General features: G+C 59.7%; 106 protein-coding genes, 1 tRNA gene, 1 other RNA gene and 1 riboswitch (2 of these 109 only partly in view). Of the genes, 67 read left to right on the forward strand and 41 right to left on the reverse strand.

Translation table 11 applies throughout. The annotated features are described in order from the left end of the window. Both Q666_RS46655 and Q666_RS46660 read right to left on the reverse strand, forming a co-directional pair. On the reverse strand, window positions 1-266 hold the beginning of the coding sequence (locus Q666_RS46655) for a DUF1465 family protein (protein ID WP_023003489.1). Its footprint begins 274 nt before the window's first position; only the first 266 of its 540 coding nucleotides appear in the window; it begins with the start codon at window positions 264-266; the stop codon falls past the left edge of the window. A gap of 414 nt (window positions 267-680) precedes the next feature. Continuing rightward, window positions 681-878 carry a DUF1192 family protein gene (locus Q666_RS46660; RefSeq protein ID WP_023003488.1) on the reverse strand — a complete coding sequence of 66 codons (198 nt, stop codon included), beginning with the start codon at window positions 876-878 and terminating at the stop codon, window positions 681-683. A 183-nt stretch (window positions 879-1061) separates the two neighbouring features. Between Q666_RS46660 and Q666_RS46665 the strand changes: the two genes are divergently transcribed. The 3 genes from Q666_RS46665 to Q666_RS46675 all read left to right on the forward strand — a co-directional run bounded on the left by Q666_RS46665 (window position 1062) and on the right by Q666_RS46675 (window position 4127). Further along, entirely contained in the window at window positions 1062-2066 is a 1005-nt protein-coding gene (locus Q666_RS46665; RefSeq protein WP_023003487.1) for an NAD(P)H-quinone oxidoreductase, read from the forward strand. 155 nt (window positions 2067-2221) lie between these two features. Beyond that, complete coding sequence (locus Q666_RS46670; protein ID WP_023003486.1) at window positions 2222-2962, forward strand: cell cycle transcriptional regulator TrcR; 741 nt, start codon at window positions 2222-2224, stop codon at window positions 2960-2962. Window positions 2963-3170: 208 nt separating this feature from the next. Beyond that, window positions 3171-4127 carry a TAXI family TRAP transporter solute-binding subunit gene (locus Q666_RS46675; protein ID WP_023003484.1) on the forward strand — a complete coding sequence of 319 codons (957 nt, stop codon included), beginning with the start codon at window positions 3171-3173 and terminating at the stop codon, window positions 4125-4127. Between the two features lies 1 nt (window position 4128). Here the strand turns inward: Q666_RS46675 and Q666_RS65515 are convergent, their stop codons facing one another. After that, complete coding sequence (locus Q666_RS65515) at window positions 4129-4407, reverse strand: hypothetical protein (protein WP_023003483.1); 279 nt, start codon at window positions 4405-4407, stop codon at window positions 4129-4131. On the opposite strand from Q666_RS65515, the gene Q666_RS46680 reads away from it, so the two are divergent. After that, window positions 4406-6154, forward strand: a complete 1749-nt coding sequence (locus Q666_RS46680) for a TRAP transporter fused permease subunit (RefSeq protein WP_023003482.1) — start codon at window positions 4406-4408, stop codon at window positions 6152-6154. The two genes, Q666_RS65515 and Q666_RS46680, sit on opposite strands and share 2 nt — an antisense overlap. A 9-nt stretch (window positions 6155-6163) precedes the next feature. Here Q666_RS46680 and Q666_RS65520 read toward each other — a convergent pair whose 3' ends face one another. The 17 genes from Q666_RS65520 to Q666_RS46760 form a co-directional block, all read right to left on the reverse strand. Then, window positions 6164-6412, reverse strand: a complete 249-nt coding sequence (locus tag Q666_RS65520) for a DUF1272 domain-containing protein (protein ID WP_081713250.1) — start codon at window positions 6410-6412, stop codon at window positions 6164-6166. 69 nt (window positions 6413-6481) lie between these two features. After that, window positions 6482-7171, reverse strand: a complete 690-nt coding sequence (locus Q666_RS46690; RefSeq protein WP_023003480.1) for a M50 family metallopeptidase — start codon at window positions 7169-7171, stop codon at window positions 6482-6484. 103 nt (window positions 7172-7274) lie between these two features. Next, window positions 7275-8315 (reverse strand): peptidoglycan -binding protein, encoded by a 1041-nt coding sequence (locus Q666_RS46695; RefSeq protein ID WP_023003479.1) that lies wholly within the window; start codon window positions 8313-8315, stop codon window positions 7275-7277. A gap of 3 nt (window positions 8316-8318) precedes the next feature. Next, entirely contained in the window at window positions 8319-9308 is a 990-nt protein-coding gene (locus Q666_RS46700) for a flagellar motor protein MotA (RefSeq protein WP_023003478.1), read from the reverse strand. A gap of 273 nt (window positions 9309-9581) precedes the next feature. Next, on the reverse strand, window positions 9582-10388 hold the full coding sequence (locus tag Q666_RS46705) for an inositol monophosphatase family protein (protein ID WP_023003477.1): 807 nt from the start codon (window positions 10386-10388) through the stop codon (window positions 9582-9584). Between the two features lie 73 nt (window positions 10389-10461). Continuing rightward, complete coding sequence (efp, locus tag Q666_RS46710; RefSeq protein ID WP_006932138.1) at window positions 10462-11025, reverse strand: elongation factor P; 564 nt, start codon at window positions 11023-11025, stop codon at window positions 10462-10464. A gap of 245 nt (window positions 11026-11270) precedes the next feature. After that, on the reverse strand, window positions 11271-12431 hold the full coding sequence (locus Q666_RS46715) for a tetratricopeptide repeat protein (RefSeq protein WP_031270527.1): 1161 nt from the start codon (window positions 12429-12431) through the stop codon (window positions 11271-11273). 14 nt (window positions 12432-12445) lie between these two features. Next, window positions 12446-13087, reverse strand: a complete 642-nt coding sequence (locus Q666_RS46720) for a thiamine phosphate synthase (protein WP_051990114.1) — start codon at window positions 13085-13087, stop codon at window positions 12446-12448. A gap of 116 nt (window positions 13088-13203) precedes the next feature. Next, the gene (gene fba, locus Q666_RS46725; RefSeq protein ID WP_023003474.1) at window positions 13204-14271 is read right to left on the reverse strand and encodes a class II fructose-bisphosphate aldolase; all 1068 of its coding nucleotides are present in this window, start codon (window positions 14269-14271) and stop codon (window positions 13204-13206) included. A gap of 234 nt (window positions 14272-14505) precedes the next feature. Then, window positions 14506-14874: a VOC family protein gene (locus Q666_RS46730; RefSeq protein ID WP_023003473.1), complete on the reverse strand. Its 369-nt coding sequence runs from the start codon at window positions 14872-14874 to the stop codon at window positions 14506-14508. Between the two features lie 24 nt (window positions 14875-14898). Continuing rightward, window positions 14899-16092: a phosphoglycerate kinase gene (locus Q666_RS46735; protein WP_023003472.1), complete on the reverse strand. Its 1194-nt coding sequence runs from the start codon at window positions 16090-16092 to the stop codon at window positions 14899-14901. 28 nt (window positions 16093-16120) lie between these two features. Then, on the reverse strand, window positions 16121-16744 hold the full coding sequence (locus Q666_RS46740; protein WP_023003471.1) for a LysE family transporter: 624 nt from the start codon (window positions 16742-16744) through the stop codon (window positions 16121-16123). A 40-nt stretch (window positions 16745-16784) separates the two neighbouring features. Next, complete coding sequence (locus tag Q666_RS66195) at window positions 16785-16958, reverse strand: hypothetical protein (protein WP_023003470.1); 174 nt, start codon at window positions 16956-16958, stop codon at window positions 16785-16787. A gap of 22 nt (window positions 16959-16980) precedes the next feature. Then, window positions 16981-17169, reverse strand: coding sequence for a hypothetical protein (locus Q666_RS46745; RefSeq protein WP_023003469.1), 189 nt, complete (start codon window positions 17167-17169; stop codon window positions 16981-16983). A gap of 163 nt (window positions 17170-17332) precedes the next feature. Then, a complete protein-coding gene (gene gap, locus Q666_RS46750) occupies window positions 17333-18343 on the reverse strand; it encodes a type I glyceraldehyde-3-phosphate dehydrogenase (protein WP_023003466.1) in 1011 nt (336 codons plus the stop codon). A 144-nt stretch (window positions 18344-18487) separates the two neighbouring features. Next, window positions 18488-20476: a transketolase gene (gene tkt / locus Q666_RS46755; protein WP_031270523.1), complete on the reverse strand. Its 1989-nt coding sequence runs from the start codon at window positions 20474-20476 to the stop codon at window positions 18488-18490. Window positions 20477-20560: 84 nt separating this feature from the next. Then, window positions 20561-20932 (reverse strand): hypothetical protein, encoded by a 372-nt coding sequence (locus Q666_RS46760; RefSeq protein ID WP_023003462.1) that lies wholly within the window; start codon window positions 20930-20932, stop codon window positions 20561-20563. On the opposite strand from Q666_RS46760, the gene Q666_RS46765 reads away from it, so the two are divergent. The 7 genes from Q666_RS46765 to Q666_RS46790 all read left to right on the forward strand — a co-directional run bounded on the left by Q666_RS46765 (window position 20931) and on the right by Q666_RS46790 (window position 24612). Beyond that, window positions 20931-21209, forward strand: coding sequence for a DUF4164 domain-containing protein (locus tag Q666_RS46765; RefSeq protein ID WP_023003460.1), 279 nt, complete (start codon window positions 20931-20933; stop codon window positions 21207-21209). The two genes, Q666_RS46760 and Q666_RS46765, sit on opposite strands and share 2 nt — an antisense overlap. A 6-nt stretch (window positions 21210-21215) precedes the next feature. Beyond that, window positions 21216-21596 carry a cell division protein ZapA gene (locus Q666_RS46770; protein ID WP_023003457.1) on the forward strand — a complete coding sequence of 127 codons (381 nt, stop codon included), beginning with the start codon at window positions 21216-21218 and terminating at the stop codon, window positions 21594-21596. Window positions 21597-21704: 108 nt separating this feature from the next. Next, window positions 21705-21859, forward strand: a non-coding RNA gene (gene ssrS, locus Q666_RS65525) — 6S RNA. Window positions 21860-21903: 44 nt separating this feature from the next. Next, entirely contained in the window at window positions 21904-22482 is a 579-nt protein-coding gene (locus tag Q666_RS46775; RefSeq protein WP_023003455.1) for a 5-formyltetrahydrofolate cyclo-ligase, read from the forward strand. Window positions 22483-22524: 42 nt separating this feature from the next. Continuing rightward, the gene (locus Q666_RS46780; protein WP_023003453.1) at window positions 22525-23355 is read left to right on the forward strand and encodes a TIGR00282 family metallophosphoesterase; all 831 of its coding nucleotides are present in this window, start codon (window positions 22525-22527) and stop codon (window positions 23353-23355) included. Between the two features lie 99 nt (window positions 23356-23454). Further along, complete coding sequence (locus tag Q666_RS46785; RefSeq protein ID WP_023003451.1) at window positions 23455-24201, forward strand: YebC/PmpR family DNA-binding transcriptional regulator; 747 nt, start codon at window positions 23455-23457, stop codon at window positions 24199-24201. Between the two features lie 99 nt (window positions 24202-24300). Continuing rightward, the gene (locus Q666_RS46790) at window positions 24301-24612 is read left to right on the forward strand and encodes a MazG-like family protein (RefSeq protein ID WP_023003450.1); all 312 of its coding nucleotides are present in this window, start codon (window positions 24301-24303) and stop codon (window positions 24610-24612) included. A 213-nt stretch (window positions 24613-24825) separates the two neighbouring features. Here Q666_RS46790 and Q666_RS46795 read toward each other — a convergent pair whose 3' ends face one another. After that, entirely contained in the window at window positions 24826-25587 is a 762-nt protein-coding gene (locus Q666_RS46795; RefSeq protein WP_023003449.1) for a sulfite exporter TauE/SafE family protein, read from the reverse strand. Between the two features lie 190 nt (window positions 25588-25777). Here Q666_RS46795 and ruvC point away from each other — a divergent pair, with 190 nt between their 5' ends. From ruvC to serA, 18 genes are all read left to right on the forward strand, one after another. Beyond that, window positions 25778-26293 (forward strand): crossover junction endodeoxyribonuclease RuvC, encoded by a 516-nt coding sequence (ruvC, locus tag Q666_RS46800; RefSeq protein WP_031270522.1) that lies wholly within the window; start codon window positions 25778-25780, stop codon window positions 26291-26293. Next, entirely contained in the window at window positions 26290-26907 is a 618-nt protein-coding gene (ruvA, locus tag Q666_RS46805; protein ID WP_023003447.1) for a Holliday junction branch migration protein RuvA, read from the forward strand. The genes ruvC and ruvA overlap by 4 nt, the downstream gene beginning before the upstream one ends. Then, on the forward strand, window positions 26904-27149 hold the full coding sequence (locus tag Q666_RS46810) for a hypothetical protein (RefSeq protein ID WP_023003446.1): 246 nt from the start codon (window positions 26904-26906) through the stop codon (window positions 27147-27149). The genes ruvA and Q666_RS46810 overlap by 4 nt, the downstream gene beginning before the upstream one ends. Beyond that, window positions 27139-28179 carry a Holliday junction branch migration DNA helicase RuvB gene (gene ruvB, locus Q666_RS46815; RefSeq protein ID WP_023003445.1) on the forward strand — a complete coding sequence of 347 codons (1041 nt, stop codon included), beginning with the start codon at window positions 27139-27141 and terminating at the stop codon, window positions 28177-28179. Before Q666_RS46810 ends, ruvB begins: the two co-directional genes overlap by 11 nt. Before the next feature lie 171 nt (window positions 28180-28350). After that, entirely contained in the window at window positions 28351-30405 is a 2055-nt protein-coding gene (locus Q666_RS46820) for a methyl-accepting chemotaxis protein (RefSeq protein ID WP_023003444.1), read from the forward strand. Between the two features lie 84 nt (window positions 30406-30489). Beyond that, window positions 30490-30957 carry a tol-pal system-associated acyl-CoA thioesterase gene (gene ybgC / locus Q666_RS46825; protein ID WP_023003443.1) on the forward strand — a complete coding sequence of 156 codons (468 nt, stop codon included), beginning with the start codon at window positions 30490-30492 and terminating at the stop codon, window positions 30955-30957. 265 nt (window positions 30958-31222) lie between these two features. Continuing rightward, window positions 31223-31927 (forward strand): protein TolQ, encoded by a 705-nt coding sequence (gene tolQ / locus Q666_RS46830; RefSeq protein WP_023003442.1) that lies wholly within the window; start codon window positions 31223-31225, stop codon window positions 31925-31927. A gap of 3 nt (window positions 31928-31930) precedes the next feature. Then, complete coding sequence (gene tolR / locus Q666_RS46835) at window positions 31931-32383, forward strand: protein TolR (protein WP_023003441.1); 453 nt, start codon at window positions 31931-31933, stop codon at window positions 32381-32383. A gap of 6 nt (window positions 32384-32389) precedes the next feature. Next, window positions 32390-33340, forward strand: a complete 951-nt coding sequence (locus tag Q666_RS46840; protein WP_023003440.1) for a cell envelope integrity protein TolA — start codon at window positions 32390-32392, stop codon at window positions 33338-33340. Between the two features lie 45 nt (window positions 33341-33385). Next, a complete protein-coding gene (gene tolB, locus Q666_RS46845; protein WP_023003439.1) occupies window positions 33386-34735 on the forward strand; it encodes a Tol-Pal system beta propeller repeat protein TolB in 1350 nt (449 codons plus the stop codon). A 151-nt stretch (window positions 34736-34886) separates the two neighbouring features. After that, the gene (gene pal / locus Q666_RS46850) at window positions 34887-35372 is read left to right on the forward strand and encodes a peptidoglycan-associated lipoprotein Pal (protein ID WP_023003438.1); all 486 of its coding nucleotides are present in this window, start codon (window positions 34887-34889) and stop codon (window positions 35370-35372) included. 245 nt (window positions 35373-35617) lie between these two features. Beyond that, window positions 35618-36565: a tol-pal system protein YbgF gene (gene ybgF, locus Q666_RS46855; RefSeq protein ID WP_031270520.1), complete on the forward strand. Its 948-nt coding sequence runs from the start codon at window positions 35618-35620 to the stop codon at window positions 36563-36565. An 88-nt stretch (window positions 36566-36653) separates the two neighbouring features. Then, on the forward strand, window positions 36654-37922 hold the full coding sequence (gene tilS / locus Q666_RS0133195; RefSeq protein WP_161633286.1) for a tRNA lysidine(34) synthetase TilS: 1269 nt from the start codon (window positions 36654-36656) through the stop codon (window positions 37920-37922). A 169-nt stretch (window positions 37923-38091) separates the two neighbouring features. Next, window positions 38092-40011, forward strand: coding sequence for an ATP-dependent zinc metalloprotease FtsH (ftsH, locus tag Q666_RS46860; protein WP_023003435.1), 1920 nt, complete (start codon window positions 38092-38094; stop codon window positions 40009-40011). Window positions 40012-40197: 186 nt separating this feature from the next. Further along, the gene (glmM, locus tag Q666_RS46865) at window positions 40198-41541 is read left to right on the forward strand and encodes a phosphoglucosamine mutase (RefSeq protein WP_023003434.1); all 1344 of its coding nucleotides are present in this window, start codon (window positions 40198-40200) and stop codon (window positions 41539-41541) included. Window positions 41542-41975: 434 nt separating this feature from the next. Next, on the forward strand, window positions 41976-42797 hold the full coding sequence (locus Q666_RS46870; protein ID WP_031270517.1) for an outer membrane protein: 822 nt from the start codon (window positions 41976-41978) through the stop codon (window positions 42795-42797). 276 nt (window positions 42798-43073) lie between these two features. After that, a complete protein-coding gene (locus Q666_RS46875) occupies window positions 43074-44252 on the forward strand; it encodes a phosphoserine transaminase (protein WP_023003431.1) in 1179 nt (392 codons plus the stop codon). 78 nt (window positions 44253-44330) lie between these two features. Next, window positions 44331-45917, forward strand: a complete 1587-nt coding sequence (serA, locus tag Q666_RS46880; protein ID WP_023003430.1) for a phosphoglycerate dehydrogenase — start codon at window positions 44331-44333, stop codon at window positions 45915-45917. A gap of 158 nt (window positions 45918-46075) precedes the next feature. Here the strand turns inward: serA and Q666_RS46885 are convergent, their stop codons facing one another. Continuing rightward, complete coding sequence (locus tag Q666_RS46885; RefSeq protein ID WP_031270514.1) at window positions 46076-46972, reverse strand: DMT family transporter; 897 nt, start codon at window positions 46970-46972, stop codon at window positions 46076-46078. 317 nt (window positions 46973-47289) lie between these two features. Between Q666_RS46885 and Q666_RS46890 the strand changes: the two genes are divergently transcribed. The 5 genes from Q666_RS46890 to Q666_RS46910 all read left to right on the forward strand — a co-directional run bounded on the left by Q666_RS46890 (window position 47290) and on the right by Q666_RS46910 (window position 54229). Continuing rightward, a complete protein-coding gene (locus Q666_RS46890; protein ID WP_023003428.1) occupies window positions 47290-48561 on the forward strand; it encodes an MFS transporter in 1272 nt (423 codons plus the stop codon). Between the two features lie 283 nt (window positions 48562-48844). Continuing rightward, window positions 48845-50137 carry an adenylosuccinate synthase gene (locus Q666_RS46895; protein WP_023003427.1) on the forward strand — a complete coding sequence of 431 codons (1293 nt, stop codon included), beginning with the start codon at window positions 48845-48847 and terminating at the stop codon, window positions 50135-50137. Window positions 50138-50401: 264 nt separating this feature from the next. Next, a complete protein-coding gene (locus Q666_RS46900; RefSeq protein WP_023003426.1) occupies window positions 50402-52174 on the forward strand; it encodes a hypothetical protein in 1773 nt (590 codons plus the stop codon). 81 nt (window positions 52175-52255) lie between these two features. Next, window positions 52256-52362: riboswitch (TPP riboswitch) on the forward strand. Between the two features lie 57 nt (window positions 52363-52419). Then, window positions 52420-53265: an ABC transporter permease gene (locus Q666_RS46905; protein WP_023003425.1), complete on the forward strand. Its 846-nt coding sequence runs from the start codon at window positions 52420-52422 to the stop codon at window positions 53263-53265. Between the two features lie 22 nt (window positions 53266-53287). Further along, on the forward strand, window positions 53288-54229 hold the full coding sequence (locus Q666_RS46910) for an ABC transporter substrate-binding protein (protein WP_023003424.1): 942 nt from the start codon (window positions 53288-53290) through the stop codon (window positions 54227-54229). Window positions 54230-54303: 74 nt separating this feature from the next. On the opposite strand, the gene rpoH is transcribed toward Q666_RS46910, so the two are convergent. Then, window positions 54304-55188, reverse strand: coding sequence for an RNA polymerase sigma factor RpoH (gene rpoH, locus Q666_RS46915; protein ID WP_023003423.1), 885 nt, complete (start codon window positions 55186-55188; stop codon window positions 54304-54306). Window positions 55189-55365: 177 nt separating this feature from the next. Further along, window positions 55366-56391 (reverse strand): RluA family pseudouridine synthase, encoded by a 1026-nt coding sequence (locus Q666_RS46920; protein WP_023003422.1) that lies wholly within the window; start codon window positions 56389-56391, stop codon window positions 55366-55368. On the opposite strand from Q666_RS46920, the gene Q666_RS46925 reads away from it, so the two are divergent. Next, window positions 56390-56746, forward strand: a complete 357-nt coding sequence (locus Q666_RS46925; RefSeq protein WP_023003421.1) for a hypothetical protein — start codon at window positions 56390-56392, stop codon at window positions 56744-56746. The genes Q666_RS46920 and Q666_RS46925 overlap by 2 nt on opposite strands. Window positions 56747-56881: 135 nt before the next feature. Next, window positions 56882-56957, forward strand: a tRNA-Glu gene (locus Q666_RS46930). 91 nt (window positions 56958-57048) lie between these two features. On the opposite strand, the gene Q666_RS46935 is transcribed toward Q666_RS46930, so the two are convergent. The 3 genes from Q666_RS46935 to Q666_RS46945 form a co-directional block, all read right to left on the reverse strand. Then, a complete protein-coding gene (locus Q666_RS46935; RefSeq protein ID WP_031270508.1) occupies window positions 57049-57831 on the reverse strand; it encodes a DeoR/GlpR family DNA-binding transcription regulator in 783 nt (260 codons plus the stop codon). 148 nt (window positions 57832-57979) lie between these two features. Continuing rightward, the gene (locus tag Q666_RS46940; protein ID WP_208994007.1) at window positions 57980-59290 is read right to left on the reverse strand and encodes a hypothetical protein; all 1311 of its coding nucleotides are present in this window, start codon (window positions 59288-59290) and stop codon (window positions 57980-57982) included. Between the two features lie 139 nt (window positions 59291-59429). Then, window positions 59430-60035 (reverse strand): DUF1134 domain-containing protein, encoded by a 606-nt coding sequence (locus tag Q666_RS46945; protein ID WP_023003415.1) that lies wholly within the window; start codon window positions 60033-60035, stop codon window positions 59430-59432. 171 nt (window positions 60036-60206) lie between these two features. Between Q666_RS46945 and Q666_RS46950 the strand changes: the two genes are divergently transcribed. From Q666_RS46950 to Q666_RS46990, 9 genes are all read left to right on the forward strand, one after another. Beyond that, complete coding sequence (locus tag Q666_RS46950) at window positions 60207-60644, forward strand: YHS domain-containing (seleno)protein (RefSeq protein ID WP_023003414.1); 438 nt, start codon at window positions 60207-60209, stop codon at window positions 60642-60644. Between the two features lie 183 nt (window positions 60645-60827). Beyond that, on the forward strand, window positions 60828-61472 hold the full coding sequence (chpT, locus tag Q666_RS46955) for a histidine phosphotransferase ChpT (protein ID WP_023003413.1): 645 nt from the start codon (window positions 60828-60830) through the stop codon (window positions 61470-61472). Window positions 61473-61606: 134 nt separating this feature from the next. Beyond that, on the forward strand, window positions 61607-64405 hold the full coding sequence (locus tag Q666_RS46960) for a chemotaxis protein CheW (protein WP_023003412.1): 2799 nt from the start codon (window positions 61607-61609) through the stop codon (window positions 64403-64405). Next, window positions 64402-64893, forward strand: coding sequence for a chemotaxis protein CheW (locus tag Q666_RS46965; protein ID WP_023003411.1), 492 nt, complete (start codon window positions 64402-64404; stop codon window positions 64891-64893). Before Q666_RS46960 ends, Q666_RS46965 begins: the two co-directional genes overlap by 4 nt. 36 nt (window positions 64894-64929) lie before the next feature. Continuing rightward, on the forward strand, window positions 64930-65295 hold the full coding sequence (locus Q666_RS46970) for a response regulator (protein ID WP_031270504.1): 366 nt from the start codon (window positions 64930-64932) through the stop codon (window positions 65293-65295). Between the two features lie 20 nt (window positions 65296-65315). Then, a complete protein-coding gene (locus Q666_RS46975; RefSeq protein WP_023003409.1) occupies window positions 65316-66539 on the forward strand; it encodes a chemotaxis response regulator protein-glutamate methylesterase in 1224 nt (407 codons plus the stop codon). Next, window positions 66536-67426 carry a protein-glutamate O-methyltransferase CheR gene (locus tag Q666_RS46980; RefSeq protein WP_023003408.1) on the forward strand — a complete coding sequence of 297 codons (891 nt, stop codon included), beginning with the start codon at window positions 66536-66538 and terminating at the stop codon, window positions 67424-67426. Before Q666_RS46975 ends, Q666_RS46980 begins: the two co-directional genes overlap by 4 nt. A 310-nt stretch (window positions 67427-67736) precedes the next feature. Continuing rightward, window positions 67737-68708, forward strand: a complete 972-nt coding sequence (locus Q666_RS46985) for an MBL fold metallo-hydrolase (RefSeq protein WP_023003407.1) — start codon at window positions 67737-67739, stop codon at window positions 68706-68708. Between the two features lie 141 nt (window positions 68709-68849). Continuing rightward, entirely contained in the window at window positions 68850-70205 is a 1356-nt protein-coding gene (locus Q666_RS46990; RefSeq protein ID WP_035908112.1) for a lamin tail domain-containing protein, read from the forward strand. 83 nt (window positions 70206-70288) lie between these two features. Here Q666_RS46990 and ctrA read toward each other — a convergent pair whose 3' ends face one another. Continuing rightward, the gene (ctrA, locus tag Q666_RS46995) at window positions 70289-70981 is read right to left on the reverse strand and encodes a response regulator transcription factor CtrA (protein WP_031270498.1); all 693 of its coding nucleotides are present in this window, start codon (window positions 70979-70981) and stop codon (window positions 70289-70291) included. A gap of 372 nt (window positions 70982-71353) precedes the next feature. Between ctrA and fliI the strand changes: the two genes are divergently transcribed. The 3 genes from fliI to Q666_RS47005 all read left to right on the forward strand — a co-directional run bounded on the left by fliI (window position 71354) and on the right by Q666_RS47005 (window position 73758). After that, window positions 71354-72679, forward strand: a complete 1326-nt coding sequence (gene fliI, locus Q666_RS0133200; RefSeq protein WP_031270495.1) for a flagellar protein export ATPase FliI — start codon at window positions 71354-71356, stop codon at window positions 72677-72679. Window positions 72680-72707: 28 nt separating this feature from the next. Further along, window positions 72708-73115 carry a flagellar export protein FliJ gene (gene fliJ, locus Q666_RS47000; protein ID WP_023003403.1) on the forward strand — a complete coding sequence of 136 codons (408 nt, stop codon included), beginning with the start codon at window positions 72708-72710 and terminating at the stop codon, window positions 73113-73115. Window positions 73116-73323: 208 nt separating this feature from the next. Then, a complete protein-coding gene (locus Q666_RS47005) occupies window positions 73324-73758 on the forward strand; it encodes a paraquat-inducible protein A (RefSeq protein ID WP_023003402.1) in 435 nt (144 codons plus the stop codon). Window positions 73759-73845: 87 nt separating this feature from the next. Here the strand turns inward: Q666_RS47005 and Q666_RS47010 are convergent, their stop codons facing one another. Continuing rightward, entirely contained in the window at window positions 73846-74961 is a 1116-nt protein-coding gene (locus tag Q666_RS47010) for a DUF2336 domain-containing protein (protein WP_023003401.1), read from the reverse strand. Window positions 74962-75259: 298 nt separating this feature from the next. On the opposite strand from Q666_RS47010, the gene Q666_RS47015 reads away from it, so the two are divergent. The 10 genes from Q666_RS47015 to arsB all read left to right on the forward strand — a co-directional run bounded on the left by Q666_RS47015 (window position 75260) and on the right by arsB (window position 88223). Next, window positions 75260-77563 (forward strand): mechanosensitive ion channel domain-containing protein, encoded by a 2304-nt coding sequence (locus Q666_RS47015; protein ID WP_023003400.1) that lies wholly within the window; start codon window positions 75260-75262, stop codon window positions 77561-77563. Window positions 77564-77734: 171 nt separating this feature from the next. Next, window positions 77735-79255 carry a glycerol-3-phosphate dehydrogenase gene (gene glpD / locus Q666_RS47020; RefSeq protein WP_023003399.1) on the forward strand — a complete coding sequence of 507 codons (1521 nt, stop codon included), beginning with the start codon at window positions 77735-77737 and terminating at the stop codon, window positions 79253-79255. Window positions 79256-79331: 76 nt separating this feature from the next. Beyond that, a complete protein-coding gene (gene glpK / locus Q666_RS47025; RefSeq protein ID WP_023003398.1) occupies window positions 79332-80825 on the forward strand; it encodes a glycerol kinase GlpK in 1494 nt (497 codons plus the stop codon). A gap of 297 nt (window positions 80826-81122) precedes the next feature. Next, window positions 81123-82727, forward strand: a complete 1605-nt coding sequence (locus Q666_RS47030; RefSeq protein WP_023003397.1) for an ABC transporter substrate-binding protein — start codon at window positions 81123-81125, stop codon at window positions 82725-82727. 118 nt (window positions 82728-82845) lie between these two features. Beyond that, window positions 82846-83853 carry an ABC transporter permease subunit gene (locus Q666_RS47035; protein ID WP_023003396.1) on the forward strand — a complete coding sequence of 336 codons (1008 nt, stop codon included), beginning with the start codon at window positions 82846-82848 and terminating at the stop codon, window positions 83851-83853. A 16-nt stretch (window positions 83854-83869) separates the two neighbouring features. Next, window positions 83870-84799, forward strand: coding sequence for an ABC transporter permease subunit (locus Q666_RS47040; protein ID WP_023003395.1), 930 nt, complete (start codon window positions 83870-83872; stop codon window positions 84797-84799). 3 nt (window positions 84800-84802) lie between these two features. After that, the gene (locus Q666_RS47045) at window positions 84803-85639 is read left to right on the forward strand and encodes an ABC transporter ATP-binding protein (RefSeq protein ID WP_023003394.1); all 837 of its coding nucleotides are present in this window, start codon (window positions 84803-84805) and stop codon (window positions 85637-85639) included. A 1-nt stretch (window position 85640) separates the two neighbouring features. Beyond that, the gene (locus tag Q666_RS47050) at window positions 85641-86471 is read left to right on the forward strand and encodes a dipeptide ABC transporter ATP-binding protein (protein ID WP_023003393.1); all 831 of its coding nucleotides are present in this window, start codon (window positions 85641-85643) and stop codon (window positions 86469-86471) included. 193 nt (window positions 86472-86664) lie between these two features. After that, complete coding sequence (locus Q666_RS47055; RefSeq protein ID WP_023003392.1) at window positions 86665-87018, forward strand: helix-turn-helix domain-containing protein; 354 nt, start codon at window positions 86665-86667, stop codon at window positions 87016-87018. Window positions 87019-87176: 158 nt separating this feature from the next. Next, the gene (arsB, locus tag Q666_RS47060) at window positions 87177-88223 is read left to right on the forward strand and encodes an ACR3 family arsenite efflux transporter (protein WP_023003391.1); all 1047 of its coding nucleotides are present in this window, start codon (window positions 87177-87179) and stop codon (window positions 88221-88223) included. Here the strand turns inward: arsB and Q666_RS47065 are convergent. Next, window positions 88202-88867 (reverse strand): GntR family transcriptional regulator, encoded by a 666-nt coding sequence (locus Q666_RS47065; protein ID WP_023003390.1) that lies wholly within the window; start codon window positions 88865-88867, stop codon window positions 88202-88204. The genes arsB and Q666_RS47065 overlap by 22 nt on opposite strands. A 192-nt stretch (window positions 88868-89059) precedes the next feature. Here Q666_RS47065 and Q666_RS47070 point away from each other — a divergent pair, with 192 nt between their 5' ends. Beyond that, window positions 89060-90301, forward strand: a complete 1242-nt coding sequence (locus Q666_RS47070) for an FAD-dependent oxidoreductase (protein WP_023003389.1) — start codon at window positions 89060-89062, stop codon at window positions 90299-90301. Window positions 90302-90343: 42 nt separating this feature from the next. Here Q666_RS47070 and Q666_RS47075 read toward each other — a convergent pair whose 3' ends face one another. Both Q666_RS47075 and Q666_RS47080 read right to left on the reverse strand, forming a co-directional pair. Next, window positions 90344-90769: a GNAT family N-acetyltransferase gene (locus tag Q666_RS47075; RefSeq protein WP_023003388.1), complete on the reverse strand. Its 426-nt coding sequence runs from the start codon at window positions 90767-90769 to the stop codon at window positions 90344-90346. A gap of 224 nt (window positions 90770-90993) precedes the next feature. Continuing rightward, a complete protein-coding gene (locus Q666_RS47080; RefSeq protein ID WP_023003387.1) occupies window positions 90994-91680 on the reverse strand; it encodes a DUF2270 domain-containing protein in 687 nt (228 codons plus the stop codon). Window positions 91681-91932: 252 nt separating this feature from the next. On the opposite strand from Q666_RS47080, the gene Q666_RS64850 reads away from it, so the two are divergent. Further along, entirely contained in the window at window positions 91933-92871 is a 939-nt protein-coding gene (locus Q666_RS64850; protein WP_023003386.1) for an MliC family protein, read from the forward strand. 43 nt (window positions 92872-92914) lie between these two features. On the opposite strand, the gene Q666_RS47090 is transcribed toward Q666_RS64850, so the two are convergent. After that, on the reverse strand, window positions 92915-95350 hold the full coding sequence (locus tag Q666_RS47090; RefSeq protein ID WP_023003385.1) for a Tex family protein: 2436 nt from the start codon (window positions 95348-95350) through the stop codon (window positions 92915-92917). 422 nt (window positions 95351-95772) lie between these two features. On the opposite strand from Q666_RS47090, the gene Q666_RS47095 reads away from it, so the two are divergent. Next, window positions 95773-96423, forward strand: a complete 651-nt coding sequence (locus Q666_RS47095; protein ID WP_023003384.1) for a TetR/AcrR family transcriptional regulator — start codon at window positions 95773-95775, stop codon at window positions 96421-96423. On the opposite strand, the gene Q666_RS47100 is transcribed toward Q666_RS47095, so the two are convergent. Together Q666_RS47100 and Q666_RS47105 are read right to left on the reverse strand one after the other, a co-directional pair. Next, window positions 96407-97528: an ATP-dependent RecD-like DNA helicase gene (locus tag Q666_RS47100; protein ID WP_023003383.1), complete on the reverse strand. Its 1122-nt coding sequence runs from the start codon at window positions 97526-97528 to the stop codon at window positions 96407-96409. The genes Q666_RS47095 and Q666_RS47100 overlap by 17 nt on opposite strands. A 346-nt stretch (window positions 97529-97874) precedes the next feature. Continuing rightward, the gene (locus tag Q666_RS47105) at window positions 97875-99197 is read right to left on the reverse strand and encodes an FAD-dependent oxidoreductase (protein WP_023003382.1); all 1323 of its coding nucleotides are present in this window, start codon (window positions 99195-99197) and stop codon (window positions 97875-97877) included. Between the two features lie 285 nt (window positions 99198-99482). Here Q666_RS47105 and Q666_RS47110 point away from each other — a divergent pair, with 285 nt between their 5' ends. Beyond that, entirely contained in the window at window positions 99483-100418 is a 936-nt protein-coding gene (locus tag Q666_RS47110) for a fatty acid desaturase (RefSeq protein ID WP_031270488.1), read from the forward strand. Continuing rightward, entirely contained in the window at window positions 100415-101242 is an 828-nt protein-coding gene (locus Q666_RS47115) for a PhnD/SsuA/transferrin family substrate-binding protein (RefSeq protein WP_208994006.1), read from the forward strand. The genes Q666_RS47110 and Q666_RS47115 overlap by 4 nt, the downstream gene beginning before the upstream one ends. Window positions 101243-101320: 78 nt before the next feature. On the opposite strand, the gene Q666_RS66735 is transcribed toward Q666_RS47115, so the two are convergent. After that, window positions 101321-101449, reverse strand: a complete 129-nt coding sequence (locus tag Q666_RS66735; protein ID WP_023003379.1) for a hypothetical protein — start codon at window positions 101447-101449, stop codon at window positions 101321-101323. A gap of 168 nt (window positions 101450-101617) precedes the next feature. Here Q666_RS66735 and Q666_RS47120 point away from each other — a divergent pair, with 168 nt between their 5' ends. Both Q666_RS47120 and Q666_RS47125 read left to right on the forward strand, forming a co-directional pair. After that, window positions 101618-102520, forward strand: coding sequence for a LysR substrate-binding domain-containing protein (locus tag Q666_RS47120; RefSeq protein ID WP_031270486.1), 903 nt, complete (start codon window positions 101618-101620; stop codon window positions 102518-102520). Between the two features lie 122 nt (window positions 102521-102642). Beyond that, window positions 102643-102951, forward strand: a complete 309-nt coding sequence (locus Q666_RS47125; protein ID WP_023003377.1) for a hypothetical protein — start codon at window positions 102643-102645, stop codon at window positions 102949-102951. 641 nt (window positions 102952-103592) lie between these two features. Here the strand turns inward: Q666_RS47125 and Q666_RS47130 are convergent. Beyond that, window positions 103593-106028, reverse strand: a complete 2436-nt coding sequence (locus tag Q666_RS47130) for an FAD-dependent oxidoreductase (RefSeq protein ID WP_023003376.1) — start codon at window positions 106026-106028, stop codon at window positions 103593-103595. A 66-nt stretch (window positions 106029-106094) separates the two neighbouring features. Beyond that, window positions 106095-107672, reverse strand: coding sequence for a trimethylamine methyltransferase family protein (locus Q666_RS47135; RefSeq protein ID WP_023003375.1), 1578 nt, complete (start codon window positions 107670-107672; stop codon window positions 106095-106097). A gap of 253 nt (window positions 107673-107925) precedes the next feature. Between Q666_RS47135 and Q666_RS47140 the strand changes: the two genes are divergently transcribed. Together Q666_RS47140 and Q666_RS47145 are read left to right on the forward strand one after the other, a co-directional pair. After that, window positions 107926-108843: a phosphotransferase gene (locus Q666_RS47140; RefSeq protein WP_031270484.1), complete on the forward strand. Its 918-nt coding sequence runs from the start codon at window positions 107926-107928 to the stop codon at window positions 108841-108843. 55 nt (window positions 108844-108898) lie between these two features. Beyond that, a complete protein-coding gene (locus Q666_RS47145) occupies window positions 108899-109945 on the forward strand; it encodes an ABC transporter ATP-binding protein (RefSeq protein WP_023003373.1) in 1047 nt (348 codons plus the stop codon). A 70-nt stretch (window positions 109946-110015) separates the two neighbouring features. On the opposite strand, the gene Q666_RS47150 is transcribed toward Q666_RS47145, so the two are convergent. The 3 genes from Q666_RS47150 to Q666_RS47160 all read right to left on the reverse strand — a co-directional run. Then, on the reverse strand, window positions 110016-111716 hold the full coding sequence (locus Q666_RS47150; RefSeq protein WP_031270483.1) for an iron ABC transporter permease: 1701 nt from the start codon (window positions 111714-111716) through the stop codon (window positions 110016-110018). Between the two features lie 252 nt (window positions 111717-111968). After that, complete coding sequence (locus Q666_RS47155) at window positions 111969-112949, reverse strand: ABC transporter substrate-binding protein (RefSeq protein WP_023003371.1); 981 nt, start codon at window positions 112947-112949, stop codon at window positions 111969-111971. A 189-nt stretch (window positions 112950-113138) separates the two neighbouring features. Then, window positions 113139-114042, reverse strand: partial view of an MBL fold metallo-hydrolase gene (locus Q666_RS47160; protein ID WP_023003370.1) — the 3' portion only. 17 nt of this gene lie beyond the right edge of the window; the window shows 904 of its 921 coding nt (coding positions 18-921); the start codon falls outside the window, past its right edge — the gene reads right to left on this strand; the stop codon is at window positions 113139-113141.

The raw sequence follows: 114042 nt of genomic DNA on the forward strand, positions 1-114042 counted from the left end.
TTTACCGCACGCTGCAGCAGCAGCCAGGAAGCCAGCTGCATGAGCCGGGTGGTCAGACGCATGGATTCCGTCGCGTAGGCGAGGGAGGCAGGACGCGGAAGCTGCTTGGCTTCTTCGCGGCCGTTGCCGTCCAGGTACATTGCGGTTTCCTCGACCAGCGACATGCCTTCCTGAAACAGGCTCTGGAAGCTGTCGGAGCTGGCAAGGTGATGCGCGATATGAACTGCGCTTCCTGTGTCACCGGCTTTTTTGATGTCGTCCGTCATAGGATTGCTAAGCCTCAATTACTCTTCCGGTTATCCTGCCATCTCTTCTTGGTCTGTCCCGGGATTTGACATCCCGTTTCAGGTGTTCCTTTTTGGAACGATGCAGGTCTTCATGGCCTGTATCCAGCAAAGCGCGTGCCAAACGGACAAGTAAACGGCCATTAACCAGAACATTGACAAGATACTATGAGGCGTTGGCAAAAAAAAGAGCCGCTTGGTTGCGGCTCTGAGTCTTTAACAGGGAGGCGTCAAACAGAGTGGACAGGAGCCACTCACATCCAGATGACTGGATAGCTATGTTTATATTTTAGAAAGATTAATAAGAGGTAAACGAGTAAATTTTTACCTATCAGCTTTACTGTAAGTGCGTGTCAAAAAAGGACATAAACTCAAGTTCTGTAATAATTTACAGGGTCACTTCTGGAAAATTGAGTTGGCTGCATCGCGAATAGTGCCGCGTTGCTCAAGCTCCTTCTGGGTACGGTTAATTTCACCCTTCAGGGCTTCGATCCGTTCCTGCAGCTCGGCCTCGGAAAGACGAGACAGTTCTTCCCCTACGGTAACCGCGCCAAGTGGTGATTTTTTGGGGACATCTTCATCAAACAGGTTCATCGGTTTCCTCCTCTGCGGTCCCAGATCGGGGTCCGGCCGCGTTTCCGACCGTTATTTAACCCGAGCCCGGGCGGGTTGCCTCGCCGGGCTGTTTTCCTGCAAATAGACAGACGCTCGATTTACCATATGCCAGGCACAGTTGGCCTAGCCAGTCCCAAAATGAACCAAAAAGGAAACGCCTCTATGCAGAATCTGCCGGATCGCATGACCGCCGTTGCCATTTCAGAGCCCGGAGGACCGGAGGTTCTGCGCGTTGAAGAGCGGTCCATTCCCGAATTGGGACAAGGTGAGATCCTGATCAAGGTGGCGGCTGCCGGTGTCAACCGGCCGGATGTCCTGCAGCGCAAGGGGGCCTATCCGCCGCCGAAGGGCGCGTCCGATTTGCCGGGGCTAGAAGTCTCTGGCGAAGTGGTGGCTCTGGGCGAAGGAGCAAATCGGCACAAGATCGGTGACAAGGTAACGGCGCTCGCCCCTGGCGGTGGCTATGCGACCTACTGCAAGGTGCCGGAAGGACATGCCCTGCCGGTTCCCAAGGGGCTTTCCATGGTGGAGGCCGCAGCCGTTCCGGAAACCTTCTTCACTGTCTGGACCAATGTGTTCGATCGCTGCGGCCTGAAAAGCGGAGAGCGCTTCCTGGTGCATGGCGGTACCTCGGGTATCGGCACGACGGCAATCCAGCTCGCGAAGGCTTTCGGCGCCGAAGTCTTCACCACCGTCGGGTCGGCGGAAAAGGCCGAGGCGGTGAAAAAGCTTGGAGCGGACCACGCCATCAACTACCGTGAAGCGGAGTTCGAAAAGGTGATCCTGGAGATCACGGGCGGCGAAGGGGTTGACGTGATCCTGGACATGGTCGGTGGTGACTATGTTGAACGGAACTGGAAAGCGGCAGCGGTGGAAGGGCGTATCTGCCAGATCGCGACGCTGAACGGCATTGCGGAGAACGTCAATTTCTCTCGCCTGATGGTCAAGCGCCTGACGCATACGGGGTCGACGCTGCGTCCACGCAGCGATGCGTTCAAGACGGCAATTGCCGAAAGCCTGAAAGAGAAGGTCTGGCCGCTGCTCGAATCGGGCAAAGTCGCGCCCGTGATGGATTCCACCTACCCCTTGGCCGAGGCCGCGGAAGCCCATCGGCGCATGGAAGGCTCTGGCCATATTGGAAAAATCGTCCTGACGGTGGATGTCTGATGCCGGATGGAAACCTGCAACTGCGCGATTGTTACGCGAGTATTTGCGTTTCCGTGTTTTTCGACATATATTCCGGCCACTTTCCAGGAAACTGATCAAGGAACACCGCTTTTTCGCCCTGCCGGGCGAGGGAGCAGACGAGAGGAATTTATCTGATGGCGAACACGCCGCTTATGCCGAAGGCAACCGCCGTCTGGCTCGTGGACAATACCGCGCTGAGTTTCACTCAGATCGCCTCCTTCTGCAAACTGCACCCGCTTGAAGTGAAGGCAATTGCCGATGGCGAAGCCGCACAGGGGATCAAGGGCCTTGATCCGATCCTGACCGGCCAGCTCTCCCGTGAAGAAGTCGAAAAGGCTCAGAGAGATCCGAACTATCAGCTGAAGCTTCAGGGTTCGAAGGTGGTCGTGCCTGAATCCAAGCGCAAGGGACCGCGTTACACGCCGGTGTCCCGTCGTCAGGACCGTCCGAATGCGATCCTGTGGCTGGTGCGCAACCATCCGGAACTGAAGGATGCGCAGATCATGCGCCTTGTCGGCACCACCAAGCCGACCATTGCCGCAATCCGCGACCGGACCCACTGGAACTCTGCCAACCTGACGCCGTCCGACCCGGTTACCCTGGGCTTGTGCAGCCAGCTTGAGCTGGACATGGAAGTCGAAAAGGCTGCGAAGTATGCTCCGCTGCCGATGGCAGGCGAAGTGAACGAGACCCTGATGTCCGTCGAAGACAGCACCAGCGAAGACGCTATCGCAGCTGCTTTCTCGCTCGATCCGTCCAAGCCGATCCAGCGCGAGGAAGAAGAGGAAATCGACGCCGATGCCGTGTTCGCCAAACTGAACTCGCTGAAGAGCGAAACTCAGGACGAAGACGAAGAAGACGACGAAAACCGTTGATCGCTTCCCGCTTTCTGCAAATTCTGGAACCGCCGGCTGAGTTCAGCCGGCGGTTTTTGTTTGACCTTCCAGACGCATGTTTCCGGCTTGCCCGCCCAGGGTGTGGAATGGCTGAATTTTCGACATGAGCCGTACCCAGATCATGTGAAAACGCGTTGCCACGTTGAGGATCACACAATAATCTCCCTGAAAAATTCGGGAGACGCTCATGACCTACAGACTTTTGAAACTTGCTTTTGGCCTGACCCTCGCCTTTGGCTCGTTCCAGGCTCACGCGGAAACGCGGATCACCTATAAATCCGCCAAGACCGGTTCCTCCTATTACCAGATGGGTGTCCAGATCGCGGAAGCCATCAAGGCCGGCAGCAATGGCGACATGATTGTCACCGTGGAAGAAAGCCAGGGCTCCGTTCAGAACGTGATGGAAGCCAAGGCGCGCGGTGGTGACTATGTGTTCACGACGCCGCCAGCGCTCGTTTCCCTTGCCCAGGGCGGCAAGGCCATGTTCGAAGGCAAGGGCGATCCGAAGTTCGATGAAATCCGTGCCCTGTTTCCGATCCCGTCGTTGACCATGCATTTCGTCATGTCGGCCGATAGCGGTGTTTCCGACTTTGCCGGGATGGAAGGCAAGACGATCCTTCTCGGCAAGGGCTCCTTCGGTGCGACGGAAGGCGAGAAATATCTCAAGATGTTCGGTCTCGAAGGCAAGGTGAACATCGCTGACGCGGAACTTTCCAATGCGGTTGCCGCACTCAAGAACGGCCAGATCGATGGTTTCGTGACCGCCGGTTCCTGGCCCGCGCCGAATGTCATCGAGGCGGCTGCCTCCGCGGACGTGACAGTGCTTTCGCTCAGCGACGACCAGATTGCCGAAACCAAGCGTTCTAAACTGGTCATTCCGGCCGGGACCTATGCCGGCCAGGCCGAGGACATCGTCACCACCTCGCTGCCGGTCGTTGCCTATACGACCAGCGCCATGGACGACGACACAGCCTATGCCCTGACCAAGACCTTCTGGGACGAAAAAGCCAAGATGGGCGAAGAAGCCCCGTGGTGGAACGGTGTCGACCAGGCACTGATGGCCAATATCACCGGCAAGATCCACCCGGGTGCCGCACGCTACTATCAGGAAGCCGGCATCGAATTGACCGACGCCCAGAAGTAAATCACAAGACCGAACGCGGGGCGCCATGGCAGGATCTGCCGGAAAATGGCGCCCCGTATCGTTCGAGCAGACATAATGGTCCGGCGGAAATCGTCCAACGGGCCCTTCCAGGACTGTCCAAAAGCATCAGTTCCCTGCCTTGCGCAGGAGAGCGCTCTGACAGAATGAAACCGTGCAGCAGCATGTCGCCCCTTCGGCCGATAAGCTGCGCAATCAGATAGAAATACCAGCCCATGATCAGTGGTGACACCGCGACATCGCCCTTCCAGCGAATGGCCATGCTTCTTCTCGCAACGGCGCTTGTCGTATTTCATCTCGGGCTGATCTTCTCCGGTCTGGTGCCAAACCTCGTCAGCCGGCCGCTTCATCTTGCACTTGCCCTGCCATGGATCTTCATCTTTGCCAAAGGCGGTTTTCTCACGCGCGTGAGCGGTGCGGTCCTGTGTGCTGCAGGTGTGGCCGTCTGTCTGTGGATCGTGGCCAACCAGTCCGCGCTTTCGGACCAATACGGCTTTCTGGAAGGTGACTTCCAGTTCTGGATGGCCGGCACCCTGTTGCTGGTTGTGCTTGAGGGCGCGCGTCGCGCAATCGGCTGGCCGCTGCCGGTGGTGGCGGCGCTGGCACTGGCCTATGGCATGTTCGGTCAGCATATTCCGGGTGAATTCGGTCACTCCGGCACGCCGCTTGCGAGTTTTCTCGGCACGCTGACCATTGCTGAAGGCGGGGTCTGGGGAAGCCTGACCGGTGTCTCGGTGGGCGTGGTCGCCATTTTCGTGATTTTCGGCGCTGTTCTGAATGCCGGGGAAGCCGGACAAGGGTTCATGAACGTCGCTGCTGCGGCGGCAGGCCGGCTCAAGGGCGGGGCGGCCAAGGTGTCCGTGTTGTCCTCGGCGCTGTTCGGCTCCATTTCAGGCTCCGCGTCTGCCAATGTGGCTTCCACCGGTGCAATCACTCTTCCGGCCATGACGCGGCTCGGCTACCCGAAAAAACTGGCGGCAGCCGTCGAGGCAGTTGCGTCCTCCGGCGGCCAGATCATGCCGCCTTTGATGGGGGCAGGGGCCTTCGTCATGGTGGAGCTGACACGGGTGCCCTATACCCAGATCATGGCAGCGGCCTTGCTGCCGGCAATTCTTTATTTCTTCGCGGTCTGGGTGGGCATCAATGCCTATGCCAAGCGGTATGACCTTGCTGCCATCGATCAGGGCGATCAGCCGCAAATGCGCCAGGTGGCCATTACCTCAGCCTTCTTCCTGGTGCCGTTCTCCGTGCTGCTGTGGGGCATGTTCGTCGCGCGCTATACACCGCAATACGCGGCCTGCATTGCCATTCTGGCCGGTTTCGCGCTGCTTTTCTTCAACGCCCAAGGCACCTTTGCACTCAAGGACATCCTGCTGCGGCTGGAAAGCGCGGCTTTGAACTCGGCCCGTCAGGTATCGGTCATCGCGGCGATCATCGTCTGTGCCTCGATCATCATCGGCGTGCTGGCGATCACCGGGCTCGGCGTCAAGATCACTTCGCTCATTCTGTCCGGGTCGGGTGGATACCTGTGGCCGTCCTTGTTCCTGACCGCGCTTGCCTGTCTGATCCTCGGTATGGAAGTGCCGACGACCGCGGCCTATGTCATCTGTGTTTCCGTTGCCGGACCGGCCTTGATGCAGCAGGGGTTGGAACCCTTGCAGGCACATCTTTTCGTCTTCTGGTTCGCGCTGCTGTCGACCATCACGCCGCCTGTCTGCGGAGCCGTCTTCATCGCCGCCGGGATGATTGGTGAAAACTGGCTGAAGGTCGCTCTTTCCGCCATGGCGCTCGGCATTGGCCTCTACATCATTCCTCTGGCCATGGTCGCCAATCCGGCGGTGCTGGAGCTTGCGGCCCGCCCGCTGCCGGCGCTGCTTGCCGCTGCCAAGATCGGCCTCGGGCTGGGCCTTGTTTCCTACGGTGTCATAGGCTTCAGGAAGCCCTTGCAGAGGCTGGCCGCAAGCGGCGCAGGCCTTCTTATTATCTTTGTCGGGGGCAATCTGCTCTAGGCAGTCGCCCTAGGTGCCCTGGCCACAGCCTTCCGGCTTGAAAATTCGTTGTGTCGAAGCCGGGTGGCGCAGCAGGGCTGCTGCCGGCCGAATTGGGCGTTGCTGAAAATTGCCGCCGCAGTTGGGGCACGCGCCATTGAGGACATTTTGGGCGCAGTCCGCACAGAACGTACATTCGAAAGTACAGATAAAGGCCTCTTCGGATTCCGGTGGAAGGTCCTTGTTGCAGCATTCACAATTGGGGCGCAGATCCAGCATGGCGGTCTCCGGTAAGGATGTGTTCGCCAAGGGTCATCCGTTGCGGTCGGCCGGGTCAAGCGGCAATCGCTAACTCTTTTGAACGCGCTTTCCGAAATCGACGTTGCTGCTCTTCCCGAGGCTGTGTCTGAGGCATAGGTAGATGATGGCGAGGCTTGCCAGCAGCCAGAGTGCACCCCAGAAAATCGTGGGGCCGCCAAACTCTTCCGCCAGCATGTAGGCATCGGAACGGGCACCTGAGCGACGGATGGTGTCGTCGAAAATGTCGAAAGGCACGTAGAGGATGCTGGTCAGGCCGATGACGCGCAGGATCAGGTCGTTGACCGTGACACTGAGGAACCGGGCAGCCGCCAGCATGGCCACGCCGGTGCCGATGCAGAAGGCGAGGGCAAAGAGGTCGCGGATATAGAGCAGCGCGACCAGCAAGGTGAAGGCACCGAGCAGGCCCAGCACGATGCGGTCTGCATTTGTTTTCAGGGCAATCATCAAGAGTGCCATGCCGATGGCAAGCGAGCCGAGATACCCGGCTGTCAGCGTCAGGAACCGGCTGCCACCGCGTGTGATCGCATGGCCACCCTGCCAGGGCGAGAGAGAGATTTCCTCTACGGAACCACCGGTCAGGATGGCCACCAGCGCGTGTGACAATTCATGCAGATAGACGATCAGGATCTTCAAGGGCACGACCAGGAAGGTGTTCCAGAAGAGGAACATCACGGCGGTAATGAGGATGAGCTGCCAATGGCCTTTGAGGGTCTGCATGAAATTGAAAAGTCCGTCTGAGGGCGGAAAAGTCAAGCCGGCATGCCCGGTTCGCCCGACATCACGCGTGCATTCCTCAGGATCTGTTGAGCTGACGTGAGTCTCAGCGTTCCGTCAGTTTCAGTTCGATCCGGCGGTTCTTGGCCAGGGCGTCCGGTGTTTCGCCTTCTTCCAGCGGCTGGAATTCGCCGAACCCGGCTGCGACAAGCCGCTTGGGGTCGACGCCGCGTTCGATCAGGTAGCGGACCACGGAAATGGCGCGGGCGGCGGAGAGTTCCCAGTTGTTGCGAAGGCGCCCCGTGCCCGACAGAGGGCGGGCGTCGGTGTGCCCGTCTACGCGCAGCACCCAGTTGATTTCGTCCGGAATCTGACCGCTGAGCTCCTGGATGGCGTCTGCAAGCTTGTCGAGCTCCTGCCGGCCTTCCGGATTGATGTCTTCCTGACCGCTGTCGAACAGCACTTCGGACTGGAACACGAAACGGTCGCCAACGACGGAGATGTCGGAACGCTGGGACAGGATTTCGCGCAGGCGACCGAAGAAGTCCGAGCGGTAGCGCGACAGTTCCTGCACGCGCTGAACCAGTGCGGCGTTCAGCCTCTTGCCGAGGCTGGCGATCTTGGCCTGGCTGTCGGCTTCCTTTGCCTCGGAAGCTTCAAGAGCAGCGTTAGCGGCAGCTATCTGGCGGCGTAGTGCCGCGATCTGCTGATTGAGCAGCTCCACTTGGGCAAGGGCGTCCTGGCTGATCTGACGTTCGTCGTCGAGCAGGTTTTCCAGCTGGGTGGCGCGTCCGCCGGCCGCATCGGCTGCACCGGAACTGTTTTCCAGAAGGCCAAGCAGCCGGGTCTGTTCGCTTTGTGCATCGGAAAGGCTGGCCTGGAGGCCGAGGATCGTGTCTTCCAACTCCCCGGAATTGGCGCGCTCCAGGGCGAGAAGCTCCGTCAGCTCGCTGATCTGGGCATTCAGCCGGTTCAGCACCGTGTCGCGGCCTGAAAGCTGCTGCGACAGGAAGAACTGGGCGATCATGAAGATGGACAGCAGGAAGATGATGACGAGCAGCAGCGTCGCCATGGCATCAACGAAGCCGGGCCAGTAGTCGGTCGACTGGGCCCTTCGGCGAGCGCGCAATCCTGCCAGTCCGGCCATCGTCTACTCCTTCGCGCGGTCGAAAGCGGCGGCGATCGAGGACAGGAGCCCTTCGATGCGCTTTTGCTGTTCGCCCTGGGCCTCGGCCCAGTCGCGCATCATCTGCTGTTCGGAGCGAACGTGTTTCACCAGACCCTGAATGCCTTCGGCCAGATTGGCCATGGCCTGGTTGGCATTCTTGCTGCCGCCTTCCTCAACGCTTTTCTGCAGGGCGGAGATCGAGGCCTGTATCTGTTCGACGCCGGGTGAATCCGGGGCATTGAACAGGCTTTCTTCCGGATCGATGTCAGTGACCGTGGACAGCCAGTCTTCCAGCTCATTGTAAAACCGGTTCTGGGCCTGTCCCGCCTGCAGATCCAGGAAGCCGAGCACAAGCGAGCCCGTCAGACCGAAGAGCGAGGACGAGAAGGCCGTGCCCATGCCAGAGAGCGGCGCTTCCAGGCCAGCTTTCAGATCTTCGAAGATAACGTTGGCATCACCCGAGCCGACGTCGAGCGACTGAATGGTCGCGCCAACCGAGCTGACGGTCTGCAGCAGGCCCCAGAACGTGCCGAGCAGGCCGAGGAACACCAGGAGGCCTGTGAGGTAGCGCGACATCTCGCGGCTTTCCTCAAGACGCATTCCGATGGAATCGAGGATCGAGCGGGCGGTGGTTGGCGTCAGGGCCATGTCGCCGGACTTGTTGCCGAGCAAGGCAGCCATCGGCGCCAGCAGCACCGGCGAACGCGTGTCGAGGCCCGGATCGCCGATCCGGAAACTGTTGACCCAAGAGATTTCCGGGAACAGTCGGATCACGCGGCCGAAGAGCAGCAGCACACCGAACACACCGACAAGCACGATCAGGCCATTCAGACCCGGGTTGCTCATGAAGGCCGTCGAAATCTGCGGGAACAGGATGAAGGCGATGAAGGCAACGATCACCAGAAAGATGATCATGAAGGTCAGATAGGCCCGTGGACTGGACAGGCTGTAGGGGTCAAATTCACGGGCCATATTGCGTTATCAATCACCTGAATTGGACGTAACTGATTGATAGCGTGATTTTTAACGGCTTGGAAACCTCGAATTGCCGAAGAGACCCGAATAAAGTCTGGAAAGCCCGAAAACCGCCTGGTTTATCCAAAGGCCTTCTCATGAAGAGACGGGTCGTGGGGCCCGTCTCCCGGGGTGGGCGGTTTGCGCCGCACCTCTTTCAGGTCAGCGTCATGCGCTTTTCGAAGATGAAGGTGTTCGCGTCGCGGTGCTGCCGGGAAGTGCTGGAGGCAATCAGCCCTGAGCCGGAGTTGCCGCCTTTTTCAGGAGCTGCAGCAGGTATTTGTGGGCGTCTTCGTTGCCGACAACCACATCGCCGCTTTCCAGCATCTTGTTCTTGCCCTGAAGATCGGTGACGAAACCACCGGCTTCGCGCACCATCAGGAGGCCGGCCGCAATGTCCCAGCTGTTCAGGTTGCGCTCCCAGAAACCGTCGAGACGGCCGGACGCGGTCCAGGCAAGATCGAGGGCAGCTGCGCCGCAGCGGCGGATGCCAGCGACTTCCGGCATGATGTAGCGCAGCTCGCGCAGTGTCCGGCCATGGTCGCCCGACCCGATGAAGGGCAGGCCGGTGCCGAACACCATCTCATGCAATTCGGAGCGGCCGGCAACCCGCAGGCGACGGTCGTTCAGGAAGGCGCCGCGACCGCGTTCAGCGGTATAGAGCTCATCCATCACCGGATTGTAGATGACCCCGGCCACGATCTCGCCAGCCCGCTCCAGTGCGATGGAGGTGGCGAAGATCGGAATGCCGTGCAGGAAGTTGGTGGTGCCGTCGAGCGGGTCGACATGCCAGCGATGCTGGCCGTCGGTTCCTTCAACTTCACCGCTTTCTTCCATGACCAGCCCGAAGGTCGGGCGGGCCTTGGTCAGTTCGGCGCGCACAATGTCCTCGGCGCGGCGGTCTGCAGCCGAGACGAAATCGCCGGGTCCCTTGCGGGACACCTGAAGGTTTTCAACTTCACCGAAATCGCGAACCAGAGAACGTCCGGCTTTCGTTGCGGCTTGAACCATCACGTTGAGGAGAGCTGTGCGGGCCATTGTTTGTCACTTGTTGTTGGGCGCCGCCCGGCAAAATCCGGGCGCGCCAATTTGAAGTCTTGCCGGGAGGAGATCAGTCCGCGCGGCGGACGTATTCCAGTGAACCGGTGTCGACGATGATCTTTTCGCCGGCGGTGATGAACGGAGGTACCATCACGCGGACGCCGTTTTCCATGAGCGCGGGCTTGTAGGACGAAGACTGGGTCTGGCCCTTCACCACCGCGTCGGCTTCCCGGATTTCCAGGGTCACGAACTGCGGCAGGGTGATGCCGATCGGGCGCTCTTCATGCAGTTCGACGGTCACCATCATGCCGTCCTGCAGGAAAGCGGCGCGGTCGCCAACGAAATCAGCCTGAAGTTCCAGCTGCTCGTAGGTTTCGGTGTCCATGAAAATCAGCATGTCTTCCTGGGTGAAGAGATACTGGAAGTCTTTCTGCTCCAGACGGACGCGCTCGACCTTGTCTTCGGAGCGGAAACGCTCGTTGAGCTTGCGGCCATCGAGCAGGTTTTTCATTTCAACCTGTGCGAAGGCACCGCCTTTGCCTGGCTTGACGTGTTGGACTTTGACAACCGCCCAAAGCGTGTCCTGGTGCTGAAGCACGTTACCGGGCTTTATTTCGTTTCCGTTGATTTTCATGGAACGACCGACTGTTTGATTTGTTTGGATCTTAGGGTCTGTTGACCATTAGAAATCCGCCGCGTCCGGTGGAAACTCCACCCAAACCACGACAAAACTCCAAAACTCAACAGAACCTTTAGCAGGGCGAGACCGGCGGGCCGCCGATGCGCCTGAAATTTGCTCGCGCCTGTCCACCACAAAAGCCGGTGGAGTTCAAGGAAAAAAGGCAAACATCCTTACGATTCCGCGCTTCCTCGCAAGGTTTACGGAGATTCCTTGCCGGGCTCCTCCGAAGGGGCCATCAATGTGGCCGAATATTGTTCGGCCAGCTTGCGCGCTTCATCCATTGTTGTTTCGTCCAGACTTTCGATAATCCGGTCGAGCGAGAAATCGGAAACACCCAAGGTGCGGGCAATCAGGTGCCAGCCCGCTGCGGCGGCAAAATCCTGTTCCCGACCACGGCCGTAGGCATAGGTTCGCGCCAGCCGGTTCATCGCGACCGGGTTGCCGGACGTGGCGGCCCGCTCGAACCAGTCGGCGGCTTCCGTCTCGTTCGGATCGACGCCCTTACCCTGGAACCGCAGAATGCCGTAGTAAACCTGCGCGGAGGTGTGTCCGCGGCGGGCTGCGCGGCCAAGCCAGAACGCGCCCAGGCCGGGGTCGTTCAGCCCGGTCTGGGCTTCCAGATAGGAAAGGCCGAGCGCGTATTGCGCTTCCGGATCGTTTAGCTGGGCGGCTTCTTCCAGCAGTTCTCGCGATTTCTTCTCGTCGAAGGGGCGGCCTTCGCCTTCCTCGTAGAGCAGGGCGAGATTGTAGAGCGCAGACGCATTGCCCGCGTTGGCAGCCTCTTCGAACAGGTCTGCTGCCTTCTTCTTGTCGACCTCGACACCGGTGCCGAGCAGATAGAGCTGGGCCAGCTGCATGGCAGAGCCGGTATCACCCTTGGCGGCGGCCAGGCTGTACCAGTCGGCAGCCTTGGCCTTGTCCTGATGAATACCGAGCCCGGCCTCGTGCAGCACGCCTAGCAGGGCCTGGGCGGCCTTGTCGCCCTGTTCCGCCAAAGGGGTCGCAAGACCGAGCGCGGTCAGGAACCAGCCGCGTTGAAAAGCGGTGTACGCGGTATCAGCGTTGGCGACTTCGCCTTCTTCCAGTTTCGGCGGACCCGCGTCGACAATGCTCAGCAGTGTCTTGTCCTTGGTCGTGACGTCGATCAGCACCGGTAACGGTTTGCCATCCGGGCCTACTGGTACGTCCGGCTCTGGCGCCGCGTCACCGGCCTCTGTTGTTTCGCTGGTGCCGGTGTTGTCCTGGGCAATGGCCGGAGAAAACGACACGGATGACAGCATTCCAGCTGCCAGCAACCCTGCCGCAAGCAGAAAGGGGGCGTGAAGTTTCCGGCGTAGGCTCGTTTCAGGTGTCGGCATGCATCCAGCTCTCGCTATTCGACTTCAGGAAAGGGATGGGCGTCCAGAATACGATTGGCTTCGGCAATCACGGATGAAATATCCGTGTCCGGTTGCCAGGCAGCATCCTTGAGGGCAACAAAATCTGCTCCGGTCGCGGCAACGTCTCCCAGAGTTTCAAGCGTGTTGCCGGCAAGTGCGACGCAGGGTGTTTCGAACAGTTCTGCCCACCAGGAGGCGCTGGCCAGGGTCCTGTCATGGGCCTCGGCCTTTTCAGGCAGGTCCAGCTTGCCGAAGAAGATGTAGTCGACCCCGGTTTCGGCCCATTCCATGGAATCATGTTTCAGCTTGGTGCCGCCTGTGCCGACGATACGATCGGGCTTGAAACTTTCCACGGCCAGCTTCAGGTCTTCCAGCGAGGTGTCGACGTGGACGCCGTCGGCGCCGCTGCGGCCGGCTGCCTGGGTATCGCGATAGACGATGGCCGCCGCACCGCCTTCCTGGATGATCGGAACAAGTTCGCTGGCAGCGGCTTGCAGATCCTTGGTGCTGGCGCCAGGGCGGTAGATCATCACGCAAGCGATGTCACCACCGGTGAAGGCCTGTTTGAGCTTTGCCGCCATGTCGGCGGTGTCAAATTCCGGCGGCGTCACGAGAAAGAGGCGGGGACGGTTCACTTGTGCGGTCCTGATTGATGTCTGATCGGGATTTTGTCCCTAAAGACGGCGAAAGAGGGACGCAAGGCCCCTCTTTCAATAAAGTGAAAGAATTTCTCTGCCGGTCCGGCCGAAAATCAGGCGATCTTCGGATCCAGTTCGCCAGACTGATAGCGTTTCGCCATGTCGGCAAGCGTAACGATCTTCTTGATCTTGGACGCCTGGCCGGCCGTGTTGAAGGCTTCCAGACGCTCGATGCACAGCTTCTGCATGGCATCGCGGGCAGGCTTCAGATATTTGCGCGGATCGAACTCGCCCGGGTTCTCGCTCAGGATCTTGCGGATCTGACCGGTCATCGCCATGCGGTTGTCGGTGTCGATGTTGACCTTGCGCACACCGTTCTTGATGCCGCGCTGGATTTCTTCCACCGGCACACCCCAGGTCTGCGGCATCTGGCCACCATACTGGTTGATGATGTCCTGCAGGTCCTGCGGCACGGAAGACGACCCATGCATGACGAGGTGGGTTTCCGGCAGGCGGCGGTGAATTTCCTCGATCACATGCATGGCAAGGATTTCGCCGTCCGGCTTGCGGGTGAACTTGTAGGCGCCATGGCTGGTGCCCATGGCGATGGCAAGAGCGTCGACCTTGGTTTCCTGCACGAACTTGACGGCTTCTTCAGGGTCGGTCAGCAACTGGTCATGGCTGAGCTTGCCTTCCGCGCCGTGGCCGTCTTCCTTGTCGCCCATGCCGGTTTCAAGAGACCCCAGAACACCGAGTTCGCCCTCAACGGAGATGCCGCCCAGATGGGACATGTCGGTCACTGTCTTGGTGACGCCGACGTTGTAGTCCCAGTTTGCCGGGGTCTTGCCGTCGGCTTCAAGGGAACCGTCCATCATCACAGAGGTGAAGCCGGCCTGGATGGCCGTCATGCAGGTTTGCGGAGCATTGCCGTGGTCCAGATGCACGCAGACCGGAATATGCGGATAGATTTCCACGACGGCGTCCATCATGTGCTTCAGCATCACGTCGTGGGCATAGGACCTGGCACCGCGGGAGGCCTGGATGATAACCGGGGCGTCGGTCTGGTCCGCCGCAGCCATGATCGCCAGTGCCTGCTCCATGTTGTTGATATTGAACGCCGGAACGCCGTAGTCGTGTTCAGCAGCATGATCAAGAAGCTGGCGGAGGGTGATACGTGCCATCAAAAATCTCCAGAGGGTCCGGTTCCAATGAGCCGACAAGGTTCGCGAAAAATCACGACACCTATTTTGCGGTGCGTCAAGTCCCGCTGGTTCTAACAAGATTTGTGGCCATTTAAAGAGGGCCGGCTTCGCTTAAATCAATTAAAATACAAGGGTCTGCCGGAAAACGTGTTGGCAGATTTAATTTGCGGATCGAATTAAATTGAGGCGGTCAGCGCCACCGCCCGGCGAGTTCTAAACCGGCGAACTGATATCGACAAATGTTCCGGCCGGATCTCTGACAATCATCCTCATCTGGCCATAGGGCATTTCGCGAGGTGCCTCGACCACGTTCATACCGAGTGTCAGGGCACGCTCGTATACCGTTGAACAGTCGTCGACGACAAAGGTCAGGATCACTCCTGCGGTGGCACGCTGGGCACGTGCCGGGACAATCTCGCTGGTCTGTTTCAGGATACCCAGCTCGAGGGCCGGGTTATCGGCATCGGCAAGGTTTACAAACCAGTCGGACACGAATTGCGGCTGCAGGCCCAGGAGGTTCTGATAGAAGGCCGCCGTTGCGGCGACCTCCTCGGTCAGAATGTTGGTGAAACAGCGTTGCATGACAGATTTCACCCCGCTTCGATGTCAGGCTTCGAGTGCTTTCACCCCCGGCAGTTCCTTGCCTTCCAGCCATTCCAGGAAGGCGCCGCCGGCTGTGGAGACATAGGAGAAATCGTCAGCCGCTCCCGCGTGGTTGAGCGCTGCGACGGTGTCGCCGCCACCGGCTACGGAATTCAGCTTGCCCGCCTTGGTGTTGGCAGCGGCATGCTTGGCAGCCGCAACGGTTGCGGTGTCGAACGGGGCGATCTCGAACGCGCCCAGGGGGCCATTCCAGACCAGGGTCTTGGCGGCGTCGATCTTGGTTTTCACCGTTTCGATGGATGCCGCACCGACATCGAGGATCATGCCGTCCGCCGGGATGGCGTCGAGCGAAACGGTTTCGTTGTCCGCGCCGGCCTTGAATTCCCTGGCAACAACGGCATCGGCAGGCAAGACGATCTCACAACCGGCCTTGTCGGCTGCGGTCATGATGCGTTTTGCGGTTTCAGCCAGATCATGCTCGCACAGCGACTTGCCGACGTCCGTGCCTTGTGCGGCCAGGAAGGTGTTGGCCATGCCGCCGCCGATAACAAGCATGTCGACCTTGGCAACGAGGTTTTCCAGCAGATCGATCTTGGAAGAAACCTTCGCACCGCCGACAACGGCGAGAACCGGACGAACAGGATTGCCGAGCGCGGAGCCCAGGGCTTCCAGTTCCGCCTGCATGGTGCGGCCGGCATAGGCTGGCAGAAGCCGGGCAATGCCCTCGGTGGAACCGTGGGCCCGGTGTGCCGCCGAAAAGGCGTCATTGACATAGATGTCGCCGTTGGCGGCCAGAGCCTTGGCGAAGTCCTCGTCGTTCTTTTCTTCACCGGCATGGAAGCGGGTGTTTTCCAGCAGCAGGACATCGCCATCGACCATGACGTCGACAGCATCCTTTGCCGCCTGGCCGATGCAGTCGTCTGCAAAGACCACGGGTCTGCCAAGCAGGCCGGCAACCGCCAGGGCGACCGGGCCGAGCGACATGTCGGCAACGCGCGCGCCCTTCGGGCGGCCGAAATGGGCGAGCAGGATGACCTTTGCCTTCTTGTCGGACAGTTCGCGGATGGTCGGCAGGACCCGCTCGATACGGGTGGTATCGGAAACCTTGCCGCCGTCCATCGGCACGTTGAGGTCGACGCGGACCAGAACGCGTTTGCCTGCAATGTCAGTCATATCATCGAGAGTTTTGAAAGCCATTGATTTACCTGTTGGAAATCGCCCGTCTTCAAGGACGGCTGGAGTTGGTGGAAACGGCGATACCGATGCCGAACAAGGTCAGGAGAATGCCGAAGGACCGTTCCATCCAGAGCTTGGCACGCATGAACTTGAGGCGTACGGCGGGAAGCGTGAAGAAGACGGTCACCAGAACAAACCAAAGGAACACGCCGCCCGCCATGATCACGCCGTAACCGATCTGGGTCCAGAGCGGCGTTTCGGGAGACGTCACCTGCAGAAACACCGAAAGGGCGAACATGGTGGCTTTCGGATTGGTCACGTTGGTGAAGAAGCCCCAGCGAAGCGCGCGGAAGGGCGACATGCCGGACAGGGCACCGTCGGCCGGCATCTCCTTAGATGCCGTGCGGTACATGGTGACGCCCAGGAAAACGAGGTAGGCAGCGCCGATCAGTTTCAGCGCGTTGAAGAGCAGGATCGACTGGGAAACGATCAGGCCGATACCCGCCAGTGCGTAAGTGACGTGTACGCCGAGGGCCAGCGCGATGCCGAGCGCAGTCATGATGCCGGCGAGCCGTCCGCCGATGAGGGCATTGCGCAGGACAACGGCAAAGTCAGGCCCGGGAACGATTGCGACCACGACGGTCAGCGAAATGACGGTGAGCAGTTCGAGCAAGCAGGGAACTCCGGGAAGGATAAGGATCGAACAGGGAGAGTTATCGATCTGGCGGTGATTGAAGGTTGGCCATCGTTTCGGACTTTTGTCCGTCAACATCCGGCTGCCAGGACCGTTTGGTGTTTCTTGCGGAGCGTTCCTTCGACCGTTCCACGAAATAGAAGCCGACGCCGATCAGGACAACAAATACGATCAGAAAAGTCAGCGTGGTCATGGTCAGGATCCTTCAATTGGACTCAGGAATTTCCAGCCGGGGAATCCGGCTTTCGCAAGACATCGGTATTGAGGCTGCCCATGTCAGGCTCATCGTCCTGATCTGAAGGGAACCGTTCGTTGTCCCGCTTCATATCGAGCCAGTAGAACCCGAAACCCACAAGGCAACCAACCGCGAACAACGACCCAAGAATGACCAGTAGAGCGGTCATGACGGCGTCTCCAGGATTGAACTGCAAGTCTGCAGCACCAGTCTACATGACCTTTGCCCCGGGGCTATGCCTGAATCGAGAAAGTTTTTTGCGGCTTTGCCGGAAAGACATCCATACCGACAAAAAAGACGCCGGATGAACCGGCGTCTTTCGAAGGCAGGGATCAGATGAGCTTTGCCATCGCCACGGCCGTGTCGGCCATGCGGTTGGAGAAACCCCATTCGTTGTCGTACCAGGACAGGATGCGCACGAAAGTGCCGTCCATGACCTTGGTCTGGTCGCAATGGAAGACCGAGGAATGGCTGTCATGGTTGAAGTCCATCGAAACCAGCTTGTCTTCGGTGTAGCCGAGCACGCCCTTCAGTTTGCCGTTTGCGGCTGCCTTGATGGCTTCGTTGATTTCCTCAACGGTGGTGTCGCGCTTGGCGATGAAGTTCAGGTCGACCACGGAAACGTTTGGGGTCGGGACACGAATAGCCACACCGTCCATCTTGCCGGCCAGGTCCGGCAGTACCAGGCCGACGGCCTTTGCAGCGCCGGTGGAGGTCGGGATCATGGACATGGCCGCAGCACGGGCGCGGTAGAGATCCTTGTGCATGGTGTCCAGCGTCGGCTGGTCACCGGTGTACGAGTGGATCGTGGTCATGAAACCTTTTTCAATGCCGATGGTTTCGTTCAGCACATAGGCGACCGGGGACAGGCAGTTGGTGGTGCAGGACGCGTTGGATACGACCAGGTCGTTTGCGGTCAGCGCATCGTGGTTGACACCGTAGACGATGGTCTTGTCGGCGCCGTCGGCCGGGGCGGAGACCAGAACGCGCTTGGCGCCGGCTTCCAGATGCATGGAGGCCTTTTCCTTGGCGGTGAAGATGCCGGTGCATTCCATGGCGACTTCAACGCCAAGCTCGCCCCAGGGCAGTTCCTTCGGGTCGCGGATCGCGGTCACCTTGATCGGCTTGCCACCACCGACGGAAATGGTGTCGCCATCGACCTTGACCTCTGCCGGGAAACGGCCGTGCACGCTGTCGTAACGCAGCAGATGCGCGTTGGTCTCGACCGGGCCGAGATCGTTGATCGCAACGACTTCAATGTCGGTGCGGCCGGATTCGACGATCGCACGCAGCACATTGCGGCCGATGCGTCCAAATCCATTGATTGCTACCTTGGTTACCATAATCCACTCCCGCAATCTTCGGTGTGCCTCAGAAGGGGCTAAACCGATTTAAAAACCACATAGTGTGGTCACTTGAAAAGCACTTGATGTGCCCGTAGGCCCGGCACCATAGGAGGAAGTCTTGGTGCCGGGAATTGATTTCGGTTAAACGCTGAGCTTTGCCTTGGCGGCTGCAACCACGGCGTCCGCCGTGATGCCGAAATGCTCATAAAGTTCCTTGTAAGGCGCGCTCGCGCCAAAGCCGGTCATGCCGACAAAGATACCGTCCGCACCAATAAAGCGGTCCCAGCCCATGCGGATGCCGGCTTCAACGGCGATCTTGACCGGGCTGTTGCCGATGACGGCGGCCTTGTAGTCGTCTGACTGTGCTTCGAAAAGCTCGTACGACGGAACGGAGACCACGCGCACGGCAATGCCGGCCGTGCTCAGGTCCTTTTGCGCGTTGACGGCGATTTCGACTTCCGAACCGGTCGCGAAGATTGTCACGGCCGCGTCTTCGTCGCTGTCGATCAGCACATAGGCACCCTTGGCGCAGAGGTTGTTTTCCTCATAGGTCTTGCGCAGCGACGGCAGGTTCTGACGGGTCAGTGCCAGGACCGACGGTCCGTCGCGGTTTTCCAGCGACAGCTGCCAGCACTCGAGCGTCTCGGTGATGTCGGCCGGACGGAAGAAGGTCAGGTTCGGGATCGCGCGCAGGGCGGCGAAATGTTCCACCGGCTGGTGGGTCGGACCGTCTTCGCCAAGACCGATGGAATCATGGGTCATGACGTGAATGACCCGCTGGCCCATGAGGGCTGCGAGACGGATCGACGGACGGCAGTAATCGGAGAAGATCAGGAAGCCGCCGGAATAGGGGATCAGGCCGCCGTGCAGAGCCATGCCGTTCATGGCTGCCGCCATGCCGTGTTCACGGATGCCGTAGTGGATGTAACGGCCGGAGAAATCGTCCGGGGTGACCGGCGCGGTTTGCGGCGTCTTGGTGTTGTTGGAACCGGTCAGGTCGGCGGAGCCGCCAATGGTTTCCGGAACAACTTCGTTGATGACGCCCAGAACAGCTTCGGAAGCCTTGCGGGTCGCCATGGTCGGCTGTTCGTCGGCGAGCTTCTTCTTGTAGTCCAGAACGGCCTGGGTGAAGCCGGCCGGCAGGTCGCCACGATTGCGGCGCTCGAATTCGGCGCGGGTCTCGGCGTCAGCTTCGGCAAAGCGCTTCTGCCAGTCCTTGTGAGCCTGGGCGGAGCGAAGGCCGGCAATGCGCCAGGCGTCCAGAATGTCGCTTGGAACTTCAAACGGCGCGTGCGGCCAGTTGAGCGCGGCACGGGTGCCGGAAATTTCGTCTGCACCAAGTGGCGAACCGTGAACCTTCGCGGTGCCGGCCTTGGTCGGTGCACCGAAGCCGATGGTGGTCTTGGCGGCGATCAGGGTCGGGCGGTCGCTGGCCTGTGCCTGGCGGATCGCGGCGGAAATGGCGACCGGATCGTGACCGTCGACGCTGAGCGTGTTCCAGCCGGAGGCGGCAAAACGGGCCTGCTGGTCGGTTGAATCGGTGATTTCGACCTTGCCGTCGATGGAGATGCCGTTGTCGTCCCAGATGACGATCAGCTTGTTGAGCTTCAGGTGACCTGCCAGCGACAGGGCTTCCTGGCTGATGCCTTCCATGAGACAGCCGTCACCAGCCAGCACATAGGTGTAGTGATCGACAAGATCCTCGCCGAAGCGGGTGGACTGCAGGCGCTCGGCGATGGCCATGCCGACCGCGTTGCCGAGACCCTGGCCGAGCGGGCCGGTGGTGGTCTCGATGCCAGCGCCGTGGCCGTATTCCGGGTGCCCGGCAGTGCGTGCGCCGAGCTGGCGGAAATTCTTGATCTCGTCGAGGGAGAAGTCTTCATAGCCCAGCAGATACAGCAGGCTGTAAAGCAGCATCGAGCCGTGACCGGCGGACAGAACGAAGCGGTCGCGGTCGGCCCAGTTCGGGGATGTCGGATCGAATTTCAGGAATTCGGTAAAAAGAACTGTCGCGATATCCGCAGCGCCCATGGGCAGGCCGGGGTGACCGGAATTAGCCTTTTCCACGGCATCGATGGCAAGAAAGCGGATCGCATTTGCCATGCGCTGGTGTTTATCAAGATCGGTCATCGTGGTCCCGTTGCTTGCTTTGGAGCCCCCCTTGGCCGAAGCAGAGAGCCCGGCAAGGTTGTTTTGAGGTGCGTTGCTCAAGAATTAACACTCGTCAATCTCGAACAGGCGCCAGACAAATATCAGGAACGGCACCCGAGTCAATAAAGCTGGTTTGGGTCTTTTGAGGGCATTGCCGGGGAAGAATTTTTTCTTCCACGCGTTATAGAGTTGAGGATTCTGCCAATGGTGGCATTGACTGAGAGAAGTTGCGGTGCCTAAGCTCGACGCTCTAACAAAGATTTGCTTTTTCGCCGTGAAACGTGCTTTGCCGCGCATTCTCTGAAATGCCCGTAATTTGAGCAGCAACTCCAGGGTCGAAAGCGCCAAATCTCCAGTCTGACCTAGGAAGGAATGGGCGGACCGCCGCAGAAGAACGATTGGGACGACGTAATTAATGGCGGATGTCGACTGCATGGAAAAGACCAGCCTGGCCGATGCGGTAAAGCGGCTGGACAAAGCCGTCGGCAATCTCGAAGCGGCTGTCCAGCGCCGTCTTGATGCAGACAGGTCGCTCAATGCCCTGCAGGACGACCTGCAGCGGCTCGGCGAAGACCGTTCCCAACTGGCAGCCTCACTCGATGAAAGCGAAGCACGGGCTTCCCGGCTGGAAGAGGCCAACCGGGATGTCTCCCGGCGGCTCGTCTCGGCAATGGAAACCATCCGCAGCGTGCTCGACGCGCACGGAGGCTAGGCGCATATGGCTCAGATCACGGTTACCATCAACGGCAAGTCCTTCCGCATGGCCTGCGATGACGGCGAGGAAGAGCGCTTGATGGGCCTTGCTGCCCGTTTCGATGGCTGGATCAACGACTTGCGAGGCGCCTTCGGCGAAATCGGCGACCAGCGCCTGACGGTAATGGCCGGCATCATGGCGGCCGACCAGCTTTCGGAACTGGAGCGCAAGGTCGCCCGGCTTGAAGAACAGCTGGCCGATGCCAAGAAACAGCAGGTGGCTGCGCTCGACAACATGAGCCAGAACGAGGAAGAGCTGTCGCGTGCCGTCAATACTGCGGCCGCTCGGATCGAAAGCCTTGCGGACGGTCTTTCCAAGAGCTTGCGGGCCCAGGACAACGCCTGAGGCGACCGCCTTTCCGGCCAGACGGCAACGGAGAGTGCCCGCAACTTCGTTTGTGATGAAATCCATGCCGCACTGGTAATTGCCGCCGCACCGGATTATATGCGGTACTTGCGGCTGCCCGATACGTCAGGAACATTATCCCCGGGGCCTTACGCATTCCCTTGGGAGCTGTCCCTGCGCTGGGCCGTGGTCCGTTGCATACGGCGCCCACCTACATTGTAGGTTTCCCGGGATTGCAAATCCAACGGTCGGGCGGCTGCGCGTTTCCTTTTCAGGACGCGGGCCGATCCATTCTATTCGAGGCCCCATGACCGACCTTTCCTCCATTGCTGCCGAAAAAGACAGTCTTCGCAAGCAGGTGCTTGCCCGCCGCAAGGCAATGCCGGAGGTGGAGCGGATCGAGCACAGCCTGATGCTCAGCGATCACGCCGAAGATCTGCCGCTGCCGGCAGGAGCAGTTGTTGCCGGGTTCTGGCCGATCCGGGACGAAATCGACCCGCGCCCGCTGATGGACCGCCTGCGCCAGCTTGGGCACCACCTGTGCCTGCCCGTGATGACCGGCCCGAGCCTCATCTTTCGCCGCCTGGAGCGGGATACGGAACTGGTTTCCGCCGGTTTCGGCACCTCCGAACCCGGCCCCTCTGCCGAGGAAGTGCGCCCGGATGTTCTTCTGATGCCGCTTGCCGGCTTTGACGGCAAAGGCACGCGCATCGGTTACGGCAAGGCTTTTTACGACATTACAATTGCGCAGCTGCAACACTCCGGGCCCCTTTTGTGCATCGGGCTTGCCTTTTCCGTGCAGGAGGTTGACCGCGTCCCCGCGGAAGCGCATGACAAGCCGTTGAATGGAATTCTGACCGAGCAGGGGTACCGGGCGTTCGGCTGACGGCGAAAGTGATCGCCGAAGCAGGCCGCCCAGTGAGGATATATGCGTATTCTGTTTCTGGGCGATCTTGTCGGCCGCGTTGGCCGTACCGCCGTCATTGAGCAATTGCCGGAGCTGGTGGAAAGCAACCAGCTCGATTTCGTGATCGTGAACGGTGAGAACGCTGCGTCCGGGTTCGGCATTACCGAAACGATCCTGCAGGACGTTCTGGATGCGGGCGCCGACGTCGTGACCACCGGCAACCACGTCTGGGACCAGCGTGACACCCTGGTCTATATCGAGCGACAGGACAGGCTGCTTCGACCGGTCAATTACCCCTCCGGGACACCGGGGCGCGGTGCGCACCTCTTCACGGCCAGAAACGGCGCAAGGGTGATGGTGGCCAATGTGATGGGCCGCGTTTACATGGATGCGCTCGACGATCCCTTTGCCGCCATCGACAACGTCATCAACGGGTGTCCGCTTGGCGATGTAGCCGATGCCATCATCGTCGACATGCATGCCGAGGCCACCAGCGAGAAACAGGCCATGGGCCACTTCCTGGATGGCCGGGTCAGTCTCGTTGTCGGAACGCATACCCATGTGCCGACAGCCGATCACCAGATCCTGGAAAACGGCACGGCCTACATGTCCGACGCGGGCATGTGCGGTGCTTATGACAGTGTTTTGGGCATGGACAAGGAAGAGCCGGTCAACCGGTTTCAGCGCAAGATACCGAGCTCCCGGTTCACACCGGCAACAGGCGATCCGACCATCTGCGGTGTCGCCATCGAGACGGACGATCGGACCGGGCTTGCCGAGCGGGTTGCGCCGCTTCGCATAGGCGGCCGGCTGGAGCCTGTGATCCCGCCCTTCTGGCCGAACGGGGCCTGACCACGGCCGAGAATTTCTCTGCGCTGGATTTTCCGGGTCAACTTGCCTATAAGCGGCGCAGTTTTCACTGACATCACCTGTAAAGAACCGAGAAGAGCCATGGCAGGCCATTCAAAATTCAAGAACATCATGCACCGCAAGGGACGCCAGGACGCGGCCCGCTCCAAGATGTTCTCCAAGCTGTCCAAGGAAATTACCGTCGCCGCGAAGATGGGCGACCCGGATCCGGACGCGAACCCGCGCCTGCGCCTTGCCGTCCAGAACGCCAAGGCCCAGTCCATGCCGAAGGAAAACATCCAGCGGGCGATCAACAAGTCCCAGTCCGGCGACGACGACAACTACGAGGAAGTCCGTTACGAGGGCTACGGCCCGGCAGGTGTTGCCGTGGTCGTCGAAGCCCTGACCGACAACCGCAACCGGTCCGCCTCCAACATCCGCTCCTATTTCACCAAATGCGGTGGGTCGCTGGGGGAAACGGGCTCGGTCTCCTTCATGTTCGACCGTGTTGGCGAAATTATCTACAAGCCGGAAGCCGGTGAAGCCGACGCGGTTCTGGAAGCTGCGATCGAAGCTGGCGCGGAAGACGTTCAGTCCGACGAGAGCGGTCACACGATCTACACCGCCTTTGAAGATCTGAACGATGTTTCCGCTGCTCTGGAACAGGCACTGGGCGAAGCGGATTCGACCAAGATCATCTGGAAGCCGCAGAACCTGACGCCGGTCAACGCGGACAAGGCCCAGACCATGATGAAACTCATCGACATGCTGGAAGACGACGACGACGTCCAGAACGTCTACTCCAACTTCGATGTCGACGAAGAAACCATGGCCTCGCTGGCTTCCTGAGTAAAACAGGATATGGATCTGAAAACCCCGGCCCTGCCGGGGTTTTTGTTTTGGTGGTCCTGAGGCTCGCGCCTTCCTTGAACCAAGGAGACCGATCGCATGTTCAATATCTTCGACCTGACGCAGAAAGACCCGAAGACCTTGCAGGAGCGTGCGCTGAAGCTGGCGGAGGAAGCCGGAGAGCTGGCGCAGGCCGTTCTTTCGGCAACGAAGGCGCCGGGCAGCGAATACAAGAACCAGACGCTGGCAGATGTCCGTGAAGAAGCCGCCGATGCTGCGATCGTGGCGATGAGCGTTCTGGCGCAGGCTTCTTCAAGCAGGGAAGAGTTCGAGGCGGAACTCACGCGGCTGATGGCGGAAAAATGTGCCAAATGGCAGGAGAAGCTGCAGGAAAAGCCTTTGGCCGAATAGGGTTTGCGCCACGTTTTTGGGGCGGGTTTTGCCAACTTGATCGGGTGGTCCTGGCCATACTCAACCTCATCCTGAGGAAGCGCAAAGCGCTGTCTCGAAGGATGGGCTACATACTCCGGAACAAGAGGCCCATCCTTCGAGACGCCGCTTCGCGGCTCCTCAGGATGAGGGTGTCTGGGTGTTCCTCCACACTAACATAACGCCAAGAACCGCCTACCGGAAAAGCGGATCCAGCAGGGGCATGCTGGAGAGGGCGGCGAGGGCGATCAGGCCATAGGCGAGCTTGCGATAGAGTTTCGGGTCGGCGTGCTTGAAGCCGTTGGAGCCGAGATAGATCGCTAGGGCATAGACGGGGATCGCCATGATCAGGAGGTGGAACACTTCCAGCGTGAAGAAGCCGTTGAAGATATAGGCGACGAAGGTTCCGATACTCGCAAGCGCGAAGAACACGATCAGGTTGGCGCGGACGATTGCCGGTTCCTTGGCGCTGGAGAGCCAGAAGGCAACCACTGGCGGGCCGGAGACCTGCGAGATGCCGCCGAGGATGCCCGCAACTGCGCCAACCCCAAGCGACACCGGTCTGGAGGGTTTGCGTTCATAGCGCCAGCCGGACACCAGCAGCAGTAGCAGACCGGTCACGATTGCAAAGATCGTCCAGCGCAGAACCAGCACATCCGCGTTGGCCAGAAGCCAGGCGCCGACGTGAACAAAGACCACGGCACCAACGACCGCGGGAAGCACTGTCGACCAGTTGCACAGCCTGAGCGCCCTGACCACCAAAGGCAGTGCGACAATGCCGTCGATGAACAGAAAGGTGGCGGCCGCGGTTGACGGCAGCATGACGCTGGCGGCCACCGGCATGAAGATCATTCCCGCACCGAACCCTGCAAACCCGCGCACGCAACCTGCCACAAACAGGACTGCGGCGAGGAACACCAGAAGGCCGGGCGGAAAGGAGCTGAAGATGTCGGCCATGGGAACTCGCGGAACGGACGGGATCAAAAAGGGATTGGCCCGGCAGATGGCGGGCCTTGGCGGGGGAGGTGGCCTGCCGGTAGAGGCAAGGCCGGATTAAACACGTTGTGAGGTGTTTTTGACAGGCTTTCCGGTGGTAAGCCGCGCTTTGGCTGGCGTCAACGGGGAAGTTTTGTTACCGATTTGTTCCATGATACACGCGATTCGTTTGCTGGGCATCGACCCGGGGCTGCGGCGTACCGGCTGGGGCATGATCGAGGCGGTGGGAAATCGCCTGTCCTTCATCGCTTCCGGAACGGTAACCTCCGACAACAAGAAGAGCCTGGCCGAGCGCCTGGTGCAGCTGCATGACGGCCTCAGCGAAGTCGTGCGCCAGCACGAACCGTCCGAAGCCGCGGTAGAACATACGTTCGTCAACAAGGATGCGGGCGCAACTCTGAAGCTCGGGCAGGCACGCGGGATCGCTCTGCTGGTGCCATCGCTCGCCGGACTTCCGGTTGCCGAATATGCGCCGAACCTCGTCAAGAAGACGGTGGTCGGGACCGGTCATGCGGAAAAGGAACAGATCCGGGCCATGGTCAAGGTCCTGATGCCGCGGGCCACTTTCAATTCGGACGATGCCGCCGATGCACTGGCAATTGCCATTTGCCATGCGCAGCACCGGTCCAACAGTACAGCGCGGCTTGCCGCCATGGGGGCAATATGATCGGCAAGCTGAAAGGCACCATCGACAGCTATGGCGAGGACCACGTGATCCTGGATGTGCACGGGGTGGGCTATCAGGTCCATTGTCCCTCACGCATTCTGCAGGGTTTGCCGCGCGCAGGTGAAGCGGCTGTCCTTTTCATCGAGACAATCGTTCGTGAGGACATGATCCGGCTCTATGGCTTCGGGGTAGAGGCGGAGCGCGAATGGTTCCGTATCCTGATGACCGTTCAGGGTGTCGGCGCAAAGGTTGCGCTGGGCATTCTGGGGATCTTGAAGGCAAGCGAAGTCGCCAACGCGATTGCGCTTGGCGACAAGGCAACGATTTCGCGGGCGCCTGGCGTCGGCAAGCGCGTTGCCGAACGCATCATTGCCGAACTCAAGGACAAGGCACCGGGACTTGCCACAGTGGACCAGGGTACGATTGCGGTTTCCCAGAACGTTGCCGATAACGTGGCTGCCCGGCCGGTGGCCGAGGCGGTTTCGGCGCTCACCAATCTGGGGTATGCACAGGCGCAGGCGAGCGGCGCCGTCGCAAAGGCCTTGCAGTCAGCCGGTGAGGACGCGACCACGGAAACGCTGATCCGCCTTGGCTTGAAGGAATTGGCCGGATGATCGCCGTTACCTATGGCATCATTGCCGTCGTGTTCGTGGTTCTGGGGATCGGCGGTATCATGTACCTCGATCACCGCTTCAGTGCCTCGGTGGGGGATCGTCCGTTTACCGTCAACGGACGCCGTGTGGAGTCGGACGACCCGTTTGTCCTGCGCCAGTTCAAGAAATTCTATGCACTCCGGGTAGCCTATTCGCTGGCTCTTCTGGTGTTGCTGTTTGTGGTCGTAAGCCATGTCGGATGACACTCGCATCGTGACGCCGGAAATCCGGGGGGACGAGATCGATTCAACCATGCGCCCCCAGGTGCTGGATGATTTTGTCGGTCAGGCCCAGGCGCGCGCCAATCTGAAGGTCTTTATCGGTGCGGCGAAGGCGCGGGGTGAGGCGCTGGACCATGTGTTGTTCGTCGGGCCTCCCGGTCTCGGCAAGACGACGCTGGCGCAGATCATGGCGCGCGAGCTGGGGGTCAATTTCCGGGCGACCTCCGGTCCTGTCATTGCCAAGGCGGGCGACCTCGCAGCACTTCTGACCAACCTGGAAGAGCGCGACGTCCTCTTCATCGACGAGATCCATCGGCTCAATCCGGCAGTCGAGGAAGTGCTTTATCCGGCGATGGAAGATTTCCAGCTCGACCTGATCATCGGTGAAGGACCGGCTGCGCGATCAGTCAAGATCGACCTGGCGAAGTTCACGCTCGTTGCCGCGACAACGCGGCTGGGCCTCTTGACCACTCCGCTGCGCGATCGCTTCGGCATTCCGGTCAGGCTGCAGTTCTATACGGTTCCGGAGCTGGAGCACATCGTCAAGCGTGGCGCCGCCATTCTCGGCATCGGCATGGTTGAAGACGGTGCCCGCGAGATTGCCAAACGCTCTCGCGGGACACCGCGTATCGCCGGGCGACTGCTGCGGCGGGTAAGGGACTTTGCCATTGTCGCCGGCGTCGAGCGCGTCGACAGGGAACTCGCCGACAGGGCGCTTCTGCAGCTGGAAGTCGATGGTGCCGGGCTCGACAGTCTCGACCGTCGTTATCTGAGCCAGATCGCGGTGAATTTCGGTGGTGGGCCGGTCGGGATCGAGACCATTGCGGCAGCGCTTTCCGAGCCTCGTGACGCCATCGAGGAGATCGTCGAACCCTACCTGATCCAGAACGGGTTTCTGCAGCGGACGCCAAGGGGACGTATCCTGACGCCGATGGCGTTCGAACACCTGGGTCTTGCGGCCCCATCCAGACCGGATGCTCCGCAAATGGGACTGTTTACCGATCCCGAATAGTTTAAGTAGTATTTATAAGACAAGGTCTTGTCAGTTACATCTAGCTCTGCATAGCGATTAAGCATTTATTCGCGAATCCTGCCGTATCGTCGCGTTAACTATGCGGGGGAAACCATGCGGAAGCGCCTTTCATCTAAACTGGCTCTAATGTTTTTAGCCGGCGCACTCACTATGTGCGTGGCAATTGTCACGGTCACGTCGACCATTTCGCGGGATGTTGCAAACGGTCAGGCTGATGCCGGCCTGCAAAGTGCTACCAAGGCGAAACAGAAGGTTATTGAACTCTCCCTTGGGCAGGTGAAGGACAGCGCTGCGTTCTTCTCCACGCTGGAAGGCGCCAAGGACAGTCTGATGAAGACCATGGTCGGGTGGAAGAACCTGAAAGAAGGGCAGAACGAACTGCTCCGGAAGATCTTCGTGACCGACAATCCGCATCCCGAAGGTGAGCGTCACCTTCTGGTGGAGCCGGAAGAGTCCAACTACTACGTGAACAACCACAAGGTCGTTCATCCGATCTACCAGGAACTGGTCGATCAGGGCCTGTTTTCCGATGCGGCGCTGGCCAATCCGGACGGGTTCATCACCTACACTTTCCGCAAGGGTCCGGAATTCGCCTTCCACGTGGAAGACGCGCAGATCCAGGGCCATCCGGTGCAGATCGCCATGGGCAAGCTGTTCGAGGCCTCGAAAAACGAGACGCTGGCGGCCGGGCAGATCTATTCCTCAGGTTTTGTGACCACCGAAGACGGTACCGTCTCGGAAGTTCTTGCGGTGCCGGTGTTCTATCTGGACCGGTTCTTCGGCGCGATTGCGTTCACGACCAACATGGAGCATCTGGCCGGATTGCTGAACGAGAAGACCGGCCTCGGCGACAGCGAGCGCATCTTCCTTGCCGATTCCGATGGCAAGCTGGTTCAGCTCGACGATATGGGCCGCGCGAGCGCCGTCCACATGATCTCCGATATCAAGGTCAATGACCGGCTGATCCGCCTGGAAGACGGTGACTACCGCTTCGCGGAAGCAAGCAACACCTTTGTCGGTTCGCCTTTCGGTGTGGTCGATGCCGTCAAGCAGACGGAACTGTCGGCTGCGGCCGATCGCATCACCTATGGCGCGATCATTTCCGGTTTCCTTTGTCTGGTTCCGATCGTCGGTCTGATCTGGTGGGTAACCCGGCGCATGTTCGCTCCCATGGAACGCCTTGCCGTCGCGGCTCGCAAGATCGCCGACGGCGACCTGGAAGTGGGTGTCGAAGCGACCGAACGCCAGGACGAGATCGGCCGCATGGCGCGCTGTATCGAAGTGTTCAAGGACAGTTCGATCGAACGCGAGCGTCTGGCATCCGAGCGCAAGGTTGGCCACATTGCCCGCGAACAGCGTGAAAAGACCATCGATGCGCTGATCGCCGCATTCCGGGCCGAGTCGCAGGCGGTTCTGGAGCTGGTGGAAACCAATATTGCCCGTGTGGAAGAAGTCTCTTCCGCCCTCAGTCACCGGTCCACTGCCGCGTCAGACCAGGGGCAGACCGCGGTGTCGACTTCGGAAAACGCTTCCTCCAACGTTCAGGCGGTTGCCTCCGCCACCGAGGAACTCAACGCGTCGATTTCGGAGATCTCCCGTCAGGTCGAAACCACGGCAAGCATCGTGGCCCAGACCACGACCGCCGCGCAGAGCTCCAATTCCAAGATCTCCGGTCTTGCGGAAGCGGCCAACAAGATCGGCGACGTCGTGTCGCTGATTTCAGAGATCGCCGAACAGACCAACCTGCTGGCGCTGAACGCGACGATCGAAGCTGCACGTGCGGGCGATGCCGGCAAGGGCTTTGCGGTCGTTGCCTCCGAGGTCAAGTCGCTCGCCGGCCAGACTGCCAAGGCAACGGAAGAAATCTCCGCGCAGATCGCGGCTATCCAGGCCTCTACCACCGAAGCGGTGGAAGAGATTGCCCGGGTGTCGGAATCGGTCGAGGAGGTCAACTCCTACACCACCACGATTTCGGACGCCGTGCAGCAGCAGGGCGCTGCCACCGGTGAGATTTCCAGAAACGTTGCAGAAGCCGCGGAAGGTACCCGCAGCGTTGCGGAGACTGTGGCGTCGCTGAACGAAGGCGTTGCCGAAAACTCGGAAGCGGTTGGCGACATGCTGAACGCGACCATCGAGATGAAACAGCAGGCGGAACAGCTTCGTGCGTCCGTCGAGAAATTCCTCTCCGAGGTTGCCGCTGCATAAGATACGGCCTACGTAAGGGCCAGGTACGAGCCTCCCGGTCGGTCGACCGGGAGGCTTTTTCATTCAGCTTTCGAGGGACAAAGCGTGTCGGACTGGCCGGATCTCGCCGGCCGCCTGGAAGATGGCGGTCATGTGCTTCCTGTTCGCGTCTACTACGAGGACACGGATTTCACGGGCATCGTCTATCACGGTGCCTATGTGCGCTTCTTCGAGCGTGCCAGATCGGATTTCCTCCGTCTCATCGGGATTCATCATCGTGAGATGGCCGAAGGTACCCACGGTGCTTCGCTGGCCTTCGCAGTCAAGACAATGACGCTGGACTTCCAGAAACCGGCCAGGATTGACGATGTGCTGGAAGTTCATACCAGCCTTGCGGAGTACAAAGGCGCCCGAATCCGGCTCGATCAGCTGATTTACCGCGGCGAAGAGCTGCTGATTTCGGCTGCCGTCACCGTTGCGATCATCACCTCGCAGGGACGTCCGACCCGACTGCCGCAGGTCCTTTCGGAAAAACTCGTGCAGCATGCACCTGGAGAAAACACCGACGGTTGAAGGGCTTGGCCCTGAAAGAGCAGGCAAGCTGCTTGGCGGCGGTAAAATACTTTCAAAACCCATTACTGCGTTAATCTTGCAGTAACCTTAATTGATTCCTTTAGAGAGGGACTTTCTTTGATTGGAAAAGTCCCAGTTTTGACAAAATCAAACGTCAGAGAGGCGGCAGGTTACAAGAGCCGGCCGGCTGATTCCGGTTCCTCGCTGTCGTTTTCGAAACCTTGAATGCAAAACAGCGTCAGACGGCCAAGGGGTCATTGAATTTATGGAAACACTTGTCCAATCGACATTGGCGCCAGAGAGCGGCATTTCGTTTTTTGCGCTGTTCTGGCAGGCGCATATCGTCGTCAAGGTCGTAATGCTCGGCCTTTTGGGCGCTTCGGTGTGGTGCTGGGCGATCATCGTCGACAAGATCATGCTGGTCGGCCGGACACGGCGCCAGATGAGCCGGTTCGAAACGGTGTTCTGGTCCGGTCAGTCTCTCGAAGAACTCTATAATACGCTTCACAATCGTGTGAACCATTCCATGGCGGCACTGTTCGTCGCAGCCATGCGTGAATGGAAGCGCAGCCACGAGGGCGCGCGGCCTGCCATCGGCAGCCTGCAGCAGCGTATCGACAGGGTGATGGATGTCACCATCCAGCGTGAAGCCGAGCGGCTTGAAAGCCGGTTGCTGATCCTGGCAACCGTTGGCTCCGCGGCACCGTTCATCGGTCTGTTCGGAACGGTCTGGGGCATCATGACGGCGTTCCAGGCCATCGCGGCATCGGAAAGCACCAACCTTGCCGTCGTGGCGCCCGGTATTGCCGAAGCGCTGTTTGCGACCGCGCTTGGTCTACTGGCCGCCATTCCGGCAGTTATCGCCTACAACAAGTTCTCGGCCGACGTCGGCAAGGCGGTTTCGCGCATGGAAGGCTTTGCGGACGAGTTCTCCGCCATCCTGTCCCGTCAGATCGACGAGAGGGGCTGATCCATGGCCATGCAGGTCGGTTCAGGTCAGGCAGGAAGCGGACGGCGCGGACGGCGCAGGCGTCGCCACGCACCCATGAGCGAAATCAACGTCACGCCGATGGTCGACGTGATGCTGGTGCTCCTGATCATCTTCATGGTGGCTGCTCCGCTCTTGACGGTCGGTGTGCCGATCGATCTGCCGGAGACCAGCGCCAAGGCCTTGGAAGGCGATACCGAGCCGATAACCATCTCGGTGAACGCGGCTGGTGAAATCTTCATCCAGGATACCCCGATCACGATTGAAGAGATCGTGCCAAAGCTCGAAGCCATTGCCGCCAATGGTTACGAGGAACGTATTTACGTGCGCGGCGATCAGGATGCCGACTACGGCACCATGATGAAGCTGATGGGCCGCATCAGCGCGGCCGGGTTTAAACGCCTCGGTCTTGTCACTCTGGAAGAACGGGACTCGTAACGCGTCATGCGCGCAGGTCTCATCGCGTCTCTGGCCGGTCACTCGGCTTTCCTGCTCTGGGGCTTGATCGCCTTTCCGGACGCTGAGAGCTTTGCGGTTCCGCAGGTGGATTCTCTGCCTGTCGAACTGGTGCCCATCGAGGAAATCACCAGGCTTCGGGTCGGCGAAAAGACCGCCGAAGTTCGGGATGTCGCGGCGGTGAACCCAAGCGATACCCCGGCCGAGGAACCTCCGAAACCGGCCGACAAGCCAGGCGAAAGCAAGGTTGAGCAGCCGACGCAGCCGACACCTTCGCCGTCTCCGACGCCTCCTCCGGCACCGGAACCAACGCCCGTTGCGGATCCCGAGCCAGCTCCGGCGCCTGCGCCCGAACCAGCGCCGGTGGCCGAACCCGCGCCTGCACCGGATCCTGCCCCGGCGCCGGAGCCTGTGCCGCAGCAGGAGGCCGCGCCTGCGCCCCAGCCGATCGTGACCAAGGTTTCGCCGCGCTCCAAGCCGACGCCGCCGAGGAATGCGCCCGAGCCGCCGAAGGATAATTTCGACAGCACCGACATCGCTGCGCTTCTGAACAAGGTCGAACCGGCCAAACAGACCGGCGAAACCAGCCAGAACCCGGCCTCTCTCGGTTCCCGGCGCGGGGAGCAGAACGTGCGTATGAGCCAGTCCGAGCTGGATGCGCTGCGCGGAATGGTGGCGCAATGCTGGAACCCGCCGGTGGGGGCCGTCGGTGCGGAAGACCTGAAGGTTCGTGTCCGTTTCAACCTGTCCCAGGATGGTCAGGTTTCGGGCCAGCCGGAAGTCATGAATTCCAGCGGCAATCCGGCGTTCGGAGCAGCCTCGAGCAGTGCCGTGCGCGCGATCATGCGCTGCCAGCCATACAATCTGCCAATTTCCAAGTATGAAGCTTGGCAGGAAGTCATCATCAATTTCGACCCCAGAGAGATGCTCGGGGGATAGACTGGCCCGGCCAGTTCAAACGTCCATAAGGGAGCTGTTGTGCTCATGCGCGGAATACTGAAAAAACTTTCTGTTTTCACAAGCCGGAAAGCCAGAGGGCTCGCATTTGTTCTCGCTTCTTTTGTGGTGATTGCTCCGCTGCCGGCGGCAGCGCTTGTCGAAATCGATATTACCCAGGGCAACATCGAGCCCTTGCCGATCGCACTGCCGTCGTTTTCCGCCGAAGGCGGAGACGGCAAGCTGGCCGCGGACATGACCAACGTCATTGCCGCCGACCTGAAACGATCCGGCCTGTTCCGGCCGCTTGACCCGGCCAGCTTCATTCAGAAGAACATGAGCGTGAATTCCACGCCGCGTTTCGGCGACTGGCGCCAGATCAGTGCCCAGGCGCTTGTCACCGGTACGGTGATCAAGCAGCCGGACGGGCGTCTGCGGGCGGAGTTTCGTCTGTGGGACGTTTTCGCGTCAGAGCAGATGCTGGGCCAGCAGTTCTATACGACACCTGAAAACTGGCGGCGTCTGGCGCATATCATCGCTGACGCGATCTATGAGCGGCTGACCGGCGAAAAGGGCTACTTCGACACCCGGATCGTCTATGTCGATGAAACCGGCCCGAAGGACAAGCGCGTCAAGCGCCTGGCGATCATGGACCAGGACGGCGCAAACGTGCGTTACCTGACGCGCGGCGACGATCTGGTGCTGACACCGCGGTTCTCGCCGACGAGCCAGGAAGTCACCTACATGTCCTATGGCGGCGCCGATCCGAGTGTCTATCTGCTGAATATTGAAACGGGTCAGCGCGAAATCGTCGGCAACTTCCCGGGCATGACCTTTGCCCCGCGGTTCTCGCCCGATGGCCAGAGCGTGGTGATGAGCCTGCAGCAGGGTGGCAATGCCAACATCTTCAAGATGGACCTGCGCTCTCGCCAGACGACGCGTCTGACGAACGACGCGGCCATCGACACGAGCCCGTCGTTCTCACCGGACGGACGCCAGATCGTGTTCGAATCCGACCGCGGCGGCACACAACAACTTTATGTGATGAGCGCAGGCGGCGGTGGTGCGCAGCGTATTTCCTTCGGGCCTGGCCGGTATTCCACGCCGGTATGGTCGCCACGTGGAGACCTGATTGCCTTTACCAAGCAGCACCAGGGCCGCTTCATGATCGGCGTCATGCGGCCGGACGGAAAGGGTGAGCGTATCCTGACCGAAGGCTATCACAACGAAGGTCCGGCCTGGTCGCCGAACGGCCGTGTGCTGGTGTTTTTCCGGGATACGCCGGGCGCCAATGGCGGGCCGCAGGTCTGGACCGTGGACCTGACAGGATACAACGAACAGCGGGTGGAGACCCCGGCCTTTGCGTCGGATCCCTCCTGGTCGCCGCTGATCGACTGATGGAGACATGCGGCCTGTGAAGGCAGGCCGTGTTAAGCTTTCGCTAACCATGTTTGAAAAGGCGTTTTTTACCGGTTTTGGCTAGAAAGCGTTTACCAAGAACCGGACGGATGAAATGTCAGGTTGGCGGGCTGGGGTGTAGGAGACAGGAATGTTCAAGAGTTTAAACGCCGGACGGGGCGCGCGCTGGATTGCAGTCTGCTTCGTGGTTCTGTTCGCAGCAGCATGTGCCCAGAACAAACCGGACGGGCTGTCGAGCAATGTGAAGCCGGGCACGGGCCAGGACTTCGTCGTAAACGTGGGTGACCGCGTGTTCTTCGAAGAAGACCAGTCGGTGGTGACATCGCAGGGTCAGGCAACCCTTGCCAATCAGGCCAAGTGGCTGAACCGCTATCCCCAGTACACGATCACGATCGAGGGGCATGCGGATGAACGCGGCACGCGTCAGTACAACATCGCGCTGGGAGCACGCCGTGCCCAGTCCGCACGTGACTATCTGGTGGCGCAGGGCGTGAACGCCTCGCGAGTCCGGACGATTTCCTACGGCAAGGAACGGCCTGTTGCTGTCTGTAACGACAACAGCTGCTGGTCGCAGAACCGCCGTGCGGTGACGGTCCTGAACAACGCGACCAACTGATCCGGCAAATGCCGAACAAAAAGGCCGGGCAGCTTGCCCGGCCTTTTTTGTTGGGCCGGCCGGAAATGGCGAAATCACTTCAATGTCAGCCGGTAACGTCAAAATTTGGCCGAAGTCGAAGCGCTCTGTGCACTTGAGTAAGAAGCCGGGCATGGTAAGACATCATGCGCGTGGATCTGCTTGAGTATTGGCGTTTGTCGGACCACGGCCAGACACTGGTACAGCAAATCCAACCGGAGGAGCGAATGCTGAAACTAAAGGGACTGGCAGGTCTCATCATGGCGTTGGTCATCACCTTCGCCACTGCCACACCGTCGCAAGCCCAGCTGTTCGGACGCAAGAATGACGATTCCAGCGTAAGGATCGGTCAGCTTGAGGAACGGATCCGGGTTTTGACCGGTCAGATCGAACAGTTGTCCTATCAGATGCGGGAATTGCAGGATCAGATGCGCCGCATGCAGGAAGACAATGAATACCGCTTCCAGCAGCTGGAAGGCGGCACCCCGGGCAAGCGCTCGGATGTCGCTCCAGGATCGACCGCTCCGGGCCTAGGCCCGGACGGTACTCCGCAGTCGGGCAACCTTATCGCGCCGGGTGGAGGTTTTGCGACCCTCCCTACGGACGGATCTGGAGACGGCAACTGGGATCAGTCCGGCGGCTATGAAAGCGGTTTGCCGAGCGACGGTCCGATCGACCTTTCGCGGCTGGCCAACGGGCTTGAAAACCTGCCTGGTACCGGTCAGGAAATCGCGCCCGATCCCGGTCTTGCCACCGACGATGACCAGATTGCCAGCGTCATCGGCAGCGGCGACCCGAGCTCTGACTACAATCAGGCGTATTCCCTGGCGGTCAATGGCGATTACGCGGGGGCCGAGCGCGGATTCCGGAATTTTCTGGAAACCTATCCCGACGATGCACAGGCGGCGAACGCTCAATACTGGCTGGGCGAAAGCCTGCTGGCACAGCAGAACTACCGCGAGGCAGCCGATGCCTTCCTGAAGACCTACACGGACCATCCCGGCAACGCCAAGAGCCCCGACAGCCTGCTCAAGCTGGGTGTCTCGCTGCGTGGTCTCGGCGAAGCGGATGCGGCCTGCGCAACGTTTTCCGAACTGCTGAACAAATATCCGAATGCCGCTCCAGCCGTTTTGTCCCAGGCGCGGGATGAACGCCGTCGTGCCCAGTGCTCCTGACGGGCCGGTTGAGCCCGAGAGGCTCCCGGCCGATCGCGTCGATGCTCTTTTTTCAAAGCTAAGCTCTTTTTCCAATCTGGCGCTGGCAGTGTCCGGCGGCTCGGATTCCCTTTGTCTTCTTGTCCTTTTCGATGAATGGCGCAAACGCACCGGCTGGCAGGGTGCCGCCGAAGTGCTGTGTGTGGATCATCAACTCCGGCCCGAAAGCGGTCAGGAGGCGGAATTCGTTGCGACCAATGCGCGCGCGTGCGGCCTTGCCTGCACGGTGTTGCGCTGGACCGGCACCAAACCGGCTGCAAACCTCCAGGAAGCGGCACGCGTTGCCCGTTACCGGTTGATGGCAGCGCGTATGAGGGACATCGGCGCGGAGGCGCTTGTTCTTGGTCATCACCTTGACGATCAGGCGGAAACTTTTCTGGACCGTCTGACCCGGGGGAGCGGCGTTACCGGCCTCAGCGGGATGGCGGCTGACGAAGGCAGCGGTCCGGAAGGTCTGCGCCTGCTGCGTCCGCTCCTGAGTGTTTCGAAATCCGACCTCGAGGCAACGCTTGAAGAGCGCGGCCATTCCTGGTGCACGGATCCCTCGAACCGGAACCCGAAATACAAGCGCAGCCGGCTCCGCGCCATCTTGTCGCTGTTGGCCGAGGAGGGATTGAGCGCAGAGCGTCTTGCGCAGACCGCTGCCAATATCCGCCGGGCGCGGGAAGCCCTGGAGCGGACCGCCGATGACCTGGTCGCTCGGCTGATCACCGAACACCCGGCAGGACCCGCGCGCCTGGAGCGTGAAGCCTACCGCGAGCAGCCGGAAGAACTCCGTCTCCGGCTGCTCGTCTATCTGATGGCGCGTGTCTCGGGCAAGAATTCCCGACCAAGACTTGCCAGGCTTCAGGCTCTGGACGGAGTTCTGATGTCCGGTGAGACGAACCGTCAGACCTTTCAAGGATCGGTTTTCGACGCAGACGCAAGCGTCATCAGAGTGTGGAAAGAGCCGGGGCGCGAGCCGCCGGGCATTCTCACGGGTCTTGCTGGATCCGGCTCATGGGATGGCCGCTACCTTTACCGGGCTCCCACTCGTCCTTTTGACGAGAGTGATGCCCCCTTGTGCCTGGGGCCGCTGATGAACGCGCCTGTAGCGTCCCGGGAAATCGACTGGCCGGCGGGCTGGCCCAAGGCCGCCTTCGACTGCGCGCCGGTCCTGTGGCGGGCAGGGGAGATCCTGACCCCGGCTTCCGCAACGGCTGTTTTGACCATTGGCAATTCCTGCAGCAGCGCAGATTTGAATTTGGAGCGAATGCCGATCCAAGGTAAATTGCCGGATAACTTTATGGACAATGAGGACACAGACGAGGAAATCTGAGGTTTTCCCCATCTGGAACATCTGTTAGAGGTCCGTGCTTAAGAAAATAGTCAGCGCATCTGCGCAACTATGGCGCACCGCCTTGGCAGCGGGCTTTGGGCGACCTATCTTCGCTCTAAAGAAACGTAACCGCGTGCAGTTAGTCGCGTTGGGCGGTTAAGGAAACGAAATGAACGCACATTTTCGCAACTTCGCTCTCTGGGTGATCATCGCCCTGCTATTGATCGCATTGTTCCAGCTTTTTCAAAGTCCCGCGCAGCATGGCGCAACGAATGACATTGCTTATTCGGACTTCATGAAGCAGGTCGACAACGGCGAGATCCGATCGGTCATCATTCAGGAACAGAAGATCACCGGTACCTACAGCAGTGGCAGTGCCTTCCAGACCTACGCTCCTGACGGCGCGCAATATGTCGATGAGCTGCGCAGCAAAGGCGTCTTGATCAATGCCCGCCCGCCGGCGGAAAGCTCTCCGTTGCTTGGTGCGCTGTTCTCCTGGCTGCCGATGCTGATCATCCTGGGTATCTGGATTTTCGTCATGCGCCAGATGCAGGGTTCCGGCGGCAAGGCCATGGGCTTCGGCAAGTCCAAGGCGAAGCTGCTGACCGAGGCACACGGCCGGGTAACCTTCGAGGACGTGGCCGGTATCGACGAAGCCAAGGAAGACCTTCAGGAAATCGTCGAGTTTCTGCGTGACCCGCAGAAATTCCAGCGTCTTGGTGGCCGGATCCCGCGCGGTGTTCTGCTGGTTGGCCCTCCGGGTACCGGTAAGACGCTGACCGCGCGTGCGGTTGCCGGCGAAGCAAACGTTCCGTTCTTCACCATTTCCGGTTCCGACTTCGTGGAAATGTTCGTCGGTGTGGGTGCGTCCCGCGTCCGCGACATGTTCGAACAGGCCAAGAAGAATGCTCCGTGCATCATCTTCATCGACGAAATCGACGCGGTCGGCCGTCATCGTGGCGCCGGTCTCGGCGGCGGTAACGACGAGCGCGAACAGACGCTCAACCAGCTGCTGGTCGAGATGGATGGTTTCGAGCCGAACGAAGGCATCATCATCATCGCCGCGACCAACCGGCCGGACGTTCTGGACCCGGCGCTGCTGCGCCCGGGCCGTTTCGACCGCCAGATCGTTGTGCCGAACCCGGATATCACCGGCCGCGAAAAGATCCTGAAAGTGCATATGCGGAAAGTTCCGCTGGCACCGGATGTCGACGTCAAGACGCTGGCACGCGGTACACCGGGCTTCTCCGGTGCGGACCTGATGAACCTTGTCAACGAAGCCGCGCTTCTGGCTGCCCGCCGCTCCAAGCGCCTGGTGACCATGGCAGAGTTCGAAGACGCCAAGGACAAGGTCATGATGGGTGCGGAACGCCGTACGCTGGTGATGACCGAGGAAGAAAAGAAGCTGACCGCCTATCACGAAGCCGGTCACGCGCTGGTGGCTCTGCACCAGGAAGCTTCCGATCCGATCCACAAGGCGACCATCATTCCGCGTGGACGTGCGCTTGGCATGGTCATGCGCCTGCCGGAGAAGGACCAGGTGTCGCTTACCCGCGCCAAGTGCAAGGCCGACCTTGCTGTCGCCATGGGTGGCCGCGTCGCCGAAGAAATGATCTTCGGCTACGAGAAAGTGACTTCGGGCGCGTCCGGCGACATCCAGATGGCCACCAAGCTGGCCCGCGCGATGGCGACCCAGTTCGGCATGTCCGACAAGCTCGGTCCGCTGCTTTACGGTGAAAACCAGGAAGAAGTGTTCCTGGGGCATTCCGTGGCAAAGAACCAGCACGTTTCCGACGAAACCCAGAAGATCGTCGATGCGGAAATCAAGTCCTTCGTCAACCAGGGCTATGAAACCGCCAAGAAGATCCTGGGCGACCACGAAGACCAGTTGCATACGATCGCCAAGGGTCTCCTGGAGTACGAAACCCTGTCGGGTGACGAGATCAAGGGTCTGCTCGATGGCAAGCCGCCGGTGCGCGACACGGACGACGACCAGCCGGTCGGCCGGTCGTCCGCGGTACCGACCGCCGGTGCCAAGCGTGGCGGCGACGAGGCCAGCGGTGGCATGGAGCCGCAGCCGCAGTCCTGATCGGTTCCGATATTCTGAACAACCCAGATGCCCGGCCTGCGCCGGGCATCTTCGTTTGCGGTGAAAGAACAGGGTTGCCAGCCATCAGGGAATGGTAACAATTGCTCACATATTTTGAATCGTGACTTCGGCTGATTGCGTTACAAAGAGCGCAACCAAGACAGATAGATCAGCAAGGCATATTTGATGCGCAAGTTTTTCGGCACCGACGGCATCCGCGGTCAGGCGAACAGCTATCCCATGACCGCCGAGATGGCGCTGAAGGTTGGCATGGCCGCCGGGTTGGCTTTCAAGAACGGCGGACACCGCCACCGGGTGGTTATCGGCAAGGACACCCGCCTTTCCGGCTACATGCTGGAAAACGCCCTCGTGGCAGGCTTCACTTCGGTCGGCATGGATGTGTTCCTGCTGGGCCCGCTGCCGACGCCAGCTGTCGCGATGCTGACACGCTCACTCAGAACCGATCTCGGTGTGATGATCTCTGCCTCGCACAATCCGTTCCAGGACAACGGCATCAAGTTCTTCGGCCCGGATGGCTTCAAGCTCAGCGACCAGATCGAAAAGACGATCGAAGAGCTGATGGAAAGCGACCTGACATCCCGCCTGCCGAGCGCCAGCGAGCTAGGCCGTGCAAAGCGGATCGACGGTGCGCAGCAGCGCTACATCGAATTTGCCAAGCGGACGCTGCCAAGGGAAATGAGCCTGGAAGGTCTGCGTGTTGTGATCGATTGCGCCAACGGGGCTGCCTACAAGGTCGCGCCCGAGGCATTGTGGGAGCTGGGTGCGGATGTGATCACCATGGGTGTCACGCCGGATGGCTTCAACATCAACAAGGAATGCGGCTCGACGTCGACCGATGCCTTGTCTCGCAAGGTGCATGAAGTACGCGCCGACATCGGCATTGCGCTCGATGGGGATGCGGACCGGGTCATCATCGTCGATGAAAACGGTTCAGTGGTGGATGGCGACCAGCTGATGGCCGTGGTGGCGCAGTCCTGGCAGCAAAGCAACCGCCTGTCCGCGCCCGGGATCGTGGCGACGGTCATGTCCAATCTCGGGCTGGAGCGATACCTTCAGAGCCTCGGGCTGGGCCTTGCCCGGACCAAGGTCGGTGACCGCTATGTGGTCGAGCATATGCGTGCCAACGGCTACAATGTCGGCGGCGAGCAGTCCGGCCATATCGTCCTGTCCGACTTTGCCACGACCGGCGACGGCCTGATCGCGGGCCTGCAGGTTCTTGCGTGCGTCAAGGATCAGGACAAGCCCGTGTCGGAAGTCTGCCGCCGGTTCGAGCCCGTACCGCAGATCCTCAAGAATGTGCGCTACAAGGGTGGCAAGCCGCTTGAGCAGGATCTGGTCAAATCCGCGATCGAGGATGGCGAAGCCCGCCTTGGCAATTCCGGCCGCCTCGTGATTCGAGCTTCCGGCACCGAACCGTTGATCCGCGTGATGGCGGAAGGCGACGATGCGGAGCTGGTCAAGCAGGTGGTCAATGATATCGCCGGCGTGGTGGCAACAACCGCGGCCTGATCGGCGAGACAACAAGTGATAAGAAAAGCCGCCCATGTGAGGCGGCTTTTTTGTTGCGCCTTATCCGCGGAGAACCCCGGATGACACCTGGAATACAGCCTCTGGACAGGGCGACTGGATGCCACTTTCTCGGGAAGTCCTAACAAGTTCATGAAAACGTGGCGACAGGTGGCCTCCCGGATCCGCATCGTGTTTCATTTGACCTGGATGACAACAAGCGGCTCTGGCAGCTATGTCCCCGGCCTGCCTGATAATTTTGCAGGCCAGTTTCTGATCTTTCGACGTTTCTTCGGCTGTTAAGGTTTCCTTAAGGTAAAAAAACGCGGTTAAAGAACAGAGTTAAGTCACAATTAATGAATTCCCGTCAGTATGCTTTCAAGTTTGATGTGTCCGGCATTGGTTAACGCGGACGCTCACTGGAAAAGGACGAGGACATGGACAATTTCTTTAAGCGTTTGTCTTTGACCGGCTTTGCTGTTGCGCTTTCCACTGCTGCATATGCCGCGGATTTGCCAACCCCGGTCATCGAGCACATCCCGGAAGTCCCGGCCGTTGGTGGTTGGTACCTGCGTGGTGATATCGGATACAAATTCTACAACGATCCAAGTGGCAGTTTTAACGATCCGGTGATCGGAGACCTGCGATTCCAGCGCGAGTCCATGGATGATGCCTGGATGATCGGGGTTGGTGTCGGTTACCAGTTCAACGACTATTTCCGTTCTGATGTCACGATCGACTACGAAACCTCGGCAAATGTTAAAGGTTACGCAGTTTGCGGTACCTGTGCGGGTGGTTTTTCGACAGAATCAACTGATGTCGACGTCTGGACTGTCATGTTGAACGGTTATGTTGACCTGGGCACATGGAACCGCATCACACCATATGTTGGTGCCGGTATTGGTGCTTCCTACGTGACTACCGACAACACCTATTCGATCAACCCAGGTGGTACTGGTCGCACGGACTATGACGGATCACATAGTGAATGGAACTTCGCATGGGCACTTATGGCCGGTGCGTCCTACGCTGTGACCGACAACTGGGCAATCGATGCGGGTTATCAGTATCGCGATCTCGGTGATGCCAAGACTGTCAAACTTCATGATGCGGGTACCGGAGAGACTCGCGTCGAGTGGGACGATCTGACTGCGCACGAAATTCGGCTCGGTGTTCGTTACAACTTCGGTGGTGGCGCGCGTGTTCCAGCCGGCCCGGTCTACTACGAGCCGCAGGGTCCGATCACCAGCAACTTCTGATCTTCCGATCAGCGAATTTGAAAGGCCGGTCAATCGACCGGCCTTTTCCTGTTTGCGCTCACACTTTCCCTTGAGTTCTCTTGAGCCAAGCGAAGCCAATCCTGATTTCAGGTGCGGGTGGCTTGTCTGAGAGAACGCTTCCGGAAGGCGAGGGGGTGTGACCGAATTTTTCCGTTCACCCGTGATTTGAATTGACCAAAGGTCAGGAAGGTCCTATCCCCATAGGTGGGCCACCTCTCCCCAACGAGAGGCAACTATCTGCGAGGGTAGACAGATATGACAGACCTCACCGCCAAGCCGGACGTGCGTCCGGCCAATCCCAATTTTTCTTCTGGTCCCTGTGCCAAGCGTCCCGGCTGGTCGCTTGAGGCTTTGGGCGACGCGCCGCTCGGGCGGTCTCACCGGGCCAAGCCCGGCAAAGCCAAACTTGCCGAAGCCATCGAGTTGACCCGCAAGGTGCTGAACGTGCCGGACGGATATCGGATCGGTATCGTCCCGGCGTCCGACACCGGCGCTGTCGAGATGGCGCTCTGGTCGCTGCTCGGTGCACGTGGCGTCGAAATGCTCGCCTGGGAAAGCTTCGGCTCCGGCTGGGTTACCGACGTCATCAAACAGCTCAAGCTCGATGATGCCCGGGTCCTGGAAGCGCCTTACGGCGAACTGCCGGATCTTGCCTCGGTCGATTTCTCCAAGGACGTTGTTTTCACCTGGAACGGCACCACTTCCGGCGTCCGTGTTCCCAACGGCGACTGGATCCCGGCCGACCGCGAAGGCCTGACCATCTGCGATGCGACCTCCGCCGCATTTGCGCAGGACCTTGCGTTCGACAAGCTCGACGTCGTGACATTCTCCTGGCAGAAAGTGCTGGGCGGGGAAGCTGCACATGGCATGCTTATCCTCAGCCCGCGCGCGGTCGAGCGCCTCGAAAGCTATACGCCGGCCTGGCCGATGCCGAAGATCTTCCGCATGACCAAGGGCGGCAAACTGATCGAGGGCATCTTCAAGGGCGAGACCATCAACACGCCGTCCATGCTCTGTGTCGAAGACTATATCGACGCCCTCAAGTGGGCCGACGGTCTGGGTGGGCTGTCTGGCCTGCGTGCCCGCGCTGATGCCAACCTCAAGGTGCTTGCCGACTGGGCGGAAAAGACCTCCTGGGTCGATTTCCTTGCAGTTGACCCGGCAACGCGGTCGAACACGTCCGTCTGCCTCAAGGTCACGGATCCGGGCATTCTTTCGCTCACTGCAGACCAGCAGGCCGCCTTTGCCAAGGCTCTTGCCGGTACGCTCGACGCTGAAGGCATCGCCTATGACATCGGCGCTTACCGCGATGCACCGTCCGGTCTTCGGATCTGGGCCGGCGCGACCGTCGAGACGAGCGATCTTCAGGCCTTGACCCATTGGCTTGACTGGGCATTCCAGTCGGAAAAAGCGAAGCTGCCCCAGGCCGCCTGAGCCTGTTCATCCTTCAACGACAACAGTCCCGGGCGGTGCGCTGCCCGGATCGTTTCTCGTATTCAAGGAGAGGCTCCAATGGCTCCCAAGGTACTGATTTCCGACAAGCTGTCGGACGCTGCCGTGCAGATCTTCAAGGATCGCGGCATCGACGTGGACTTCCTGCCGGACGTCGGCAAGGACAAGGAAAAACTGCTGGAGATCATCGGCAAATACGATGGTCTGGCAATCCGTTCGGCCACCAAGGTTACGGAAAAAATCATTGCAGCGGCAGAAAATCTGAAGGTGATCGGCCGTGCCGGGATCGGCGTCGACAATGTCGACATTCCCAAGGCGACCGCGCGCGGTATCATCGTCATGAACACGCCCTTCGGCAACGCGATCACCACTGCCGAACATGCCATCTCGATGATGATGGCGGTTGCGCGCCAGATCCCGGCGGCGGATGCCTCGACCCAGGCAGGCAAATGGGAGAAATCCCGTTTCATGGGCCGTGAACTTACCGGCAAGACGCTCGGGTTGATCGGTTGCGGCAATATCGGCTCTATCGTGGCGGACCGGGCCATCGGCCTGAAGATGAAAGTGATCGCCTTCGATCCCTTCCTGACGCCGGAAAGGGCCGTTGCGCTAGGTGTCGAGAAAGTCGAGCTTGACGGCCTCTTGTGCCGGTCCGACTTCATCACCCTGCACACACCGCTCACCGACAAGACGCGCAACATCATCGATGCCAAGGCCATCGAGAAGATGCGCAAGGGCGCGTATCTGATCAACTGTGCCCGAGGCGGGCTAGCGGATGAGGCGGCAGTGCGGGCGGCCCTGGACGCGGGCAAACTCGGTGGGGCGGCGTTCGACGTCTTTGTCGAGGAACCAGCCAAGGAAAACCTGCTGTTCGGCGCGCCGAACTTCGTCTCGACGCCGCACCTGGGTGCTTCCACCACGGAAGCCCAGGAAAACGTTGCACTGCAGGTGGCAGAGCAGATGTGCGACTACCTGCTACAGGGCGCAGTCCGCAACGCGCTCAACATGCCGTCCATCACTGCCGAGGAAGCACCCAAGCTGGTGCCGTTCGTGCGGTTGGCCGAACAGTTGGGCTCCTTCGCGGGGCAGCTGACGGAGACCGGCATCGAAGGGGTTCGCCTGGAATATGCCGGTGCCGTTGCCGAGATGAACGTGCAGGCGCTGACTGCAGCTGCGTTGACGGGGCTGCTGACACCGCTCCTGCAGACGGTCAACATGGTTTCCGCGCCCATCCTTGCCAAGGAACGGGGCATGAAGATCGAGGAAATCCGCCGCGAAAAAGACGGCGCCTACGAGACCTACATGCGCCTGACGGTGATCACCCAACGACAGGAACGTTCGGTCGCAGGCACGGTCTTTGCCGACGGAAAACCGCGGATCATCCAGGTGAAGGGCATCAACATGGAGGCCGAACTCGGCCCGCAGATGCTTTACATCACCAACGAGGACAAGCCGGGCTTCATCGGACACCTCGGGATGGAACTCGGCAACAGCGGTGTCAACATCGCGACCTTCCATCTCGGCCGTCTGGCCCCCGGCGACGATGCGATCTGCCTTGTGGAGGTGGATGGCGACGTGTCTCCGGAGGTTCTGGCACGGCTGGAGGCCGTTTCCCACGTCAAGCAGGTCAAGGCCCTGCATTTCTAGAATGGCTGGCGTTCGACGGAACGCCAGCTGATCCGCTATCCGGTCAAAAAGGGTGCGTGCCCCTAATCGCGCCTTCCGGATGTACGTCAGGTGCAGCCCAAGTTCCTGGCGCTTGAGCCTTCTGCCTTTTGCAGAAGGCTCCTTTTTTCCCGAACCGATCAGACCGCCGGCGCGCGACGCTTTTTGAGGATGCGCCCGTCAAGGACGACGAGGCCTGCCAGCAGCACGGCAAAGCCGCCAAGCTGAAGCACACCCAGATTTTCTCCCAGGATCAGCCAGCCGAAGAAGAGAGCGCTTGCCGGGACAAGGAGCGTGACCAGCGAAGCGTTGGTCGCGCCGGCTTCGGCCAGAATCTGGAAATAGATCAGGTAGGCAAGGGCGGTTGCCAATACGCCGAGCGCGAGCACATTGAGCCAGGCCGTCAGGCTGGGATCGGCCATGGTCCAGTTACCGGCAGTCAGAAGAGCGACCGGCAGCATGAGGGTGGTCGAGCCGAGCAACTGACCCGTTGCCGTCACTTGCGGCGGCAGCGTCTTGAAGCGGCGGGCGAAGGTCGCCGCGCAGGCATAGGAGATCGCGGCACCCAGGCAGCAAAGCTGTGCCCACAACGGGTCGCTCGCAAGGCCCGACAGGCTGCTCCACAACATGATGGCGACACCTGCAACACCCAGCACCACACCGGCAATCCTGTTGCCCTGAAGCGTTTCCTGTTTCGTCAGCAGACCAGCCACGATCACCGTGAAGACAGGCGTCGTTGCATTCAGGATGGATGCGAGGCCCGCACCGATTTCTGTCTGTCCGAGAAACAGGAGAGAGAAGGGAATGGCGTTGTTCAGCAGTCCCATGACCAGAAACGGCACGGCATATTTTTTCTCCAGCCGGTTCAACATGCCACGATGCCAAAGGATCATCAGCAGGACCGTGCAGGCAATGGAAACACGCAGGAATACGAGAACAAACGGCGGGATTTCGGCAACCGCCACCTTTGCGAACAAAAAGGACCCGCCCCAGATGGCGCCAAGGACGGTCAGCATGATCCAGTTACGAAGTGGCATTGCACGATCTCTGATTGAGTGATGTTTCTCAGGTAGCACCCCACCGGAACGAAGAACACCCGAAACGCGAGTAGAGGACTGGTCGCTTGTGAGGATGGGGTGTGATGCTTTGCGACGACCCTTGTTCGTTGGGCCGCCAAGACGGGTGAGGTGAAGGCGGGCATAGTCCGGGCTACCCTCCTGCTTTCGACGACGAATTGCGGCCGCCTGTCCGTTTTGTCTGTGCAAGCGTCGGTCCTGGGCTTGCGCAGTCGGTTCACTCCGGCAACAGTATCGAGGCCGCGTTTTCTTCGGCTGCTCGGAAGAGTTCTTCATTCATGGCCCAGGTTGCCCCCGCAGCGGATTCCAGATCGCTTGCCGGACGTTTGACACCGTTGCTGGTTGCTGCCGCTTGCCTCCTGGGTGCGAACGGACTTTCCGTGACAATGATTTCGGTGCGTGCCAAATCGGAAGGCATGTCCGATGCGCTCATCGGGTTGCTGGGCTCGTGCTATTTCGGCGGCATGATCGTCGGTGTGCTGCTGACACCTTTTCTGATCGCGCGGGCAGGGCACATTCGCGTCTTTTCCACGCTGGCTGCAATCAGCGCCATCGCCATTCTGGCGATTGCCTTCACACCTGCCGGCTGGCTCTGGATGGTCGTGCGTCTGGTGAGCGGGGCGGCTTTTTGCGGCACGACGATGGTTCTGGAAAGCTGGCTCAATTCCATCGCCACCAATTCGTCCCGCGGGCGGATCCTTTCCGTCTACCGGATAGTCGACATGATCGCCGTCATGGGCAGCCAGTTCATGCTGCCCGCGTTCGGTCCGCTTGGTCCGGATATTCTGATCGTTCTGGCCATCCTGTTCTGTTTCGCGCTGGTGCCGATCTCCCTGACAAGTGAGCGCAATCCCGCAGCGCCGCCCGCGCGGTTCTTCGATCCGCTCATGTTGTGGCGCGTGTCTCCGGTCGCCCTTGTCGCCGTCTTCACCATCGGCCTTACCAACGGTGCGTTCCGCATGGTTGGCCCGGTTTATGCGGAAGGAATTGGACTGGGGCTTGAAACGGTTGCCGCGTTCATCGCGATCTGGGTCTTTGCCGGGGCAATCTTCCAGTATCCCGCAGGCTGGCTGTCCGACCGGCTCGACCGGCGTGTCGTGCTCGGCGTCTTTACCGTCGGTGCCGGGCTGGCCTGTCTCTTTATATCGGGGTCTTCGACCCGGCTGGAGCTTTTTGCAGGCGTCTTCCTGTTTGGCGGATTTGCCCTGCCGCTCTATTCGCTTTGTGCGGCCCATGCCAACGACAACGCCGAGCCGGGGCAATTCATCGATGTGGTGGCAGGGCTCACGCTTGCCTATGGCGTGGGCGCCATGGCGGGGCCGTTCATTGCCTCACTGGTTATGGAGCAATTCGGCCCCTCGGCCTTCTTCCTCTATACCGCCACACTGCACCTGTCGCTCGTGGTGTTCATCTTCGCACGGATCGTCAGCCGGGACGCTGTTCCTGCAAGCAAGCGGCATCGCTTTGTCTGGCTGTTGCGCACGTCGCCGATGATTTTCAGGCTTGCGCGCAACGACAAGCCGGATGCAGGTGAACCGCCAGCTAAATAATCTGCCGTCGCGACATTGCCGCAAATGCAGTCTAATCCGGGAAAAGTTCGTTCAGGTGCACGTCATGACTGGTCAATTGTCACAGGGGTGACCGGGCCGATCAGGAGAGCTGGCAAAAAAACCTGCTTTTGGCTCTCAATCTCCCTGCGGAGACTCGCATGAGCATGGAAACCTGTCTATAGTCCGCGCCGTTTGCCCCGGTCCGGTTGCCGGGGCTTGTCGTGTTGGCACCCCGGACAAGTTTCGGATGGTGCGGAAGCTGCTTCAGGAGAGCAAAGTCTAGATGGCGAATGTGGTTGTTGTCGGTTCGCAATGGGGTGACGAAGGCAAAGGCAAGATTGTCGACTGGTTGTCGGAACAAGCCGATGTCATCGTAAGGTTCCAGGGCGGGCACAATGCCGGTCATACCCTTGTCATCGACGGTGTCAGCTACAAGCTGTCTCTCCTGCCGTCCGGGGTTGCACGCGAAGGCAAGCTGTCCGTCATCGGCAACGGCGTCGTGCTGGATCCGCATGCGCTGGCAGAGGAAGTCGAACGCCTCAGCAAGCAGGGCGTCGTGGTGACGCCGGAAAGCCTGCGTGTTGCCGAGAACGCAACGCTGATCCTGTCTCTGCACCGCGAGCTTGATGCGTTGCGCGAGAATTCCAACACCGGAACGCGCATCGGCACCACCAAGCGCGGTATCGGACCGGCGTATGAAGACAAGGTTGGCCGCCGCGCTATCCGTTTGATGGACCTGAAGAACCTTGCCACTCTGCCAGCCAAGATCGACCGCTTGCTGACGCACCACAATGCGCTGCGCCGGGGTCTTGGCCAGGATGAGGTTTCCGCCCAAGCGATCTACGATGAACTTGCCAGCGTTGCGGACAAGGTCCTGCCCTACATGGACAAGGTCTGGTACCTGCTGGACGATCTGCGCCGTCAGGGCAAGCGTATCCTTTTCGAAGGTGCACAGGGCGCGTTGCTCGACATCGACCACGGCACCTATCCCTTCGTGACGTCGTCCAACACGGTCGCCGGCCAGGCTGCGGCAGGCAGTGGCCTTGGCCCGAATTCGATCAACTATGTGCTCGGTATTACCAAGGCCTATACGACACGCGTCGGTGAGGGCCCGTTCCCGACCGAACTGAAGGATGAGATCGGCGAGTTCCTCGGAACGCGCGGCCATGAATTCGGTACGGTTACCGGCCGCCGCCGCCGCTGCGGGTGGTTCGACGCTGTGCTGGTGCGCCAGACCGTCTGCACCTCGGGCATCACCGGCATCGCGCTGACCAAGCTGGATGTTCTGGACGGTCTTGATGAAATCAAGATCTGCATCGGCTACGAACTGGACGGCGAGCGCATCGATTATCTGCCGGCTTCGCAGGGTGCCCAGGAGCGCGTGAAGCCGATTTACGAAAGCCTGCCGGGCTGGAAGGAATCGACCGAAGGTGCTCGCACCTGGGCCGATCTGCCGGCGCAGGCGATCAAATATGTGCGTCACGTCGAAGAACTGATCGGTGCTCCGGTCGCTCTTCTGTCGACAAGTCCGGAACGGGACGACACAATTCTTGTGCAGAATCCCTTCCAGGATTGAGATCTGTGACGTTAGAAGCACATTATTAAGGACTGCGGTTGCGTGCTGCGAATCACCGCACGCAACCACCTTTCGTTTTCGGCGTTCCATGTGTGTGCCGAACAAACAATCTGTGTTAGGAAAAGGGTACTGCGAGGTTCTCTGTCGCGGCGAAGTTATTGAAGAAATAGCACCGGTTTTCGAAAAACTTGCTATAAGCCTGAGAATGAAACGAAATCTCGGGCCCGCAGAACAGATCCTTGCAGTCGGCCGGTAGGCAGGAAGATGGCTGATTACTATTCAATTCTGAAGAAAACGATCGCGTCTTTACCTGAAAACAATGGTGCTGCACGCAGAAGCGTTTACAGCCGTGCGCGCAATGCCATCGTCAATCAGCTGAAAGCCTATGAACCGCCGCTGGCGCCGTCCGAGATCACGGCCGAGCAGCTGCGTCTGGAAGAAGCCATTCGCAAGGTGGAAGCCGAAGCCGCCCGCGAAAGCCTCGGTCTCAGCCCCACAGTTCCGAAGGTCGAAACGCCGCCCCCGGCGCCGCAGGTTTCCGCGCCGCCCGTGACACCGCCTCCGGCTGAGCCGGTGGCAGAGGCTGCGCCGGAAGCGCCTGCGCCTGCACCACAGGAACCTGAAACAACTGCAGCACCGGTGGTGGATACCCCGGCTCCGTCGCCCTTGAAGGAAACCCTGACACAGGCCGAAGCGCTTGGCATCGCGGCCAGCCAGGCTGTTCACCACGCCAAGGAAGCTGCCGACCCGGGCGCTGCGCCTGTGCGCCAGGAGCCCTCTTTCGGCGGACCTGTGCAGCCGGAACAGACAGATGATGGCCTGTTCGAGCCTGCAGATACCGCTGGTGCGGCCGATCCCGCCGATCAGGTTTATCCAGGCGAGGAAACAGCCAAGCCGAAGGACAAGTCGGCCTCCAAGAAAAGCCGCTCCAAGCGCGCCAAGCCGAGTGCTTCGGATGCGCTGCGCGGTGATTCATCCGGCAGCCGCACCGTTCCGATCGTCATTGCTGCGGGTGTCCTGTTGCTGGTGCTCCTGGGCGCCGGAGCCTATTTCCTGATGCCTGCGGGCGATGAGACGGCCGATAGCGGCAACGTGCCGGTTGCGTCTTCTTCGCAAACGCCTGTCGATACGCAGCCGGACACCACGCCGGAGCCTTCGACCGCTGCCCCTGCCGGAGAAGGTGAAGAGCCTTCGAAAAACACCGACCGCCTGTTGAACGAAGGCGAGACGGATGTGGTTGCCCCGGATGCACGCACGGTAACCACGACGACGATTACCGGACAGTCTGATTCGCCTGCGCCGGCCGATACACCGCAGGTCGATACACCAGCTTCCGCTGCGCCCGAACCTTCCCAGCCGTCCATCGTGACGAGCGGAGAAAACGATCAGTCTTCTGCGACCACCGAAAGCCCGATTGCGGTGCCGGAAGACAATCTCTCGGCCATTTCGCCGGACGAAACTTCACCGGCTCCGTCCGCTACGGCTGCGGATTCCTCGGTGCAGCGCTCTATCCTTTACGAAGAAGGGGAAGAGTCCGGCGGTGCCGGAACGGCTGCGCAAGGCGCTGTCGTTTGGGGTGTCGATGAAGAAACGAATCTGGACGGCAAGGCTCTCGCGGTTCTGAGCGCCTCCATTGAAATCCCCGAGCGGGATGTGAAGGTCGACATTCGCATCAAGCCGAATGACGATACTTCCTTGCCCGCCAGCCATCTGGTCGAGATCAAGTACGAGTTCCCGGAAAACTTCGCTCCAGGTGACGTCGTCAACGTGCCAGGCCTGGTCATGAAGCCTACGGAAGAAGCTCGTGGCGATGCGCTGATCGGCGCTTCCGTGAAAGTGTCCCCGGGCTTTTTCTGGATTGCCCTTTCCAGCTTGCCGAACGAGCAGCAACGCAATCTCGCCCTGCTGCGCGAACGCGGCTGGATCGACATTCCGATGCTTTACGAAAACGGCAAGCGCGGCATCCTGACCCTGGAAAAGGGAACCGCCGGTGCAGAAGCCGTAGAAAAGGCGATCACGTCCTGGCAAGCCGGCTAAGCGCCAACCTGCCTCCTTTCAAAATCTGAAGAAGCCGCCTCACGGCGGCTTGCCTTTTTCCGTCACACAAGGCATGGTCCGGCTTGGTCCGAGGGGTGTTCCGGTTACCGGAGCTGAGATGGCGTAATGCCGAACCCTTAGAACCTGATCCGGGTCATGCCGGCGAAGGGACGGAATCCTTAGCCTATTCCCGGATCTCCATTGTCATTTTCGGCTTGTCCGAAGACGGGAGATCCTATGCGTACTTGTCTGCGACCACTGCGGTCGCCGCACATCCGAATGCCGGTATCGGCTTTCATGCGTTCCTGTTGGCCAACGGCGGCGGGGACTGCGGGATGATGGCGTTTGCGAAAGCTGTTGCCAGGACCATACTCGGCCTGCTGCTGACTGTCGTTATCTGGGCGGCAATCGTCCGTGTGTTCGACACCCAGCATTATATCCTGCCGGGTCCGGACCGCGTCTTTACGGCCTTTGTCAAACACGCAGGCTTCCTTCTGCATCATGCCGGCATCACCGCCTATGAGACGGTGCTCGGGTTTGTGCTGGGGGCAGCCGCCGGGGCATTGCTTTCCGTTCTTTTGTGGCTGTTTCCGATTGCTGCAAGGTTCGCCATGCCGCCCATTCTGGTGACGCAGGCCCTGCCTGTTTTCGCAATCGCGCCGATCCTGGTGCTCTGGCTCGGTTTCGGGCTGGCCTCCAAGATCGTCGTCATCATCCTGGTCATCTTCTTCACGGTCACATCGACGTTTTTCGATGGCCTGCAGCGGCTTGACCCGGGTTTGTGCGATCTCGCCCGGCTTTATCGTCTGTCTCGCCTGAAGGAACTCTGGTTCTTTCGCCTGCCGTCAGGCTTGCCGGCGTTTGCCTCCGGCCTGCGGGTGGCCGCGGTGTTCGCTCCCATGGGGGCGATCATCGGCGAATGGGCCGGGGCAAAAGGAGGCCTTGCCTTCATCATGCTTCAAAGCAGCAACCGGATGCAGGCGGACATGATGTTCGCCGCCCTGATCCTGCTCGCGGCGATGGTGCTGATCATGCGCTTTGCCGTGAACCATCTCACCCGACTTCTTGTTCCCTGGCAGCCGCTCACCTAGCTGCCGCTCTACGGAGGACCTCATGAAAAAACAAATCCTGTCACTCGCATTGGCGGCCGGGCTGCTGGCATCGGGGCCGGTACAGGCCAGTGAGAAACTGACCTTGCTGCTCGACTGGTTCATCAATCCGGATCACGCGCCGCTGGTAACTGCGCAGACCAAGGGTTTCTTCGAGGCAGAAGGCCTCGAGGTTGAGATCATCGAACCGGCGGACCCGGCAATGCCGCCGAAACTGGTTGCTGCCGGGCAGGGCGATATCGCGGTGTCCTATCAGCCGACGCTTCATGCGCAAATCGAGGAAGAGCTGCCGCTGAAATGGATCGGTACGCTGGTGGAAACACCCCTCAATTCTCTCATCGTGCTCAAGGACGGCCCGATACAGGAACTGAAGGACCTCAAGGGGAAGAGTGTCGGCTTTTCCGTGTCCGGCTTCGAGGACGCGATGCTGGGCCAGATGCTGCGTTCGGCCGGTTTGACCATGGATGATGTCGAGCTGGTGAACGTCAATTTCGCGTTGTCAGGCTCTCTGCTTGCCGGTCAGGTGGATGCGGTGATCGGCGCATATCGCAATTTCGAGCTCACCCAGCTCGAAATCGAAGGCAAACCCGGCAAGGCTTTCTTCCCGGAAGAAAACGGTGTGCCGATCTTTGATGAGCTGATCTATGTCGTCAACAAGGACAAGACGGACGATCCACGCTTCGCCAAGTTCCTGGCAGCCGTGGAAGCGGCCACCATCTATCTGAGCAATCACCCGGAAGAAGCCTGGAATGCCTTCATAGAAGCGTATCCGAACCTCAATGACGAGCTGAACAGGCGGGCATGGTTCGATACGTTGCCGCGGTTCGCCAAGCGTCCGGCTGCACTTGATGAAGGCCGCTACCAGCGCTTTGCGGAATTCATGGCCGAAGCCGGTCTGATCAGCAAGGTCGTGCCGGTGGAGAGCTACACAGCCGAAATCCGCTGAACATCAGCTTAGGCAAAAGAAAAGCGCCGGAGCATAGCTCCGGCGCTTTTTTTGGTTCTCTTTGACCGAGTGCCTCAGGCGGCGGGCTGGTCCATTGTGCGGGCGCTGTTGCGCACGGCTTTTTGAACCTTTTCGAAAGCGCGAACCTCGATCTGGCGGACGCGCTCGCGGCTGACACCGAATTCGCCCGAAAGGTCTTCCAGCGTCATCGGGTCTTCGGCCAGGCGACGTGCTTCAAAGATGCGCCGTTCACGCTCGTTGAGCACGTCCATCGCGTCGTTCAGCATCTTGCGACGCATATCCAGCTCTTCCTGATTGGCAAGCAGGGTTTCCTGACTGTCGCTTTCATCGACAAGCCAGTCCTGCCATTCACCGGCATCAGCTTCCGCGCGCACGGGCGCATTCAGGCTGGCATCGCCGCCCAGACGGCGGTTCATGGACACCACTTCCTCCTCGGACACCCCGAGTTTGGTGGCAATCTCAGAGACCTGATGCGGCTTCAGATCGCCTTCGTCCAGCGCCTGGATCTTGCCCTTGAGGCGACGCAGGTTGAAGAACAGGCGTTTCTGGTTGGCCGTGGTTCCCATTTTCACGAGGGACCATGAGCGCAGGATGTATTCCTGGATAGCCGCCTTGATCCACCACATGGCATAGGTCGCGAGCCGGAACCCCTTGTCCGGTTCAAAGCGCTTGACCGCTTGCATCAGGCCGACGTTGCCTTCGGAAACGACTTCTCCGATCGGCAGGCCATACCCGCGGTAACCCATGGCAATCTTGGCGACGAGGCGTAGATGGGAATTGACTAGGCGTTCTGCAGCTTCAGGGTCTTCATGCTCTTTGTAGCGCTTGGCGAGCATGTACTCTTCCTGCGGCTGAAGCATTGGAAACTTGCGGATCTCGTCCAGATACCGGCTGAGACCGCCTTCCCCTGCTGTAAGCGTCGGAACGTTCTGGGCCATAACATGCACCCCCTTTCGTCAAGTTTGCGACCCCTTCCTCCCGCTGCCCCGCAGTGATACGCAAGCAAGCCATTTTTGAGGGAAGGCGGACGCACAATAGTGTCCGTACAGGCACACAGAAGCTTCTAATATAGGTCCAAATTGGTCGATTGCATGGTCAGAAAACGAAAACGCATCCTAAAATTTTTGTAATCCGGACAAAAGATTTGCGAAATCATCCGGGTAAGGGCTCTCAAAGCGCAAGGTTTTACCATTTGCCGGGTGTTCGAAAGCCAGCAGGCCGGCATGCAGGGCTTGCCTGTGAAAACCGTTCACGAGGCTTTTGAGCGGCTCATCGAGCCTGTTTGCCTTTGTCTTGAAACCCGATCCGTAATCATCGTCACCGATCAGCGGATGGCCAATGTGGGCCATGTGCACGCGGATCTGGTGTGTGCGTCCGGTTTCAAGGCGGCATTCCAGCAGCGAGGCGAGCGCAGGCTGTTCGGCGTTGCCGAAGCGCTCCTTCACCTGCCAGTGGGTAATGGCGTGGCGGCCGGAAGTCTTGACGACGGCAATCTTCTGACGGTTTGCCTGTGAGCGGGCCAGATTGGCGTTGATCGTGCCTTTCAAGCCGGAGGGTGCTCCCCAGACCAGAGCCGAATAGGCGCGTTCCAGCGGTCCGGTGCGGCCGTGGTCGGCAAACTGGGCTGCAAGGCCCTTGTGGGCCTGGTCGGTCTTGGCGACGACAAGCAGTCCGGAGGTGTCCTTGTCGACCCGGTGAACGATGCCGGGGCGCTTCACGCCGCCGATGCCGGAAAGGCTGTCACCGCAATGATGGATGAGTGCATTGACGAGGGTGCCGGTCCAGTTGCCGGCGCCAGGGTGGACGACAAGCCCCGCCGGTTTGTCGACCACGATAAGGTGTTCGTCCTCAAAGACGACCGAGACGGGGATGTCCTCACCCTTGGGCTCGGGGTCTTCCGCCTGCGGCAAAGTGAGGGTCAGGGCATCGCCTTCATTGACCCGGTATTTCGGCTCCACTATTTTCGCGCCGCCGACGGTGACGTCCCCGGACTTGATCAGGGACTGGATCCTGTTGCGGCTAAGGGCTTCCAGATGAGCCGCCAGCACCGCATCCAGCCGTTTCCCGGCATCGGCTGCATCAACTGTTAAACTGAAATCCTGGTCCAGACCGGCCGGATACTCGAGGGAATTGTCTGTCATGTCACAACCTGATTATCGGGATGAGGGGCCGGGTGAAAAGCCGCTTGATCCTGCGGCCGAACGCATCCAGGCCAAGCTGAAGCGTCTGTTGCTCGGCTCGTCCCTCGTCATGATCGCCGGCTTTATCGCTGTCTTTGCAGCAATTCTCTACAAGATCAACTCCAATAAGTCCGATGTTTCAGCCGATCAATATGCCGCAACAGTGGCAGTTGGCGCTGACGCGGAAATTTTGCAGGCCGACCTTTCGAACGGTCTCTTGCTGGTTCTGGTGCGCGAAGGCAGCAAGACGGCGCTGCTGCGCTTCGATCCCGTCACGGGCAAGCAACTGGGCCGCACGGATTTTGTGGCACGCTGACGTGGCGTCGCGCGTATCGCGCGCGGTTATGAACAGGCATGTGACAGAAAAATGAAAATTAGGGCTTGCGTCTTTTGTTATGCAGCCGTATACGCACGGTCCTCGGCTTGAGGCACTGAGCTTCTCAAGCCCCGCGCGCCCATCGTCTAGCGGTCTAGGACGCCGCCCTTTCACGGCGGAAACACGGGTTCGAGTCCCGTTGGGCGTGCCATTTTTCCCCAAGGCACAAACAGCATATCCACATCCTGCGCACAGGGTTCTCCACCCGTTTGTGCACCGGTTACACGGAGTGCTGTGTTCGATCAGCTGGCAGTGCTGTCTTCCTGCTGGCCGGTCTCGATCAGCTCGACTTCCGCGTCTTGCGCGATCTGCGCGAAGTCTGGCGAGGGGCAATAATCCGTTACGAAAGTAGTGACCTGTCGCAGGTGTCCGACACGGACCGGTGCAGTGCGCTCGAACTTGGTACTGTCGGCGGCCAGAATGACGTGCCTGGCGTTGTCCATGATGGTCTTGGTGACTTTCACTTCCCGGTAGTCGTAATCGAGCAGGGAGCCGTCGGGATCGATCGCGGAAGCGCCGATGACGGCAAAATCGACCTTGAACTGGCGCATGAAGTCCACCGCGGCCTCGCCGACAATGCCGCCGTCGGAATGGCGCAACACGCCACCGGCAATCACCACCTCGATCTGGGAATAGCCGCGCATCAGGCTGGCGACGTTGATGTTGTTGGTGATCACCATCAGGCCGCGATGCTGGAGCAGCGCCTGTGCGACCGCTTCCGTGGTGGTGCCGATGTTGATGAAGATGGACGCGTTGTCGGGAATGAGCGAGGCAACCTTCTCGCCGATGTCTGCCTTTTCCCTGCTGGAGATGATCCTGCGGGCCTCGTAGCCGACATTTTCGATGCCGGACGACAGCAGGGCCCCGCCATGGGTGCGCGCCAGCAGGCGCCGGTCGCAAAGCTCGTTGAGATCCTTGCGGATCGTCTGCGGGCTGACATCAAACCGCCGGGCGAGATCGTCGACGCTGACGCGGCCCATCTGCCGTGCGAGTTCGAGAATTGCGTTGTGGCGTTCGATCAACATGTACGACAGACTCATCCTGTGCATGACGGGCTGGCTGCGTTCCTGCATCTGCAAACGGAAATGCGGGCGAGGAGCAACAGCGCGTCAGGTTCGTTCAATATTCGGACGAATGTCCATCGGACTAGATGACCGGAGCGACCTGCTCAGATCAAGCCACATCTTTCTTTTTTTGTTTCGTGGCTTTCGTTTTCTGGTCGCTGTCTTGCGCGGCGCCGGTGCTTGCCGGCGTTGTTTCCGCCTCCGGCTTTGGCTTGTTCCGGCTGGAGGCAACGATCCTGCTTACCAGCGCTTCAGCCGCGTTGGCGATATCGCCGGATCTTGATTGTGTTTGTGTCGTGCCCTGGTCCGCGTCTGTCTGCAGATTTTCCTTGGAGGATGCCTCAGGCCGGTTGCGATCTTCCGGCAGGCTGTCCTTGGTCTGAAGAGAAACCGGGACGAAAGGCGGTGCCGGCTTTGCGGGAGCGCCTGCGGCAGAAGCATTGACGGCTGGAGACGCCTGACCGGTCAGCTTTTCGGCAAGGGCGCGGAAATCGCGGCGCAGATCCACGAGAGCAGGAACCGAGGACAGGTCCTTCTGCAGCTTTGCCATCTGGGCGGTGATCCGCTGAAGCGCACGGTCTTTTTCAGCAGCGTCGGCCTGGTAGCGGGCAGCTTCGCCGGAAAGCTTTTCCAGCTCGGCATCAAGATGTTTCTGGCGCTCGTTTTCCGGAAGCCTGGCTGCGTCCAACATCAGCGACAGACGGGTGACTTCAGCCTGTGCGGACACATAGTTGGATTCGGTGTCAACCAATTGGGCTTCTAGTTCGGCGAGCCTCGTCTTGGCGGTTTCGCTGCGGGCAGCATCCATCTGGCCTGCAACTGTCGGCTCATACCGGGCCAGCTTGGCCTTCAAAGTGGCAACTTCCGCTTCAAGTCCGGTGATTGTGGCAAGTGCCATGGTGCCGGACGCCGGCAGCCAGCCGCTGTCGTCTTCTGCGGGTTCTTCCGGCTTCGCCTCGGCAGGCGTGTCTTCGTGGCCTTTTGTCCAGCTTTCCGCAAGAGCCCGTTCGGCTTCCGACAGCTTCTTTTTCAGGGAGGTCACTTCGGACGACAGCATGTCGACAGCGTGCTGATCACTTGCCTGGGCGGCGACTTTGGCTTCCAGGCCGGAAATCGTTTCCTTGTGAGATTTCGTCAGCGCTTCAACTTCCGCCCGCATCCGCGTGGTTTCGAGCTGAAACTTCGCAGCCTTCTCACGCTCGTTGTCGAGACGCTTCTCGACACGGCGCAATTCTACCGCATGGCGCGCACGTTCCTGGTCCTGTGCAGCGCGGACCTCTGCGTAACTGGTCGGATTGACGGCGCGCAGGGCTTCTTCGGTCAGTCGGGCGGCCCGGCGGTAAAATGCGGGCAGGATTGCCAGTCCGATCAGGCCGGCGGTGCAAAACCCCAGCGCCACATACATCGCTGCTTCAATCAAGTCCGGCTCCCGGTTACGTTCTAAAAAACGCCCACAACTCCATCATTAGACGACAGTAGGCCTGCCGCCAAGTGTCCTGCGTGGAACGAATGCAACCCGTCTTCGTCGCCAGGTTGCGACAGCCGCCTTTCCGGTCCGATCAGAACGGGTTCCAGGTCGGCTTGTCGGTGAACTTCAGGTATCCCATGTTCAACCCGAGACGGGCGCCGACACCGGCGCGCACAGGCACCAGCACGATTTCGTTGTTCAAGAGCACGGTCATGCCGACCCCGCCGACCAGGTAGGCCGATCCGTTGACACCGGCAAAGCGGGTGTAGAGGGAGTTCACGGTGGGCAGATTATAGACCAGCATCATCACCCGGGCACCATCCGCGCCAAAGTCCCAGCCCACGGACGGGCCTTGCCAGAACAGCTTGTGAGTGCCGGCGTTGCGTGTGTAGAGGTTGCCTTCGCCATAGCGCGCGCCGGCGATAAGCGCTCCGGAGCCTTCTTCGCCGAGCACGTAACCGTTCGGTTCGCCGTAGCTGGAAAAGGCCTTCTCGACGACTGATGCAAGCCCACCCGAAACAGAGCCGAAGAACTGGTGGCCTGCCTGCAGGATTTCGTCCTGGTCGTAGGTTTGTCCAGACGGAATGGGCTCGTTGCCGGAATTCTGGGAGTACGCCGGGTTGGAAAACGCAAATGCACACAAGGCCAGGAACGCAGCCGATATCAGGGATACAACTCGCCGGGAACTTTGTGCCATTCGATATTCTCCCAAAATCTGTTGGCCGCGCCGATTGTTGCCGCTCGGTCAGACCGCAATGTTAAACTGATGCAATATCATGCTGATTCGCATGAGATGGTGCACCTTACATAAGCCGAATCAATGGAAAGCTGGCCTCAAAAAAAGACAAGGTTATGTCTTTGTGCTGTATTGATCCTGCTCTCCTGTCTTTTTGCGGGGAAAGTCTTCGCGCGTCCCCAGGTTTTCGTTCCCGATCCGATCACGGGATACGCGCTCGGCGGACATGATCCGGTGAGCTATTTCGTCGATGGTTACCCGCGCAAGGGAAAGCGGAACCATGTGCACAAATGGGGTGGCACGGAATGGATCTTCGTCAATGAAGGCAATCTTGCCGCCTTCAAGCGGGATCCTGAAGCCTATGCACCGCTCTTTGCCGCCTGCGGCGGGTATGCGCTGTCCGAGGGCTTTGGCACGGCCGGCAATCCGTTCATCTATGCCATTGTCGACGGACGACTGGTCTTTTTCCATTCGGTGGTCAACCGGTTCCTGTTCGTCGTCAACGGCAGCCAGCTGATGACGGCGGCCCAAGACAATGCCGAACGGGTCGGCTGCGTGCCGATGCGGTAGGTGGTTACCCGGTTAAACTGCTCCCGGACGCCGGAAAAGGCGGATTTCGGGGCAAACTTTCATCTGGATGACATGGTTTGCTGCCCGCCGCTGCCTTGGCAGCCGCTGTGCGGATGTGTAACTCTTGCAACCACTATATCGAATCAGTTTCCGCCGCCTCCTCAAGAAGAGCCTCAAAACGCCATGTCTGCACTAAAAGAGCTTTCCTCTCTTGATCTTGCCGCCCTGGTGGCCAGCCGCGTCTGCCACGACATCATTTCTCCCGTCGGGGCGATAACCAACGGGTTGGAAGTGCTGGACGAGGAGGGGTCGGAGGACATGCGTGAATTCGCCATGGACCTCATCCGCAAGAGCGCGCGCCAGGCATCTGCAAAACTGCAGTTCGCCCGTCTTGCCTTCGGCGCTGCAGGCTCGGCAGGCGCGGAGATCGACCTGGGGGACGCTCAGGTCGTTGCCACCGGGTTCATGGAAAACGAAAAATCCGATCTAAATTGGCAATTGACCCGGCACCTGATGCCGAAGAACTACGTAAAACTACTTCTCAACTTGATCCTCATCGCCAACCAGTGCGTTCCGCGCGGTGGAGAAATCAAGGTTGAAATGGAAGGCGACCCACAATCTCCGTCCTTCACGCTTCAGGCCAGCGGTCTCAATCCGCGCATTCCGCTCGGAATGAAGGAAACTCTGAGCGGAGAAGAGCCTGAACGGGTCGATGCGCACTCGGTTCAGCCGATCTACACGTTGCTGCTCGCCCGTGAATGCGGCATGGTATTAACGATAGATAAACAAGAAGAGTTGGTAAAAATAACGGCCCTCTTGGCAGAATAAACAAGGCCTTCAAAAGTCTCCATCCGCTTCAGCGTATCTTAACTGTTTGCCGTCAACCTAGCTCTCATGGACTTCTCGGTCCAGACGTCCCTTTTGGGATGCGGAACCAGTAACAAGTCGGGTGAGAGCAGGCCATGGACGACCTCCTCAGGGAATTCATTACCGAGACGAACGAAAGTCTCGATGTTGTTGACGTTGAGCTCGTAAAATTCGAGCAGGAACCGAACAACGCGACTATCCTAGATAATATTTTCCGCCTAGTGCACACGATCAAGGGCACCTGTGGCTTCCTGGGTCTTCCCCGTCTTGAAGGTATCGCGCATGCGGCTGAAACCCTCATGGGCAAGTTCCGCGATGGCGCTCCTGTCACGCAAGAGGCCGTTTCCCTCATTCTGACCTCGATCGACCAGATCAAGGACATTCTGGGTGAACTGGAAGCTGCCGAAGGCGAAGAGCCGCAAGGCGACGACAGTGAGCTGATCGGCCAGCTGGAAGAGATGTCCGCGAAAGCTGATGCTGCCATGAAGGGTGGCGCAGCCGTCAAGGAAGCGCCTGTGGCTGAAGCCGTTGCGGCAGAGCCTGAAGCGCCTGCCGAAGAAGCTGCCGCCGAGCAAGCTCTTGAACGTCCACTCCGTCCTGGCGAAGTGTCGCTGGACGAACTGGAGCGCGCGTTCCGCGAAACCGAAGTTGAAGTCGAAGTCGCCGAGCCGGAAGTTCCGGAACTCGAAGAGATCGTCGACGAAGCCGATGAGCCAGAGCCTGCTCCCGTTGCGGTCAAGGCAGAAGCCAAGGCGGCTGCGAAAGCCCCGGCGAAAAAGGCTGGCGGCGAAGGCGGCGAGAAGAAATCCTCCGGTGGCGGTGTGTCCAACCAGAGCATCCGCGTTGCGGTCGACACGCTCGAGCACCTGATGACCATGGTGTCCGAACTGGTGCTGACCCGGAACCAGCTTCTGGAAATCGTACGCCGCCATGAAGACAGCGAATTCAAGGTGCCGCTGCAGCGTCTGTCGAATGTAACCGCCGAACTGCAGGAAGGCGTCATGGCGACGCGCATGCAGCCGATCGGCAATGCCTGGCAGAAACTGCCGCGCATCGTTCGCGATCTCAGCCAGGAACTTGAAAAGCCGATCGAACTGGAAATGATCGGTGCGGATACCGAACTGGACCGCCAGGTTCTCGAGATGATCAAGGACCCGCTCACGCACATGGTCCGCAACTCGGCCGACCATGGTCTTGAGCGTCCGGATGAGCGCCGCTCCGCAGGCAAGCCTGAAAAGGGTACCATTACCCTGGCGGCTTACCATGAAGGCGGCCACATCATCATCGAAGTTCGCGATGACGGTAAGGGCATCGACGTCGACAAGGTGAAGGCGAAGGTCGTGGAACGCGGCCTGGCGTCGGAAGCCGAAGTCGACAAGATGACGGACGCCCAGATCCACAAGTTCATCTTCGCAGCCGGGTTCTCCACGGCCGCAAAGGTCACGAGCGTGTCCGGCCGCGGCGTCGGCATGGATGTCGTTCGCAACAACATCGAACTGATCGGCGGTACTGTCGACCTGCGCTCTACCCAGGGCAAGGGCTCGAGCTTCATCATCAAGATCCCGCTGACGCTTGCCATTGTTTCGACGCTGATCGTCGAGGCCGGCGGCGACCGGTTCGCCATCCCGCAGCTTTCCGTTGTCGAACTGGTCCGTGTGCAGACCAATTCGGAACACCGTATAGAGCGGATCAAGGACACCCCGGTCCTGCGCTTGCGCAACAAGCTGCTGCCGCTGGTGCACCTGTCCCAGCTCCTCGGTATCTACGAGGGCGAAAACGCGGACGAGGCGATTGATGCGGACAACGGCTTCATCGTTGTCATGCAGGTCGGTAGCCAGACATTCGGCGTGGTTGTAGACGGTGTCTTCCATACGGAGGAAATCGTGGTCAAGCCGATGTCGACGATGCTGCGCAACCTCGGCATGTTCTCCGGCAACACCATCCTGGGCGACGGTTCCGTGATCATGATCATCGATCCGAACGGCATCGCCGGTGCCATGGCAAGCCATGCATCCAGCGCGGTCACAGAGAACCAGGAAGACGAACGGGAAGACCTGCAGAGCCGCGCGATTTCCGGACAGAGCTCGATCTCGCTTCTGCTGTTCCGTGCCGGTGCGCCGGAACCCAAGGCCGTGCCGCTGTCGCTGGTCACGCGCCTGGAGGAGTTCGAGGTCTCCAAGATCGAACGGTCGAACGGCCGCGATCTGGTCCAGTACCGCGGTGCGCTCATGCCGCTCGTCTATCTGAACGAAGGCGACAGCCACAAGTCGGAAGGCACGCAGCCGATGCTGGTGTTCTCCGATGCGGGACGCTCCATGGGCCTCGTGGTCGACGAGATCGTCGACATCGTCGAGGACCGCATGAACATCGAAGTCGGTTCGGAACGTCCGGGCATCCTCGGCTCTGCCGTGGTGAAGGAACGTGCGACCGAGATCATCGACCTCGGCTACTATCTGCCGCAGGCCTTTGAAGACTGGTTCATGCGCAAGGAAATGGACATCGAGGCGCTGACCAAGAAGGTTCTCTTCGTGGATGACTCGTCCTTCTTCCGCAACATGCTGACACCGGTTCTGAAGGCTGCCGGCTACGATGTGACCACCTGTACCGGTCCGCATCAGGCATTCGAACTTCTGGAAAACGGCGACAAGTTCCATGCGATCGTCAGTGACATCGAAATGCCGGAAATCAACGGCTTCGAGTTCTGTGAGTCGCTGCGCCGCGATCCCCGGTTCCGCAACATTCCGATCCTGGCCCTGTCGTCCATGGTGACGCCGGCCTCGATCGAACGCGGCCGCCAGGCGGGCTTTGACGACTATGTCGCCAAATTCGACCGTCCCGGCCTGATCGCCGCCCTGAAAGACGTCTTCTCCGGTGAAATGGGAGCTGCAGCATGAGTGTGCTGGAACACAAACTGACCGCGGAGCAAAAAGCCGCAAGTGACATGATCCAGTATGTGACCGTGGTCATCGGCGGCCAGCTGTTCGGCCTGCCCATTTCCCAGGTTCACGACGTGTTCGTGCCGGAAAGCGTAACTCGCGTGCCGATGTCCGCACCCGAGGTTCAGGGTGTCCTGAACCTGCGTGGACGCATCGTCACCGCAATCAACATGCGCCGCCGCCTTCACTTGCCTCCGCTGAAGGAAGGGCAGATGATGGCCGTGGGCATCGAGTACAAGCAGGAAAGCTACGGCCTTGTCATCGACACGGTTGGTGAGGTGCTGACGCTGCCGTCCGCATCTGCAGAGCCCAACCCGTCGAACCTGGATCGCCGTTGGGCCGAGATCTCCGGAGGCGTCCATCGTCTGGACGGCCGCCTGATGGTCATTCTGGATGTCGACCGTCTGCTTGGTGCGATGTTCACCGAACCCATGGCTGCAGCATAACTGGGCCGCAATGGCCATTGAGTGGAGTTACGCCTGATGAAACAGTGCCTCGTAGTAGATGACTCAAGCGTCATCCGGAAGGTGGCTCGCCGCATTCTCGAGGATATGAATTTCGAGATTACGGAAGCAGAAGACGGCCAGAAGGCGCTTGACGAATGCCGCAAGACCATGCCGGACGCGATCCTGCTGGACTGGAACATGCCCGTCATGGACGGACTTGAGTTCCTGACCAGCCTGCGTGCGGAAGAAGGCGGAGAAAACCCGATCGTCGTATTCTGCACGACCGAAAACGATGTTGCTCACATCGCCCGCGCCATCCGCGCCGGTGCAAACGAGTACATCATGAAACCGTTTGACCGCGAAATCGTGGAAGCCAAGTTTCAGGAAGTCGGTCTTATCTAGTTTCGAGTTGGGCAGTCTAAATGGCGTTTGCGCAAAGAAGCATAACTGCGGGCACGAGTCCGGGCAGCGACCCCATCAAAGTCATGGTCGTAGATGACGCTGTCGTCATCCGCGGACTCCTGACACGCTGGCTCGGTGAAGACAAAAGTCTGAAAGTCGTCAGCTCGCATCGCAACGGCAAGCTTGCTGTAGAAGATATCGAAAAAAGCAATCCCGACGTCGTCGTTCTCGACATCGAGATGCCGGAAATGGACGGCATGACGGCCTTGCCGCTCATGCTGGCGAAGAAGCGCGATCTCGTCGTGATCATGGCTTCGACACTGACCCGCCGCAACGCGGAAATCAGCCTGAAGGCCCTGTCTCTGGGCGCGGCCGACTATGTGCCGAAGCCGGAATCGACTTCCGAGGTCACGACGTCCATCGATTTTCGCCGTGAGCTGATCGAGAAGGTCAAGGCTCTTGGGGCACGTGCATTGCGCATGCGCGGTCCTGCGCGCACCATGCGTGCAGAAACCAGCGCAGGCCGCACCGCGCAGCCGGTCAGACCGATTTCTGCGCGTCCGGCAACGGATACACGGGCGACCTTTCGCGGAGCTGCTCAACCGGCGGGAGCTGCTGCCGGTGCAGTGAAGTACCAGACACGCCCGTACTCTTCTGCGCGTCCGCGCATCCTTGCGATCGGTTCCTCGACGGGCGGTCCGCAAGCACTGCAGGAAGTCATGCGCGAAGTCGGTACGGCCATGAATGATGTGCCGGTGGTCATCACCCAGCATATGCCGCCAACCTTCACTGCCATTCTGGCCGAGCATATGGGCAAGGCTGCCCTGCGTCCGTCCAAGGAAGGTGAAGATGGCGAAGTGCTGAAGCCCGGCAATATCTATGTCGCGCCTGGCGGCAAGCACATGATCGTGGAAAAGGACGGCGGTGTCGCCAAGATCCGGCTGACCGACGGTCCTCCCGTGAATTTCTGCAAGCCTGCCGTCGATCCCCTGTTCGACAGCGTTGCGAAGGTATTCGGTTCGGCAAGCCTGGGTGTCATCCTGACCGGTATGGGTCATGACGGCGCTGAAGGCGTCAAGACCATTGCAGCAGGCGGCGGCAGCGTGATCACGCAGGACGAAGCCACAAGCGTGGTCTGGGGCATGCCGGGCGCAGCTGCACAAACGGGCGTCTGCAGCGAAATTCTACCCTTGAAGGAGATCGGCCCGAAGATCTCGCGCGTTCTGAAGGGGAACACGAGATGACCCCGAGCGAGTTCGAGTTTCTGAAAAACTTCCTGAAGACCCGCTCCGGCCTGGTTCTGTCCAACGACAAGCAATACCTGGTCGAAAGCCGTCTTCTGCCGATCGCACGCAGCTCCAAGCTGGAAACGCTCAGTGCGGTGATCCAGCAGCTTCAGCGCGGCACCAACAGAGCGCTGGAAACGGACGTCGTCGAGGCGATGACGACCAACGAGTCGTTCTTCTTCCGCGACAAGACACCGTTCGAGCACTTCAAGGACACGATGCTGCCGGCGCTGCTGGAAAGCCGCGCGACACGCAAGCAGATCAAGATCTGGTGTGCGGCTGCCTCGACCGGGCAGGAGCCTTATTCCCTGGGCATCTGCCTGAAGGAAGATGCGGCCAAGATGGCTGGCTGGCGAACCCGGATCCTGGGTACGGACCTCTCCAACGAAGTGCTGGAAAAGGCCAAGACCGGCCTCTACAGCCAGTTCGAGGTTCAGCGTGGTCTGCCGATCCAGATGCTGCTGAAATACTTCGAGCAGAAGGGTGACATGTGGCAGATCAATGCCGGCATGCGCGCCATGATCGAATGGAAGAAGCTGAACCTGCTGGAAAGCTTCACCCATCTGGGCGAGTTCGACATCATTTTCTGCCGCAACGTGCTGATCTACTTCGATCAGGCAACCAAGACGGAAATCCTCGGCCGGTTGGCGAAATCCCTGCCGGATGACGGTTATCTCGTTCTCGGTGCCGCAGAAACCGTGGTCGGTCTGACGGATGCCTTCAAGCCGGTGCCCGGTAAGAGAGGCCTGTTCCAGAAGAAACAGGCTGCACAGGCCGCGACCGGCACGGCAGCAACGCCGCGCCTGGCCGTGGGAGCTGGAGCGGGCCTGGGTCTGCAGCGTTAAACCTGCGTCCCTCCTTCAGCACGGTTTGGACATTTCGGATCAAGTTCAAAGGCGGCCTCTGGCCGCCTTTTTCATTCGCTGTTGCGTGAAGGAATCCCGTCAAAAAAGCGGTCTGTTGCGAGTGAGCAAGTTTTTGAAATTCATTTTGTTCGTTCGCTCTCGTGAAGTTTATCCGGCTGGCGGCGAACAGCACTTGTCTGCATCTGCATCCATTCCATTTTCACGAACGTAAGCTTTGCGTCCTGCCGGGCACTCGGGGTGTTCGGCTGCGGGACTGTTTTTATGGATCGGAATTGCAGGGAGTGGGAATATGACCGAGATAAAAGTTGAACTCACACGTCGCGCGGCGCTTCTGGGAGCAGGTGGTGCACTTGCCGGTGCAAGTCTTGCCGGAACCACCGTTGTCCATGCGGCTGCAGAAAAGCAGGTCGCTGTGCCGGCACCCGTTGCCCGCTATTCCGTAGGCGGGTTCGAGGTGACCACCCTGCACGACGGTGCGGTCTCCCTGACCGAACCGCAGAAGACCTTCGCCATGAATGTGGACGCGGATACATTTTCTGCGACAAATGCCGATAACTTCCTGCCCAACGACAGTTTCCAGATCAGTTTCACGCCAACGCTGGTGAACACGGGCAGCGAACTGATCCTGTTCGACACAGGCAATGGCGAAGGTGCCCGGCCAGGCCGTGGCAAGATGCGTGCTGCGCTGGAAAATGCGGGATACACGCCGGAGCAGGTTGACGTGGTGGTGCTGACGCACATGCATCCCGACCACGTCAGCGGTCTGATGGAAGGCGGCTCGCCGACCTTTGCCAATGCCCGCTATGTGACCGGGCAGAAGGAATATGACTTCTGGGCGGCAATGGATGCGGAAGCCAATGGGGTGACCAAGCTTATGGCGAGCCACGTCAAACCGTTGGCGGAGAAAATGACTTTCCTCGATGACGGCGGCAGCGTGACGACGGGTGTCACCGCGATGGCTGCTGCAGGTCATACCCCCGGTCACATGATCTACATGCTCGAAAGCGACGGCAAGCAGCTTGCCATAACAGCGGATACCGCCAATCACTACGTCTGGTCGCTGGCGCATCCCGAATGGGAAGTGCGCTTCGACATGGACAAGGAAGGCGCCGCGGCCACCCGCAAGACGGTGTTCGGCATGCTGGCCGCCGACAAGATCCCGTTCGTGGGCTATCACATGCCGTTCCCGGCGGTCGGCTACGTGGAGACCAACGACAGCGGTTTCCGCTATGTCCCTGCGTCATACCAGCTGCAGCTCTGATCCTGCCGTCGCAAGTGCGGAAAGGCCGGCGGGAACGCCGGCTTTTTTGTTTTCGCCGGACAGTTACGAGTTTCCGTCTGGTAGTGAAAATGTCATAAACGTGTGAAAGCCTTCTTCTCGTTACTTCAGGTTGAGGCGCGCATGTCAGACCATATCTATCAGGCCATTTGGAACGAAGATGCCGACCGGTTCAGCGTCAGCACGCGCAACGTGGATGGCGACTGGACGGACATGACAGCCGACATTCTGCTGGACGAGCAGGTGAAGGCCAAAGGGTCCCGCCAGATCGACCTGGCAGCGAACCCGCTCTTTGCCCGGGTCGATTTCGACAAGATGGCGGCGAGCGATCTGTACCAGACCTTCATCCGGCTTCTGGACAACTATGCGGTCCACTTTCGCGACCCGGAAACCATTTCGCCTGCCGAGCGAGACGAGATCGAAGGGTTTCTCGATCTGGTGATTGCAAGCCGGCCGATGCAGATCGCCTTCGAGCATATTTCTGCCGAGCTCGTCAGGGACATGACCGCTGAAACCTTCCGGCAGGATCTGTTCCGGATGTGGTTCGAGGTCTACACCAACTTCTTCCGGGGCAAGTCGACCCACTTCTGCACGGGCTTCGAGCATGTTTTTCTCGGCGAAGGCAAATACAAGAAAGGGGCGAATTCCGCCTCGGAGAAGGGTGAAATCTCCGGTTATCACTCCTGGGTGAAATTCGCGCTGGACGAGCTCAACAACCGGGTCGACTACCTTGGTTACAAATACGATCTCGGAGGTCCGGGACCGGAGAACCCCCATGTCGTGACGCTGCAGATGGTCTGGAACCACCAGGACATGACCGGCAATCTTGTCGCTGAGCTCTTCAAGAGCAAGGGTGGATTTTTTGTCGGCAGCAGTCCTGCGTGCGAATTCGCGCTCGGCACGCTTGCCTATTACGAAGGCCTGCACGGCTTGCTCACCAACCAGAAGAAGCGCGTTCAGCTCGGTGAGGGCAAGTTCGATCTGGTGATGTATCACGAGACAACGGCTGATGGCTCGCTGGGACAGCACATCCGCTCATTCTACCCTGTGTTCCTTGGTGACGGCAGCACCCGCACGGACGATTCTGGCAATGTGGTGGTGCGTCCAAGAACCGTTGAAATGCAGAATGACGGTCCGCTTCGCATTCTTTCGGCCCTGCCGAACCCGCCGGGGGATGACCAGGGCACGGAATGGGTGGAGATCTGGAATGCCGGTGCAGCGGACATCGACCTTACGGGCTACGAACTGCGGGACAAGATGGGCCGGCCGCAGCCGGTAGAGGCGGTTGTTCTGATTGCAGGTGCCGTTTTGAAGGTGTCGGTGACGCGGGCAACGGTCCACCACATGCAGATGTCGAACCGCAAGGGGTTGATTACCCTGCATGACAGTTCCGGCGAGATGCTGGCGTCTGTCAATTACGGGCAGGCGGGGGAAGGGGCTGTGCTGACCTTTGCCGAGCGCGCAGGTGGCCAGGGCTAGAACAGCCTTGTCACATCCAACCCTCAACAACAAAAAGCCCCGGCAGTGCCGGGGCTTTTAAAACGTCAACGTCTGATGCTGGATCAGGCGGCTGCTTCGACGTCCGGCTCGCGCAGAACGTAACCTCGGCCCCACACCGTTTCGATGTAGTTCTTGCCGGAGGTTGCAGCTGCCAGCTTCTTGCGAAGCTTACAGATAAACACGTCGATGATCTTCAGTTCCGGCTCATCCATGCCGCCATAGAGATGGTTCAGGAACATCTCCTTGGTGAGCGTCGTTCCCTTGCGCAGGGAGAGAAGCTCCAGCATCTGGTATTCCTTGCCGGTCAGATGGACACGCTGGCCGCCGACTTCGACGGTTTTGGTGTCCAGGTTGACCTTCAGGTCGCCAGTGACGATGACCGACTGTGCGTGCCCCTTGGAGCGGCGGACGATTGCGTGGATACGCGCGACCAGCTCGTCCTTGTGGAACGGCTTGGTCATGTAATCGTCGGCGCCGAAGCCGAGGCCGCGAACCTTGTCTTCGATACCCGCGTTACCGGAAAGGATCAGGATCGGTGTCTTGACCTTGGAAACGCGTAGTGTCCGGAGAACCTCGTAACCGGACATGTCCGGCAGGTTCAAATCCAACATAATGATGTCGTAATCGTACAGTTTGCCGAGGTCGATGCCTTCCTCGCCAAGATCTGTCGTGTAGACGTTGAAGTTCTCGGACTTCAGCATCAGCTCGATGCTCTGCGCCGTGGCGCTGTCATCCTCAATCAACAATACACGCATGCCAATCCCCTTGTTCTGCCTTTCCTGGGCAAGTCGCAACGGCTCTGTCGGTGCCTGCTACGAAGGACTGATGTTAACCCCGACTCAAAGCTATCGGTTAATGGTTAACAAAATATGATTCGTAACGGCAAGCTCTGGAGAGAGGAAACTGTGAACAACACTCAACTTATTGAATCCCCAGAAAAAATTCGGATTCACAAATCTTAATGTTGAACTTTAAGAACCGGCGCTAACCGATTCCGTTCAGATTCCTTTCAACAAAGCCGTTTTGACTTCGAAATGGCTCTCGCTTGTCAGCCTTCCAAAGGTTAAGATTAACCAGAGTCGTAAACGATCGGTTACCAAAACCGTTAACGAGGGAAGGAATCTTACGTGAAGGCGCTTTTCGCCGAGATTGATTCGCTCATGCCGACCGAAATTTATGGCCGGGTGACTGCGGTTCAGGGACTTCTCGTCGAGATTGCGGGCCCTATTCACGAAATGAGTGTCGGCTCGAGATTGTTGATCGACAACGGTGAGGATAACCCGAAAGTGCCCGCAGAGGTTGTGGGTTTTCGTGAAGGACACGCACTTTGCATGCCTTTTTCCGGGCTCGAAGGCGTGCGAATGGGTTGCAAAGCCGTGATTCAGTCGCGTGACAGCGTGGTTCATCCGGCAAATGCCTGGCTTGGCCGAGTGATTAACGCACTTGGTGAACCGATTGATGGTAAAGGAAGTCTTGTTCATGGCGGAGTGCCTCGCAAATTGCGAAGTTCGCCTCCGCCAGCCTCCGAACGTAAACGAGTTGGACCGCCCCTGGATCTCGGCGTTCGCGCACTTAATACATTCGTAACCTGTTGCGAGGGGCAGCGAATGGGCATTTTTGCCGGCTCCGGCGTCGGCAAGTCCGTGCTGATGTCCATGCTGGCGCGCAATACAAAATGTGATGTCGCGGTCATCGGCCTAATCGGCGAACGCGGTCGAGAGGTTCAGGAGTTCATCGAGGACGATCTGGGCGATTCGGGGCTGGAGCGCTCCGTGGTTGTCGTCGCGACCTCAGATGAAAGCGTTCTGATGCGGCGGCAGGCCGCCTATCTGACCATGACTGTTGCCGAACATTTCCGCGATGAAGGCAAGAACGTGCTGTGCATGATGGACTCGGTAACGCGATTCGCCATGGCACAGCGCGAAATCGGCTTGTCGATCGGCGAGCCGCCGACCTCCAAGGGCTATACGCCGACGGTCTTCACCGAATTGCCGCGACTTCTGGAGCGGGCAGGTCCTGGCAAGGAGAACAGCGGATCGATCACCGGCCTTTTCACCGTTCTTGTGGAGGGTGACAATCACAACGAGCCTGTGGCCGACGCGGTGCGCGGTATTCTCGATGGCCACGTGGTGATGGAACGCGGCATTGCCGAGCGTGGCCGGTATCCGGCAATCAATGTGCTGAAATCCGTGTCACGAACCATGCCGCGCTGCGTGCCGCCGGAGCAGCTCCCGGTTCTGCGCAGGGCCCGACAGCTTCTATCGACCTATACGGACATGGAAGAATTGATCCGGCTGGGCGCATATCGGAAGGGATCCGACCCGACCGTGGACGAAGCCATCTACAGGTTCGACATGATCGACGAATTCCTGAATCAGGGAAAAGACGAAGCGACATCACTTTCTGACGGGTATGAGCAACTTGCCAACCTTTTGGAAATGACTCAGGGGTAGACTGCCCGTGTTAGGGGAGTATTGAGTAATGAAAACCCGAGACAGTTTGATCCGTTTGAAGCGGTTTCAGGTTGACGAGAAACGACGACAGCTTGCTCAGATCGAGAGCATGATCGCCGAGTTCAACCGTATGGCCGATGAACTTGATGACCAGATCCGGTCGGAGCAGGAGCGGGTCGGTATTACGGATGTCACGCATTTTGCCTATCCGACGTTTGCCAAGGCCGCAGCGGACCGTCGCGACAACCTGCGCAATTCCGCGCATGAACTGGACGACCAGCTGCAACGTGCCCAGGACGAGCTCAGCGAGGCGATCGAGGAGCTGAAGAAGTTCGAGCAGCTGGAAGAACGCGACCAACAGCGCGAGCGCACAGCCCAGGAACTGGCGGAGCAGGATCAGCTCGACGAAGTTGCTGCGCGGGCTCGAGGTCGATAACGGCTTACTGAACTTCCCTAGAAACAGCCGGTCTCCGAATGGGGGCTGGCAGGGCTTGATATACGTTCTTATATTCCTGATCGTTGCTCGCGGCGGTCAGGTTTTGTGCTTTCCGATCCGGGTGATATAGGAAATGGTGCTCCTCTCGGTGTTGCCGGGCGCAGGTGCCGCTACAAGTTTACGCGATAGCCAGGGTACGGCAGTTTCAATGCGATTTTTTCTGGCTTTGCTGCTTCCCGTTTCCACTTTCTCGTTCGCCCTCGGACTGACGCAGCCGCTCATGCGGTTCGAGCGCCTCTATTTTCTGGAAGACCGACCGACGCTGATCGAAATGGTGACCAGCCTCTATCACGAGGGCGATGCGGTTCTTGCCGCGATCGTGGCGCTGTTTTCGATCGGGTTTCCTGCGCTGAAGATCCTTCTGATCCATGTGGCCGTGCTTAGTGGTGCCAAGACGCGTTCGCTTGCGCTCCTGTCGATGGTCAGCAAGTGGTCGATGCTGGATGTCATGCTGGTGGCGCTGGTGCTTTTTGCCGCCAAGACAAGCGGACTGGCGGCAGCCGCCATTTTGCCGGGCCTCTGGTTCTACGCGGCCGCGACCCTGTCGACGGCAGTCGCCGCGACGCTTTGTTCCAAAAGCTGAATTTTCGAAAAACGCGGCTTAGAGTAAGCGCTGACAAGGTTGCGCTTCGATAAGTCGGTTGGCGCGAAGCAACGCTGCGCGTTGTCGTTACATTGCCGCGACACGTCCGGGACGATCACCCGTGGGTCTTGGTTTCTTTTCCCGACGGTTCGCCTGGAAATCACCGCATCGGGATTGTTTGGTCTGTGCCGTGCTGTCGAGAAACTTCTTGTAGGTGGCCGTCCATTCGGAGCCCTGCGTTGCCGGGATCTTCAAGTGGTCGCAGCGAACCTTGGCGAAAAGGGCGAAGGTCGGTGTGTCGAGGCCGGCTTTCTCCGCGGTTCTGAGAACCAGATCCTTCTTGCCGTTGAAGACCGCATCCTTGAGTGCCTTCTGGGCCGTTCGGCCGCGCGCGCTGAGCAGTTCGATCGCGTGATTGAAGCGGCCATCCTGCAGCAACAGGATCATAAGCTCGTTGACGGTGATTTCCGCACGCTCCGCTTCCCGCCACAGGAGGGTCATGTCCGGATTGTTGAGGGCATCGCCGAACTCCCGGCGCAGCACCTTCAGTCTTGCGATCTGGTCCAGTTGATCCTGCGACAGGGAGCCTTCGATGATACTGCGCAGGCGCTTCTTGGTTTCATCGTCCACAAGCGGCAGCAAGGCCCGGCACACTGCCGGGGAAAGATCGGAGCGCAGGCACAGGTCCTCGCGCAGGACCACGTCTTCCGTGGCGTATTTGACGAAACTCAGCATGGTTTCGCGGGACAGTTTGATCTCGCGGTTGCCGGCCAGAATGCGGTGCACCGGGCGGTCGCCTTTTTCGGCAATGGCATCTGAGACTTCAGGCGAGAGATCGGTGCGGCGAGCAATCACCTGCAGGTGGCTGTTGCTCAGCCGTTCAACGAAGTCGATCAGGTCTTCCTGGGTCAGCGCGGGGCTTTGCGCAAGCAGCGGCATGGCCACATTGACGTCGTCTTCGGCGATCTTGCGGGCAAGTTCCGGCGGCGTGTTGACTTGCGAAGCGAGCTTGTGCGCCAGCCTGGCGCGGTCCCTGGGCGAGCCGACACTGTACAGTTTTATGATTACTTCGGAGAAGATTGCCAGTTCCCGGTCGGTCCGCTCATCGAGGTTCGCGATCACAAGTTCGCTCACCTGCGCGAACAGCCGTCGTCGCGCCTCGTCTGTGCCTTCCTGTGCAAGCTTGATCAAGGACCTGGGCATCCTTCCTCCTCGTCGGGCCAGATTGGCGCCCATATTGTTATTATTACGTTACCCGATAAATGGAGGCTGGCATATTACCTTGCGTAAAGGTGAAATCTTTTTGCGATTTCCAGTGAATCCTTGTTTCTGCTGGTTTTGATGCGATCGTTACTGCACGGGAAACTTGCGTTTTATAATAGTACCTAAAAAATGTCCGAAGACAGCAGTCTGAACCCTTTTCATCCGCGACTGTTCCTCCATATTGTCCCTGCCATGGCCGGACCCCCGCCGGTCTTTCTGGAATTGACAAGAGTTTGAAATGAAGATTTTGCGCTGCTGCCTCTTTGCCCTGATGACAATGATGCTTGCCGGGTTGGCTCCGGTTCTGGCTCAGGAAAGCGGGGGGCAGGCCCCGGCGCAGGAGCAAGCGCCACCGGCCGATGTCGAACAGGCGAGCCAGGCCCTGATAAAGGTTCTGAACGACCCTGAAAGCCGAGCGGCGTTGATCGATCTCTTGCAGAAAAGCACAGGGGACAGCCAGCCTGCTGAAGGTGACAGGCAGGTTCCCGGGAATGAAGCTGCAATTCCGGTTCAGGGTATCTCCCAACCCCTGCAACAGGAAAACTTCGCCCTGCGGATCGGTGAATACACACGGGTTCTGGTGGATGACGCGGGGTATCTGCTGGAGCAGGCAATGCGCTCGTTGAACGGCCTGGTTCTGGTCGCGCGCGGCGATATTCCGGTGAAATGGGACCGGGTCGAGGATATCGCGATCCAGGTCGGCATCGTGCTTCTTGCGGCTTATCTCGGCTTTTTTGCCAGCCAGCTGATCGCGAAGGCACTCTATCCGCGCATGTCGCTTTATGCGCGTTACGGCGGTGGGCTGACGCGCAGTTTCATTCTTGTTCTGACATCGGTCGTCGATGCAGTGACGGTAGGCGTCGGTTGGGCCGTCGGCAACGCGGCGGCCCTGGCAAGCTTCGGTGGAATAAATGCAGGCGTAACACTTCAGGAAAGTCTCGCGCTGAACGCGTTTTTCATCCTTGGCATGGCCAACGTTTCGCTGCGCTTCATATTCGCGCCGGGGCGGCCGGAACTGCGGTTGCTGCCGTTCACCGATGAAAGTTCGCTGTACTGGTACGGCCGTTTGCGGTTGTTCATGTACTGGATGGTCTTTGGCCTGTTCCTGGCCGTGCCGATCGCCAATGTTGCGGTATCCTTCGTGCTCGGCAACGCCTTGCGGTTCCTCGTCGTGCTTCTCGGGATGATCTATCTTCTGGTGCTGGTGCACCAGAACAGGCACCGGGTAAACGAGGGTGCGCGGGATTACGCCGAGCATCTGCAGAGCGCTCTTGCCAAGCGTGCGCTCGCGCTCGTCGGTCAGCTCTGGCACCTGGCTGCCTACGGCTATATCGCGGCGGTTTTCATCATCTGGGTGACCCGGCCGTTTGACGCGACGACCATTATTCTGCGGGCAACGGGACTGTCGATCCTCACCATCATGGCGGGCATGGCCATTTCTCTGGTCGTGACCAAGGCCATCAAGGGCGGGATACGCCTGCCGGACGACCTGAACCGGACCCTTCCGGCGCTTCAGAGCCGGCTGAACGCCTTTGTGCCGCGCCTTCTGAAGTTCATCCGGTTCGCCGTCTTCCTGGTGACGGTGTTGCTGCTTCTGGAGATCTGGGGTCTGTTGACGGTTGCCGAATGGCTGGTCAGCGAAGCCGGGGTGCAGCTTCTGAGCAGCTACGGTTCTGCCTTCCTGGTCCTGCTCGTGGCTTTCATGATCTGGCTCGCCGTCATGTCGTGGGTGGACCTCAGGCTGCAGTCACGCTCCGGATACATCGTAACAGCGCGCGAACGCACGCTGTTCCAGTTGTTCCGCAATGCATCGACGGTCGTCATCGTGGTGATGGCACTGCTCTTGTCGCTGTCGGAAGTCGGTGTCGATATCGGTCCGCTGATCGCCGGTGCCGGTGTTGTCGGTCTGGCGATTTCCTTCGGTGCGCAGACCCTGGTCAAGGACATCATCACCGGAGCCTTCATCCAGGTTGAGAATGCCATCAACGAGGGCGACGTCGTCACCGTTGCCGGGATAACGGGAACGGTCGAGGGGATCACCGTCCGGTCGGTGCGCATGCGCGACATCGACGGAACAACCCACATCATTCCGTTCTCGTCGGTCGACATGGTGTCCAACTTCATGCGCGGCTTCTCCTATCATGTCGCGCTGATCGGTGTTGCCTACGACACGAATATCACCCACGCCAAGGACGCCATGCTGGAAGCCTTCCGCAGACTGAAGGAAACGGATTTCGGACCCAAGATCATCGGTGATTTCGAAATGCACGGCGTTACCAATTTCGGTGCCAGCTCCATTGATATCCGCGGCCGCATCAAGACCGTCCCGGGGGATCAGTGGGGCGTCGGGCGTGCGTATAACGAATTCGTCAAACAGGTCTTTGACGAACGGAATATCGAAATCCCGTTCCCGCAAGTGACCTATCACGCCGCTACACCTCCCTTCGTGGAAGACGGGAACAAACCGAAACAGCGCAAGAAGGTTGACGTTTCTTCGACCCAGTTGGAGGACGATGCTCCGGCAGAGGACGGAGAAAACTAGGCAGATCAATGCCTTGTAGTTTCTGAGTGGTCTATTTAACCCCGGCGGAGGCGCGAGCTTCTTGCCGGGGTGTTTCGTCTTGGTGTGCGAAATTGTTGATTGAATTTCGAGAAGTTTCGTTTTATTTTCATTTTTAATCCTGAGACGCAAAAACACAGGCCGGGGACAGTTATGGCTGCGGATTACGATCTTTTGATCATTGGTGGGGGCATCAACGGAACGGGCATCGCGCGCGACGCGGTCGGCCGGGGGGCTTCGGTACTTCTGGTCGAAATGGGTGACCTTGCCGGCGCCACATCGTCGGCCTCGACCAAGCTCATCCACGGCGGGCTGCGCTATCTGGAATATTACGAGTTCGGTCTGGTGCGCAAAGCGCTGAAAGAGCGTGAAGTGTTGTGGCGCGCAGCGCCGCATATTGCATGGCCGCTGCGGTTCATTCTGCCGCATCACAAGGACCTGCGTCCGGCATGGCTCCTGCGGCTCGGCCTCTTCATGTATGACCATCTCGGCGGGCGGGAATTGCTGCCGGCCACCAAGACCGTGCGCCTGGATCAGGCTCCGTTCTCGCAAGGGCTCAAGAAGCTCTTCAAGAAGGGGTTCGAATATTCGGACTGCTGGGTGGACGATGCCCGACTGGTGGTTCTGAATGCGCGCGATGCGGCTGATCGCGGTGCCGAAATCCAGACGCGCACCAAATGCATCAGCGCGCGGCGCGACGGCGACGTCTGGCAGGTCGTTCTGAGAGACCTTGCAAGCGGCGAGGAAAAGACCGTCACTGCCAATGTGCTGGTCAATGCCGCCGGGCCCTGGGTTGCGGACATGCTGAGCGGCGTCACCGGGGCGAACAACAGTTCCAGCGTCCGGCTGGTCAAGGGCAGCCACATCATCGTCAAGCGCCAGTTCGAACACGACCGTTGCTTCATCTTCCAGAACGGTGACGGCCGGATCGTGTTCGCCATTCCTTATGAAAACGACTTCACGCTGATTGGTACGACCGATGTCGATTTCCAGGATGACCTGAGCAAGGTCGAGATCTCGAAGGACGAAATCGCGTATCTGTGCAAGGCGGCGAGCGAGTATCTGGAAAACGCGATCACGCCTGAAGATGTGGTCCATACCTATTCCGGCGTCCGCCCGCTCTACGATGACGGCGCAAAGGATGCCAAGGCGGCGACGCGCGACTATGTGCTTGAGCTGGATGCGGGCGATACAAAGCCGGCGATCCTGTCCGTCTTTGGTGGCAAGATCACGACCTATCGCAAGCTTGCCGAACATGTCCTGGAAAAGTTGGAGCCGTATCTGCCTTTCAAGCGCGGGGTATGGACGGCCTATGCGCCGCTGCCGGGCGGTGATTTCAAGGTGAGCGAGTTCGACGCGGAAGTGTCACGCCTCAAGGCTGATTATCCGTTCCTGGACAAGGTCTTCGCCACTCGTCTGACCCGTCTTTACGGCACGGATGCGCGCTTCATACTCGGGGAAGCGAAGACGCTCGAAGATCTCGGCCGCTGCTTTGGCTACAATCTTCATGAAGCGGAAGTGAAATGGCTGGTCCGCCGCGAATGGGCCCGCAGCGCGCAGGATATCCTGTGGCGGCGGACGAAACTGGGTTTGCGGCTCAGCGGGGAGGAAGCTGCCGAGCTGGATACCTATCTGTCGGCTTATCTTGCGGAGCAGGCCGGCGCTGCGGCATAGTTTTATCAAACGGAACCAGATGACCTGCCGGCCTTGCCGGCAGTTTTCATGACAAGAAGAAAACGGGAGGTGCGCCATGGCCGGATGTGTTTTGGCAATAGACCAGGGCACGACGTCGAGCCGGGCAATTGTCTTCGGCGACGATTTCCATCCAATCAGTGTGGGGCAGCAGGAGTTTCCGCAACACTTCCCGAAGTCGGGTTGGGTGGAGCATTCGCCGGCCGATATCTGGACGAGTACGCTGCGCGTGTGTCGGGAAGCGCTGGAAAAGGCACCCTCCGGTGGCGCGGATGTTGCCGCGATCGGGATCACCAACCAGCGGGAAACCACCCTTGTCTGGGACCGATCGACGGGCGAACCGGTCTACAACGCCATTGTCTGGCAGGACCGGCGTACGGCCGATTTCTGCGCGAAATTGCGCTCGGAAGGCCGCGAAGGCGTTTTTTCCGCCAAGACGGGCCTGTTGCTGGATCCCTATTTTTCCGGAACCAAGATCGCCTGGATCCTCGACAATGTGGACGGTGTGCGCGAGCGTGCGGAACGCGGTGAGCTTGCCTTCGGCACCGTCGACACATGGCTGATCTGGCAACTCACGGGCGGCAAGGTGCACGCAACCGATGCCACCAACGCTTCCCGGACGCTGATCTACAACATTCACGAAAACAAGTGGGATGAAGAGCTTTGCAAGCTCCTCAACATCCCGCAGAACCTGCTGCCCGAGGTCAAGGACAGTGCGGATGATTTCGGCGTCACGGATACGGAATTGTTCGGCCGGGCAATACCTATCCTCGGTGTTGCCGGCGACCAGCAGGCCGCGACGGTCGGGCAGGCATGCTTCAAACCGGGAATGGTCAAGTCAACCTACGGCACGGGTTGCTTTGCACTGATGAACACCGGGTCCAAACCGGTCCGGTCCAACAACCGCATGCTGACGACCATCGCCTACAGGCTGAACGGCGAAACCACATATGCGCTCGAAGGGTCGATCTTCGTTGCCGGTGCTGCCGTCCAGTGGCTGCGCGACGGTCTGGGGCTCATCGAAAGTGCCGGCGACACGCAGTCGCTTGCCGAACAGGCTGATCCCAACCAGGACGTCTACCTCGTTCCTGCCTTCGTTGGTCTTGGCGCTCCCTACTGGGACGCGGAAGCCCGGGGCGCGCTGTTCGGTCTGACGCGAAACACGGGTCCGAAGGAAATTGCCCGGGCGGTCCTGCAAAGCGTCGGTTACCAGACCAGCGACCTGGTTGAAGCCATGCGGGCAGACTGGCCGGAGGCCGAACAGCCGGTGCTCCGTGTCGATGGCGGCATGACGGCATCCGACTGGACGATGCAGTTCCTGGCCGACATTCTGGGCGCACCGGTCGACCGGCCGACTGTCCCGGAAACGACGGCGCTCGGGGCAGCGTGGCTCGCCGGATCGAAGGCAGGTGTCTGGCCTGGCGCCGAGGCATTTTCGGCAGAATGGAAGCTGGAAAAGCGTTTCGAGCCGCGTTTACAGGAAAGTGAGCGGGCCAGATTGCTTGCCGGATGGCAGGACGCTGTCAAACGAACCCGTTCTACGCAGGATTGAGAAATTCAGGGGCTCCCGTTGTTGCGGGAGCCTTTTGTTTTCAGGCGGTTAGATGAAGCTTGAAAAACGCTGCCGTTGCGGTATTTGTTTCTCGTGAGTTAACGTTGCCGCATTAAAAATTTACGGCAGCAACTCTTACCTAGCAAAAAAATTTCAAAAACATCCTCAAATTAGAAATATGTTGGCAGTTGATTTTCTGCCAAAAAAACGCCTTAGTTTGCGCTGGCTTGGGCTTAACTCCTTTGCGCGATTCAACGATGCAAGGCCCTTGCTCTTCATCAAGGGGAGAACAGTTTGATGAATTTCCAAAAAACCTTGAAGGCATCCCTTCTTGGCGTAAGCCTTGCTGTGATTGCAGCGACCGGCGCTTCTGCAAAAAACCTGGTTTATTGCTCTGAAGGTTCGCCTGAAGGCTTTGATGCTGCACTTTACACCGCAGGCACGACGTTCGACGCTTCCTCCAAGCCGATCTACAACCGGCTTGTCGAGTTCAAGCGCGGCACGACCGAAGTGCTGCCGGGCCTGGCTGAAAGCTGGGAAGTTTCCGAAGACGGTCTGGAATACACCTTCAAGCTGCGTCAGGGTGTGAAGTTCCACACCACCAGCTTCTTCACGCCGACCCGTGAATTCAATGCAGACGACGTGATCTTCACCTTCGAGCGTCAGCTGAAGAAGGATCATCCGTGGCACGAATACACCGCCGGTACCGCGTGGGAATATTTCGACGGCATGTCCATGCCGGACCTGATCAAGGAAATCGTCAGGGTTGACGACTACACGGTCAAGTTCGTCCTGAACCGTCCGGAAGCACCGATGATCGCCAACCTGGCGATGGACTTCGCTTCCGTCGTGTCCGCCGAATACGCAGCCCAGCTTGAAGCAGCCGGTTCCAAGGAACAGCTGAACCAGCAGCCGGTCGGCACCGGTCCGTTCTCCTTCGTGGGTTACCAGAAGGACGCCGTGATCCGTTATGCGGCAAACCCGGACTACTGGGGTGGCAAGCAGCCGGTCGACAACCTGATCTTCGCGATCACTCCGGATGCAGCCGTGCGTCTTCAGAAGCTGAAGGCCGGTGAATGTCACGTCATGCCGTACCCGGCACCGGCCGACATCGCCGACATCAAGGCTGACGGCAACCTGACCCTGATGGAACAGCAGGGCCTGAACGTCGGTTACCTCGCTTACAACACCAAGCAGGCACCGTTCGACAAGCCGGAAGTCCGCAAGGCGCTGAACCACGCGATCAACAAGCAGGCGATCCTCGACGCAGTTTTCCAGGGCTCCGGCCAGGCTGCCAAGAACCCGATCCCGCCGACCATGTGGTCCTACAACGACGCCGTTGAAGACGACGACTACAATCCGGAACTGGCCAAGGAAATGCTGGCAGCAGCTGGTGTATCCGATCTTTCCATGAAGATCTGGGCAATGCCGGTACAGCGTCCGTACAACCCGAACGCTCGTCGTATGGCTGAAGTCATGCAGGCCGACTTCGCGAACGTCGGCGTGAACGTCGAGATCGTTTCCTACGAATGGGGTGAATACCTGTCCCGTTCCAAGGACGAGAACCGCGACGGTGCCGTGCTTCTCGGCTGGACCGGTGACAACGGCGACCCGGACAACTTCCTGGCCGTTCTGCTCGGCTGTGACGGTGTCGGCGGCTCCAACCGCGCCCAGTGGTGCAACGAAGAGTTCGACGCGCTGATCAAGAAGGCAAAGACCGTGACCAGCAAGGAAGAGCGCACCAAGCTCTACGAAGAGGCACAGGTCGTGTTCAAGGAGCAGGCTCCGTGGGCAACCATCGCGCACTCCGTGGTCTTCATGCCGATGTCCTCCAAGGTCTCTGGCTACGTCATGGACCCGCTCGGCGGCCACTGGTTTGACGGCGTGGACATTGCGGAGTAAATCCGCCTAACTCGAAGAGGGCGCTGGCAGCAATGCCGGCGCCTTCGGACATTCTGGCCGGCGGATGCTTTCCTGACATCAGGTCGTTTCCGCTGGCTCTTCGTATCTGGAACCTGACATGCTTCGCTTTCTTCTAGGTCGTCTCGGCCTGTTGATACCGACATTCTTCGGCGTCACCCTCGTCGCCTTCTCGTTTATCCGCATGCTGCCCGGCGATCCTGCCGAACTGCTCGCAGGCGAGCGCGGTATATCTGATGAGCGGAGGGCTCAGGTCCTTGGCCAGCTTGGCTTCGACAAACCGCTCTGGCAACAGTACCTCGACTACATCGCAGGTATCTTCCAGGGAGATCTGGGCACGTCCTTCGTGTCGAAGAAGCCGGTGCTGGATGAATTTCTGACACTGTTTCCGGCGACTGCCGAACTCGCGCTCTGCGCCATCATCATTGCCGTCTGCCTTGGCATTCCCGCCGGCATCTTCGCGGCCGTGAAGCGCGGATCGGTTGCCGACCAGGCAATCATGGGCACGGCGCTGGTCGGTTACTCGATGCCGATCTTCTGGTGGGGCCTGCTGCTGATCATCCTGTTTTCGGGAACCCTCGGCTGGACACCGGTCTCCGGGCGCATCTCGCTGATGTTCTTCTTCCCGCAGGTCACCGGCTTCATGCTGATCGACAGTCTGCTGTCCGGCGAGAAGGGGGCCTTCCTCTCCGCCGTCCGGCACCTGATCCTGCCGTCCATCGTTCTGGCGACCATTCCGATGGCGGTGATCGCACGCCAGACACGATCCGCCATGCTGGAAGTTCTGGGCGAGGACTACGTGCGCACGGCCCGCGCGAAAGGCCTGCCGCCCCGCGCGGTGATCGGTCTGCATGCGCTGCGCAATGCCCTTATCCCGGTGGTGACCACCATCGGCCTGCAGGTCGGCGTGCTTCTTGCCGGCGCGATCCTGACAGAGACTATCTTCTCCTGGCCTGGCATCGGCAAATGGCTCGTCGACAGCATCTCGCGCCGCGACTACTTCGTGGTCCAGGGTGGTCTGCTGCTGATTGCCGGGATCATCATGATGGTCAACCTGATCGTGGACGTGCTCTACGGCCTGATCAATCCGCGAATTCGCCACAACTGAGCCGGGGACAAGGAAAATGACAAATACCTCGCCGGCTGCGAAAGCCGATCAGACCAAGCTCCAGGCCGAAAGCCGCAACGCCACCAAGGCGCAGCTTGTCGAGTTCTGGTACTACTTCTCACAGAACAAGGGTGCCGTTGTCGGCCTCGTGGTGTTCGCGTTGCTGGTCCTTATGGCCATCTTCGCGCCGCTGGTCGCACCGCATAGTCCCGACTTTCAGTATCGCGACAGTTTCCTCGTGCCTCCGGTCTGGGAGGAGGGCGGCAAGGCCGCGTTCCTGCTCGGAACGGACGCCGTTGGCCGTGATATTCTTTCGCGCCTCATCTTCGGCGCGCGCTTCTCGCTGTTCATCGGTGTTGTCGTCGTCACCATCGCCCTTGTCGGCGGTGTCGTGATCGGCCTTGTCGCCGGTTACATGCGCGGCATGACCGACACGCTGATCATGCGTGTGATGGACATCATCCTGGCATTCCCTTCGCTTCTGCTGGCCCTCGTGCTGGTGGCTATCCTGGGGCCCGGGCTGATCAATGCCATGATCGCAATTGCCATCGTGCTGCAGCCGCATTTCGTGCGTCTGACCCGCGCGGCCGTCTTGTCCGAACGTACACGGGACTATGTCGTCGCGGCGAAGGTGGCAGGTGCCGGGCACATGCGGCTGATGTTCAAGACAATCCTGCCGAACTGTCTGGCGCCGCTGATCGTTCAGGCGACGCTGTCGTTCTCCAACGCGATCCTGGATGCGGCTGCCCTCGGCTTCCTGGGCATGGGAGCACAGCCGCCAACACCGGAATGGGGCACCATGCTTGCCGAAGCGCGCGAATTCATCCTGCGCGCGTGGTGGGTGGTAACCTTCCCGGGTCTGGCGATCCTGATCACCGTTCTTGCCATCAACCTGGTCGGTGACGGTCTGCGCGATGCGCTCGACCCGAAACTGAAGAGGAGCTAAGCCATGTCTCTTCTTGAAATCAGAAACCTGAAGGTCGAGTTCGACACCGCCAAGGGCCCGTTCAAGGCGCTCGACGGCGTTGATTATGCGGTCGATGCAGGCGAGGTCCTGGCGATCGTCGGCGAATCCGGGTCCGGAAAATCCGTCGCCATGTTGGCGACCATGGGTCTGCTGCCGAACACGGCAACGATCACCGCCGACAAGATGGAATTCGAGGGTCTCGACCTGCGCACCCTGTCGGCCAAGGAACGGCGCCGGGTGATCGGGAAAGACATCTCGATGATCTTCCAGGAGCCGATTGCCAGCCTCAACCCGTGTTTCACGGTCGGCTTCCAGCTCAGTGAAACATTGAAGACCCACATGGGGTTGAAGGGACGTCAGGCCCGGGACCGAGTGGTCGAGATCCTGACTTCCGTCGGTATTCCGAACCCAGCCGAACGCCTGTCCGCATTTCCGCATCAGATGTCCGGCGGCCAGTGCCAGCGTGTGATGATCGCCATGGCAATTGCCTGTGCGCCGAAACTGCTGATCGCCGACGAGCCGACGACTGCCCTTGACGTGACGATCCAGAAACAGATCCTGGATCTCCTGGTCAAGCTGCAGCAGGACAGCGGCATGGGGTTGATCATGATTACCCATGACATGGGCGTGGTGGCCGAAACCGCCGATCGTGTCATCGTGCAGTACAAGGGCCGCAAGATGGAGGAGGCCGACGTGCTGTCCCTCTTCGAAAACCCCAAGAACCCGTATACGAAGGCATTGCTTTCAGCGCTGCCGGAAAATGCCACGGGCGACCGCTTGCCGACGGTGAGCGACTTTGCCGAAGCGGGAGGTTTCTGAGATGGCTGACGATGTGATCCTCAAGGTCCGCGATCTGTACCGGACCTATGACATCAAGGGCGGCATGTTCAAGAAGGCGTCGACCCTGACCGCCGTCAAGGGTGTGAACCTGGATGTGGAACGCGGCACAACCCTTGCCGTGGTCGGCGAAAGTGGCTGTGGCAAGTCGACCCTTGCGCGCATGCTCACCATGATCGACGCTCAGTCTTCCGGCCTTATCGAGATCGACGGCCTGCCGATCGATATCTCCAAGACCGGTATTTCCCGCGAAATGCGCCAGAAGGTGCAGATCGTTTTCCAGAACCCCTATGGCTCGCTGAACCCGCGCCAGAAGATTGGCCATGTTCTGGAAGAGCCGCTTCTCCTGAACACCGACATGCCGTCGGCAGAACGCCGTGACCTGGCGCTGCAGATGCTGGAGAAGGTCGGGTTGCAGCCGGAGCACTACGGCCGTTATCCGCACATGTTCTCCGGTGGCCAGCGCCAGCGCATCGCGATTGCGCGGGCAATCATGATGAAGCCGAAGTTGCTGGTGCTCGACGAACCGGTCTCCGCGCTTGACCTGTCGGTCCAGGCGCAGATTCTGAACCTGCTTGCAGACCTGCAGGAAGAGATGGGCCTCACCTATGTGTTCATCTCTCACGACCTGTCGGTGGTGCGCTACATCGCAGACAAGGTGATGGTGATGTATTTCGGTGAAGTGGTGGAATACGGCACACGGGACGAAGTTTTCGAGAACCCGCAGCACGATTACACCAAGACACTGTTCGCCGCGACGCCGAATGCGGATGTGGAAAGCATCAGGAAACGACTGGCTGCAAAGGCTGCCTGAACCGGCAGTTCTGTCAGACGCTGAAAACAAGACCCTCGCTCTTTCCGGAGCGGGGGTCTTTTGCTTTCGGTCACGGAGGTACCGGGATTGACCTGCGCTCAGATTCCGGCCCGGTCGCAGCTTCGGTTTGCAACTTCTCGCAACGCAGCAATTTTTGGGTTGCATAGTTCCATATTTCGAGTATTCTCGAAATATGGAAAAAGAAGACGCCCAGAATGCATTGGCAGCTCTTGGTCAGGAAACCCGCCTCGACGTCTTTCGCCTGTTGGTGAAGGCCGGAAAAGAAGGCATGACCGCCGGTGCCATCTCAGATGCACTCGATGTGCGTCCGAATACCCTGTCGACCCACCTGGGCGCCTTGTCCCGATCCGGCCTTGTGCACGCCGAACGGGACGGGCGCTCGATTTGTTATCGGGCGAGCCTGGAAGCGATGCAGGGCCTCGTGACCTACCTGTTGCAGGATTGCTGCGGCGGCAACCCGGAACTCTGCGCACCGATCGCATCGCTTGTGGCCGGTGGCGGCTGTGAACCAGGTGGGAAGTGCTGACATTCAGGAAACAGATATGCCTGGATGCCGGAAGGTTCCTTTCGGCAGCAAGACAAGCTGCGTGACCGGTTTTGAGCGATTTGATGTTGAGACACCTCGGGCAGGTTTTCCACGCTGCTCCCTGGTTTGCTGAAATGCCGATGTGAGAGAGAGTTGGAATGACACAGGAAACGTCACCCATGGGGCTCTTCGAGCGCTTCTTGTCGCTCTGGGTTGCCTTGTGCATAGCCGCCGGGGTCGGGCTCGGCGCCCTCTTTCCCGGGGTCTTCGAGGCGATCGCCTCTCTGGAATATGCCAGCGTCAATCTGGTTGTGGCCGTACTCATCTGGGTGATGATCTACCCGATGATGGTCAACGTCGATTTTGCCTCGCTGAAGGATGTCGGCCGCAAGCCGAAGGGGCTCTGCATCACGATCGTCGTCAACTGGCTGGTCAAACCCTTCACGATGGCGGCACTCGGCATCCTGTTCTTCGAACACGTATTCGCGGGGCTGGTGGATCCGCAGACTGCGAAAGAGTACATCGCCGGCATGATCCTGCTCGGGGTCGCGCCGTGCACGGCCATGGTCTTCGTCTGGAGCCAGCTGGTGCGCGGCGATGCCAACTACACGCTTGTCCAGGTCTCCATCAACGACATCATCATGGTGTTTGCCTTCGCGCCCATCGCAGCGCTACTGCTTGGTGTGACCGACATTGTCGTACCGTGGCAGACCTTGCTGCTGTCGGTGATCCTTTATGTGATCATTCCGCTGGTGGCCGGCTATTTTACCCGCAAGGCGCTGGATGGATCGGGGAGCGATGAGCGTATCGCCGAGTTCACGGGAAAGGTCAAACCCTTCTCCGTCATGGGTCTTCTGGCAACCGTTGTCCTGCTGTTCGGATTTCAGGCGCAGACCATTCTGGAAAAGCCGCTGGTGATCGTGTTGATTGCCGTGCCCCTGCTTATCCAGAGCTATGGCATTTTCTTCGTCGCCTACGCCTGGGGGTACCTGTGGCGGGTGCCGTTCAACACCGCTGCGCCGGCAGCGCTGATCGGGACGTCCAACTTCTTCGAACTTGCCGTGGCCGTTGCCATCAGCCTGTTCGGTCTGAACTCGGGCGCTGCCCTTGCGACGGTTGTCGGTGTTCTTGTGGAAGTGCCGGTGATGCTGTCGCTGGTCGCCTTTGCAAACCGGACACGGTCTCACTTTCCGGCGGCTGCCTGACCGGAGCCGCTGACCAGCGTCGTTGCCTGACGGCGCAGGTACAGCATCAGGTTTTCCGCGTGATCCATCGCGGCGGCCTCGTCTCCGGCAGCAACGGCGCGCATGACCTCCATGTGGCTCCAGGCTGCCGGGGTGAGATCCTCCTCACCAAAATGGCGGTACCAGAACCGGCGGCTCTGCGTCTGCAAAGGGGCCAGAGCCTTTGCAGCAAATGGGTTGCAGGCAGCGGCCGAAACGACTTCGTCGAAGGCTTTGTCCAGGCGCAGATAGTCCGCCACGTCCGGCTTCGCAGCCGCCTCGCGCATGTCTAGCGCAATCGTTTCCAGGGTTCTGCGGTCGTCCTTGCTGGCAAGCCGCGCTGCCAGCCCTGCAACGAGACGTTCCAGGGCGTGGCGGGCCTCAAGGACCTTCAGAAAATCGGACGGGTTCATTTCCGCAACGACAATGCCAAGCCGCGGCCGGATGTTCAAAAGGCCTTCCCAGGACAGCCGCTGAATGGCTTCGCGTATGGGTGTTCTGCCAAAACCCAGTCTCTGTGTAAGCGCGGCTTCCGTTACGGTTGCCCCTGGTTTCAGTTTCAGGGTCACGATTTCTTCTTCCAGCAGGCGATAAGCCTGAGTGGATCGGCTGAAATCTGCGGACATGAAAGTCTGGGCCTTTATATGTTTCAGATGTGCGAGTGATATATCAGAAGGTCAGCCGCTAGACGAGCCTTGCCGGTTCTGGCAGGACGGTGAACCTGAAAACAGACTGTTGGTCCGGTCGGTGGATCCTTGCGACATCCGCATTGTTTCGCCAACCAGGTCGTTGATCGCGAACGAGAAAAGACACGCCGAATGAGCAAGGGACATGTCCATGTGGTTGGTGCGGGCATCGTCGGGCTGGCGACCGCTGCCAGCCTGGTGCAACGCGGATACGGCGTTACGGTGCTGGACCGCGAAGGCCCTGCGGCAGGCGCAAGCCAGGGCAACGCGGCTGCCATCGCCTGGACAGACGTCGCGCCTCTTGCTTCGCCCGGCTTGTGGAAACAGGCCTTCAAATGGATGCTGGATCCGCTGGGTCCCTTGTCGGTTCGTCCAGCTTATGCGCTCAAGATCCTCCCGTGGATGCTGCGTTTCATGGCGGCTTCAAACCCCGCAAAGGTGGCGCAGAGCACGAAGGCGCTGGCGGATCTGAATGGAGGCGCTCTTCCGGCCTGGGAAGCGCTCTGGCGGACGACGGGAACCCACAACCAGGTGCGCCGGGACGGCTGCCTGGAGCTGTTCGACACGGTGCAGTCGCTTGAAGCCTCTCGCGCGGGCTGGGCCGAGCAGCGCGACTACGGCATCAAGGTTGAGGAGCTGGATGCATCAGCGATCCGGGATCTGGAACCGGACCTTTCTTCCCGTGTTGTTGGCGGGGCACTCGTGCCGGACTGGGTGCAGGTGGATGAGCCCAAGGTCCTTTGCCTTTCGGTTGCCGAGTGGCTGTCATCTCAGGGTGTCAAGTTCGAGGTTGGTGAGGTCAGCCGCTTGCAGCCCAATGACAAGGGCTGTGACGTGATCCTGAAAGACGGCAGCACGATCGCGGCCGAGCGACTGGTGATTGCCTGCGGGGCATGGTCGAAGACCCTTGCCGCGCAGCTGGGAGATCAGATCCCGCTGGATACGGAGCGCGGTTACAACATCACCATCCCGAACCCCGGCGTTAACGTGAACCGCATGATCATGCTGTCCGGTCACGGGTTCGTCCTGTCGCGTCTGTCCAGCGGCTTGCGCGTCGGCGGAGCGGTGGAATTCGGCGGTCTCGACCTGCCGCCGAACTGGCGCCGCGTGGACGCAATGCTGGCCAAGGCAAAGCTGTTTTTCCCGGAGCTCAAGTCGGAAGGCGGCAAACGCTGGATGGGGTTCCGCCCGTCGATTCCGGACAGCCTGCCGGTCATCTCACCGGCAACACGGCATAGCAGCATCTTTTATGCCTTTGGCCACGCCCACCACGGTCTGACGCAATCTGCCGTCACAGGGCAGATGATTGCGGACATGATCGAAGGCGCACGGCCTGATATCAATCCAGCGCCCTTTGCGGCAAGCCGGTTCTGAGCCAAAGCCTGTTGCGGCGGCCCGAAGGCCGCCGCTTTTCTGTCAGGGCTTCATCGCCATTTTAATGCTGATGTGCTGTGCCTGTTCGTGAAAGTATTCTCCGGTCGGCACAAAGCCATAGGCGGTGTAAAAACGCCGACCGCGAGCATTCTCCTTGAAGACTTCAACGGTGAGCGGCCCCTTCTGTTTGACCGCGTGATCCACAAGGGCCCTTCCGAGGCCACGTCCATGATATTGCGGGTCCAGAAACAGGCCGCCGATGTAGTTGTCCAGCAGCGAGATGAAACCGACGGCAACACCATTGATCTCCGTGACGTAGGTTGCCGCCTTCGGCAGATAGATGTCGCGGATGGCGGTGGCGGCCATGTCGTGGAAGTCGTCACTCAGAAACGGGTGGGCGAATTCACTGGCCTTGCGCCAGATATGGATGATCCGTTCAGCGTCCTGGCTGACATAGGGTCTGATCATTTGGATAACATTGTCCTCGTCCGATCATGAGGTCACGACCGGGTGGTGTCTCTCTTCAGGTTTGGCAAACGCAGTCCGGAGCAGCCGGAGGCGATTTGCGGATGGGCACCGATGGGTGCCCGAGAGGTCAGGACATAAAATCTCCGAAGTGGACTGAGAGGCCCATACCACACCCGGTTGCCGGAGGAAAAGACATGTGCTTCTCGAAACTGACATCGGCCGTCTCAGATCGACTGCATCGGCGAGCGGCGTTTTTCCCGGTAGAGCTTGTCCAGTCGCAAGGTCACGATGGCAAACACCACCCAGCTGGTATGAAAGACAAGACCTGCAAGCATGACGGTCCATCCGGGGATCGGCCCTATCGCCGCCCGTTGGAACACGTCGGCAAGGCTGGTCAGTGGCACGGGGTGTATCGCCAGCTTGCCGTAGTAGGCGACAGCCTGGATCGCCAGGATCCAGGAATAGTTGCTGCGCAAGCGCCGTCCTGCCGCCCTGACCAGCGAAATATGATAATGCGGCATCTCATAGTCGTCGGAGAGCATCGTTGCCCAGCTTCCGCGCATGGGCACTTTGCCTCCGGCGAGGATGGGCGCGTAAAAGTCCGTCTCCATCAGCCGAGCCCGCGCCCGAAACATGTTGTAGTAGCGGTAGCGGCGAGCTTCGAAGATCAGGAAAACAGTTACCAGCAGCCCCACCAGCACCATGGGCAAGGGTGATGCTTCCTTGTTGGAGAATGTCGCGGACAGGGCGATGCCGGTGGTGACGACGGCCCAGTTGGTGGTGTTGTCGAGGCGGGTGCGCCAATGGGTGCTGCGAAACACCTCCGCGCGGTACAGGTGGGCAAGCGCGGTGAGCGTGCCGGACTCCATGTCCTGCTTGGGCCAGTCCTGTTCCTGATCCTTCTGAGACATATTCCGTTCCTAAACGGACTTCCTATTAAAACAGAGTAATGCAGTTTCCCGCTATTGCCAGAGGGGCAAAATTGACCATGGCGAAGCCGGGGAAGGGCGCGCGCTGCCTGTCTGACAAAGTGCCGCGCAAGCAGCCGCAAAACGAAGTTCCATTTCCTGTTCGTATGACCTAAAGTTCGTCGTTGAATACAGTAATTTTCTCCGAAGACGCTGCATTTCCTCTTAAGTAACTTCAATAGAACAGGCATTTTGATGAGCAGATTTTCGCTTTATGTCGTGCTGGCAACACTTGTTTTGCCAGCCAATTTCGCTTTCGCCTCACCGGACGTCGATTTCCCGCAAAACGGTGCATCCTACGGCGGCAAGGTTCGCAGTGGTCCTGGTATGCAATACGGGCAAAGCGGCAGTCTCCGTCAGGGGGATGCCATTTTGATCCTGTCCGGTACCGGGGTCATGATGAATGGATACGAGTGGTTCCAGGTCAGGTACCGCAACGGACAGACAGGCTATCACTGGGGCGGGCTGTTCTGTTCGGAGCGCCCATACCCGGGGATATACGAGGTCTGCGGTGGCCGGCCTCAGGTCCAGAACCCGGTTCCGCAGCAACCTGGCGGCCAACTGTCGGCAGCTCCTGGTGTGAATGGCCAGAATGTTGGTGTCGTCCGGCATTCTGGCGGCAGTTTCACAAACGTTGGAAACGGCCAGTGGCAGGAAGCGGATGTCTACGGCACCGTGAATTTCTATTTTCAGGAATTCGGCCGGGACGACTGGTCGGTGTATCTCCACGATGCTTCAAGAAATGTGACGCTGCAGCTGGATCTGCATCGGCGCATGATCCTTTATGCGCAGGGAAATGGTCCGCGGTCGGACCTTTACCAGATCACCGATGCCTTTCCGGCGCGCAACTATCAACCGGCGGCAGCTGGCAATGTGGCGCAGCCGGCCGCCGGTGACTCAGTTACGGTGCATTACACGTGCACCGAAGGATTGCCTTTGACGGCCACCTACGTGCAAAGCGGCAACGGCCACCTGATCTATACCATTGACGGTCACACGCCGAGACGGCTCGAGCAGGTCGTCTCAGGGTCAGGCGCGCGTTATACGGACGGTCAGTACACGGTTCACAGCAAGGGACGGCAGCTCTTGCTCCAGTCGCCTTCGGGCATCGATGACTGTTACGAAAACCAGTAGCAGGTTGATCCAGCGGCGCTCATAACGCCGCTGGATCAGTCCGTCATTTCTTCTTGTTCATCGCTGCGGCGAGTGCCGCGGCCAAGGCGTTGTTGCCGCTGTCTCCGCCGGAGGACTTCGGCGCGCCGCCACCACGGGGGCCATTTCCACGCGGGCCGTTACCGCCGCCGGGTCCCTTGCCGCTGGGGCCTCTGCCTCCCGGACCGTTCCGGTTCTGGCCACCCCTGTCCTGACCACCACGCTCACGCTGGCTCTGGTAATCTGCCTGGGACTTCATGGTCATGGAGATGCGCTTGCGTGGAACATCCACTTCCAGGACCGTCACCTTGACGATGTCACCGGCCTTCACGACCTTGTGCGGATCATCGACGAACCGATCAGCCAATTGGGAAACATGCACCAGCCCGTCCTGATGAACACCAACATCGACGAAGGCGCCGAAGTTGGTGACGTTGGTGACCGTGCCTTCCAGCTTCATGCCCGGTTTCAGGTCGGAAATTTCCTCGACGCCGTCCTGAAGGGTCGCGGTCTTGAATTCGGGGCGCGGGTCGCGGCCCGGCTTTTCCAGTTCCGACAGGATGTCCTTCACAGTCGGCAGGCCGAATTTCTCGTCGGTGAATTCTGACGGTTCGAGGCCTTTCAGCAGTGAGGCGTCGCCCATGATCTGGCGCACGTCGCGGCCGCAGGCCTTCACGATCCGTTTTGCCAACGGATAGGCTTCCGGGTGGACGGAGGAGGCGTCGAGCGGTTCCTTGCCTTCGTTGATGCGCAGAAAGCCTGCGCAGAGTTCAAAAGCCTTGGCGCCGAGGCGCGGGACTTCCTTGAGCTGGGTGCGACTGTCGAAGCGGCCGATGGCTTCACGGTGTTCGACGACCGCCTTTGCCAGACTGTCCGACAGGCCGGAAATGCGCGACAGCAGGGCGGGAGAGGCGGTGTTGAGATCAACGCCGACGGCGTTCACCGCGTCTTCGACAACCGCATCCAGCGCACGGGCCAGCTTGGTCTGGTTGACGTCGTGCTGGTACTGGCCGACGCCGATGGACTTCGGTTCGATCTTGACCAGTTCGGCAAGCGGGTCCTGCAGGCGGCGGGCGATGGAGGCCGCGCCGCGCAGGGAAACGTCGACATCCGGCATTTCCTTCGCCGCCAGTTCCGAGGCCGAATAGACCGAAGCGCCGGCCTCGTTGACGATGACCTTTACCGGGCGCTGGGCGGCGGGAATGTCGGCAAGAACGTCACCCGCCAGCTTGTCTGTTTCACGGCTGGCCGTGCCGTTGCCGATGGCGATCAGGCCGACCTTGTGTTTCGCGATCAAGGCGAGGAGAGCGGCACGGGAGCCGGAGACATCATTGCGCGGCTGGAACGGATAGATGGTCGCGGTTTCAACCAGCTTGCCGGTTGCATCGACAACGGCAACCTTCACGCCTGTCCGGATGCCGGGATCGAGGCCGAGTGTGGTTCTGGAACCGGCGGGCGCTGCCAGCAGCAGATCCTTGAGGTTGCGGGCAAAAACCTGGATGGCTTCTTCTTCCGCCTTGTCACGCAGGACACCCATCAGGTCGAGTTCCAGGTGCAGGGCAAGCTTCACCTTCCAGGCGAAACGCGCAGCTTCCATAAGCCACTTGTCGCCAGGGCGGCCCCGGTCGGCGATGCCATAGGTGTCAGCAACCATCTTTACGGCGGGCAGGACAGGGGAGACGTCGTCAGCATCAACCGTCAGGTCGACAGACAGGATGCCTTCGTTGCGACCACGGAACAGCGCAAGGGCGCGGTGACTCGGGATCTTGGACCATTGTTCGGAATAGTCGAAATAGTCGGCGAATTTCGCACCTTTTTCCGCCATGCCGTCGATGAGTTTCGATTGAACGACACCACGTTCCTCGACATGGCGGCGCAGGCGGCCGACCAGCTCGGCGTTTTCGGCAAAGCGTTCCATCAGGATCTGGCGAGCACCGTCAAGCGCCGCCTTGGTGTCGGCAACGCCCTTGCCTTCATCCACGTAAGCGGCCGCTTCGGCCTCGGGGTCTCGGGTGGGATCACCCAGAAGAGTGTCGGCCAGCGGTTCCAGGCCGGCTTCACGGGCAATCTGTGCCTTGGTGCGACGCTTCTTCTTGAACGGCAGATAGATGTCTTCAAGCTGGGACTTTGTATCGGCTGCCTGAATGCTGGCAACAAGATCGTCTGTGAGCTTGCCCTGCTCTTCGATGGATTTGGTTATGGCGACGCGGCGGTCTTCCATTTCACGCAGATAAATCAGCCGCTCTTCGAGCTTGCGCAGCTGGGTGTCGTCAAGCCCGCCGGTGGCTTCCTTCCGGTAGCGGGCGATGAACGGCACCGTCGAACCTTCGTCCAGCATCTGGACGGCCGAATTCACCTGGCCGGCCTTGCAGCCGATTTCATCCGCGATCCTCTGTGCGATGCGCAGGGCGGTCTGGGCGGACAGGTCGGCCTTGGGAGTGGACGTGGTCGGGTCGGTCATCGATACGCTTGCCATTTACGAAAGGTACTTTCCGTCGAGAAAAATCTGAGCCGCAGACGATAAGCCCCCTCAATCGGGCGGAAAAGGGACCGATGAGTTCCGTCCACTGTGAAATACCGAAAGATTGCCGGATCGGGCGCGCCGGATTGAAACGAGCTGAGCCCAATGGCGAACCAATTTCACCGCAGGCAGTGCAGTGAAATTGTTTTGGTATGCACTTTTAGGTTGAATGATGGGTAGTTCCTGTACGAATTGCAATAAATTGCGTATTCTGCGTTGAAAACGAGCAGCTATTCTTTCAACAAGATGTCGTGGTCGGTTGGTGGTGCGCATGGTGGGCAAGGGCGTACATCCTGCCGAGGTTTAAGGTTCCCGAGCTTTAATAACCGGATCACACGGTTTGTTATGAGGAGTGCAGACCGATGGCGCGCGGACGGCCAAGAAAAATCGATACCAAAGACGCTCTTCACTCCGTGATGATCGCCTTTTGGCAGAACGGCTATACCGGCACATCCATGAGCGATCTTGCCGATGCGTCAGGCATGGCCAAACCGGGCCTTTATGCCGCGTTCGGCGACAAGGAAGCACTGTTCGAAAAGGCGCTTCTGCATTATTTCGAAACCTATGGCGGGCCGGTCTTTGCCAGGTTGAAACGGGCTGAAAAACACGTTGTCCAGGACTTCCGGGATTTTCTCGGTGCCGTCGCGGACCTGACGCTGGACAAGGAAACGCCGGCTGGATGTTTTCTCGTCAATGCCCTTGTCGACTGCACATATGGCGCTCAGCGGCATCAGGAAGTCGTGCTGAACCTGAGGGCTGCACGGTTCAAGGCCATCAGGGATCGCCTTTTAAAGGCGGTTGCCGCGGGGGAGATGTCTGAAGATACCGACGTGGACCGGACGGCAACCTTTATCGACGGACAGTTTTCGGCAATTGCCCTGCTTGGGCGCAGCGGCAGCAGCGAGAACGACCTCAGAACCTTTATCGAGACCGGTCTCCAGGCACTTCCTGCCAGCAATGATCTGCAGGAGATTTCCGAAGCCGCGTTCAACTCGCCTATCTTACGACAGTGATCTGCTCGGCGGCGCGGGTGACTGCGGTATAAAGCCAGCGGCTCTTGTGCTCGCGGAATGCCCAGCTTTCATCGAACAGGACAACGTTGTCCCACTGCGAGCCCTGGGCCTTGTGGACGGTCAGCGCATAGCCGTAGTCGAATTCGTCCGCCTTGCGCCGGATGGCATAGGGAATGCTTTCCGCGCCATCCTCGAACATGGCCGGCAACACCTTCACCTTGACGGCGTTTCTCGAGAGCTCGTCCTCGGACACGACATCGAAGCGCAACGTGTTGCCACGTGGGGGCCGCAGGCGCTTGACCGTCCAAAGACCGCCGTTCAAAAGCCCCTTGGTCTTGTCGTTCCTGAGGCACACCAGCTTGTCGCCGACCGCTGGCATGGGAGTGGAGAAATCCTTCAACTCGCGAATGCGGGCGTTGTAAAGCCTGCGCGTCTTGTTGGTGCCGACCAGCACCTGATCGGCGGCAAGGATCTGGTCCTTGTCGATGTCGCGCCGGTGGATCACCCGGCTTTCGCCGAATGTGCCGTAGTCGAGCTGGCCACCGTCGCGAATGGTCATCGACATGCGCACGATCGGATTGTCCTGCGCCTGCCGGTGAACCTCGGTCAGCATCACGTCGGGCTCTGCTTCGGTGAAAAAGCCACCGCCCTTGACGGGAGGCAGCTGTGCCGGGTCACCCAGCACCAGAACAGGCGTGCCGAAGGACAGAAGGTCCTTGCCCAGGTCTTCGTCCACCATGGAGCATTCGTCGATGACGATCAGGCTCGCGGTCGAAGCCTGGCTGTCCCGCTTGATGGCAAACTGCGGGCCGCTGTCGTCATCATCGTCGTCAAGGTCGTCTTCTTCCTTGGCCGAACGGGGGCGGTAGATCAGCGAATGGATCGTGCCCGCATCCTCGCAGCCTTTCTGGCGCAGCACATGAGCAGCCTTGCCGGTGAAGGCGCCAAAACAGACGTCGCCGTCGATGCCTTCCGCCAGATGCCGGGCAAGCGTTGTCTTGCCCGTGCCCGCAAAGCCGAACAGGCGGAACACCTGCCTGTCGCCGCGCTTTAGCCAGGCAGCGGCTTCTTTCAGGGCTTCATCTTGTTGCGGGGACCAGGCCACGGAATGCTCCTTCAGGATCAGAACCGGTTGCTTACCCCGAAACGGGCGATTCGACCACGGCGGAATTGGGGGGGGCTTGAGGCCGTTATGTTCAGTCGCGCGCACCGGGCGTTCGTCCAGCGAAGCCAGACAGGAGCCGTTTCCAATCCAGACGCCAGCCTCAGACCTTGCCGTAGTTCCAACCCCAGCCGCAGCCGTAGACCCAGACTCAGCTCCAACCCAGCCCTAGCCCCAACCTCCCCCCCATCCTTCGAGACGCGCACTTTCGTGTGCTCCTCAGGATGAGGCAGAGGGTTGGAGATCGCTCCTACGATTTCGGCTCAGAAGAACAGAAGCTTGAGTGAAATTACCCGAGCACCGAAAACGAACTTTCCTTCGTCAGCTCGCGCTTGCGGGAGAACGTCGCCGTGTTGAGCGTGTGGGGGACATGCTCCAGCTTGAATTGCAATGGCGTGGCGTCATGGTCATTGCCAGCTTCGCAGTAACCGATCAGATCTGTCATCAGGCGCCCGGCAACGGTTGCGTTCTTGAACTGGTTGCCGCTGGTTCCGATGGCCAGGTAGTAGCCATCGACATCGGTGCGGTCGTAAATCGGGAGCCAGTCGTCCGTCGCGTCATAGAGCGCCGCAACCCCCACAGGGTGCTGGGATACGCCCAGTTCGGGTACTCGTTGAGAGTAGCGGTAGGCATAGGTGAGACCGCGGTCGGTGAGGTCCATTGCAAAATCGTCGGGATCTTCCACGAGATGCGGGTCGCAGGCAGGGTTCTGGCTGCCGATCATCAACTGGCCGCCGCCACCCGGCTTGACGTAGACGGAGATGTCGTTGTCGGAAACGACCAGACCTTCGCGGGAATAATTCAGACTTTGTGGCGGGGCGATCTGAACCACTTCCTGGCGCAGCGGGCGGTGGCCAATCTTCAGTCCGGTCTCACCTTCCAGGAGCGCGTTCACCTTGCCGGAATGCGGGCCGGCGACATTGATGACGATAGCTGCCGGGATATGTTCGCCGTTCTCAGTGAGAACACCGGTGACACGGTTGTTCTCTACCGGAATCTTGACGATCCTGGTCTTGAAGCGGAACTGCGCCCCAAGCCTGGCTGCCGCATCCTTCAGGTTGCGGGCGGCGATTTGCGGATCGTCGACGTAGCCACCTGCCGGGAAGAAGACACCGCCCTGAAGCGCGCCACCGGTCGGCATGCCGAAGTCGTCGTCATCCATGGTTTTCGCCGGGGCGAAACAGTCCAGGTTGTAGCCTGGGAGTTCCTGTGTGATGCGGTCGGCCGACCAGTGTTCATAAGGGATGCCGAGGGCGTCGGCATGTTCCAGAACATGCTTCTGGTAGTTGTCGGATGCGGTCTTCATCACCAGTGTGCCGGTCTCGATAAAATGCGCCAGTTCCCCGGCGTCTTCCGTTTCCAGATAGGCCTGCCAGTTCTTCCAGTCGTGATAGCCTTCAAGGGCCATCGCCGTGCCGTCGCGCGTGGAATAATAGGTGCGGATCACCGCCGCGGAACTGGAGGTGGAGCCATAGCCGGCTGCCGGCAGGGCGTCGACATTCAGTGTCTTGTAGCCATTGCGTGTCATGGACAATGCGATGGCGCAACCGATGATGCCGGCGCCGATGATAATCACGTCATGACGGTTCGGCGTTTCGTTTGATGTTGGCATGGCTGTCCTTCCTTCCGGCGTTTCGCCCAGAACAGAGGACAGCCCCTTTTTTGTCTAGCGGCAAAACCGCCACTTGATGTTCCGATCCAGTCATATCGTTTGTCGGAAAGGCTGCAGATGCAGCTAAAAATCATCATCTGTTTACAAATAAAACCATCATGCTGATTTTGCTAAATATCGTGGAATTTGTTCTCAAGTCTCAAATTGTCCTGAAGATGGCCTGCGCGCATAGTCAAACCAGTTCATGTCGGTTTACGCCGATTTTTCAAACATTTGGAGACTTCCTTGCCGCGCGCGAAATTCTGCGAGTGGCCGACATTGGCCCTGATTCTGGCCACCTCGTCGGCTTGGTTTTTGTTGATAGGGTTCTATTCCGAGCTTGGACCTTTCGTGGTCTGCCCCCTGGCGGCGATCCTGGTGACACTGCAATCCTCACTGCAACACGAGGTACTTCATGGTCACCCCACGCGCAGTCCCGCACTCAACGAAGCCCTGGTCTACTGCTCGTTCGGCCTGTGCGTGCCGTATCGCCGCTTCAAGTCTCTTCACCTGCGCCATCATAACAACGACCGGCTGACGGATCCTTACGACGATCCGGAAAGCTACTATCTCGCCTGGGCGGACTGGCAGAGCCTTCCTCGTCCGATACAAATGATCCTGACGATCAACAACACCCTATTGGGCCGGCTGCTGATCGGGCCGGTGGTCTCGATGGTCGGTTTCGTGGGAGCCGAAATCCGGATGATGCTTGCGGGGGACAAGGTCGTCATGCGCGCCTGGGCACATCATGTTGCCGGTGTGGTGCCGCTTGTCCTGTTTGTCACTCTGGTCGGCGGCATGCCGTTCTGGTTGTATGTTCTCGGCGTTGCCTATCCGGGCATGAGCCTGTTGATGCTGCGCACCTATGCGGAGCACCGTGCGCATGAACATGCGGAGGCGCGGTCGATCATCGTCGAGTTCTGCCCGGTGTTCTCGCTTCTGTTTCTGAACAATAATCTCCATGTCGTTCATCACGCCAATCCGCGTGCACCCTGGTATCATCTTCCGAAGATCTACCGCGCTGCCCGCTCGGAATGGCAGGAGCGGAACGGCGGCTATGTCTTTGCGAGCTATTTCCAGTTGGCCAGGCACTATTTTTTCAAGGTGAAGGAGCCCGTTGTGCACCCGATCAAATACAATGAGACCAGCGGATTTCCTGCCGCGGAAAAGGCGGTGTCTTGACCGGTGGATCTTTTCTAGCTGTCCGGCTGCCGATGTACGACTGGCCGGAGGTACGTCATGCCACGCGGGATCTTGAAAGCGCGCTCCAGGGCGCGCTTTGCCGCGTTCTGGGACTGAGTGAAGGCGATATCCGGCCATGGCAGGATGGGCAAGATCTGGTGGAGGCCTGGACGGACCCGGATCTCCTCTTGTCGCAAACCTGCGGTTACCCCCTGACCCATGCACTTGCGGACAAGGTCCGGCTCGTGGGGACGCCTCACTACGATGCGGAAGGGTGCGATGGTCCACGATATTGCAGTCAACTGATCGTCAAGCATGACAGCTCCCACCAAAACCTGGAGGGCCTGCGCGGTCACCGGGCGGTTTTCAACGGATCGGACAGCCAGTCAGGCATGAATACTTTCCGTCATGCGGTGGCACAGCTTGATACTGAGGGCGCTTTCTTTTCAGACGTCATTGTGAGCGGGAGCCACCTGGCGTCCTTGAAGGCCGTTGCGGAGGGCAAGGCCGACATCGCATCCATTGATTCAGTCTGCTGGGCACTGGTCTGCCGGGAAATACCGGAGCTGGCGGCGCAAGTTCGGCCGCTTGGCCGCACAGCATCTGCGCCCGGGTTGCCGCTGATCACTTCCCGCCGTTTCAGCGATGCGGAACACGCACTTATTAGCGATGCCGTTGCCGAGGTGCTTTCAGCGCCTGAAACGCAACAAAGCCGTGAACGCCTTGGCATTCACGGCTTTTCGAAACTGTCTTCCGACGATTACGCGGTCATCTTGAAGATGGAAGCCGAGGCGGCAGAGCGCGGGTATCCCGTGCTGGCCTGACGCTGGTTTCGCACTCTCTGGAAAATTGTCAGATTGCCGGCTTTAGGCCGGCAATCGGCAGTCATCCAGGTCGTCGGATCAGCGTGTCTTGGACTTCTGAGCTTCGCGCTGGCGCAGGGCCTGGTTCATACGAGCCAGCTCTGCCGTGGTGTGTCCGCTAACGACACCCATGAGGTTGGTGCCGAGGGCTTGTGCAAGATAGGTCATGGCGTTGCCAATCCTGAGCGTATTCGATTGTTACAAGAAAGTGCGGTCCACTGCTTAAACGCGAGGCCGCTTGCCTGCTATATGGGCAGAACTTGCAGTTCAATCAATCGAATAGTATTCATCTATTCGTTCAAAAAAATTGAACTGAACTTCCGGGAAATCTGGACCATGCAAAAGTTGCCCGGCACCGGCATGCCGCTGATCGATCTGGATCTTTACAGAACCTTTTTGGTGATCGCAGAAACCTCAAGTTTTTCAAAAGCTTCCGAGCTTGTTGGGCGAACGCCGTCAGCAGTTTCAATGCAGATCAAAAAACTTGAATCGATCCTCGGGGTTTCGGTGTTCGCCCGAGAAGGGCGCACTGTACGTATGACTACGGAAGGCGAAGCTTTGCTTGGATATGCGCGGCGTATCCTGATGCTGAACGAGGAAGCTGTTTCGCTGTTCCTGTCTCCTGAAGTGGAAGGCGAAGTCCGCTTCGGAGCGCCGTCCGACTTCGGCACAAGGTTCCTGCCCAACATTCTTTCACGCTTTGCACGCTCTCATCCTGGTGTGAACGTGGACGTGCATCTCGATGGCAGTCCGATGCTGGACGAGAAGGTGAAGAAGGGGGAGCTGGACCTTGCGCTCTTTACCGCCCGTCCGGGTACCGCACTGGCGCGGGGAGGCACAATCGTCTTCACCGAGCCGCTGGTGTGGGTAGGACTGGAAGGTGGTATTGCCTATGAGCGCGATCCGTTGCCGCTTGCCGTTTCCACGCCCGGGTGCCCCTGGCGCAGAGCTGCGCGGGTTGCGCTGGACGATGCCCAGAAGCCTTACCGCGTTTCCTACACCAGCTTTCACAGCGCCGGCCAGGAAGCCGCGCTGCTGGCGGACCTTGCCGTGGCTCCCTTTCCGGCGAGTGTTGTCGAGGCGCCCCTGATGGCCCTGGACGAACGGCATGGCCTGCCGGAAATCGGCGACTATCACATTCTCATGGCCGAGCGGGCCCATGCGGGCAAAGCCACTCATGCGTTCGCCAAGCATGTTGCCGAAAGCTTCAAGGACCTCAGCCACGGCGTCTCGGCCTGAAGTCAGTCTGTCGCGTTAACCATAATTTCCGTTTCACGGGACAAACCCGCAGGACCTCTGGCGCAAAAGTTAACGAGCGGTTACGATTCATGGTAAATGAAGCGTTAACAGCGAGACGTGTCATGAATTCCTTCTGCAAAACCCTGCTGGCCGCAGCCGGCATGAGCATGGCCCTTGGAGTAGCAGCGCAGGCCGAAAGCGGCACGACGCGCATTGTCCACGACGAACCTTATGGTGCCATCGTGACCAAGGAAGCCGGTGTTCTGGTGTTCCGCGGCCTGCCGCCGACCCGCAAGGTGATCGTCAATCCGGACGGCAAGACGCCGCTGGAACTGAAGCAGACCGAAGTGACCGAGACCAACGTGATGGTCTTTGCCGATCAAAGCGATTACGTGCGCGCCCTCGGGCCGAAGATCATCCGGTTGAAGTAAAGGCCGAGAACCGGTCTGCAGGCGTGTTCTGATATGCCGACTGGCGTCTGCCATCGGTTTGCTTAGGTCGCATTATTATCTGCCAGTCCTCACCAAACTCCTCATCCGGAGGAGGGCTGAAAGCCCGTCTCTAAGGATGGGTCACTTGTGTTGGCGTTTGCCGCCCATCCTTCGAGACGGCGCTTCGCACCTCCTCAGGATGAGGGGGGAGAAGTTCGGGATGAGGGGAGCGGAAGGCGGAGTTCAGCAAAGGCGAAGAATCGGGGTGTTCCGGATGGAGTGACTGCGCAGGTCTCTGAATCGATCTGTCGCTCTGCGCTCTTCGGAACTCGGCAGGTATCCTCAGTGCTGGGACGCTCTTGTCCGCTCAACAGTCCTCGTCTTCCCTGCCTTTTCGTGCCGACCCCCCACCTCCGGTAAATCCCAATCGTTCCCTACACCAACCCCTCATCCTGAGGAGGGCCGGAGGCCCGTCTCGAAGGATGGCCGCTTGTTCCCGAGTATGCTGCCCATCCTTCGAGACGGCGCTTTGCGCCTCCTCAGGATGAGGTTGAGGGGAGGGGAGCCCGGGAGGATAGGGGGAGGTGGAGTTCAGGCGGGGGAGGCGGTCGTCGGGGTGTTGGTCCGACGACCAGATGCATTCACATGCGCATGCGTTCGGCTTTCGGGTCGAACAGCGGTTCGCTGATGATGGTGGCCTTGCGGCGCTCGCCCAGGATTTCGATCTCGAAGGCGCCTTCCTGCGTGTTCGATGCCAAGTCCGAGGGAATATACCCTTGTGCGAGGGATTTCCGCAGGTAGTGGGCGTAGCCGCCGGAAGTCACCCAGCCGATCACCTTGCCGTCGTGCCATACGGGCTCATCGCCCATGACGTCGGCGTCCGACGCGTCGACCACGAAGCTGACACGCAGGCGCTTCGGTCCTTCATCGAATTCTTTCTGAGCCGCCTCCTTGCCGATGAAGGTGTCTTTGGACAGCTTCACGAACCGGCCAAGATCGGCTTCGAATGCGCCGTAGATCGGGCGGAATTCGCGGAACCAGGTGCCGAAGTTCTTTTCCAGTCGCAGGCAGAGCAGGGCGCGCATGCCGAAGTTGACGATGTTGAACTCGGCTCCGGCCTTCATCAGCGCATCATAGACCTGACGCTGGTACTCCGGCGCCATCCAGATCTCGTAGCCAAGGTCGCCCGTGTAGGTGATGCGGTTGACCTTGCAGGGGGCGTTGGCAACGTCCATTTCGCGGAAGTCCATGAACCGGAACGCTTCGCCCGAGACATCGTCTCCGGTGATCTTCTCCAGAACCTTGCGCGAATTGGGACCGGCGATGGAGAGGCCAACCCAGCCGAGGTTTATTGCGCGGATCGTCACCGAGCCGTCCTCTGGCAGGTGCTTCTCGAACCAGCGCATGTGATAGATCTCGGCCTGGGACGAGCCCCACATGTAGAACTTCTGGTCGCTGGCCCGGGCGATGGTGAAATCGCCGATCAGTTTGCCGTTCTCGTTCAGCATCGGCGTCAGGATGATGCGGCCGACCTTCGGCATTGTGTTGGTCATCAAAAGCGACAGGAAGCTTTCCGCGCCGGGCCCTGTGATCTCGTATTTGGCGAAGTTGGCCGTCTCCGTCACGCCCACGCTCTCGCGCACAGCCCGGCACTCGGCGCCGATGTGCTCAAAATCGTTGGAGCGGTGGTAGGAGACGATGTCCTTGGCTTCCACGCCTTCCGGAGCGAACCAGAGCGGTGTTTCCAGGCCCCAGCTGTCGCCCATGACGGCGCCTTGCGCCAGCATGCGGTCGTAAAGCGGGGTTGTCTGCTGCGGGCGGGCGGCCGGAAGTTCCTCGTTGGGGAAACGGATCCGGAACCGGCGGCGGTAATTTTCCTGAACCTTGGCATTGGTATAGGAGAGCGTTGCCCAGGTGCCGTAGCGGGCAACATCCATGCCCCAGATGTCGTAGCCGGGATCGCCGTTGATCATCCAGTTGGCGAGCGTCAGGCCGACACCGCCGCCCTGGCTGAACCCGGCCATGACGCCGCAGGCAACCCAGTAGTTGCGAAGACCGCGAACCGGGCCGACCAGCGGGTTGCCATCCGGCGCGAAGGTGAAAGGCCCGTTGATGATCTGCTTGATGCCGGCATTCTGCAGGGCGGGGAAATGCTCGAAGCCGACTTCCAGCTCCGGCGCGATCCGGTCGAGATCCGGCGCCAGCAGTTCGTGGCCGAAATCCCAGGGGGTCTGGCGCGGGCTCCACGGGCGGCAGTTCTGCTCGTAGGTGCCGAGCAGTACGCCCTTGCCTTCCTGGCGGGTGTAGATCTCACCACCGAAATCCAGAACGCCGATCAGTTCCTTGCCGGTGGCTTCGTTGTGTGAGGTCACTTCCTCCATCTCGTCGGTCAGGAGGTACATGTGCTCCATGGCGAGCACCGGCAGTTCGATGCCGACCATGCGCCCGCATTCGCGCGCCCAAAGGCCACCCGCGTTGACCACGTGTTCGGCGTGGATCGTGCCCTTGTTGGTGATGACATCCCAGGTGCCGTCGGGCGTTTGAACCAGTTCTTCCACCTTGGTGTGGCGCAGGACTGTCGCGCCGTTGACGCGGGCCGCCTTGGCATAGGCATGGGTGGTGCCGGAGGGGTCGAGATGGCCTTCAATCGGGTCCCAGAGCGCGCCGATGAAGTGTTTCTCGTCCAGAAGAGGGAACATCTTCTTGGCTTCGGAGACCGAGATCAGCTCCAGGTCCATGCCGAGATAGCGCCCCTTGGCCTGGGCAAGACGCAGGAAATCCATCCGCTCGGGCGTATCGGCCAGCATGACGCCGCCGGTCAGGTGCAGGCTGCAGGACTGGCCGGAGATTTCTTCCAGTTCCTTGTAGAGGTCGACGGTGTAACTTTGCAGCTGGGCTACGTTCGGATCGCCGTTCAGAGTGTGGAAGCCGCCTGCTGCGTGCCAGGAGGAGCCGGATGTCAGTTCGTCGCGCTCGATCAGCGTGACGTCTTTCCAGCCGAGCTTGGTCAGGTGATACAGAACGCTGCAGCCGACAACGCCACCGCCAATGACAACAACCTGAGTGTGGGTATTCATGCAATCTGCTCCGGAAGCGCCTGCTCTTGCGCGGCAGGCCGTGTTCGAACGTTAAACGTGAAATGATCAGAAGTCGGTCGGGGCGCCGCCCTCGGCCTTTCGCCTCTCGACAAAGGCGGTGATTTCCTCGTCGATGGCCGGATCAAGCGGGGGCTGCTCATAGGCTTCCAGAGCCTTCTTGTAGAGCATGTTCGCCTTGTCGTAGGCGGTCGGGCTGCCTGCTTCCGACCAGCTTTCGTAATTGCGCCAGTCGGAAACGATGGGCGCGTAGAAAGCGTCCTTGTAACGGTCCTGGGTGTGCTGGGTGCCGAAGAAGTGGCCCGCCGGACCGACCTCGCGGATCGCATCGACGGCAAGGGCTGCCTCTGACACATCAAGCGGCGTCAGGTATTCGGCGATCTTCTGGAGCAGATCGATGTCGGTGATGAATTTCTCGAAACCCGCACTCAGTCCGCCTTCCAGCCATCCGGCGGCATGCTTGATAATATGGGCCCCGCCGTTGATCGCGCCCCATTCCGACAAGGTGGTTTCCAGCGCGGCCTGATAGTCGACCGTGTTGGCCGCGCAAACGCCTGACGACCTGTAGGGAAGATGATAGCGCCGGGCGAGCTGGCCACCGACGATTGCTGCCTTCATGTATTCCGGCGTGCCGAAGGCTGGCGCGCCGGATTTCATGTCGACGTTGGACGTGAAGCCGCCATAAACCACCGGCACACCCGGGCGGACAAGCTGGGCGAAGGCGATCCCGGCAAGGGCTTCCGCGTTCTGCAGGGTCAGCGCGCCGGCAACGGTGACCGGAGCCATGGCACCGGCAAGAGTGAAAGGCGTGACAATGGAAACCTGTCCGGCCTTGGCCATTTCGATCAGGCCTTGCAGCATTGGCGTGTCGAGCCTCAGCGGCGAGGACGTGTTGATGACCGTTGCCACGCACGGCGTTTCGACGAATTCTTCCGGGGTAAGGCCGTAGCCGATCCGGGTCAGTTCCAGACCGTCTAGGTTGCGCTCCTTGCCGAGCGAATAGATGTGATAGACCTTGTCGGTGAGCCGGAGCATGTCTGCAACGCAGTCGAGATGGCGCACGGAAGCGTGGATATCGACCGGTTCGACCGGGTAGCCCATGACGCAGTGAATGATGTTGAAGAACTGCGACAGTTTCAGGAAGTTGCGATAGTCCTCCTGGTTGCCCGGGCGGCGACCGTGGTCGCGGTCGACGGCATTGGGCGCGCTGGCCACACAGGAAAAGGCAAGGGCATTGCCGCCCACCTGCAGATCATGCGCCCGGTTGCGCGCACGGATCGTGAATTCGGCCGGGGCCTTGGCGACAAGCTCTTCCACCATCGCCCGGTCCATGCGTACACGGTCTTCACCCGGCTTGATGTCGGCCCCGGCCTCCTTCAGGATCTGCTTTGCTTCCTCGTGCAGGAAGTCGATGCCGATCTCTTCCAGAACGCGCATGGATGCGTCGTGGATCGCTTCAAGTTCGTCAGCGGAAACGGCTTCCAACGGCTTGAAGATATGCCGCGGCTGCTTGAAGGGTTTTTGCGGAAAGAGATCCGGACCGGTCTTCTCGCCGCCCCTGCGCCGCCGTCCGCGCCGCGCGGGAGCCGTCTCGGCAAGCGAGGCCGTTTCGATGTCATGCGTCATGTCGTCCGCCACTATTCCTGAAAGCCGGACCTGATGCCCTGGAAAGGCTTGGGCGCGGCCCGGTCTGCGCCATTTCATCAGACGTTACTTGAGAGGGCACTTTCAGCGGGCAGTCTCAGAACGACGGCCAGTGCTTCAACTCCGACATCCGGCACCGTGTCCTCGATCCAGCCGTGATCTCGCCCATCGGGGGGCTTGACGGAAAGGGACTTCAAAGCGATCAGAACAAGGAGACTTTTCGTGGGGACCCCTGGTGCGCGTGTTGCTGTCGGATTCGGAACTGCTGGCTTTTCTGAAAACGCTCCTGCCGGTGAAGGACTGGTCAGTTGCGCGGCTGCGGCCGTTGCCGGTCGCCTATACCGCCCGGTTCTGGCGGCTGGACACGCCGGGCAGAAGCTTTGTCATCAAGGAGTTCTTCCCCGAAAATGAAGACAACCCTCTGTATCCGACCTTGCCGAGGCAGGAAGCGGACGCCCTTGCCGTACTAGCCCGCCATGGCCTGTCGCCGGAACTTGAAGCTTTCACCTACAGTCCGGCGAAAACACCGCTGTTGATCTATGGCTATCCGACCCCGGTCGACAACGAGATCGATGTCGGAGAAGCCGCCGAACTGATCGGTCGGTTTGCCGCCTTGAGTGAACCGGTGTCGGGGCACCAGACCGTTCCGGCCGGATATCACGAGGTGCTGGCGCGGGGCGATGCCATGCTGGCGCTCATTCCGCATAGTCGCAAGGCGGCGAACCTGAAGCGGTCGCGTCCGGCCGATGGCGCCGTCAAAAGACGCGAGATCAAGCGTTCACTCGTTCATCGCAGTTTCTGTCTCGGCACGATCCAGGCAACCGGCGATGGCGCCCGGCTGATCGATTGGCAATTCGCCGGGCTTGGTGACCCGGTCGAGGATATCGCCTGTTTCGTCTCGCCCGGTCTTGCAACGCTCTATGGCCTTCATCCGCTTGTCGCCCATGCGGAGGAAATGTTCCTGACGCGCTACCCTGACCAGGAGACGGTCGAGCATTTTCTGAAGGAGCGCGGCGCCTATCACTGGTGCCTTGCAGCCTATTGCCTGTTCCGCCACGAAACACTGATGCATTCCAACGCCCCGGCGGCCAGGGCCTATGGCCGCGCGCTGGAAGAGGAAGTCGACCTGCTGCTGCGTTTGCGGGGCCGATGAGGGGCGTTTGCAGCAGTTGTAATCAATCTGTCATGGGAGAAGGCTAACGGGAGGCATGTCCATCCAGCTTGCTTCCGTTTCCAAGTCCTTCGATGCCCATAAGGCGCTGAACAGCGTGTCCCTTTCGATTGAGGACGGCACGTTTTTCGTGGTGCTCGGCCCGTCCGGTTGCGGCAAGTCGACCTTGCTGCGCGCCATTGCCGGGTTGGAGCCGGTCGATGCGGGAGAGATCAAACTCAGTGGGCAGGCCGTTGCCGGCAAGGGCCTGCACCTGCCGCCCGAGCAGCGCCAGGTGGGAGTGGTGTTTCAGTCCTATGCGCTGTGGCCGCACATGAATGTTGCCGCTAATGTCGCCTTTCCGCTGGAGACGGCGGGTGAAACGCGGAGCGCGGTGTCGGCCCGTGTGGCGGAGTGCCTGGAAACGGTGGCCCTGACACCGTTCCGGCAGCGCAAGCCGGCCGAACTTTCCGGCGGTCAGCGCCAACGGGTGGCGCTGGCGCGATGCCTGGCGCAAGGCGCGCGCACCGTCCTGATGGACGAGCCTCTCGCCAATCTCGATCCGCATTTGCGCAGCACGATGGAAGAAGAGCTGGCGGCATTCCACAGGGCGAGCGGCGCGACGACGCTTTTCATTACCCACGACCAGCGCGAGGCGATGGCCCTTGCCGACAAGGTGGCGGTGATGTGGGATGGCAGCATCCTGCAGGCGGACGATCCCGACACGCTTTACCGCCGTCCGAATTCGAAGAAGGTCGCCGGTTTCATCGGCCGCAGCACCCTCGTTCCGGTGGATGTGCTGCGAGTTGAAAACGGCGAGGCGCAAGTGCGGTTCGGCAATGTCATCGCGGTCGTCGATTGTCCTGACCAAACAGTTTCGGGCCCAGCAACGTTGTTGCTCAGGCCGGAACATCTGGTGCTCGCAACGGGCATTTCCGGCTTCGAAGCAACGGTCGAACGGACGATCTACCGGGGTGGCTATTGGGAAGTCTTCGTCCGTCTCGAAGGCCTTTCGCAACCGCTTCTCATGGTGCTTCACCGAAAGGCGGAACCTGGCGAGCTCCTGCAGCTCGATATCCTGCGGGGATGGGTGTTGCCGGAGTGAGTTTTTTCCTTGTTGTCACCCAGGGTAAAGCGCAGCGCAGACCCGGGATGACAAGAGCTTCGACTATCCCTCAATCCTTCCAGGGGATCGTCCCGGCCGGAACCCTGCGGGCCAGTGCATTCATTGTCAGCATGATCAAAATCGTTGCGGCGACGACCACAACCGACATGGCGGCGGCAAGCGTAGTGTAGCCGCCGTCTTCGTAGTTGAAGATTGTCGTGCCGATGGTCTCGTTGCCGGTCGACCAGAGCAGGGCGGAGACCGTGACCTCGTTGTAAGCGGTCAGGAACACCAGGATTGCACCGGAGGCAGCCGCGGGAGCTGCGAGCGGGGTGAAGATCCTTGTCATGCGCCGGTAGAACCCGGCGCCAGCCACCCGAGCCGCATCTTCCAATGAACCATCCATTTGCAGGAAGGCGGCGGCAACCGGTTTCAGGCCCACCGCCAGGAAAACGGAGACATAGGCAATCAGGATTATCCAGAGGGTGCCGTAGAGCGAGATGTTCAATACCGGCAGAGGGCGGATGAATGCCAGGATGAAGGCGATCGACATCACCAGGCCGGGCACGGCAAAGGCGATTTCCGACTGTGTGAGCGCAAGGCTCGCCCAGGTTCTGTGAGCCGGCTTCCGATGGGCGAGGAAATAGGCCAGGAACAGGCTGATGACAGCAATGACAAGTGCGGCAACCCCGGCAACGAGAGTTGAGTTGGCGAAGGCCCTGAGCGTGACGGACTGGCGCCAGAGCACTTCGGTGAAGTTTTCGAGTGTCAGGGTTTCCGCAGACAGTGGTAGGCCGTAAGTGGGAACCAGCGAGGTCGCCAGCAACGAGGTTGCCGGCAGCAGCAGCACGAAGGCGACGAACAGCCAGAGAGTGGCTTCCACAAAGGGACGCTTGCGGCCAAGGGAGATCGCCAGAGGATCTTGCGGCAGACCGATGAGGCTGGTGCGCAGGTGCCGCTGCAGCACACCTTGCAGCAGGATCGCCGCAAGGGCGACAACAGCCAGGATAACGGAAATTACCGCCACGTTTGGCAGGACATCCGGACCGAAGCTTGCCAGCCTTCGCCACACCAGAACAGGCAAGGTGGTGTAGCGTGCCGGAATGCCGATCAGGGCATTGATGCCGAAATTGCCAAGTGCGGCAACGAAGGCGAGCGCAAAACCGGCCAGCAGGGATGGCGCGAGCAACGGCAAGGTGATCCTGCGCAACATCAAGAAGCTTCCGGAGCCGGAAACGCGGGCCGCGTCTGAGAGTTCGCGCGGAAACGATCTCAACGCGGCACGGACCAGCAGGAACACCAGCGGGCTGTGCTGCAGGGTCAGCAGCAGGACGAGGCCTTCGCGGGAGTAGAGAGGGTGGGTGGAGCCGAGTTCCGGAGCCAGCCCAAGCCAGCGCAACACCGGACTGCCCGGGCCGAGCGCCTGTATCCAGGCAATTGCCGTTACATGCGGCGGGATCATCATCGGCAGCAGGATCAGGAAGACCAGCAGGCCCTTGGCGCGAATATCGGTGAGGCCGATCAGGAGTGCGAGCAGGGTGCCGAGTGCGGTTGCTGCCAGTGCCGACAAGAAACTGCTCTCAACGGAATGCCACAGCGCGCTTCGGACCGACCGGCTCTGCACGGCTTCCATCAACGGGCCCAGGTCGAGACCGCCATCATCCGTCAGCCCGGTCTTGAACAAGAGCAGCAGCGGCAGGCCGCAGATCAGCGTTGCACCGAGAACAAGCGCGAGGAGGGAGGTCTTTTCGGAAAGCTTCGATAGCTGCACAGGGATTTGCCGTTGCTTCTCGCAGTCATTCCGGACAAGTGAGGCGTAGCCGAGCGATGATCCGGAATCCAGACATGTTTCGCGCCGGAGGCGCGGCCAAATTCCAAATTGAACAGTATTCGCTTTGCTCATGCTGATGTCTGGATTCCGGATCAGCATGAGCAACGCTGCATTTGTCCGGAATGACGGGGGAACGGAAAAAAGCAGCGAGGCTTCCGCCACGCTGCCCGTTGTCGAAAGGAGGCGTTGGCCTTACCCGCCGAAGATCTCGGAGAATTTCATCTTGTCGGCCTGGTCCTGTTCCAGGGCCTTGGCCGGATCGAAATCCATGAGCTTGATCTGGTCGCGCGCGGGAAAGCCTTCCGGAGCCGGGACGCCCGGGTGTGCCGGCAGGTAGCCCTGGGATGCGGCAAGCTTCTGACCGTCTTCGGAAATCAGGAAGTCGACAAATGCCTTGGCGGCATCCGGGTTCTGGGCAGTGGAGAGGATCGCAACCGGCTCGGTGACGGCGGAGACGCCTTCTTCCGGGAAGACGAACTCAACCGGTGCGCCTTTTACCTTTTCGCGGATCGGCAGGAAGTCGACGACGAAGCCGTAGAGTTTCTCGCCACCGGCAATCGCCTTGTAGACGCCGCCATTGCCGCCCTGCGGGTTGGCGCCCTGGTCTGCGAGGCCTTCGTAATAGGCCCAGCCAAGCTCCGGGTTGGAGGTCAGCGCAGTCATGTGGATGGTCGCGGCGCCGGAGGTCAGCGGCGACGGCATGGCTAGCTTGTCCTTTGCTTCCGGCTTCAGGAGATCCTTGTAGGACGTCGGCTTCATCGGCGCGTTGGTGTTGTACATGATGCCGGTGGTGATCAGCTTGGTGGAGAAGTAGCTCTTGTCCTTGTCCATGATCGCCGGATCGTAGGCGGAAACGTCGGCCGCCTCATGCGCCATAAGACGACCTTCCTGCTTCAGGCTCTCCATGGTCACCATGTCGGCGATCAGCAGTACGTCCGGCTTCGGCGCACCGGCTTCGAATTCTGCCAGCAGCTTCGCCATGATCTTGGTGGTGCCGTCACGGACCCACTCGACTTCAACGCCCGGATGCGCCGCGGTGAAGGCATCGACGGTTGCCTGGGCGTCGGCGTTCGGCTGGGAGGTGTAGAGCACGAGCTTGCCGGTAACATCGTCGGCGTAAGCGGAGGCGGATGCCGCGGCCAGGAGGCCGGCTGCGATCAGAAGCTTTTTCATGTGACAGATCCTTTGCACAGAGCAGCAAAAGGGTTGCGGATGAAAATCGCCTATCAGCTCTACATGACAGTTTTATTCAGGCGGCGGGTATTTTTACGGGTAATTTTGCCGGCTAAGTTTATATTATGGGAGGCGCTTGCGGCAGCCGGCATCTCCTTTGGAGACGCCGGTGCCCCGTTGTTTTCGTGGTCAGACGTAACTTACGCAGGTGCCTTCCGAAACAAGATCCAGTCCTTGCGTCTTGCCGGCAAGCGCAGTCGGCAGGCTGGTGACGGGTTCAAGATAAAGCGCGTAAGTGGAGTGATGGATCGGCAGCACCTTGCCAGGCCGGAGCTTATCCACGAAATCGGCGGCATGATTAGCGCCCATGCTGATCTGCCCGAGAGGTCCTGAAGTGCCGACGCCGCCAAGATGTGGAATGAACACGTCCGGCGATCCAAAACCCCTGAGCGCGTCGAGGACATTTGGCGTCGGGAAGGTATCACCGGTCCAATAGACAGACTTTGCCCAATCGCCCTGGCGGATCTCCAGCCAGTAGCCGTTACCTGGGCCAAGCAGCGAGGCAATCTCCGGGTTTTCCGAGTGTTCGGCAGGTAGTGCGGTCAGCGAGAGTGTGACGTCGCCCTTGGTGATCACGTGAGGTTTCATCCAGTCGGCCACCTGAACCTGCGTGAACCCCTTTGCGGTCAATCGCTCCCGGTCATGAGAGGGAACGAGGAACGGCATGTCCGGGGCAATTGCGCTTTCCGCCGTCTGGTCGAAATGATCTTCATGCAGGTGGGACAGCAGGACTTGATCCACCTTGGAAAGATCCATACTGCGAAACGGGGTCAGCCGTTTGTGGGTCACCACATCGGGTCCCTTGGCGAGATCGAACATCTGGTTGGGGTCACCCATGCGGAACGCTTCCTCACCTTCGCCGAAAGCCGGATCGGTCAGGAGGGTCAGGTCACCGCATTCGATCAGCATCGTTGCACCGCCGAGCCAGGTGATGTCGAGCCGGGGAGATCCTGTTGCGGTTCTTGCGGGAGCGGACGAAACACCGGTCAAGATTGCCGGAGCAGCCAGCGACATGGTGCCGGCTGACTTCAGA

Origin of the sequence: Labrenzia sp. C1B70 (assembly GCF_000475395.1) — a bacterium.
GTDB classification, from domain to species: domain Bacteria; phylum Pseudomonadota; class Alphaproteobacteria; order Rhizobiales; family Stappiaceae; genus Roseibium; species Roseibium algicola.

Excerpts from the sequence above, each read along its gene's own strand:
- Q666_RS46910 (WP_023003424.1), top strand. The coding sequence starts at position 53,288 with ATGAAAAAACAAATCCTGTCACTCGCATTGGCGGCCGGGCTGCTGGCA.
- Q666_RS47105 (WP_023003382.1), bottom strand. The coding sequence starts at position 99,197 with ATGCCAACATCAAACGAAACGCCGAACCGTCATGACGTGATTATCATC.
- Q666_RS46735 (WP_023003472.1), bottom strand. The coding sequence starts at position 16,092 with ATGGCTTTCAAAACTCTCGATGATATGACTGACATTGCAGGCAAACGC.
- Q666_RS47075 (WP_023003388.1), bottom strand. The coding sequence starts at position 90,769 with ATGATCAGACCCTATGTCAGCCAGGACGCTGAACGGATCATCCATATC.
- Q666_RS46920 (WP_023003422.1), bottom strand. The coding sequence starts at position 56,391 with ATGACAGACAATTCCCTCGAGTATCCGGCCGGTCTGGACCAGGATTTC.
- Q666_RS47005 (WP_023003402.1), top strand. The coding sequence starts at position 73,324 with ATGCGATTTTTTCTGGCTTTGCTGCTTCCCGTTTCCACTTTCTCGTTC.
- Q666_RS46875 (WP_023003431.1), top strand. The coding sequence starts at position 43,074 with ATGACAGACCTCACCGCCAAGCCGGACGTGCGTCCGGCCAATCCCAAT.
- Q666_RS47010 (WP_023003401.1), bottom strand. The coding sequence starts at position 74,961 with ATGCCCAGGTCCTTGATCAAGCTTGCACAGGAAGGCACAGACGAGGCG.
- Q666_RS46785 (WP_023003451.1), top strand. The coding sequence starts at position 23,455 with ATGGCAGGCCATTCAAAATTCAAGAACATCATGCACCGCAAGGGACGC.
- Q666_RS46665 (WP_023003487.1), top strand. The coding sequence starts at position 1,062 with ATGCAGAATCTGCCGGATCGCATGACCGCCGTTGCCATTTCAGAGCCC.
- gap (WP_023003466.1), bottom strand. The coding sequence starts at position 18,343 with ATGGTAACCAAGGTAGCAATCAATGGATTTGGACGCATCGGCCGCAAT.
- pal (WP_023003438.1), top strand. The coding sequence starts at position 34,887 with ATGTTCAAGAGTTTAAACGCCGGACGGGGCGCGCGCTGGATTGCAGTC.
- Q666_RS46900 (WP_023003426.1), top strand. The coding sequence starts at position 50,402 with ATGGCTGATTACTATTCAATTCTGAAGAAAACGATCGCGTCTTTACCT.
- tkt (WP_031270523.1), bottom strand. The coding sequence starts at position 20,476 with ATGACCGATCTTGATAAACACCAGCGCATGGCAAATGCGATCCGCTTT.
- Q666_RS46980 (WP_023003408.1), top strand. The coding sequence starts at position 66,536 with ATGACCCCGAGCGAGTTCGAGTTTCTGAAAAACTTCCTGAAGACCCGC.
- Q666_RS46770 (WP_023003457.1), top strand. The coding sequence starts at position 21,216 with ATGGCTCAGATCACGGTTACCATCAACGGCAAGTCCTTCCGCATGGCC.
- rpoH (WP_023003423.1), bottom strand. The coding sequence starts at position 55,188 with ATGGCCCAGAACGTTCCGACGCTTACAGCAGGGGAAGGCGGTCTCAGC.
- efp (WP_006932138.1), bottom strand. The coding sequence starts at position 11,025 with ATGAAAATCAACGGAAACGAAATAAAGCCCGGTAACGTGCTTCAGCAC.
- tolB (WP_023003439.1), top strand. The coding sequence starts at position 33,386 with ATGCGCGGAATACTGAAAAAACTTTCTGTTTTCACAAGCCGGAAAGCC.
- Q666_RS47130 (WP_023003376.1), bottom strand. The coding sequence starts at position 106,028 with ATGAATACCCACACTCAGGTTGTTGTCATTGGCGGTGGCGTTGTCGGC.
- Q666_RS46935 (WP_031270508.1), bottom strand. The coding sequence starts at position 57,831 with ATGTTGATCGAACGCCACAACGCAATTCTCGAACTCGCACGGCAGATG.
- Q666_RS46895 (WP_023003427.1), top strand. The coding sequence starts at position 48,845 with ATGGCGAATGTGGTTGTTGTCGGTTCGCAATGGGGTGACGAAGGCAAA.
- glpD (WP_023003399.1), top strand. The coding sequence starts at position 77,735 with ATGGCTGCGGATTACGATCTTTTGATCATTGGTGGGGGCATCAACGGA.
- Q666_RS46970 (WP_031270504.1), top strand. The coding sequence starts at position 64,930 with ATGAAACAGTGCCTCGTAGTAGATGACTCAAGCGTCATCCGGAAGGTG.
- tolQ (WP_023003442.1), top strand. The coding sequence starts at position 31,223 with ATGGAAACACTTGTCCAATCGACATTGGCGCCAGAGAGCGGCATTTCG.
- Q666_RS46780 (WP_023003453.1), top strand. The coding sequence starts at position 22,525 with ATGCGTATTCTGTTTCTGGGCGATCTTGTCGGCCGCGTTGGCCGTACC.
- ftsH (WP_023003435.1), top strand. The coding sequence starts at position 38,092 with ATGAACGCACATTTTCGCAACTTCGCTCTCTGGGTGATCATCGCCCTG.
- Q666_RS46790 (WP_023003450.1), top strand. The coding sequence starts at position 24,301 with ATGTTCAATATCTTCGACCTGACGCAGAAAGACCCGAAGACCTTGCAG.
- Q666_RS46765 (WP_023003460.1), top strand. The coding sequence starts at position 20,931 with ATGGAAAAGACCAGCCTGGCCGATGCGGTAAAGCGGCTGGACAAAGCC.
- Q666_RS47155 (WP_023003371.1), bottom strand. The coding sequence starts at position 112,949 with ATGAAAAAGCTTCTGATCGCAGCCGGCCTCCTGGCCGCGGCATCCGCC.
- Q666_RS46960 (WP_023003412.1), top strand. The coding sequence starts at position 61,607 with ATGGACGACCTCCTCAGGGAATTCATTACCGAGACGAACGAAAGTCTC.
- Q666_RS47055 (WP_023003392.1), top strand. The coding sequence starts at position 86,665 with ATGGAAAAAGAAGACGCCCAGAATGCATTGGCAGCTCTTGGTCAGGAA.
- Q666_RS47070 (WP_023003389.1), top strand. The coding sequence starts at position 89,060 with ATGAGCAAGGGACATGTCCATGTGGTTGGTGCGGGCATCGTCGGGCTG.
- Q666_RS47015 (WP_023003400.1), top strand. The coding sequence starts at position 75,260 with ATGAAGATTTTGCGCTGCTGCCTCTTTGCCCTGATGACAATGATGCTT.
- ruvA (WP_023003447.1), top strand. The coding sequence starts at position 26,290 with ATGATCGGCAAGCTGAAAGGCACCATCGACAGCTATGGCGAGGACCAC.
- Q666_RS46975 (WP_023003409.1), top strand. The coding sequence starts at position 65,316 with ATGGCGTTTGCGCAAAGAAGCATAACTGCGGGCACGAGTCCGGGCAGC.
- Q666_RS46670 (WP_023003486.1), top strand. The coding sequence starts at position 2,222 with ATGGCGAACACGCCGCTTATGCCGAAGGCAACCGCCGTCTGGCTCGTG.
- Q666_RS47080 (WP_023003387.1), bottom strand. The coding sequence starts at position 91,680 with ATGTCTCAGAAGGATCAGGAACAGGACTGGCCCAAGCAGGACATGGAG.
- ybgF (WP_031270520.1), top strand. The coding sequence starts at position 35,618 with ATGCTGAAACTAAAGGGACTGGCAGGTCTCATCATGGCGTTGGTCATC.
- Q666_RS46730 (WP_023003473.1), bottom strand. The coding sequence starts at position 14,874 with ATGCAACGCTGTTTCACCAACATTCTGACCGAGGAGGTCGCCGCAACG.
- Q666_RS46775 (WP_023003455.1), top strand. The coding sequence starts at position 21,904 with ATGACCGACCTTTCCTCCATTGCTGCCGAAAAAGACAGTCTTCGCAAG.
- ruvB (WP_023003445.1), top strand. The coding sequence starts at position 27,139 with ATGTCGGATGACACTCGCATCGTGACGCCGGAAATCCGGGGGGACGAG.
- Q666_RS46820 (WP_023003444.1), top strand. The coding sequence starts at position 28,351 with ATGTGCGTGGCAATTGTCACGGTCACGTCGACCATTTCGCGGGATGTT.
- Q666_RS66195 (WP_023003470.1), bottom strand. The coding sequence starts at position 16,958 with ATGACCACGCTGACTTTTCTGATCGTATTTGTTGTCCTGATCGGCGTC.
- Q666_RS46795 (WP_023003449.1), bottom strand. The coding sequence starts at position 25,587 with ATGGCCGACATCTTCAGCTCCTTTCCGCCCGGCCTTCTGGTGTTCCTC.
- Q666_RS47035 (WP_023003396.1), top strand. The coding sequence starts at position 82,846 with ATGCTTCGCTTTCTTCTAGGTCGTCTCGGCCTGTTGATACCGACATTC.
- Q666_RS66735 (WP_023003379.1), bottom strand. The coding sequence starts at position 101,449 with ATGACCTATCTTGCACAAGCCCTCGGCACCAACCTCATGGGTGTCGTT.
- Q666_RS46840 (WP_023003440.1), top strand. The coding sequence starts at position 32,390 with ATGCGCGCAGGTCTCATCGCGTCTCTGGCCGGTCACTCGGCTTTCCTG.
- Q666_RS47090 (WP_023003385.1), bottom strand. The coding sequence starts at position 95,350 with ATGACCGACCCGACCACGTCCACTCCCAAGGCCGACCTGTCCGCCCAG.
- Q666_RS46675 (WP_023003484.1), top strand. The coding sequence starts at position 3,171 with ATGACCTACAGACTTTTGAAACTTGCTTTTGGCCTGACCCTCGCCTTT.
- Q666_RS47120 (WP_031270486.1), top strand. The coding sequence starts at position 101,618 with ATGCAAAAGTTGCCCGGCACCGGCATGCCGCTGATCGATCTGGATCTT.
- Q666_RS46680 (WP_023003482.1), top strand. The coding sequence starts at position 4,406 with ATGCTTCTTCTCGCAACGGCGCTTGTCGTATTTCATCTCGGGCTGATC.
- glmM (WP_023003434.1), top strand. The coding sequence starts at position 40,198 with ATGCGCAAGTTTTTCGGCACCGACGGCATCCGCGGTCAGGCGAACAGC.
- Q666_RS46705 (WP_023003477.1), bottom strand. The coding sequence starts at position 10,388 with ATGGCCCGCACAGCTCTCCTCAACGTGATGGTTCAAGCCGCAACGAAA.
- Q666_RS46990 (WP_035908112.1), top strand. The coding sequence starts at position 68,850 with ATGTCAGACCATATCTATCAGGCCATTTGGAACGAAGATGCCGACCGG.
- ruvC (WP_031270522.1), top strand. The coding sequence starts at position 25,778 with ATGATACACGCGATTCGTTTGCTGGGCATCGACCCGGGGCTGCGGCGT.
- Q666_RS46890 (WP_023003428.1), top strand. The coding sequence starts at position 47,290 with ATGGCCCAGGTTGCCCCCGCAGCGGATTCCAGATCGCTTGCCGGACGT.
- Q666_RS65515 (WP_023003483.1), bottom strand. The coding sequence starts at position 4,407 with ATGGCCATTCGCTGGAAGGGCGATGTCGCGGTGTCACCACTGATCATG.
- Q666_RS47125 (WP_023003377.1), top strand. The coding sequence starts at position 102,643 with ATGAATTCCTTCTGCAAAACCCTGCTGGCCGCAGCCGGCATGAGCATG.
- serA (WP_023003430.1), top strand. The coding sequence starts at position 44,331 with ATGGCTCCCAAGGTACTGATTTCCGACAAGCTGTCGGACGCTGCCGTG.
- fliJ (WP_023003403.1), top strand. The coding sequence starts at position 72,708 with ATGAAAACCCGAGACAGTTTGATCCGTTTGAAGCGGTTTCAGGTTGAC.
- Q666_RS46870 (WP_031270517.1), top strand. The coding sequence starts at position 41,976 with ATGGACAATTTCTTTAAGCGTTTGTCTTTGACCGGCTTTGCTGTTGCG.
- Q666_RS46760 (WP_023003462.1), bottom strand. The coding sequence starts at position 20,932 with ATGCAGTCGACATCCGCCATTAATTACGTCGTCCCAATCGTTCTTCTG.
- chpT (WP_023003413.1), top strand. The coding sequence starts at position 60,828 with ATGTCTGCACTAAAAGAGCTTTCCTCTCTTGATCTTGCCGCCCTGGTG.
- Q666_RS47095 (WP_023003384.1), top strand. The coding sequence starts at position 95,773 with ATGGCGCGCGGACGGCCAAGAAAAATCGATACCAAAGACGCTCTTCAC.
- Q666_RS47045 (WP_023003394.1), top strand. The coding sequence starts at position 84,803 with ATGTCTCTTCTTGAAATCAGAAACCTGAAGGTCGAGTTCGACACCGCC.
- Q666_RS46965 (WP_023003411.1), top strand. The coding sequence starts at position 64,402 with ATGAGTGTGCTGGAACACAAACTGACCGCGGAGCAAAAAGCCGCAAGT.
- fba (WP_023003474.1), bottom strand. The coding sequence starts at position 14,271 with ATGGCACGTATCACCCTCCGCCAGCTTCTTGATCATGCTGCTGAACAC.
- Q666_RS46715 (WP_031270527.1), bottom strand. The coding sequence starts at position 12,431 with ATGCCGACACCTGAAACGAGCCTACGCCGGAAACTTCACGCCCCCTTT.
- Q666_RS46690 (WP_023003480.1), bottom strand. The coding sequence starts at position 7,171 with ATGCAGACCCTCAAAGGCCATTGGCAGCTCATCCTCATTACCGCCGTG.
- Q666_RS46700 (WP_023003478.1), bottom strand. The coding sequence starts at position 9,308 with ATGGCCCGTGAATTTGACCCCTACAGCCTGTCCAGTCCACGGGCCTAT.
- Q666_RS47030 (WP_023003397.1), top strand. The coding sequence starts at position 81,123 with ATGAATTTCCAAAAAACCTTGAAGGCATCCCTTCTTGGCGTAAGCCTT.
- Q666_RS47050 (WP_023003393.1), top strand. The coding sequence starts at position 85,641 with ATGGCTGACGATGTGATCCTCAAGGTCCGCGATCTGTACCGGACCTAT.
- glpK (WP_023003398.1), top strand. The coding sequence starts at position 79,332 with ATGGCCGGATGTGTTTTGGCAATAGACCAGGGCACGACGTCGAGCCGG.
- arsB (WP_023003391.1), top strand. The coding sequence starts at position 87,177 with ATGACACAGGAAACGTCACCCATGGGGCTCTTCGAGCGCTTCTTGTCG.
- Q666_RS47040 (WP_023003395.1), top strand. The coding sequence starts at position 83,870 with ATGACAAATACCTCGCCGGCTGCGAAAGCCGATCAGACCAAGCTCCAG.
- ctrA (WP_031270498.1), bottom strand. The coding sequence starts at position 70,981 with ATGCGTGTATTGTTGATTGAGGATGACAGCGCCACGGCGCAGAGCATC.
- Q666_RS46745 (WP_023003469.1), bottom strand. The coding sequence starts at position 17,169 with ATGACCGCTCTACTGGTCATTCTTGGGTCGTTGTTCGCGGTTGGTTGC.
- Q666_RS47145 (WP_023003373.1), top strand. The coding sequence starts at position 108,899 with ATGTCCATCCAGCTTGCTTCCGTTTCCAAGTCCTTCGATGCCCATAAG.
- Q666_RS46885 (WP_031270514.1), bottom strand. The coding sequence starts at position 46,972 with ATGCCACTTCGTAACTGGATCATGCTGACCGTCCTTGGCGCCATCTGG.
- Q666_RS46695 (WP_023003479.1), bottom strand. The coding sequence starts at position 8,315 with ATGGCCGGACTGGCAGGATTGCGCGCTCGCCGAAGGGCCCAGTCGACC.
- tolR (WP_023003441.1), top strand. The coding sequence starts at position 31,931 with ATGGCCATGCAGGTCGGTTCAGGTCAGGCAGGAAGCGGACGGCGCGGA.
- Q666_RS47065 (WP_023003390.1), bottom strand. The coding sequence starts at position 88,867 with ATGTCCGCAGATTTCAGCCGATCCACTCAGGCTTATCGCCTGCTGGAA.
- Q666_RS64850 (WP_023003386.1), top strand. The coding sequence starts at position 91,933 with ATGAGCAGATTTTCGCTTTATGTCGTGCTGGCAACACTTGTTTTGCCA.
- Q666_RS47135 (WP_023003375.1), bottom strand. The coding sequence starts at position 107,672 with ATGACGCATGACATCGAAACGGCCTCGCTTGCCGAGACGGCTCCCGCG.
- Q666_RS46985 (WP_023003407.1), top strand. The coding sequence starts at position 67,737 with ATGACCGAGATAAAAGTTGAACTCACACGTCGCGCGGCGCTTCTGGGA.
- Q666_RS46810 (WP_023003446.1), top strand. The coding sequence starts at position 26,904 with ATGATCGCCGTTACCTATGGCATCATTGCCGTCGTGTTCGTGGTTCTG.
- Q666_RS46945 (WP_023003415.1), bottom strand. The coding sequence starts at position 60,035 with ATGGCACAAAGTTCCCGGCGAGTTGTATCCCTGATATCGGCTGCGTTC.
- Q666_RS46660 (WP_023003488.1), bottom strand. The coding sequence starts at position 878 with ATGAACCTGTTTGATGAAGATGTCCCCAAAAAATCACCACTTGGCGCG.
- Q666_RS65520 (WP_081713250.1), bottom strand. The coding sequence starts at position 6,412 with ATGCTGGATCTGCGCCCCAATTGTGAATGCTGCAACAAGGACCTTCCA.
- Q666_RS46925 (WP_023003421.1), top strand. The coding sequence starts at position 56,390 with ATGTCACAACCTGATTATCGGGATGAGGGGCCGGGTGAAAAGCCGCTT.